This is a genomic window from Pseudoalteromonas sp. AOP31-A2-14 (assembly GCF_052378035.1).
In the GTDB taxonomy this organism is placed as follows: domain Bacteria; phylum Pseudomonadota; class Gammaproteobacteria; order Enterobacterales; family Alteromonadaceae; genus Pseudoalteromonas.
The window spans coordinates 230,687-346,029 of sequence record NZ_JBQSXI010000002.1 but is presented as its reverse complement, the minus strand read 5'-3'; the positions used below and the strand labels follow the sequence as shown (position 1 = coordinate 346,029).

Here is a 115,343-nt window from a genome sequence, read left to right as displayed (position 1 = left end):
TGGTAGCACAACAACATGTGAAATCTCTGGTGTAGTATCGAGTGACCTTACTTTAACCGCGAGCAACTTGTATGCACTAAGCGGTGCGGTATTTGTAGGAGGTGATAACGAAAGCTCTGCAACATTAAGTGTTGAACCAGGCGTTACTGTATATGGACGCACAGGTAATGATTATCTTGTAATTAGCCGTGGGTCTAAGATTGACGCTGACGGTACTGCTCAAGATCCAATTTCATTCACATCAAGCCAAGATGTTGCTGGTCAAGTCGCATCCGCGGGTCAGTGGGGTGGTTTAATTCTTCTTGGTAATGCACCATCAAACAAATGCCCTGCAGAAGGCGATTGCTCGCTTCAAGTTGAAGGTGCAGAAGATGGCGCTGTTTATGGTGGTACAGACACAGAAGAAAATTCAGGTACATTACGCTATGTACGTGTAATGAACGGTGGTTTTGAAATCGCACCTGACAACGAATTAAACGGTATTACGTTTGGTGGTGTTGGTTCTGGTACGACGGTTGAATATGTTCAAGTTCACCAAAATGCAGATGATGGTGTTGAATTCTTTGGTGGTAATGTTGAAGCTAAATACCTAGTGCTAACTGGAATTCAAGATGACAGTGTTGACTGGGATCACGGTTTCCAAGGTAAATTACAGCATGTACTCATCAAACAAGCCGCAGATAACTCAGATGCTAACCGTGGTATCGAAGCCGATAACGATGGTTCTAATCCGGCTGCAATGCCTAAATCGAATCCAATGATTGCGAATATGACTATCATCGGTAATACATTCGTAGGCGAAGATTCAAGCGAAGGTATGTACTTCCGTGAAGGTACTGGCGCGCAAATCTATAACGCAGTTATCACTGGCCCTGATGGCATGGGGGAATGTTTAGAGCTTGAAGGGGGTGAAGGAGCAAGTGAAACGGTTAATAATGCACAAGACGGTACATTGTTAATTCAATCTTCAGTTATTTACTGCTCTGAAAACTTCAAAGACCCAAGCGGCGTTACATTTGATGTTGCGAACTGGTGGGAAGCGACATTGGGTAACATCGTAGCGACGGGTGAAGTTGTTAATGGTATTTACACAATTGATACAACGGTACCTACTGATGTAAGTGCAGAAAATAGTTTCTTTGATGTTACATCGCACATTGGTGCGGTTTCACAAGATAGCGATTGGACTTCTGGTTGGACTGTAGGCCTGGAATAACACAGTAAGCTAGGCGCTAAGTGATGATCACTTAGCGCCTTTTTATAACTTTCTGTAACGTATTTCAGATAGAGGTAAACATGAAAAAATATTCAAAACAGTTTAGCTTAACTACCTTAAGTGCTGCTATATTATTTAGCTTAACGGCGAATGCACAAGAAGAAGCACAAGCTCAAGAGGATGCCGTTCTTGAAGAAGTTGTCGTAAGCGCAAGCCGATTAAAAGGAACTGCAACAGCGGTACTTGAAGAGCGTAAGCAGCAAGCGTTTGTTGCTGATATTATGGGGGCTGAGCAAATTTCACGTAGTGGTGACAGTGATGCAGCATCGGCACTTCGTCGTGTGACAGGCTTAACCCTTGTAGATGGTAAATTTATTTATGTACGTGGTTTAGGTGAGCGTTACTCAAGCACTCAATTAAACAGTGCTGCAGTTCCAAGTCCTGATCCAACGCGTTCAGTATTACCGCTTGATTTGTTTCCATCAAGTATTATTGAAAGCTTGTCAGTGCAAAAGTCATACTCCCCATCTATGCCTGCTTCATTTGGTGGTGGTAATGTTGATATTCGCTTAAAAACTATTCCTTCTGAATTTGTATTTGATGTATCAGGACAAATTGGAACTAATACCAATAATTTCGATGATGGTATCAAGTACAATGGCGGTTCTGATGACTGGTATGGTTCAGATGATGGTACACGTGCAATGCCACAGTCGATCATGGATGTATATAATTCAGGTCAATCACTTGATGATTTAAGTGCAGAGCAAAGCCGTGAATTAGCACTGGATTTGAACCGTGACTATGATCCGGAAGCAACTCGGGTGGGTCCAAATACAAAATTTACTGCAACTTTAGGTAATAGCTACGAGAGCGGTAAATGGCGCTACGGTTTCTTATCTGCATTGAGCTATGATAGCAAATACCTAGTAACTGAAGAGTATCAAGGTGAAGACTTTAGTATTACAGATACTTCAATGAATGTAGTACGTGGTTATGATGAAATTTTAAGTACACAACATAACGTAAAAACGTCGGCAATGATAAATTTTGGTGTTGAGTACGATAACGCACACAAAATTGATTTTACGAGTATGATTTTACGAGATACTGAAGATAAAATTAGTGATCGCCTAGGTTTTGATCAAAACAATAACCAATCTGACGACAAACGCGTTCGTTCTTACGATGTACGTTACGAAGAACGAGAATTAATAGTTAATCAAATTAAAGGTATGCATACTTTTGACTGGTTAAATTATGCGGGTTTTGATTGGAAATATTCAAACGGGCGTTCTAATCGTTACGCACCTGGAAATATCGAAACTCGTTTTATTGTTACCGATTCAGACCTAAATGGTATTTATGATGTACCAAATGAAAGTGTATTAACCAATGCCACGACTGCAGCACGCTACACATTTCAAAACCTTGATGATGAAGTTGAAAACTACGGATTTAATTTTACGTTACCTATCATGCTTGAAGGTATCGATATTGAATTAAAATCAGGAGCTGATTTTATTTCAAAGGATCGTTCAGCCTCTAACCGTCGTTTTGATATCAACACCCGAGCATTTAATGATGTTGATTTTGCTGGTGATCAACTCAATGAAGTCTTGTCTGATGACGTTGTTACTAGCGCAGGTTTAAATAGTACACCTATTTTAAACGATACAACAGTTGATGGTGATGATTATCGCTCAGCTCAGAAAGTCGATGCATATTATTTTGAAGCAGATTTATTTTTTGCTAATAAATGGCGTGTAACTGGTGGCTTACGTTGGGAAGACTTCAAGCAAGTGTCAGTACCTCTTGATCCATTCACCGGTGGGCTGGCAAGTTCGGTTGGTTATGATTCATTAGATGAACTGGCTTTTCAAGAAGATGATATATATGGTGCACTTGCATTAACCTATGTTCAAAACGATCAAACACAATGGCGTTTAAGTTATGGTGAAACCGTAGTTCGACCTGATTTACGTGAAATTTCAGACTCAACTTATATTGATCCATTAACAGAATATCCTGTTGGGGGGACACCTGGGCTACGTACAACGCAAATCAAAAACTATGACTTCCGTTGGGAAAACTACTACGATACAGGTGAAAACTTCTCAATTGGTTTATTCTACAAAGACATGACGGACCCAATTGAATCAGTGCAATCACCAGCGCAAGATGGCCCGCCATTGATTCGTATCGCAAATGCTGAAGATGGTTATGTTGCAGGTATTGAATTTGAATACTTGAAAGATTTCGCTTTTTTAGGTGGCTTTTGGCAAGATATATTTATGACGGGTAATGTGACATTAAGTGATTCGGAAATAAACCTTGATCGACAATCCGTTGTTGAACAAACAGGTGTATCAACCGCTGTTACTAATACTTCACGGCGAATGACTGGTCACTCAGAGTATGTTGTTAATATGCAAGTCGGTTATGATGCGCCAAGCGGCCAACATTCTACAACGCTTATTTATAACGTATTTGGTGAGCGCATAATTATACCTGGTATCGAAGGACAAAAAGATTGGATGGAACAACCTTTCCACTCACTCGATTTTAACTATACTTATTATCCAGATTTTAATTCTAGTATTAAATTAAAAGTACTTAACTTGCTAGGACAAGAATCTAAAATAGAATCAGGTGATGTTCTCACGCGTTCAAGCGAGAAGGGCACTGAAGTTTCTGTTGAGTATAAATATCAGTTTTAATGTAATTACACGCTTCAAGACGATTAAAATAAACTCAAATTATTGCCCTACCATTGTGTAGGGTTTTTTTTGCTTATAAAAGAATATGAAATAATTTTAAGTTAGCTTTTATTGTCTAGTTTTGCTGCGCCTTGGATGCTAAGTTAGCATGACTAAAAATTAAATCTCACGCAATGAATTTTAATTTTTAATGAATTAGGTATTTTTTATGACTCAAATAGTGGAACAAACAATGAAAAAAGTAGGATTAGTCGGATGGCGGGGCATGGTTGGCTCAGTATTATTAGAACGTATGCAACAAGAAAATGATTTTGCACATATCGACACCACTTTTTTTACCACCTCTCAAACCGGCCAACTTGGTCCTGATTTAGCTGGCCCTGCAAAACCATTACTCGATGCAATGGATTTTGAATCTCTTGCACAAATGGATATTATTATCACTTGCCAAGGCGGCGATTATACTAATGCAGTTTATCCGCAGCTACGTGAAGCAGGTTGGCAGGGGTATTGGATTGATGCCGCATCAGCACTGCGCATGGCTGATGACAGTATTATTGTACTTGATCCGGTTAATAAAGACGTTATCGAACAAGGTCTAGCACAAGGGGTTAAAACCTATGTGGGTGGTAACTGCACTGTTTCATTGATGTTACTTGCACTTGGTGGTTTATTTGAACAGGACTTGATTGAATGGGTAAGCCCAACGACATATCAAGCAGCTTCGGGTTCTGGTGCGCGTAATATGAAAGAGTTAATTACTCAAATGGGCGCTATTCATAGCAGTGTTGCAGATAAACTGGCCGACCCACAAGCGGCTATTTTAGAAATAGATAAGCTAGTGACTGAAAAAATTGCCTCAAGCGATTTACCACAAGATCAATTCGGTGTGCCGATTGCAGGTAGCCTTATTCCTTGGATTGACATACCAATGCCAAATGGTCAATCTAAAGAAGAGTGGAAAGCACAAGTTGAAGCAAACAAAATTTTAGGCTCATCTAAGCAACCAGTTCCGATTGATGGCTTATGCGTGCGCATTGGCGCAATGCGTTGTCACTCACAAGCGATGACCATCAAGTTACGTAAAGATATTAGCGTTGCAAAGGTTGAAGAAATTTTAGCTTCGCATAATGAGTGGGTGAAAGTCATTCCTAATGAACGTGATATTACATCGACAGATTTAAGCCCTGTAAAAGTGACCGGTACATTAAGTATTCCTGTTGGCCGTATTCGCAAATTGGCAATGGGCCCTGAATACATTAGCGCCTTTACAGTTGGCGACCAACTACTTTGGGGCGCTGCTGAGCCATTACGTCGTATGCTACGTATTATTGTTGACGATAAATAATATTACGGGTTTAATTAATTTTCTTTAGGGCTGATAAATTATCAGCCCTTTTTTATGCTTGAATGTTAAGAACGCGCCTTGCATAGCGCTAATTTTAATCTAAAACTTTCATATTCCGGTATCTCGAATGTTCAATGAAGGATATGCGATTAAGTTAGTCATTAATTTTCTTGATTATAAAGCGCTTTGTTGCATCGATCTATCTGATAATCATATTGCTGTTGCTTGTGGCTTGCTCTGTATTGATTAAATGTAATATTGCTTATTTTAATTGCTATTTGTTAATAGGAAGACTTAAGTATCTGACATTTAAACCAGTTGTAACTTGTCTTCGTTGCTATAAAGTTACTATTAGGGCAATGTTTAGACCTTTTAGGTAAGGCGATGTGACTCGCCTTACCTTGATTTATTTTTCTTTTTTTTCTTCTAGTAATGTTTTTAAATCATTGAGTTGGCTTTTTAATTCGTTGACTTGTCCTTGTGTAGCAGGACGGGAGTCACTGTTCGTTTTTTCTTCACGAGCACTGCGATGTTCTTCTGACATCACCTCGAGTATTGCACCAACCATCATATTTAAAAATACAAAGGCGGTTAAGAAGATAAATGTAATGTAGTAGATCCAGCTAAGCTTATAGACAGCCATGGTTTCATACATTACATCTGTCCAATCCTCAAAAGTTGCTACCCTAAATAGCGTGAGCATTGAAATTGATACATCCCCCCATAGGAATGGATTTATTTCAGCAAACAACATACTGCCCATAGCCGCGTAAATGTAAAAGATAACAAACATTAATAGCGCAATATAACCCATTTGAGGAATAGCTTTAATTAATGAGTTTACCAGTAAGCGTAATTCTGGGATCATAGATACTAATCGTAATACACGGAAAATTCGCAGCAAACGGGCTATAAGAATAGTTGAGCCGGCTGCAGGGTATAAGCTGCCAACAACAATAATAAAGTCAAAGATATTCCAGCCTTTGCTAAAAAAATCTTTAATACCTTTGCTGGCAATATAACGAATAATCAGTTCAATTAAGAAAAATACCGTAATGCCTATATCCATCCAGTGTAAGGCAAGCCCAGCGGTTGGATGAAGAGCGTATGTATGTGCACCCACTGTCAGCGCAGAAATAACAATGACGGCAATAACAAATGATTGAAATATTTTACTTTTATCGATACGCTGGAATAGTTCGTGTAACTGCGACAACATCATAATCAACCCTTTGGATTTATTAATACAAAACGGGTGCAATATACAGTAAAAACAAGCCGGATGAATGGTTTTTCGGTTAAAAAAGTGAGGATTGTTAATGTTTTTTAATAGGCTAAAACTTGGCTTTATTTTATGTAGTGGGTTGGTACTAAGTGCTTGTAGCTCTGACGCACGTTATTATGAAATTCAATCTGATCGCTTAGGTGAATGTAATAATATGGCAGATAAAGAATACCATGAGTGTATAAAGCGCCAAGAAGGCAGTTATGATGAGTTTAAAAAGCAACAAACGGAGCAGCAGGTCAGTAAAAATGACTAAAACGGAAAAAAACCTAGATAAAGCTATTCGCCGTGTATTAACTCTTGCCTGTGAAAAAACGAAAGATGACGTGCCGGGTTTTGTTTGGCTAACTCATCATGTTGATTTACAAAAACCTAATAAGACGCTTAAGGTTAGCTGCTATTTTGCTAATGAGTCAACGCTCAATGATGCTAAGCAAAATAATCAACTAATAAATATTGAGCAAATCATTAATACAGAGTTAGGGTCAATCAACTTGTCCTTTCAAGCTATTGCATTTTTAGTCGAGTAATTTTTTAATAATTACATCATCTATAAATAATAACCTCAACAATCTGCTTTAGGTTGGTATAACTGATACATACGGCTATAATCGAAAAAAATAGTAAAAGAGATACATTATGGCTGTTCCTACTCGTTCACAAATTTCCTCCGGTACAGAAGTAAACATCGTTTTAAAACAAGACCAACGCAGCGGCACATTAACAAATGGTATTGTTGAACGACTTTTAACAAAATCACCTAACCACCCACATGGTATAAAAGTGCGCTTAGAAGACGGCCAAGTAGGGCGTGTAAAAGAGATCTTGTCGTGAGTGTACTAACAGCAAATGATTTTTGGCAACTAGTTACGGTTGATGATAAAACTGCTGAGCCAGAGTCAGTTAGCACACGTTTAAAAAATTTATTAAAAGAGCTAAGTGATGACGAACTAATTGAGTTTGATAAACAGTTTAGTATCTGTATGCGCCAAAGCTACACGTGGGATTTATTTGGTGCGGCATTTGTTATGGCTGGCTGTAACGACGACTATGGTTTCTCTGAGTTTCGCTGCTGGTTAATTTCGCGCGGCGAAGCCGCTTTTACAGCCGCGCTTGAAAATCCTGATTCATTAGCTAATTGTATACCTGTTTATCATTTAAACGAACAACCTTACCCATACTTAGACGAGTACGATTTAATTGCTGGTTTGCTGTATGAAGAACGTAATGAAGATGAACTTCCGTTTGTACCCTCAGGCCTTGAAGAACCCAAAGGTAAACGTTTTAAAGATAAACCTAAGTTCTTGAAGCAAAGCTACCCGAACCTTTTTGCCAAGTATTGGCAGTAAAAAGGGCTTATAGCCATCAACGGTACTGGTTATGCTATGCTGGTATCATAATTAAATAAAAGTTAGGTATTTAATGCGTTATTTGTCTATGTTACTGGTAACTTTGCTATTTACGAGTACTTTTGTTGCAGCAAAATCGCCCTTGCCCAGTAATAAAAGTCAGTTTATTCCACTGCTAAGTAGTAAAGTAGGTAGTTATGGGCTGCAATCAGGTAATAGTGACACCTGCGCTTCTGGGCAGCTTACTTGGCTTGATAAAAGCAACCCTAATCTTGGCTTTAAGCTTGGTGATGAAATCGTGTTCAGTGGCTTACATAATGGTACGCAAACTAACAAAGTAAGTAATTTTTGTTTAGTAACTACTAAGTTTAAGTTCACTACTGAGAGTATAACTATGTCGCTACGTCAAACTCGCTGTGATAACCAAAGCGATAATCTAGACACTAGTAAAACCCTACGCTTTTTATCAGCAAGCACTCTAGAATATAGCGTCGAAAACACTAATATTCACTGCGAGTTTAGCCTTGAGTAATAGGCTTGTTACCCCTGATTTTGTGTATTGCTACCATTAGGGGTAAACAGATAAAACCTGATGACAAATATTCATAATCAGGGCCTAAAAGTGTTACGTACAGAGTGACTATTTGCCAATAGATGATTTAATCGTTCAACACGATTAATGGTTATTTGCAAAAGTTAGTACAAAGTACAAATTTCCATGCCTAAATTCGGATAATAAGTGCAATTTCTCAGATTAGATGGCCAGCTGTTATAATTCGGCCATTTTCTCGCCAAAGGAAATTGCTTTAATGAAATATAAACAGCTGACACAAGAAGAAAGATACCAGATTTACGCGTTAATAAAAGCAGGAAATAACCAAAAGCAGATAGCTGAAGAACTAACTCGTTCACCGTCATCTATTTCTAGAGAGCTAAAACGCAATAAAGGACTTAAAGGCTATCGGCCTAACCAAGCCAATAACTTTGCTGAACAAAGACGTAAGTCATCTTTCAAAGCAAGTAAGTTAACAGAGGACGTCACTCACTGGATTAATAAATTGTTGCATGACGGACTTTCCCCTGAGCAAGTGGCAGGCCGCTTAGCTTTAGAGAAACAGGTCGTTTTACATCATGAAACAATTTATCAATATATTTACAGAGACAAGGCTCGTGGTGGCAAGCTACATAAGACACTCACTCGTGCATGTAAAAAGTATAAAAAACGCTATGGAAGCTATGATAAACGTGGACAGATAGTTAATCGAGTCAGCATTGATGAACGCCCAAGTATTGTGGATTCAAAGTCTAGGATTGGTGATTGGGAGGGCGATACAGTGATAGGTAAAGGGCGTAAAAATGCGCTTGTCACAATGGTTGAACGTAAAACGTTATATACAGTCGTTCACAGAATTGAAAGCAAGCATGCGAAAATAACAGCCGATGCGCTGATCACGTGTATGACACCATATAAAGGTAAGGTTATTACCGTGACGTTAGATAATGGAAAAGAGTTTGCTCACCATGAGCATGTTGCACAAAAATTAGAAGCTGATGTGTATTTTGCTCATCCCTATTCATCATGGGAGCGGGGCATAAATGAGAATACCAACGGCTTACTTAGACGCTTCTTCCCCAAGGGAACTGACTTTATGGCGCTAAGTGAAGCAGAGATACAGGCGGCAGTTGATAAGCTCAACCATCGGCCAAGAAAAACAAGAGGGTATAAAACCCCTCATGAATTATTTACGGGGCAATCAGAAGTTCTGGTGGCTGCATAATGATTGCACTTAATACTTGAATTCAAGATGTAATTATTAATGTACCTGATCAGTTATTGTTTGTTCAGCATATTACAAGCGCGATATTAATTCTTTGATGTACTCAATGTGGAAAAACAACAAAGTACATAATTTGCATTTGAAAAATAGAGTTTTGCGCCCACTATATAGTTTTGGGAAATAAGGTGGTTAGCATGGGATCATTAAATAATGTACCTTTTTCATTACTAGAACTCACTCCAATGAAAGAGCATCAAAGCGTTTCATATACCTTAGAAAACAGTGTCGCTTATGCACAAAAGGCTGACGAACTAGGTTTTAATCGTTTTTGGATGGCTGAGCATCATAATATGCCAGGTATTGTATGTGCTGCAACATCAGTATTAATAGGACATATTGCAGAACAAACGCAAAAAATACGTGTTGGTGCGGGTGGTGTAATGTTGCCTAACCACACACCGCTTATTGTTGCTGAACAATTTGGTACACTTGAAAGCTTATATCCAGGACGAATAGATTTAGGCTTAGGTCGTGCGCCCGGCAGTGACCATATTACTAGTCGCGCGCTAAGGCGCGATGAACGCCGAGCAGAAAACTTCGCTGAAGAAGTCACTGAATTACAAAATTTACTAGGGCCTTATGATGGTAGCTACTCTGTGCGCGCGATTCCAGGTGAGAACACTAATGTCCCCATTTGGTTATTAGGCTCAAGCTTATATAGTGCGCAACTGGCTGCTAAAAAAGGCCTGCCTTATGCGTTTGCAGGGCACTTTGCTCCGCGTTTTGTATACGATGCAATTGCGTTATATCGCCGGGAATTTAAACCATCAGCAGTATTAGAAAAACCATACGTAATGCTAGGTTTACCGGTTGTAGCTGCTGACACTGATGAGCATGCTCAGTATTTATCGACGACCTCTAAACAACGTATCCTTGCGTTACTCCGTGGCAGCGCTTTGTGGTTAAAGTCCCCGGTTAAAACTATGGATGGCTTGTGGACTGAACAAGAAAAAGCCCAGGTCGAAAATTTTCTAGGGTTATCCGTAGTTGGAGGCCCAGCAACTATTAAACATAAACTTGCAATGATAGTGAAAGAATTGGGTGTTGATGAGTTTATTTTTACCAACGATCTTTATAAAAATGAGGATCGCCTCCGTGCTTTAGAAATTTTAACAGCGTTAAAAAGTTAACACTTACGATTAAGCCTTTGTACACACATCGCTTGTTATTATGTACAACATAATAAAAAGTGATGTTTATTGATTTTGAATTTCAAGTTCACTAACGTTCATTTTTTTGAATCGAACTAACTTAATTAATCAATTTTAAAACGTTAATTTTCTTTTTTATACTATGGTCATTAACTTAAGTAGTATTAAACAAGAGGTAGGTACACTGTGGGATCGCTAAACATTTCAACAGCAAGTATAGATAATCAAACTGCACCGTCAAAGGTTGCACTGGTTGCTGAAGGTGGTGGGCAGCGAGGTATATTTACAGCCGGCGTACTAGATGCATGGTTGGATCAAGAGTATGATCCGTTTGATTTATTCATTGGTACATCTGCAGGCTCTCAAAATTTAACAAGTTATTTAGCAAGACAGAAAGGTTATGCAAAGCGTTTGATTAGAGGCTTGTCTCGTAATAAGCGTTTTTTTCAGTTAGGCCGTGGTTTAGTCGGTAAACACATAGTTGACTTAGACTGGTACTTTGACAAAACAACAGAAGTAAAACGCGCTTTAGATTTTAAAACAGCAAAAAGCAGTTTAGGAAATCGAGAGCTATTAATTACTGCCACCAACTCAAGAGACAGACAACCTTATTTTTTAACCCCCACAGGTGAAAGGCAGCAATGGCTTGAGCTATTAAAGGCATCAAGTGCATTACCATTTTTGTATAAACAAGGCGTAAAGTTAACGCCTTTATTGAATGAAGGTACCACAAATGAAGTGCAGCCCGTCACAGTACCAAAAAATAAAACAGAAGAAGACTTTTATGTAGATGGAGGGCTGGCAGCGCCTTTGCCTATACGCGAAGCTTATAATAGAGGCGCGCGTAAAATTGTGGTTATTAGAACGGTTGATGCTGATTATCAAGCGCAATCAGTATGGGGACAGAAGCTAAGATCTTTCGCCTGTGCATCCGGTTATTGTCCGAAAACACTTGATTACTTATTACAGCATGAGCAAGCTTATTTAGAAGAGCTTGAGTTTATTGCAAACCCGCCTGAAAATGTGGAAATAAAGCAAATATTTGCAAGCGAAAAGCTACACAGTAAGTTGCTTGGTAGCTCAAATAATGACTTACGGTTTGATCACAAGTTAGGCTTACAAGCAGGGCGTTCTTATTTATCATCCTAAAGTTTAGATGGGTAACTTCAATACAGTAACGTAAAAGCACTTGGTATCAATTGCATACTATTATTTATAAAACGAAAATAAATATGTAATTTAAACAATCAAAACCGATTAAGTATTTTAATGATTGAAATATATGCAGGTAAAACTGCAGCAAAAAGAATAAACGAACATGGCTTAAAGCCTGAGTTATTTACTTCCTTTTTAGGAGCTTCAGGGGGGCCTAAGTGGTTTACTTTATTTGGTTTAGACAAATATATATTTGGTGAATTCTTTAAAAATAGAGCTGCGCAATTAAACTTAATTGGTTCAAGTGCGGGAGCATTTCGAGCGGCCTGCTTTTCACAAAATGATCCTGTTGCAGCCATAGAGCGTTTAGCAAAATCATACAGTGAAACCCAATATTCAAGTAATAAGCCAACCCCAGAAGAAATCACTCTAAAAGCGCGCATCTTACTTGAAGATGTTTTTGGTAATAATGGCGTTTATGAAATTATTAATAATCCGGTGTTTAAATCTCATTTTATTGTAGCTAAATCAAATGGTTTGGTTGCAAGTGAACGTAAAGCGTTACAGTTATTAGGCTTAACAAAAAGCTATTTAGGTAACCGAATAAACCGCCGTTTTTTAACTAAGCAATATGAGCGCTTTATATATCAAGCACCCAATAGCAATTTTAAACTTGAAGATAGTTACAAATTTAAAACTACACAGCTTGATTTAACAACTGGTAACTTGAAAGATGCATTATTAGCATCGGGTTCAATACCACTTGTCATGCAAGGTATAAAAAACATAATCGGATCACCACGAGGAATGTACCGCGATGGGGGGATTGTTGATTACCACTTTGATTTTAAAATTAAGAACCCAGGCCTTATTTTATATCCGCATTTTAATAGTGAACCTAAGGCAGGGTGGTTTGATAAAAATCTTAAACGAAAAGTTGCACCACATAATTACGATAATGTGGTTATGATCACCCCATCAAAACAGTTTATAGCTGGGTTACCTTATGGAAAAATCCCAGATAGAACCGACTTTACAGACCTTGATGTCGACACTCGCATTAAGTACTGGCGCAAAGTATTTAACGAAACCGAAAAATTAGCTGATGTCTTTGACCATAGAATAAGACATGATATAAATTTAATTGTACTTTAGGGTCTCAGTAGTAGAACCTTCAGATATAATTGATTATTTTTCTGTATCCACTAAGATAGAAATCATTAATTATAAATAAAGATAAAGCAGCGTTATGGCTTTTAGTACCTTAGATCCTCTTGATAATAAAAAGCAAAATATATCTTATGAAAAACGAACACGATATGTAGAAATCTTAGCTAAGGCGCTGGCACTGGGTTGTATTTTATTATCTTTGTTATCTATTTCGGGATATGTATTTTCAGCACCTCAACTGTATCGCCCAATAGCTGGCGGCTCTGCAACACACCCGTTAACTGGACTAATAATTATATTTATTGGTTTTAGTGTATTTTTAGAGCATAAAAAAACTTCACAATATTAAATCCTATATTAGCTATAACCGCCTTATTGACTTCGCTCATTGTGCTGAGTGATATCACGTTAAATAGTAATCTTGCGATATATATAACACCTTTTGCTGAAACAATAAATTCAGAACTTGAAGCGGGTATGTCAAACTCAATGGGGGAAAATACAGCGGTTATGATGATATGTTTATCGTCTGCTTTATTGTTCGGTAACTTAAATAAAGTAATGATAGCTCAATTTTTTGCATTTATAGGACTTGCAGTACCTATGCTTTCTATTATTGGCTATGCCTATGGAATTGATAAGTTTTTTGGACAAATGTCCATTTTGACAACCACATATGGAATATTTTTAGGTATTAGCGTGTTATTCATTCATGCAAAATACGGTGCTGTTCATGCTTTGCTTTAACCTTATATTGGCGGTAGAATAGCACGTTTTCAAGTAGTAATCGGTTATTTTGTGCCAATTACTATCGGCTATTTATTCGTTCAATCACTGGTTTCAGTAAAGTTAGAAGACTTATTTGGATTGTATGTCGTTTTTATATCGTGGTTTATAATTATTTTGATCATATCAAGTGTAATTATCCAAGAAAAAATTGACGAAAAACGAAGAACGGCTGAGTTAGCCTTATTCAAGGCAGCTACGCACGATAGCTTAACAGGTTTAATAAATCGGCGTCACTTTATCGACCTAGCACAAAGCGAGCTTGCGCGAAGTGACAGAAAAAATACGGAAACTTACTTACTAATGCTTGATATTGATCATTTTAAATCGGTTAATGATCAAGCGGGTCATAGTATTGGTGATAAAGTATTAATAGCCATAGCGACAACATTAAAAGTTAATGTTAGAAAAACGGATTCAGTTTGTAGATTAGGTGGTGAAGAGTTTTCTGCAATATTACCTAATACAGGTCAACAAGGTGCACAGTTAGTAGCTGAAAAGATCAGAGCTGCTGTTGAGCTCACCAAAACTCCTGGGTACACAGACATTTACGGTCAAGTAACTACATCAATTGGTTTTGCTAAAGTTCAACCGGGTGAAAGCATCGATGCGGTTCTTTCTCATGCTGATAAAGGGTTATATTTAGCTAAAGAATCAGGCCGAAACAAAGTAGTTCAATATACAGTAGAAAAGTAACTTAAGTTATAAGACATCATAATTTCCGTATAGTGAGTTTAGCTAAATGGATTTATGTTAAAGTTACTACAGTTACAATAACCCATAAATTACGTTATGTTAAATTGGGCAAGTTAATTAAAAGTGGGCGTAATTACGTTAACTACAGCCCACTGTTAAAAGTTTTTTTAACGATTTAGCTCAGAATCTATCCAAAATTTCGTGCCTTTTAATACTGCTTGCAGAGCAAGGCCATTTTCGGTTAAGGAATAAACAGTAACTTGATCGGCAATTGCTTCGGCCACCAGTGCACCACCGGTATCTTCATACTTAGCTGCGGCATCGGCGTTTGCACCAAATGCCCAGCCATGTTCAACAAAGCGGTTAAGTGCGGATTGATTATGAAAGACCATAACGACGTTAAAGTCTTTTACACCTAAACCTACGCCTAAACCGGCTTCGCCCATATTCATATAGGTTGATTTACCAGTAAGGTTGTTTTTAACTACTCCGTAACCTCCACCAAAACTGGCTAAAACAACATTTACATTAGCATTATCAAATACTGCATAACCTGCGGAACTGGCAATTTGTTGTTTAACATCAGGTTTTTGCTGATACAATTGAGTTAATGTATTAGCACGCATACTTTGTACTAAATTACGTTTTTCATTAGGCGGAGCGCTTCCAGTTGTGGCGCAGCCTGATAAAATAAACGTAAGAGTAACTAAACTTAAAACTAAAAATTTCTTCATGTTGCTTTCCTTAGAACGACAGTAAAGTAGTAAGCTAACTGGAGATTACTTAAATAAACCACTTTAAGTCCAATACTAGACAGTATCGGACTTTAAAGGTAGGCTGTAACTATCTTATTTTAGTAGACTTTAAATAGTATGCTTATTGCTCTAGTCGATACAATCAAACAATTGCGGTATCAAATTGCTCATCTAGAAGATGATACTTTACAATCAGAGTACCCTGAACTTGCGACCTTTATACAGCAAGTTGGCTTGACTGTGGCTGAATCAAAGACCGAATTGGCTTTTTTATATCGTTTTTTATATGTTTATGGCAGAAAATCTGAAGCTACATTTAATCGCTTTCGTAATGAATTAGAACGCTTTTATTTATGGTCATGGCTTATTGCTGGAAAATCAGTGCTTAGTTTAAAACGTGAAGACATTGAAGCTTATATTGATTTTATGGTCGAACCGGATAAAAATTGGGCATCGACTTCAGTGCAATGGCGGTATAAAGATGAACAAGGGATACGTCGGCTTAATAAAAACTGGCGGCCTTTTATGCTGAAAGAGTCAATTGCTAGTCAACAAACATTATCTGCTATGTTTACTGCACTGAATGTATTTTATAAATTCGCGATATTAGAAGAAAAAACCTTTGCTAACTTTGTGCCTGTCGTGAAAAAAAATAGTCCATATTTAGTCGTACAATCTCAAATAAAAATACCAGATACACTAAGTGATATTCAATGGGAATATGTATTTGGTGTAACACGAGATAAATGTGAACAACAGCCTGATTTAGAGCGAAACTTATTTACCCTCGCCTGTCTTAAAGGGCTGTATCTGAGAATATCTGAATTATCAGAACGTACTCAATGGTCTCCGGTTATGTCGCATTTTTGGCAAGATAATGATGGCTTTTGGTTTTTACGTATTATGGGAAAAGGTAATAAATTACGAGATGTCACCTTAAGTGAAGATTTTTTAACTTATTTAAAACGTTATAGATTGTATCGTGGTTTACCAGCCCTGCCCCGTGTTGATGAACCGCATCCCTTAGTACATAAAGTTCGTGGACAAGGGGGTATGACCGTCAGACAAATTCGTCGACTTGTGAAACAAAGCTTTGATTTAGCAAAAAAGTCTTTATTAGACGATGGTTTTAGCGATGATGCTGAGCAGTTAGAAGCTGCAACTGCACATTGGCTTCGCCATACTGGTGCAACTCATGATGCACAAAGTCGCCCACTAAAACATTTATCGGAAGATCTGGGCCATGCAAAAATTGCCACCACCGATCAAATTTATATTCAAACAAATATTAAAGAGCGGGCGAAGTCAGGTATAAAAAGGAAATTATAAATGGACTATTTCATTCTTATTATAGTCGGGAGTGCTTTTTTAATTTACTCATTATCGATTCGTCAGCTTGAGCGAGTTGAAGTAACAGGGCCAATGTTCTTTGTAACTGCTGGCATTGCAGTATCTTATTTTTTACCCAGTGAAATAAAACCAATTAATAAAAGTATGGGTCATATCTTACCTTTGATAGAGTTAACACTGAGTATATTTTTATTTACTGATGCAGCAAAATCAAAGTTAAGTGTTTTAAAGCATAGTTTTCAATATCCAAGCTTATTATTATTTGTTGCCCTCCCCTTAACGTTGTTATGTGGTTTTTTTAGTGCACTTTTTTTCTTCTCAAGTCTTAGCTTATTTCAGGCTGCACTATTGGCTATTATATTAACGCCGACAGATGCTGCGTTAAGTAAAGGTTTACTTGAGAGCAGCTCCGTGCCTGAAAAAATTCGTGAAGGAATTAATACCGAAAGTGGTTTGAACGATGGTTTATGTGTGCCTATATTTTTAGTATTTTTATTACTGGCAAATAATCCAAAAAGTTCGATAACGACTCTTAGTACTTTGAGTGTATTTTTACGTGAGTTAGGCGTTGCGAGTTTTGTTGCTGTACTCTCTATTGCGGTTTTTATTCCACTTTTAAAAGTTGCGTTGGCACGACATTATTTCGCAAGAAATAGTAGTCCATTTTTATTAGTAGGTTTAATAATGGTAATATTTTCTGTAACACAATTCTTTCATGGTAGTGGATTTATTGCAGTATTTGTTGGTGGACTACTTTTTGATTATTATGCACCAAAAAAAATCCGCCATAGTTTAATTGAAGATTCAGAACACATAGCTGAATTTGTAGCATTACTAATTTGGTGTTTATTCGGTTTTGTATGTGGCTACTTAGTTTTAGATAACATGGATATTAGTGTTGCTGTTTATGCCTTACTAAGCGTTACTTTATTCAGAATTATTCCAGTGATGCTTTCGCTGCAATTTACAGCGCTCGATTTAAAATCGCGTTTTACTTTTGCTTGGTTTGGCCCGCGAGGGCTTGCATCAATTGTATTTACATTAATGGTTATCGATTCTAATATTGAAAATAAATATCAAATAGCTACCATTGCGATGACTACTATTTTATTTAGTGTTTTTATTCATGGAATAAGTACTAAACCAATAGCAGACAGCTATATAAAAAGTAAAAATTAATTTTAATTTATTGAGTCGTAAAAAATGGCGTAGAAACTTTGGTTAGTTAATGCGCCATTTTAATATAAATTAATTCCCGCTAGTATTACAGTTTTTCCGCAAGTAACTCAATAGGATGTTTAGGCTTAAACTTTTCATAGCGTTTAACTTGGCTTCGACATGAAAATCCCGTAGCTAAAAGTTGTTCAGGCTTATTTTGATTAACGACACCTTGCCAACTCATTTCATAAAGTGCACGAGAGTTTTTCTGGTTTTGAGCTTCATGACCATAAGTGCCTGCCATTCCACAACATCCTGTTGAAGTAATATTAAGTGTTAATCCTACATCAGTAAAAATAGTTTTCCATACATTTGCAGCATTTGGTAATGCAGTAGTTTCTGTGCAGTGGCTTAGCAATGTATAGTTCTCTTCACTTTGACATGTTAGTTGTTCAAATGATTGAGTTTGTAACCATTCATGTGCAAGTTGCACATTAAAATCACCACGGGCTTCACCTAATATAGAGTTGTATTCATCTCGATAACACATGACTAGCGATGCATCTAACCCAACTAATGGTGAGTTAATTTCACTGAGTGAATTTAAAAAATCCGCGGCATTTTTTGCTGTGCTTTTAAATTCATTTAGAAATCCTTTTACATGCTGGGGCTTACCATTTGGCTTAAAAGGTAACAACATTGGTTTTTTACCAAGTGCAGTAATGAGTTTTATAAAACTAACAACCAATTCGGCTTCATAAAAACTAGTAAAAGGGTCTTGTACTATCAGTACATAATCATTTTGTTCTTCTTCTGAAAGTGAAGTTAGCAAATTAAAATCAAATCGTTGGGTTTTGTTTATCTGCTTAGTGAGCGATGGCGAACTTAAAATAGGTGTATCTACATAGCCAACTGTTTTTTCTATTAGCTTACTAACCACTTTCGTTTTAACGATAGGGTTAATAACCGCAGAAAACTTTGCCATTATTGGGGCACTTGCCTCAAGATTGCCGACTAAGTAATCTTTGAGTGGTCGTGCGTAGTAACTATGGTAATAATTTAAAAACCGTGAACGAAAAGTTGGAACATCTACCTTAATTGGGCATGCGGTAGTGCATGCCTTGCAGGCCAAACATTCATCCATCGACTCTTTAACTTCGTGTGAAAAATCGTAAATCCCGTCTTTTTTATCACGACTATGCTGATACCGTTCCCACCAAGTAATTACTTCACCATTATTTAATTCTTTTTCAACCTCGAGTAGATTAACATCTTTTGATTCTTGTAGACGTAACCACTCACGCATAAGAGTTGCGCGGCCTTTTGGGGAGTAACGACGATCGCCGGTGACTTTATAGGATGGGCACATCGGTGCGTTTTCATCGTAATTGAAGCAGATTCCATTTCCGTTACAGGTCATTGCGTTGTTAAAACTTGTTTTAACATCAATAGAAATTTGTTTATCAAACCACGAACGTTTTTGATCATCAACGCTAACTAGTGAGTCATCACTTTCAATTGGAGTGCATATTTTACCGGGGTTAACTCGGTTATTTGGGTCAAAGGTGGCTTTTATACGGCGCAGCTGATTAAATAAATATTCGCCAAAAAACTCAGGACCATATTCGCTTCGGTAACCTTTACCATGTTCGCCCCACATCAGGCCGCCATATTTAGCTGTGAGTTTTACAACTTGATCCGAAATTACGCGTAACAGCTTTTCTTGTTCTGGATCACACATATCAAGAGCTGGGCGAACATGTAAAACTCCAGCATCAACATGACCAAACATACCATATTGTAATTTATAGCTATCCAATAATGCTCTGAACTCGACAATGTAATCAGCAAGATTTTCAGGTGGTACCGCTGTGTCTTCGGCAAAGGCTAGCGGTTTTTGTAAACCTTTAATATTACCCAGTAAACCAACAGACTTTTTACGCATACCGTAAATTTTTAATATGTCCGCTTTATCACTGGTAAGTTGGTAACCTATTACACCATTTTTTTGATTTTTAACGCAGTCATCAAGTGAATCACAAAGCGCACTTACTTTGTCTTTTATATCATTAGCTGATACGGCATTGAACTCAACCATATTGAGCCCTTGCATATCTTTATTTTCAACATCAGTTATTAAGTCCGATACTGAATGCCAAACTATATCTTGGCGTGCAAGATTTAATACTTTACTGTCAACGGTTTCAACTGATGTTGCACGGGCTGCGACTAAAAATGGTGAATGACGTAAAGCCGAATCAAAGCTATCGTACTTAATATTAATTAACGTTTTAAACTCAGCAATGGGGGTAATGTTAAGCTTTGCCTCAGTAACGATACCTAATGAACCTTCAGAACCTGTTATCAGACGGCTCATATCAAAAGTTTGTAAGTCATCACTTAGCACATGCTCTAGATCATAGCCGGTTAAAAAGCGGTTTAAGCGTGGAAACTTAGCTAATATTTTATCGCGATCATTGAGCGCTATATCAAGTACAGTGTTATAAAGTTGACCGATTTTGGTGTCTTGCTCGGCTATTAATTTTGCTTTTTCAATCGCGATTGCACTGGTCGACATTTGCGTGCCATCAACCAGATAAGTGGTTAAGCCTAGAACGTGATCGCTGGTTTTACCATAAACTAAAGAGCCTTGTCCTGATGCATCAGTATTTACCATCCCGCCAATAGTAGCACGATTACTAGTTGATAAGTCAGGTGAAAAGAAGTAGCCAAAAGGTTTTAAAAAATCATTTAATTGATCTTTAATTACTCCTGCCTGTACACGTACCCAACCTTCAGCTTCATTAATTTCAAGAATTTCACGCATATATCGTGATAAATCAACAACAATTCCTGGAGTTAATGATTGCCCATTAGTGCCAGTACCTCCACCACGAGGACCAAATGTAAGTGATAAAAAAGGGTCTTGACCTGCAGTTTCAAGCGCTATTTGAATATCTTTTTCAGAGCGCGGGAAAATAACACCTTGTGGCATTTGCTGATAAATACTGTTATCGGTAGAGACCGTTAAGCGGGTTGCGTAACTTGCATCTGTATCGCCTGTAAACCCTTGATTTTTTATAGTTTTAAGGTACTGTGCGACAAGCTGTGTTGCAGCATCTTGTTGACTTATAGTTGCTATCATGACGGTGATAAATTAAGACATTTGGTAGATTATATCATGCAACAGGGTAATATAAATTGAAGATTTTATAGTTTGTAACACTCTTTTGATTGAAACTAAGTGCTAAAGCATCCCTCTCTGTCAGACTAGTTGTCGCGCTTAATATTCAACCATTAAACAGAGGGCGTGGAGTAACAATGAAACATTATTCAGCGCAAAGCAAAGAGTCGGCTCTTCAGAAGATGATGCCTCCAAATAATATAGCAATAGCCCAATTATCAATCGAGATGGGGATTGGTGAATCCCTCTCTGTCAGACTAGTTGTCGCGCTTAATATTCAACCATTAAACAGAGGGCGTGGAGTAACAATGAAACATTATTCAGCGCAAAGCAAAGAGTCGGCTCTTCAGAAGATGATGCCTCCAAATAATATAGCAATAGCCCAATTATCAATCGAGATGGGGATTGGTGAATCAACCTTGTATAATTGGCGAAAACAAGCAATTGATAAGGGGCATTTAGTGCCAGGTGATGGAAAGAATGCTGAGCAGTGGTCATCAGCAAATAAATTCTCAGTCGTGTTGGAAACAGCCTCTTTAAATCAAGCTGAGTTAGCGGAATATTGCCGAGGCAAAGGTCTTTATGTGGAACAAGTATCGGCTTGGCGAAATGCGTGTATAGATGCAAACGCTAACGTTAAAGAGCAAGAAAAAGCCTTCTCCACCGAAACAAAGAAAGATAAAAAACAGATCAATCAATTAGAAAAGGAGCTACGTCGAAAAGATAAGGCACTCGCTGAAACCGCAGCACTATTGGTGTTAAGAAAAAAAGCAAATGCGATCTGGGGGGAAGCCGAGGACGAATGATCCTCGACTCAGCTCGCATTCAAGCAGTTAAACTAGTTAATGAAGCTGTGAGTTCTGGTGCGCCAAAGTTTAAAGCTTGCCGTGAACTTGGGATCAGTGTCCGGACGTATCAACGTTGGACTGTTGACGGGAACATAAAAACAGATGGTAGACCAATATCTCAGCGCCCTGAGCCAAAAAATAAGCTATCAAAAGCAGAGAGAGATAACATATTAGCCATCGTTAATAGCGATGATTTTAAGAGCTTACCACCAAGCCAAATCGTCCCTACATTAGCAGATGAGGGTATTTATCTTGCTTCTGAATCAACATATTATCGTGTTCTTCATGAAGAAAAACAGCAAAACGCTCGCGGACGTAGTCAGATAAAAGAGAGAAAAGTACCGACGACACACTGTGCTACAGGGCCAAACCAAGTGTGGTGTTGGGATATTACTTGGTTACCAGGCCCCGCTAAAGGGCTGCATTTTTATTTATATTTGATACTCGATATATTTAGTCGAAAGATTGTTGGATGGGAAATTCATGATGACGAATCAGCAGAAAATGCATCAATATTAATTAAGAAAGCTCATTTAAAAGAAGGAGTTAAAGATAATCCTCTGGTACTGCATTCGGATAATGGAAGCCCAATGAAAGGCTCATCAATGCTTGAAACACTTTATAGTTTAGGTGTCGTGTCGTCTTTTAATCGTCCTAGGGTGAGCAATGATAATGCTTATGCTGAGTCGATATTTAAAACGTGTAAATATCGCCCTGACTATCCGTATAAAGGGTTTTCAACAATTGATGAGGCGCGTAGTTGGGTGTTGAAATTTAGCCACTGGTATAATTTTAACCACAAACATAGTGGCATCAAATACGTCAGCCCACATCAAAGGCATTCAGGATTAGCGGGTGACATATTGGCTAATAGAAAAGAAGTTTATCAAGGTGCTAAAGATGCTCACCCTGAGCGCTGGAGCGGTAATATCCGTAATTGGGATTTACCAAAAGAAGTGTACTTAAACCCTGAACAAAATAGTGTCAAGGCTGAGAGTGCATAACGTAGTGATCGCGACAACTAGTTTGACAAACACCGGCATAATTAATATTGATGTTTTAAAAGTAGAAATAAATAATGTTGAGTGTTCACTAATTCTACTAGGTATGTATCAGTAGGTTGACTATTTTTATTATGTCTTATTTTATTCTCCTAAAGCTAGATTTACGTGATAAATTAATTTATTTTAGATATAAAAATGCCAACAAAAAGCTGGCATTTTAAATAGGATGTTGTGAGTACTTTAACTACTTCTCTAATTTCTTAGCAAGGTATAGCCAAGTTTCAAGCACAGTATCTGGATTTAGTGAGACAGAATCAATACCCTGCTCTACTAGCCATGCGGCAAAATCTTCATGATCAGAAGGACCTTGACCACAAATACCAACATACTTACCTTTTGTTTTAGCTGTTTGGATTGCCATAGACAATAGTTTTTTGATCGCTGGATTACGCTCATCAAATAAATGTGCGATTAGGCCAGAGTCACGATCTAGACCCAGTGTTAATTGAGTTAAATCGTTTGAGCCTATAGAAAACCCGTCAAAATGTTCTAAAAACTCTTCAGCAAGTAATGCGTTTGAAGGCAGTTCACACATCATGATTACTTTTAAGCCATTTTCGCCACGTTTAAGACCATGCTCTTCAAGTAATTCAATTACACGTTTTCCTTCTTCGAGGGTACGAACGAATGGGATCATGATCTCAATGTTAGCCATTCCCATTTCATCACGAACACGCTTTATTGCTTCACACTCAAGGGCAAAACAGTCGCGGAAAGATTCTGAAATGTATCGTGCAGCACCACGAAAACCAATCATTGGGTTTTCTTCATCCGGTTCGTATTGTTGCCCGCCAACAAGGTTAGCATACTCGTTTGATTTAAAATCAGACATACGAACAATTACGCGTTCAGGTGCAAATGCGCAACCTAATGTTGAAATGCCTTCAACGAGCTTAGTAATGTAAAACTCAACAGGAGATTCATAGCCGGCAATCATATCGGTAATTTCAGCTTTCAAATCTTCACTTTGAGCATCAAAATTAATAAGTGCTTTAGGGTGAACACCAATCATACGGTTGATGATAAACTCTAAACGGGCAAGCCCAACACCTGAGTGTGGCAAGCGAGCAAAGTCGAATGCACGATCGGGGTTACCCACGTTCATCATAACTTTCATCGGTAGTTCAGGCATTTCGTCAACACGCGAGGTGATGATTTCAAAATCTAATAGCCCTTCATATATATAGCCCGTGTCGCCTTCAGCACACGATACGGTAACTTCTTGACCTGCTTTAATTAAATCAGTTGCATTGCTACAGCCCACTACAGCAGGAATACCTAGTTCACGGGCGATAATTGCCGCATGACAAGTACGTCCACCGCGGTTTGTGACAATTGCCGCTGCACGTTTCATGATTGGTTCCCAATCAGGGTCTGTCATGTCGGTGACTAAAATATCACCTTGTTGTACCTGGTCCATTTCAGCGATTGAATCAAGAACACGCACAACTCCTGAGCCTATCTTATGGCCGATAGCACGCCCTTCAATAATAATATTGCTTGAACCATTTAGCTGAAAACGCTCCATAACGTTTGTATCTTCGTTAGATCGTACAGTTTCTGGTCGAGCTTGAACAATGTAAAGCTTGCCATCGTTGCCGTCTTTTGCCCACTCGATATCCATCGCGCGACCATAGTGCTTTTCGATAATAACAGCTTGTTTTGCCAGTTCTTCTACTTCAGCATCGGTAATAGAAAACTTATTTGATAGTGCGCTGTCTACGTCAACAATTTCAACTTGCTTACCGTGCTCTTGATCAGCAGAGTAAATCATTTGAATAGCTTTTGAGCCGATGTTACGACGAACGACTGAGGGCTTTGCTTTTGCTAATGTTGGTTTATGAACATAAAATTCATCAGGATTTACAGCACCTTGTACCACCATTTCACCCAAACCATAACTTGATGTAATAAATACTACATCTTCAAAGCCTGATTCAGTATCAATGCTGAACATAACACCAGAAGCTGATTTGTCAGAACGTACCATGCGTTGAATACCTGCCGATAAGGCAACGCCACGATGGTCATAGCCTTGATGAACACGGTACGAAATTGCACGGTCATTAAACAAAGAAGCAAATACATGCTTAATAGCGATCATTACTGAATCGATGCCGCGTACATTCAAAAAGGTTTCTTGTTGACCTGCAAAAGAAGCGTCTGGCATATCTTCTGCTGTTGCAGATGAGCGAACTGCAAATGAAACATCGGCTGCCGCATCACCATGTAATTGGGTATATGCTTCGCGAATGGCTTTATCTAGGTTAGGTTGAAATGGGGTGTCGATAATCCACTGACGAATCTCAGCGCCGACTTTGGCAAGTGTATTCACATCATCGACATCGAGCGTGTCTAATATATCGTGAATTTTTGCATTGAGACCTGATTGGTCTAGAAATTCATTAAATGCCTCAGCGGTTGTTGCAAAACCACCAGGCACTTGAACACCTGCGTTAGCTAAGTTTGAAATCATTTCTCCGAGTGAGGCATTTTTACCACCAACACGAGGAACATCTTGCATACCAAGCTCTTGATACCAGAGAACGTATTCTTGCACGGATCTTTCTCCATAAACAAATTGTAGTAATAACTGTGAGAGTTAGGAAAGAAAACCTTCTAAAAAGGCCATCTTCATTCTACACTGGCAATACTGTTCACGTAAACCGTGAAGCCCCCTATTTTATAGATAAAAGTAATAAAAAGGTTAAATATGAGAACTGCATTTTATATATCAGACGGTACAGCGATTACTTCAGAAGTATTTGGCCATGCAACACTGTCATTATTTCCTGTTGAGTTTAATCATAAGACAATTCCATTTGTTGAAACTGAAGAAAAAGCGCACAAAGTAAAAAACCTCATAGATAAAACGGCGCAACGTGATGGTGAACAACCCTTTGTTTTTCACACCTTTGTTAATCATTCATTAAGTGAGATTATAAATTCATCCTGTGCGGTCAGTTATGATTTTTTATCAACTTATAGTGGTTTGATAGAAAAGGAACTAGCTGTTGCACCCGTACCAAAAATGCACCGAACTCATTCAATGCATGAAAAAAATTATGACTTTAGAATTGATGCCGTTAACTACGCCTTAACAAACGATGACGGTGCTAATATTAAAAACTATTCTGAGGCTGATATCATTTTAATTGGCGTTAGTCGCAGTGGTAAAACCCCTACTAGCCTATATTTAGCATTGCAATATGGGATCAAAGCAGCCAATTACCCAATTACCGAGGAAGATTTAGAAACCGGCAAGTTACCTACTTGTTTAGTAGATTATAAACATAAATTATTTGGTTTAACGATTGACCCGGTACGCCTAGCTGATATTCGCCAGCGCCGCATGGCAAACTCAAAATATGCTTCATTAAAGCAGTGTCGTATTGAAGTAAGAGAAGTTGAAATGCTTTATAAAAAACATAAGCTTGCTTTTTTAAATTCAACACATCATTCGGTTGAAGAAATATCGGCTAAAATTATTTCAGACACAAATCTTGTGCGACGTAAGTACTAGCTAACGTGAAATTAATAAAAACAAAAAAAGCCGCTTTTGCGGCTTTTTAAAGTATAAATAAATATTATTTACGAGAATCTTTCAATAAGTCAGCAACTAAAAAACCAAGTTCTAGTACTTGATCTGCATTTAATCGTGGATCACATTGTGTACGGTAACGCTGGGCTAAATCATCGTCAGATAATCCGTAGGCTCCCCCTGTACATTCTGTTACGTGTTGACCCGTCATTTCAAGGTGAACACCGCCTGCGTACGATCCTTCAGATTTATGAACCGCGAAGAATTGGCTTATTTCACGTAAAATATTGTCAAAGCTACGTGTTTTGTACCCTGAGCTGGCTTTTTCAGTATTGCCATGCATAGGATCTGAACTCCAAATTACCTTGCGGCCTTCTTGTTGTACTTTACGCACTAAGGCTGGCAGCTTTTCTGGGAGTACATCAGCGCCCATACGCGTAATTAAAGTAATACGACCTGGAATATTATCTGGGTTTACCGCATCAATTAAACGAATTAGTTCATCTGGGTCCATACTTGGGCCCACTTTAACACCTATTGGGTTTTTAATACCTTTAAAAAACTCAATGTGAGCGTGGTCTAGTTGACGAGTGCGCTCACCAATCCAAACAAAGTGAGCTGAGCAATCATACCAGTCGCCTGATAAATGGTCGCGGCGAGTAAGTGCCTCTTCGTAACCGAGTAATAACGCTTCGTGAGATGTATATAAGTCGGTTTCTTTTAAGCTTGGCGCAATAGTTGAATTGATACCGCACACTTCCATAAATTCAAGAGCGTCTTGAATTTTATCAGCAAGCTGTTGGTATTTTTCTTTAAGTGGATTAGCAGCTACAAAGCCCATATTCCAACGATTCACTTGATGCAAGTCAGCAAGACCACCTTGGGCAAATGCGCGTAGTAAGTTAAGTGTAGCTGCACTATGATGATAAGCTGTCATTAAGCGTTGCGGATCAGGTATGCGCGAAGCTTCAGTAAATTCAAAGTTATTAATGATGTCACCACGATAAGATGGTAATGATACACCATTAATGGTTTCCATATCTGCTGAACGTGGCTTTGCGTATTGGCCCGCCATACGTGCAATTTTAACTACTGGGCATTTACCGCCATAAGTTAGCACTACGGCCATTTGTAATAGTGTTTTGAATGTATCGCGGATATTGGCTGCATTAAAATCACTAAATGATTCAGCGCAATCACCACCTTGTAGTAAAAAGGCACGACCTTCACATACATCCTCGAGTTGCTTAAATAAGCTACGAGTTTCTTCTGCAAAAACTAAAGGTGGTGCACTTTTTAATTGGCTTTCGACCGTTTGTAATACTTCTTTATCTGGGTACTGTGGTTGCTGAAGTATTGGGTAATCTCTCCAGCTATTTGGGTTCCACGACTGCATGTTAATTCCTCATTCCTACATTGAGTGCTTATATGAAAATTAACGTAACAAGCCCCCTGGTTCAAGGACTATATTCGATAATTATCAATTATTTAGTAATGAGATAAAATCCATAGTGGATTTTGAGGTGTTTCTTTATGATTCGATAATTAAGCTTTGAACTAATAATTAAGTAACACTATGATTATTATACTTTAAGTAAAGTTAATAAGGTTAAGTAAAGACTATTAAAAAATCACATGTATATACAGAAGTAAAAGAACACATCATACTATAAAATGTGATGTGTGTAATCCAAACTTTACAGCAATACTTAACTAAAAGTAACCAAAAACTAGCCAGGATAAATATTTAATGTTATGAAGATTTCTCTCACCTTCGGACATTAATGTAGTTATATGGCTCCAAAATAAGTGCCAATTCAACCTAGAATAAAAAATAGCTAATAGTAGATTTGGTGCCCTGTCATTTATTATATCGAAAGATCAAACACACCAACTAAAGAACACATCATACATTATTAATATGTGCTGGAACTTAGCAACAGAGTGAAATTTAATAAAAGTAATCAGTTAGCTTGTGCCTGATTAGGATCATGTTAAGATATTCATCATCCTTAAAAATGGTATGATGTGTTCTTATGGTTGGAAAAGTTCAAATTCGTAGTCAGTTCGATTTATTAAATGATCTGACTCAATTATTTATAGACGATATCAGTGAGTATGAGTATTCCAGTGCACACTATTACCAGTTACCTGATATAAATAGTAATGATGAAAAAAACATACCAAGTATAATTGAAACTACAAGGTTATCTGGTGAAGTAGCTCAAAAATCTATTTTAAAAGCCTATACTGATATTTATAAAAAACCTGGATTAAGTAGTCGTGTTTTAAAGCGTCACCCTGGAATATTAATATTAAAAAATGCTGATAAAAAGGCACTCACAGCCCGAATACATCAGCTTAATAAAGCTAAAGCTGCTTTTAAAGAATGTGTTTTATCTATTGATAATAACAATGCACGTTTTGAAGCCGTTCATAATGCAGTTCCTAATTTAATAACATTAGCAGCTTATCGTAAAGTACATTTTGAAACCGACTCCCCTTTTTCATTAAGGTTTACATGGATGCATAAACACGCAACAAAAACCCTTACAAAGAAGATGGCATTGGCTATGCTCGAAAAATCAGCTAATTATTCTAACCCACGAATGATTGACCAACATAATTGGCAATCGCTTGTCGCACAAGAGCAAAGGCGTGTTGCGAGTTTACCTGAAAAAGAAAAGCTACGAATTCGTCGGCCAACCAGAGTGAGCCCACAAGTAAATATACGATATACAGCAACAAACCGATATCATGTTAGTGCCGCATTGCCGTTTATTTTAATTAACCCAGAACCAGATGTTAAAATAGGCAGATTGTCAGATTATATAAAACCACAAAGTCATCCACGAAAACGAGAATATGATTACCTCATTGATAGACTTTATTTGGAACAAATAGATAAATAGATTATGTTAAATGGGTGGGAATGTTATTCATTAAGGGATTTACTTCACAAAGCTAAATCTATAACGCACTAAAACAAAATAATTGAAGACTTATAAATAGATATAAGCCTTCTGATATTTAATTACTATCTTCAACAATCTCTTCTAACTTATCTTCATCAATTAACACAGCATTCTCAATAATCCGTTTCCCACCTTGGATTTCAATTCGCTTATTGTGTTTATTAAGTGTCAGAATTTCATCGCAGAATTGATCAGAGGGATACATTTCATAAGTGTAATCAACAATATTTCCTGTTTTATCATCTTTTACATTAGTAATGTTATATTCAGAGATAGCGCCTTTTTCAATTAAATCTTTCATTGTTGTCGTCATGTCACGACGTAATGCTTTTAATTTATTCTCAGTTATATCATCAGTTGAGTAAATTGAACCATACTTTTCCATTATTGAGAGTAATCGAAAGTGGTATGTTTTCCCCGGTGCTGCATAACGCCAAAGATGATAAAGTCGCAACATCATCCAACGAGATAATCCGCGTTTTAATTCTTGCGCACTATTAAAGTAATAACCTTTATACTCTAGATTATCAATCATGTTATGGACAAATGCATTTAAACACGCAACACATTTTACATTGCCGCCCTGCCCTTTTTTACCGCTAAAATGTAGTGATGATAAAAAGTTCATGTTTGACTCATAAAATGAATCATCAATATTTGTATTTTTAGTATCAGTAGCAGAATATTTAAATGAAAGCTTTGAACCTTGTAATGCTTCTAAAGATTCTTTTATCTGCGGGTATGGCATAGATTGACCAACAGCTTTAAGCTCTTGTGCTAATTCATTCATTGAAAAAACAACAGCGTACTGAATTCCAGACTTAAAGTTAATTTTTACAATTTTTCCTTTTGATGCTAAACGAATAAGCGCTCGTTCAACTTTTTCTTCTCTATCAGATGGCCATACTAAATACTCAACATCTTCACCATCTTTTCGCGAACTGACAACCGCAGGCGTTATCTTAATTTCACCATCATAAAGAATTCCATCGACTTTCTCAGAAATTTTGCGAGTTATTATTGTTTTTTTAGGGGCTTCTTCTAAAGGAAGTTTTTTATGTCCAGAACGAACAAAACGCCCCCATAAATCATAATGATTGAAGGTATTTGAATAAGCACGTAACCCATGAGCCACGTTTTCTATTGATACGCGCACATCTTTATTATCTGTAAACAGTGCAAGACTTTCATTATCGATTGCACTTTCCACCCCGTGGATCTGACCCCTTAATGTATCAGGTAAGTTATCTACTGAGATGTTAACCTTTCGGCTCATTATTTTTTTCCAATTTTGTTGTGACATCTTATAACAACACATAAAATGAAAAAAGTTAACTGATTAAGTTAGTATAAAACTGATCTCAGATTAAATAAAAGGAGAGGATCATTATTTTACTAAGCAATCGTTACTTTAACTATTTTCAGATCATATTTTTACTAACTAAGTTCTTATAAAGCTAAATTTTACTAACTCAGTTTTAGATTATAGCAATTAATGTCCTGTGATATTTAATTTTTTTAAAAAAAACACGACAATTTACATTTTCTTAATTACCCTTGTGGATAAATGATTACGTAGTGCTAATAGATCTGATCTGTACTTACTAAAGATCTGATCCTTACTAATTTAATCACTCTTTAAAGTAACTTATAAGTGCATAACTTTCTAATTATCTTAGTAAAAAACTGATCTCAAGTAGTCTTTTAGTGCATACATCTGTGCTTAAGCTGTGCATAACTTACTATTTTTTTTTAGTGTTAGTAATATCTCGATCCAGGAGTTAGAAAAGATCGGATCTTAACCAAGTATAATCATGATCTAATTAAATGAAACTTATTTATAAAAATCAGTAGTTTAAGTACTTTAATTTAACTCTTAACCTTTACTACCTATATACTTAACCATACTTAATCTTATTAATTATACTAAGCAATATTAAATTTTATTACCGACTTTTAATTATGATTACAAATAAAAGCGATGTCGCTAAAAATAGTTGTTTACAGTTATTTGAATGGACATTACACTTGAAGCCTAACTTTGAGGAATAAAGTATGTCAATTAATAATAGTGCACTAGATACCTATCGCCTTCTAAAGGCAACGGCTGAAGTTGCTGAAAAATCATTAGAGGGTCGAATTCAACATTACCGTGCCCATTTAAAATCTGATGAAAAAGAATTAAGAACATATACCCAAAAAGCAGCAGCAGATCTTCTAGGTTGCAATAATCGTACTTTAAAACGTCGCCATGATAACGGTGATTTTGATAATCTAGATATCAAAAGAGGCGCAAATGGGCATTATGCTTATACACTAGTTAATATCTTTGCCATGGCAGATATTATGGATATTAAGCCAGACCATCGTACCACTGATGATAAATTACAAGTTATTGTGATTAATTCATTAAAAGGTGGCTGTGGTAAAACAACTAGTATGGTTAATATTGCAGCAGCACTTGCAACAACAAATATTAAACGTTATCGCATTGGTATTATTGATTTGGATCCACAGGGTTCATCTTCTAGTTTCTTTCCCGCCAGTGAACCTGAACCAATAACCGTTGGTGACTTGATGCGCGATTGCATCGAACTTGATTCGGATGAAACATGGCCAGATCTTGTTACTAATTCGTTTTTGCCTACTCACATACCTAATATTCGTATTCTTCCTTCAGGTATGGATGATTTTTACTTTGAGCATGAGACAGCAACTCTGTTAAAAGATAGTTCGAGTTATGATAAAACCAGGCATTACCACAAATTGCTAGAAAAAGTTATAGAACCAGTACAAGATCAATTTGATATTATTTTAATTGATACAGCACCTTCACTTAACTTTTTGTTTTATAACGCATTAATGGCTTCAACTGCAATGTTAATTCCAGTTCATCCTGAAGCTGTTGATTTTGATGCTAATAATAAATATTTAAAACGTCTTGGAGAAATCTATCATACAGTGGCTGCTTTAGGTCATGAAGGATGGGACTTCATGCAATTTCTAGTAACAAATTATGTAAAAGGCAATCACTCACAACGTGACATTGTAAAGGATGTACGCAGTGCTTTTGGCCGTCAAGTTATGAGCTACCCAATAAATCATAGTTCTGCAATTACAGCTAGTTCATCATCGTTTAATACTATATTTGATCAAAAAACATCTGATAGTTTAGCTAGCAGAGAATCTTTAATGCGTGCCCAAGAAAATATAAAAGATGTGGTTGATGAACTCGAAATGCTGATGCGTTCAAATTGGGTTTCAACACAATCTCAACTAAATAATGCTAAGTAAGGTAGTTTATAATAATGGCTAAAAAACGTAAAAATGATACCCGCTTAGACCCTTTCGCAACGGATATTGAAAATAGTAGTCTTGATGCATTACTTGAAAAAGCAAATGCTGGTGATGTAATAAGCATGCCTGCACCGAGTGATCCAAATCGCCAAATTACACTAGTTTGCAAAGTGGTCCCATCTGCTGATATTGAAACGACTACGTCTGTATATGGCAAAAACCGACGTGTGCAATCATTACTTAATGAAAAATCAGTCTCTGATATTCTTCCTGCAATTGCTGAAGATGGTCGTAACCAACATCCAGCCCTATGTTGGGATAATGGCAATGAGATGCTTGTACTTGCAGGTTCGCGCCGTCGTAAGGCATGTATTTTAAGTAATGCAGATTACTTGGTACTTAGTTCAAGTGATTTTACTGATCAAGACGCCAAAATTTTAGCAGTTTCATCTGATCAGTACATCGCTCCAAGCTTATGGGAATTAGGGCAAGCCTATCAGCAAACTAAGCAAGAACTGATCGCTAAAGGTAAGAAAGGTTCTTATCGCGAGGTTGCACATTTAGAAGGGGTTTCTCACACCGCTATTGCTGATGCGATTAAAGCTCATGAAAATATTCCTGCAACAGTTCTAGCACTTTATCCCACCGCTAACCACGTAGGTCGTGAAGTCGCCAAAAAGCTTATTAGTGCCAAGGAGCGTGACCCTAAAGCGTTTATGGCGTTAGTTGATGAACTTGCTCAAAATGAAGAGTTATCACTTATTACTAGTGATGAAAAACGTTCTACAGTCATTACAAAACGCTTAACAACAGAACCTGCTGGGCAGCCACGTCGCGAAGCAGTATTAGAAAATAACTTTATTACCGTTCAACGCAATCTTAAAAGTGGTGACGTTTCAATTAAAATTGATAATAAAGTCATGACTGACAAGCGTTTAGAGCAATTAACTAAATTACTTAATGGTTTTAACTAGTTGATATAATACTGATCCATAAAGTTAAATTACTTAGTAAAAAGCTGATCTAAGTAAGGAGTAAGTTAGTAAAATTGTGATCTCTCTCATATAATATCCATCATATATAGGCTTATTTTGCCGCACAGATCACATTTTTACTAACTTATAGCCCCTTTCCAATTCAACTTCCTTCTTTTTCTAACTAGCTGGTAAAAAACTGATCTGTAACGCCCCTTTTTTGTTGTTAAGTTGTTTATAACTTGTGGGCTTGTTGTTGTTAACCTCATTTTTTTCTAGCTATTTGCTATAAACCGATTTTTTACTAAGTCCGCAGATCTTACCAGTTATATTGTTTTTATAATTGCTTTAGCTCAGGACTTAAAAACCATATACTGGTTTAATTATTTTTTTAATATGACTGCATAAAGCACAATGTCTGCTAACTTATCAAAAACAGATTTACTGACAATTTTTGAAGAAATAAAACAAGAGCAAGCAACTCAGTTTCAACTTTCTGATCGTTTTATTAAAAAGCTTTTTACACCCCGAGTCTTAGAAAAAGCAAAACAGTATCTTCTTAGTGGGCAAATTAATTGGCTTGAGCATAATCGCGATTTTTCAGTCATTGATGCATCGATATTAACTAATACAGGAAGTACATACACTCAACACATCGAGATCACTAAGTTACCTACTGGTTACTCTGTGGATAGCCACTGTTCTTGCAACGCAAAAACAAAATGCAGACATATTGCAGCTGTGCTACTAAAGCTAAAAGTAGAGCATTCGGGCAGCTACGGTGAAGACTACTTTATTAATGACTGGCTCAGAGAATTAAGTAGTATTAAGCAGCAACAAAACTCAGATGCTCAGCAAGTTTTATTATTTGTATTAGACATTGAGCATGGTAAATTAATATTAACCCCTAAAGTAGCTAATAAAAGTAGCAACCATAATTACACTCTGGGGCGAAATTTAACGGATCAACAGCTCAATAGTTTTGTAACTCCTGCTAATTTATTAGAAACTGACTTTAGGCTGTATACCTGGATCCGTTCACAAAATACCATTGGTAGCTTAACACTTCAGGGGCAATGGGGGTTTGATGCTTTACAACAACTTATTGCTACACAAAGACTCTTTTTTCAGCGCTCAAGAGAGCCTATAAAAGCACATAATACCCAAGCTTTAACATTTAGTTGGCAACATAATAAAAAGCTAACTAGTTTAAATATGCAGCTTGATGAAGCTAAACAATGGGTACTTATACACACCACCCCACCAACCTATTTTGATTTTGAAAATTTAAAAATAGGCCGTATTCGCACTCCACTTAGTAGTAACGAAATTAGCCATTTAAAAGCGATGCCGAGTTTGCATGACACTAACTTTGACCGTATTTATAAACAGTTAGCAGATAATTTTGGCCCTGAGCTAATCCCACACCCTCATAATAAGCAGATAACAAATTCAATTAAATCGCCGGTTATATTGAATGTATCATCTACTCAAGGGACTATTTTGCTTAAGGTATTATTTAATTATAGTAATCAATCGTTTGAGCTTGGCACTGCCCCTGCTGAATTAATAAATACGGCTCTTGAAAATACGGTTACGAACGAGTTAGTAAATATTGGATTTGAGCAGTGTAAAGCCCCTTTACAAAATGAGTTTTTATTTAATAAACAAACAGGTGCATACAATCATTGGTTCAATAATGAAATTATCCCACAACTCAAAGATCATGGATGGCAAGTAAATATACTCCAGCCAATATCCAATCACGTCGTTAAACCTGTAGAGCTTGAATTAAAACGAGGGAAAGGCCATCAAGTAGTTGGTAAAATAATGATCCAAAAGAATGTGGGGTCGGGTGTTTTTAATAATGATAATAACTTTTATCATTCATTGAATAGACAAAGCGAATTATTTTATTATTTCCCACAAGGGCATGGCTTTACTGTAATTACTAAACGCGCCTTTTACTTGTTGCAGCAGTTTAAAGATCAGTTTGAATTTATTAAAACCCGAAGTGAGTTCATTTTCCCAGTATCGTACTTACAAGAGTTGTTAAGCTTTGAAGCCATTAATAGCTACTTTACTGATGATAAACTTAAACGTTATTTTAATGAAATTACTGAACAAAAACACCAAACACGGACTATTACGCAATATGGTTTAAAACATGATGTTCAATTAAGGGAGTATCAACAACAAGGTATTGCGTGGTTAAGTTTTTTAAAGCGGCATCAGTTGGGCGGTATACTCGCTGATGATATGGGGCTTGGGAAAACGCTTCAGGTAATTGCTTTTTTAGCTGATCAAGTTCAGTTCCAACAAGCAGGTCCATCTTTGATTGTCTGCCCTACGACCTTAGTAGGCAACTGGCAAAGTGAAATCAATAAGTTTAGTGAAAACCTTAAAGTCACCACCATTTTTGGTGCCGCCAGAGTTGAACAATTACAGCAACTGGCTCATGCAAATTGTATTATTACCACCTACCCGCTTTTAAAACGTGATATAGCCTATTACTCGCCTTTGTATTTTGAAAATATAATATTAGACGAAGCACAGTATATAAAAAACGAAACGGCGCAAGTTTCGCGCTTAGTTAAACGTTTAAATGCTGATTTTAAATTGTGTTTAAGTGGTACACCAATTGAAAATAACTTATTTGAACTAAAGTCATTACTCGATTTTGCTATGCCGAACTTACTTGGAACGCCGAGTCATTTTAAACAACACTTCCAAGTCCCAATTGAAAAACAGCAAGACTCAGAAAAAGCGGCTCAATTAAAAACCCTTATTTTACCTTTCATATTAAGGCGCACCAAAGCGCAAGTCGTTAAAGAACTTCCGCAAAAAACAGAACTTATTAAAGAATTTGAATTTACTGTCAAACAACAAAAAATGTATTCAGAAATTGCCCAGTCACTTGAAAAAAAATTAGTTAACTTATTTACAGAGCAAGGCGTTAATAAAAGCAAATTAGCTTTTCTAGAGGCCCTATTAAAACTTAGACAAGTATGTTGCCATCCAAAGCTTGTCGATTCTCAAAGCTCAGCAGATAGCGCTAAGTTAGAGTGGCTTTCTTCTCACCTTCCTAGAATGTTAAGTACAGACAAAAAAGTGATAATATTTAGTCAGTTTACTAAAGCATTGGCGTTAATAGCAGAACGCTTAAAAGCACAAGAAATTGATTTTAGTCTACTTACCGGGCAAACCCGCCATCGGGATAAAGTGATTAGTGAGTTCACCAGCGGCCAAACATCTATATTTTTAATAAGCCTCAAAGCTGGCGGTACTGGACTTAATTTAACGCAGGCCGATACCGTGATCCACTTTGACCCATGGTGGAACCCTGCTGTTGAAAATCAAGCCACTGATCGCGCTTATCGAATTGGCCAAACAAACCCTGTTTTTGTTTATAAATTAATGATGAATAATTCTATCGAGCAAAAGGTATTTAGAATGCAGCAAAATAAACAAGCACTTGCTGATGTTTTATTTACCGATAAGGTTATGAATTTTAATGATTTCAATGAGGAACAAATGCTTTCTTTATTAAAAGGTTAAGTTCTTAGATACCTAAATTCGGATAATAAGTGCAATTTCTCAGATTAGATGGCCAGCTGTTATAATTCGGCCATTTTCTCGCCAAAGGAAATTGCTTTAATGAAATATAAACAGCTGACACAAGAAGAAAGATACCAGATTTACGCGTTAATAAAAGCAGGAAATAACCAAAAGCAGATAGCTGAAGAACTAACTCGTTCACCGTCATCTATTTCTAGAGAGCTAAAACGCAATAAAGGACTTAAAGGCTATCGGCCTAACCAAGCCAATAACTTTGCTGAACAAAGACGTAAGTCATCTTTCAAAGCAAGTAAGTTAACAGAGGACGTCACTCACTGGATTAATAAATTGTTGCATGACGGACTTTCCCCTGAGCAAGTGGCAGGCCGCTTAGCTTTAGAGAAACAGGTCGTTTTACATCATGAAACAATTTATCAATATATTTACAGAGACAAGGCTCGTGGTGGCAAGCTACATAAGACACTCACTCGTGCATGTAAAAAGTATAAAAAACGCTATGGAAGCTATGATAAACGTGGACAGATAGTTAATCGAGTCAGCATTGATGAACGCCCAAGTATTGTGGATTCAAAGTCTAGGATTGGTGATTGGGAGGGCGATACAGTGATAGGTAAAGGGCGTAAAAATGCGCTTGTCACAATGGTTGAACGTAAAACGTTATATACAGTCGTTCACAGAATTGAAAGCAAGCATGCGAAAATAACAGCCGATGCGCTGATCACGTGTATGACACCATATAAAGGTAAGGTTATTACCGTGACGTTAGATAATGGAAAAGAGTTTGCTCACCATGAGCATGTTGCACAAAAATTAGAAGCTGATGTGTATTTTGCTCATCCCTATTCATCATGGGAGCGGGGCATAAATGAGAATACCAACGGCTTACTTAGACGCTTCTTCCCCAAGGGAACTGACTTTATGGCGCTAAGTGAAGCAGAGATACAGGCGGCAGTTGATAAGCTCAACCATCGGCCAAGAAAAACAAGAGGGTATAAAACCCCTCATGAATTATTTACGGGGCAATCAGAAGTTCTGGTGGCTGCATAATGATTGCACTTAATACTTGAATTCAAGATAAGTTAAAGAACCAGCATCTACTATTATGTTTGTTGTTAAGCCAAAGTTAAAAGTAAGTACCTTGTTGATTTCCAATTTGGTTACTAAATTTAGTAATGATTGAGCCAGCTCATATAGAGCTGGCTTTTTTATGCCTATAATTTAGCTATAGCCTTGTCTTTTTATTTGTTGAATCATTTTTAAATATTTTTTGAACTAAGTTTAAAAAGTGACGTCTACTATTATGCTTGTTGTTAAATTGCAGTTTACGATAAGCATCATGTTGATTTCCCTATTTGGTTACTAAATTTAGTAATGATTGAGCCAGCTCATATTGAGCTGGCTTTTTTTATGCCTACAACTTAGCCATAGCTTTGTATTTTTATTCGCTGAATTATTTTTAAATATTTTTGAACTAAGTTTAAAAAGTGGCGTCTATTATTATGCTTGTTGTTAAATTGCAGTTTACGATAAGCATCATGTTGATTTCCGTGTTTGGTTACTTAATTTAGTAATGATTGAGCCTGCTCATATTGAGCTGGCTTTTTTTATGCCTATAACTTAGCCATAGCTTTGTATTTTTATTCGCTGAATTATTTTTGAACTAAGTTTAAAAAGTAGCGTCTACTATTATGCTTGTTGTTAAATTACAGTTTACGATAAGCATCATGTTGATTTCCCTGTTTGGTTACTGAATTTAGTAATGATTGAGCCTGCTCATATTGAGCTGGCTTTTTTTATGCCTACAACTTAGCCATAGCTTTGTATTTTTATTCGCTGAATTATTTTTAAATTATTTTTGAACTAAGTTTAAAAAGTGGCGTCTATTATTATGCTTGTTGTTAAATTGCAGTTTACGATAAGCATCATGTTGATTTCCGTGTTTGGTTACTGAATTTAGTAATGATTGAGCCTGCTCATATTGAGCTGGCTTTTTTGTTTGCCCAGCGAAGCTGGCAAACCCGATAGGCTGAAAGATGCCTTATCACCCTGACTAAGGGGAAGATAATCTGAATGGCAAGGGCGTCACTGGCCAACGGTGGGGTCTGAAGGAAGCCATAAGAAGTTAGAGGTACACAACTAACCGTAACCTGTTTCGGCAGTATTGGTGGGTCAGCGTGCAAAATAGCGCAACGCCCTATACTTAGTCAGACCAATACTGTGCTTGAGGGTGGGATTTCTAACAGGGAGCCAGTGCAGTAACTGGGGAAGCCTGGCATCTAAACTTAATGAGAGTAAGTGGCCTAAATTCAAGGTGAAAGCCAAGATTTAGTGTCGGTGTGAGGTGGCAGATGAACCCGTAGTAGTGAGTAAGGCTAGGCCGATGAAAGCCAGTAATGGTGTGGAGGGGAAAACCAAGCCGACCATCAACATTATGTTTGATGGGGTCAACTTTAGCCAAAAGCTTTAATTGATTGCGAAGGGGGGAAGTATTCTTTAAGCGTATGAAAGACGGGAACTTTTGTTTATCGGCTCACAAGTATTTCGACGGAAATAGCCAAAATATGACGGCCAAACAGGAATGTAGACGCTGAGAATTGAAGGGCGAGCAATGGAGTAATGACTGACCACTTAGGCAGATTGCCAAAAAAGGCTAGCACACCTAATGTCATCATGAAGAATCAGCGATAAGTAGAGTGACACGAGCAGACATACCGCAAGCAAAGGCAGAAAATGACAGTTTACTACAGCTTGTACGGACAATTATTAGACATTAATAACCTGTACAAGGGATTCAAAAAAGTGAAAGCAGCTAAAGGAGCGGCCGGAATAGATAGGCAGACCGTAGGCGCATTCGCCCTGAATTTAGAAGCAAACTTAAAACAACTGCAACTTGAGCTGCAAACCAAGCAATATAGGGCACAACCTGTCAAACGGGTGGAAATACCCAAAGATGATGGCGGTGTCAGAATGCTAGGTATCCCCGCAGTTCGAGACCGAATAGTGCAACAAACACTATTGAACATACTCCAACCGATATTCGACATCGACTTTCACCCATCGAGTTATGGGTATAGGCCGAAACGAAGCTGTCATGACGCTATCAGTAAAGCAAGTGTATTTATCCGTAAATACCATCGCGACTGGGTCGTAGACATGGATTTGTCGAAGTGTTTTGACCTGCTTGATCATGCTTTGATAATTAGGAGTGTTAGACGCAAAGTGACGGACGGTAGTATTTTAAAACTGATTAATCAGTTCTTAAAAAGCGGAGTAATGATAGGTGAACACTGGGAGGCTAGTACGATAGGAAGCCCACAAGGTGGCGTAATTAGCCCGTTATTGGCCAATATCTACCTAGATGCTTTCGATCAAGAAATGAAAAAGCGTAATCACCGAATAGTGAGGTATGCAGATGATATCTTGATTTTGTGCAGCACAGAAAAAGCAGCGCAAGAAGCACTTAAGGCATCCACCCAGATACTAGAGCGAGACTTGAAATTAACCGTGAACCAAAATAAAACCCATATTGCTCATAGCAGCAAAGGAGTGAAGTTTTTGGGAGTAGAGATAGGTAGCCAGTGGACACGGATACAAGCATCAAAACTCATCGGGTTTAAACAAAAAGTGAAGCAATTAACAAAACGTAACGGCGGCATAAATTTAGCAGAAGTAATAAAACGGCTAAATCCAGTTGTGCGCGGTTTTGTAAATTATTTTAGTATAGCCAATTGTAAACGAGAGCTAAAAGCCTTGGCAGGTTGGATCAGACGAAGACTAAGGGCAATACAGCTGAGGTTGTGGAAGAAGCCATCAAGGCTACATCGACGACTAAAGCAGTTAGGAAAAAAGCCACCGTTTAAGTTCATTAAGATGAACTCGTGGCGTAACTCACTAAGCCCTTTATCTTGTGTATCGATGCCAAACCAATGGTTTGAGGAGCTTGGTTTATATCCAATAGAAAAAGTGAATACGGGATGGCTTGCTTTATCGGCGTTTAGGAAATAAGTTGATAAAATGTGAAGGGTACAGGAGCCGTATACGAGGTCCGTACGTACGGTTCTGTGAGAGGGATGAGGCATAAGCCTCACCCTACTCGATTATGCCTATAACTCTTGAGATAACTGAACATATCGTAACTGATTAATTACTTACACAAATAATTTTTTTAATAAATCTGGAGCTGTTTTTTCATATTTAGATCCTCCTCAGTACTCTCTGCTGTTTGTATATCTTCGCTTTGTAGGTATGCTCAGAGCTTTAAATAAATAGGTATCAAGTTATTAATTATTACTTACGCTATCTTGGCCTCGCCTAATTAGTTATGATGATATGTCTTTTGGATAATTAAAGTTTATTTATGTATATACAGCTACTTACAAGTTTAGATTGGCCAAGTATAGGGGCAGGTTTTGCCGCGGGTGCTATAACTTTAGGGCTTATGGCCCGATTACATAAAAAAAGACTAGCGAGTCAATTATCACAACTTGATCAAGCCCATCAATTGTTACAAAGCCAATTTACAGAGCAGCAAAAAAAACTAAATAACTCCGAGGCCTTACACCAACAACTTCAAGATGATTACAGCGAGTTACGTGACGAAACCCAACATTTCAAAACGCGTTTTGTAGAGCAAGAAAAGCATGCTCAGCAATACAAGCAGTTCTGGCAAAAGGCTGAAGGAGAACTCACTGCTGCTCGTTATGAATTAAACCAGCGTGATGTTGATTTAAGTACTATAAAAAGTACCCTTGAGCAAAAACAGCTACACTTCAATGAACAACTTGAGTATATCAATCACAGCAAAGAACTATTAAAAAAAGAATTTGAAAACTTAGCTAACCAAATACTTGAAGAAAAGTCACAAAAGTTTAAAACCCTTAATCAAGAAAGCATTGAGCAGCTTTTAAAACCAGTGCAAGGAGAACTAAAAGGGTTTCGCGATAAACTCGAATCAATCCACGTGGAAGACTCTAAACAACGTGAAGCTCTTAAAATTGAGTTACTACATTTACAAGCTAAAAGCCAAGCAATCACCGAGCAAGCTGACAAACTCAGTAATGCATTGCAAGGGCAAAAGAAAACCCAAGGAAACTGGGGCGAGCTAATGTTAGAAAATGTACTTGATAGTGCGGGGCTGCGCGCAGGAATCGATTATAAACGCGAGGTGTCGTTTAATACTGAAGATGGTCGCCTGCGGCCAGATGTTGTTGTGTATTTACCACAAAAACGCCACTTAGTTATTGATGCTAAAACATCTTTAAATGCCTATACACGTTACGTGAATACCGATAACGACCTCGAAGCTCAACAAGCTATTAAAGAGCACGTAGAGGCGGTTAAAGCACGTATTAACGAACTAGCCAATAAATCGTACGATAGACTTCCTGGGCTAAACTCTCCAGAGGTCGTTATTATGTTTGTACCGATAGAGTCAGCGTTTGTAGAAGCACTTAAATATCAAAGCGATATTTATCAGCAAGCGATAGAAAAAAATATTTTAGTTGCAACTCCGACTACACTGCTTACGAGTTTAAATATTGTTAAGCAGCTTTGGCGCTTTGAAGAACAAACTAAATATTCAAAAGAGTTAGCAAACCGTGCAGAGCGTTTCTACAGTAAACTAAATGGCTTTTTAACCAGTATGGAAGGTGTTGGTAAGCAGCTTGATAAAGCAAAAGAAAGCTATGATAAAGCATTTTCGCAGCTTTACCGTGGCAAGGGGAACTTAATAAAACAAGCATCTGAATTTAAAGAGTTAGGGGTTTCTGTGCAAAAGGAACTTCCGCAAGAAAGCGTAGAAAAAGCACAACTCGAGTTGGATGAAGAATCCTAAGTGTAAACCCCCATTACAACTTTACTAATTATTCCCAGTAGTTTAATTAATTGCTGTGGCCTGTTCATGGCTTAAATGCAACTATGTAATTTAAATGTCAAAAAATCTCATCAATAATTACCCGATGTGAGGAGGGTACTAATGGCACAGATTTTTGAACGCTCACCACAAAGTTTAGCTTGTGATAAAAGTTACTTCTCAACTTATGGATAAATCTGACGATAAACCACTTTTTTACCAAGTGCTTTTCGTTAGTTTTTTGCCTAAATATTGTTTTAATTAGGTTAATCTCGTATAGGTGGGCAATTAAACTCTACCAGTGCTGCGTTTTGTACCAGCTTAACCAACTTGAATATTTCTGGGGTTAACTCTTAAGTTAATGCGATAAACGTTCAGATCTTAAATGTAATTTTTGCTAAAGTGTAAGTAATGCTACTTGTAAATAATTACAATAAGCGCTAATCGCATTTAGGATCACTACATGAAATTACTCAAATCCCCAGCTTTAGTATTGTCGGTACTGGTTGGGCTTTCGTTATCTGGTTGCTCTGTAACACCAAGCTCTGAGGCCAAAGTAATGAATCAAATTAGCAATCCCCTTACCCTAGAAAAAATTTATAAAGACAAAGCATTTAAAGCACAACGTAGCAGCTATTTTAAATGGCTCGACGATGGTACCGGTTACACGGTACTTGAAGAACGTGAAAGCGAAGAAGATAAAAAAGACCATGATCGCGCTGATAATAACAAAGCTGATAACGAAAAAGAACACGGCGTAAAAGGTAACGACATTGTATTTTACAATGCTGACGGTACTGGTCGCAAAGTTTTAGTTGAGTTTGAAAAGCTACTGCCAGAAGGCGCAGACGAGCCATTTGCAATCGAAAGCTACCAATGGTCAAAAGACGGAAAATGGCTGATGGTGTTTACCAATAGTGAACAAGTATGGCGTTCGCGTAGCCGCGGTGATTTTTGGTTACTCAATCTTGAGACTAACCAATTACAGCAATTGGGTGGCGCAGACGTTGAACCAACTAAGCTAATGTTTGCTAAGTTCTCACCAGATAGCACAAAAGTAGCCTATGTGCGTGATAACAACATTTATATGCAAGCGGTTGGCAGCAATGACGTAACAGCGCTTACAACCGATGGCAGTGCCACTATTGTTAACGGTAATTTTGATTGGGTGTACGAAGAAGAATTCACTATTGCTGATGGTTTTAGATGGAGCCCTGATAATAAATCTATCGCTTATTGGCAGCTTGATACTAGCGGCGTTAAGTTTTTCACTATGATTAATAACACCGATGAGCTTTACCCTACTCTAAAAAAGTTCCCTTACCCTAAAGCTGGCGAAACGAATTCAGCAGTACGTGTTGGTGTAGTCAGCCTTGCTGACAAACAAACGCGCTGGGCCAAACTTGAAGGTGATAATCGCGATCGCTACATTCCGCGTATTAGCTGGGCAGGCACAGGCGATGAATTAATGATTCAAGATTTGAATCGGCCACAAAATCACAATAAAGTATGGCTTTTTGATTGGCAAAACCAAAAGCTTACTAAAATTTTAGAAGATAAAGACGATGCTTTTATTGAATGGTTTTACAAAGCTAACTGGTCAAAAGACGGTAAGTTCTTTATTTGGCACAGCGAACGTGATGGCTGGCGTCACCTTTACCGTGTATCGCGCGATGGCAAAACCATTATTGACCTAACGCCTGGCGATTACGATATTGTTGATATGCTCACTATCAATGAAGAAAAAAACGTAATGTACTTTATCGCCTCGCCAGAAAACCCAGGCCAACGCTATTTATACAGCACACCGCTTGATGGTAGTAGTAAACCTGTGCGTGTAACACCTGAAGAGTTTGAAGGCTCTAATAGCTATTACATGTCTAAAGATGCCTCATGGGCAATGCACAACTATTCTAAATTTGGTGCGCCACCAATTAAAGAAATCATTAAAGTGAGCGATCACAGTAATGTAAAAACGTTAGTTGAAAATAAAGATCTAAAAGAAAAACTCGCTGAGCAAAGCTTACCAAGTCATGAGTTTTTTAAAGTGAATGCGCAGGATGGCACCGAGCTTGATGGCTACATTATGTTCCCAGAGAACATGGATAAAAGTAAAAAATACCCAATTATTTTTTACGTATACGGTGAACCGTGGGGCTCAACAGTGCAAGATCGCTTTGAAGGCAATAGCTACTTGTATAAATCACTGTTAACGCAAAAAGGTTTTATTGTCGCATCGGTTGATAACCGAGGCACACGCGCGCCAAAAGGCCGTGATTGGCGCAAATCGATTTATAAAAAAATTGGCTCAATCACCGTGCAAGATCAAGTGGATGCGCTCGATGCCATGGCAAAACGTTGGGATGTAATAGACACCGACCGCGTTGGTGTTTGGGGGCACTCAGGGGGCGGTAGCTCAACTCTTAACTTATTGTTCCGTCATGGTGATAAATTTAAAGTGGGTATAGCCTCAGCGCCAGTGCCAGATATACGTTTATACGACACTATTTACCAAGAGCGTTATGCGGGTAACCCTAATACAGACCCTGAGAGCTACGATAATACCTCGCCTATTACGTTTGCTAAAAACCTAACGGGTAAGCTATTACTCATACATGGTACTGGCGACGATAACGTGCATTACCAAGGCTCTGAGCGTTTAATTAACGAGTTAGTTAAGCACAACAAACAGTTTGAGTTTTTCTCATATCCAAATCGTTCACATAGCTTAAGCGAAGGTAAAGGCACCGCCCTGCACTACCACACCATGATGGCCGAGTTTTTTGAAAGGAACTTATTGAATAAATAGGATAATTAAATCAGTTAGTTTTATAGTGTTTAACTATTCAAAAGCCACACTCTAACAGTTATTAGAGCGTGGCTTTTTTATGCAAAATGTAATAAGGGTTTATAAAGCTAAATTTGACAGTAATAGATTCAATAAATTTTTTTGAAGTTGCTAGCTTTTCATTAAGCCAAGTTTAGCCCCTTTATATTTGTGGTTTTAAAAGAAATTAATCCATTTTACTTAATAAAAATGTTACTTTCTAAATGGATGTTAATTATTTGTAGGAAATAAATGATAGATCTGTTGGCTGTTTTTATTACTTTTTTTGCTGTTATAGACCCAATTGGTACTGTGCCTGTATTTGTTGCTGTCACTGATAAATATGAAGAGAAAACCAAGCGTCGTATAGCCTTAATGGCTACATTGGTATCTGCATGCTTACTTATTTTTTTTGTGGTAATTGGTGAAATACTATTAAAAGCGTTATCAATTCCTCTTCCTGCGTTTCAAATATCAGGAGGTATAGTATTATTTTTATTTGCGTTGAGTATGATATTTGGTGAAAGCAAGCCCGAAGAAGAGCTAAAGCTGCTTGTTAAATCAGATAGGGAAACAGCTATATTTCCTATTGCAATGCCCTCTATCGCAAGCCCTGGCGCAATATTAACTGCTGTTTTATTAACTGAAAATACAATTTTTAGTCTTTGGGAGCAAATACAAACTGCTCTGGTGATGTTATCTGTGTTGGTTGTTGTTTATATATTAATGCTACTGTCTGGCTCTATTAGTAAAGTTATAGGTAGTAGTGGCGCCAGTGTCATTAGTCGAATAATGGGGTTGCTTCTTTCAGCCATTGCGACAACGAATATTCTTACGGGATTTACTGAGTATTATAACGCGTTGTAATACTCAGTTATGTGAGGAAAGGTACCAAATTTATTGGTTTAAACTTGAATTTTAAAGCAATAAACAGAGTTTTTTTATAAAGTTACCCTTCAATCGCTATCGCAATTTCTACTTCACTATCACTTTTATAGTATTCAAAGTCGCTAGTGTAAGTGCGTTTATAAGTACAATCATCTGAGCTAAAATACTGCCAAATTGCCCCCCATAAATCAATGATAGCATCAGGCATTTCACCTTCGCCACTAAATACCAAGTAACGGCTATCGTCAGTGGTTACTTTTACTGAATCGTTAACGTTGATATTTTGATCATCGCAGCAAGCAATAACATCAAAATAGCCACCCATATCGGTTTCGTAATTGGTATAAACACCGTAAACATTCGTTTTTTCTGTTAATTTAGAGCCGTATTTTTCGTTAAAATCTTGCCAAAGGTTTGCGATTTTTGCTGTGTCAGTATTCATTTCATTGACATTACAAGTTCTAACTTTTAAGCCTGTTAATGTCTTACTTGAGAGCTGCTTTATTTTCATGGTCACTATCCTTATTCCTTTAGCGTTAATACAGTCTATTAACTTAACAGAAAAGGCGTTAAAAATTTAATAAATCCTCAATAATTAAGGCTTATTACTTTATTTTGTGTTTTTTTAGGTTAAATATTATTCAGCACATGCTTTTTCATTATAAATTATACTCCTTCTTTTTTGCGTAAATAATAGTAGATATCTGATTGGCAAAAGGGGGCTACATAAATCGCTTCATCAACTGGCACTATCAAAAAAGGATTAATAAGTTTCGATTTATTGAATGCTCTAGCTGTGTGCGTGAGTAAGTAATACAGTAAACCTAGGTGCGTATAGTGTTTGTCACAGCTTGCTCAGCACTTTTATTAGGTACTAAAGCTTGCCCGCAATTCTTAAATTAATTTTGTTATTTGATGTGGTTGCTAACCTTTTTTACAGTTTAAAAATCAGTCATGGCATCGTCATCTTCATCAGGTTAATATGGATAATAATTACAACAATAAACAACAGGAATTGGCAGTGAATAAAACCAATGCGCTTATTTATTTTTTAGCCTTTAGTAGTGGCTTTTCTATCATGGGAATTGAATTGCTTGGCGGTCGAATATTAGCTCCCTATTTTGGTAGTAGTGTCCATATTTGGGGGAGTATTATTACGGTGTTTATGCTTAGTTTATCTATTGGTTATTTACTTGGCGGTAAGCTCTCGACTAGGAAACCTAGTTTGACTAAGTACGGAACTATTTTTCTACTAGCAAGTATTATGGTGGTGCCTATCGTTCTTTTTGCAGAGTCAATAATGGCGTTTATTTTTGCTCATGTAGAAGATAGCCGTTATGGGTCGTTACTTGCTTCAACAGCGCTATTTTTTATACCCACCGTTATACTAGGAATGATCTCCCCTTATTCTGTTAGGTTGTTAGTGACCGAACATGAAAAAAGCGGCCAAGTCGCTGGCGGACTTTATTTTGTAAGTACTTTAGGTAGCGCGCTTGGCACTATTATTACCTCGTTTTATATGGTGCTGGCGTTTGATGTAAATACCATTATTATAGGTTTTGCGGGGTTTTTAGGATTACTGGGAATACTGGCTATGAGTTTTAGCAAGTCTCGTCAAAAAGAGGTTGAACTATGCTTAGGTGTATAACATTACTTTTATTGCTTAGCACCTCACTTGCTCATGCAGAGGTGATTTATAAGGAGCGTTCGCTTTATCGCAATATTTTAGTCGAAGAAACTGCTGATTTGCGCTGTTTAAAGTTTGATGAAAAAAGCCGTAAAAGCAGCCAAAGTTGCATGTATAAAAGTAAGCCAAATAAGCTTGTTTTCAATTACACGAAAATGACATTTGCTAGCTTATTGATGATAGATAATCCTCAAAATGTGTTAATTATTGGCCTTGGCGGCGGTACGCTTTCTAATGTTATTCATGAGCTGTACCCTAATGCTGCTATTGAAAATGTTGAAATTGACCCTGCTGTAATTAAAGTTGCGCGTGATTACTTTAGTTTTATTGAAACCGATAAAGTGACTTCAAAGGTGCAAGATGGGCGTATTTTTATAAAGCGCGCAGCACTTAAAAAAGAACAATATGATTGGGTTATTCTCGATGCTTTTAACGGTGACTACATTCCTGAGCATTTACTAACAAAAGAATTTTTTGCCGAAGTGCAAAGTGTGTTAGCGCCAGATGGCGTTGTTGCAGCTAATACTTTTTCGTCAAGTAAGCTTTACCAGCATGAGTCAGCGACTTATGCGGCCGTATTCGGTGACTTTATAAATGTTAGCACTGACAAAAACAGTAATCGTATTATTTTAGCGGGCCTTGATGAAATGCCTAGTGAGGAAGCGCTAGATGCTCGTGTTAATAAACTTGCGCCAATGCTTAAAAAATATGATGTGGATATAGAAAAACTACGTAATAGCCTGTTTTATACTAAAGGAAATAGGGATTGGCCTGAGGATACTAAAGTACTGACAGATCAGTATTCACCGGCTAATTTACTTAACTTTTAGGCACGTATTACGACTGTAATAGCTATTGTAATAAGCACTTTAACGATACATTCAGGCTTGCCTGCTTGTTTGAATGTATCGTGAGTTGTTTTTTATCTTTCAGTTAAGAGCCACAGGTTATTAATAGGTACCGCTTAAACCCACCTTTTATTCACACCCTTAGTATAATGCTTCTTGGCTTTTTATACGTCCTGCCACGACTAAGGTTGCCACTGAGTATATTAAGTAAACCTTATTATCAGCCGTAATTTTTGTGTTGTTTTGCCGCGCGCCCTACTCTTTGGTATGAAGCTAAGCAACTATCATTATTGTTATCTCGGTGGTCGGTTGTGAACGCGTCCCCCTTTTTATTATTTAAACTATACTCGTCGTTAGCATGACAAAAACATTTACTTAGCGTGCTAAGTAATGTATATTAGTTAGCATGCTAAGTAATAAGGTGTGTTATGACTTCTTCTCTTCCTTTTCATGAAACTTTAGATCTAAGCTTGTGTGGCAGTATGGGCCGGGTATTTCGACTATGCCGCGATGCAGTGACTTTGGCTGTTGAGCCGTTAGGGCTTACACAATCTAGGTGGACGGCAATGATCCATCTGCATCACTTATCTGAGGGAGCTACACAACATGCGCTCGCAGAGAGCCTAGGTATAGAAATGCCCTCCCTGACACGCACTATAAAGCAGCTCGAGCAGCAAAAAATTATTACTCGTCAAGTTGATGAACACGATAAGCGCAGTAAGAAGCTTTATTTTACAGAGCAAGGTATACAGTTACTAAGTACGTTAAAGGTGCTCATGGCTGATATTAAACAACAATTATATGCTGACCTTACTACAGATCAGCTCAACACGATGGCCTTTGGCTTAGTACAAATGCAAAGCAATGCCGAAAGCTGTATTGTTAAACTCACAGGAAGTAAATAACCTATGACGCCAGATCAAAAGTTTGCCCGTTATGTGAAAATTTCACTTTTTGGGTTTATTATTGCTTTTATATATTTTGTGATTGCAGATATGTATTTACCAGCCACACCACAAGCCCGTGTTTATCATCCTGTTGTACAAGTAACGCCTCAGGTTAGTGGACGTGTTAATCAGGTGCTGGTCAGTAATAATGAGCATGTTGATAAGCACCAAATACTTTTTAGTATCGACGCCACACCATTTAAACTTGCAGCGCAACAAGCTGAGCTAACGTTGGCGGATGCGAAGCTGCAAAATCAACGTTTAGATAGCAGTATAAAAGCAATAGAAGCAGAGCTTGCTGCGGCTAACGCAAAACTGTATGAGCAGCGCTTATTATATGAACGTAGCGAATCACTCTTACAAAAACGCTCTATTTCAGAGCAAGAATATGAATCGATAAATGCTAACTTTCAATCTAGTAAAGCGAATGTCGCAGCTATTGAGGCTAAGTTGACTGAAGCTAAACTAGCACGCGGCCAAGTTGGTAATGATAACCTAGCACTTCGTCATGCTCGCAACTCTTTTGAGCAAGCTAAGCTTAATTTGTCATATTCACAGGTTAGTGCTGAGGTGGATGGTCAAGTAGCTAATTTACAACTAACTAGCGGGACATATGCAAATAAAGGCCAACCATTATTAGCCATTGTTGCTAGTCGAGCAGATCTAGTGGCAGATTTCCGTGAAAAATCACTGACCAATAGTCGTGTCGGAAGTCAGGCAAGAGTGACGTTTGATTCTTTACCAGACCAGGTATTTAGTGCGCGTATTAGCTCGTTTGAAGCAGGGGTTAGCGATGGGCAACTAAGTGCAAATGGGTTATTAAGTAGTATGGATTCAAGTAATCGTTGGGTACGTGACGCACAACGTCAACGAATTCATATCGAGTTAGAGGATTCGCAGCTATTAACTAGTTTACCCAGCGGTGCGCGGGCAACAGTGCAACTATTACCAGAGTCGACTATTGGGCAGTGGTTTGCTAATGCTCAAATTCGTGCAATTAGCTTACTACATTATATTTACTAGGGAGGCTATATGTCGAGTAATGTCGCCCCAAAACTTGATAACAATGGCTTACGTCAAGCTCTGCGTATTGCTGGCGGTAGTGCCCTCGGTTTTACTTTAGCTAAATTAATGAATTGGCCCAATGGTATATTTTTTACTGTTTACCCCATGTTGTTATTAGGGTTAGTGCCAGTATTAAATGGGCATATAGTGCGTCAATTTTTTGCAAGTGCTGCATTTAGTGGTTTGTTTGTGCTAGTGATACAGGGATTATTCTCGCACTTACCAGTCGTTATGACGGGGTTAATATTTTTGGCTTTTGCTTTTTTGTTTTACCAAATGAGTTTAGGAACTAACTTTTTATTTGGTGCTTTGAGTGTAGTTGGGTTATCTATCCAGCTACACTTTTCAAGCTATGTTGTTAATGGAACAAGCGTTTACCCACTAATTATTAGTAATGGTTTAGCCGTGGTGATCACTGTCTTTGGGGCGATGCTAATGCATTTTATATTTCCTGATGTTGAGCCCCGCCAAGCACGACAAATACCAGGAAAAGCGAAAGAAAGCGTACGCCATGAAGTTTTATTATGCGCTACGGTGGCTACATTATCTTTTGTGGTATTCCAGGTCTTTGATTTACAAGATTCGATATCAGCTCAAGCCGCATCAATTTTAATTTTATTCCCCCTGTGTTGGAAAGCTGCAGGAATGGCAGGTTGGCAGCGTGCAATAGGAACATTAATTGGTTGTAATATTGCTTTAGTGGCACAGTTGTTTTTATATGATCACTCCAACATACTTGTTTTTCCGGTATTTATATTATGGTTTTTTACTTTTATATTTAGCCGTTACCACATTCTAAACGGCGGTATCCCTGGAGTTGGATTTGGCGTGATCACGACGTTTGGCATCCTATTTGGTCAGTACCTTGGACCTGGTCAGGATTTAATATATAGTGCGTTATATCGCTTTACGTCTGTATCTGTGGCTATTTTAGTGAGTTTGTGTGCTGTGTATATTATGCATCATCTCTTAAACCGTTTTAGTGTTACCCGCCACCACACCTTCGAATAAATTATACGCAGTAACGATAGTAAGTTACTGCGTAATACGCTCAGTGTGATACACGTATTCTTATTTTCTTGGTAGTAACCAAAGCGTGAGCAATCCTGCTAAAATTCCCCAAAAAGCAGCACCTATTGAGAATAACGTTAAATCTGAAGCGGTGACTAAAAATGTGATTATGGCGGCTTCTGTGTAGTAACTATCAGACAATGCTTGCTCTAAGCTCGAAGCAATTGTAGTAAATAATGCAATGCCAGCGAGAGCTAAAATGAGTGATTGCGGTAAGCTGGCAACCAGCCCAACTAAAGTGGCTGCGCTAATAGCCATGACAATATAAAACCCACCCCCAGCAATGCTTGCCCAGTAGCGCTTGCTTGGATCACTGTCAGCGTCTTTAGTCATACACATAGCTGCAGTGATTGCCGCGAGATTGATAGAATATCCACCAAAAGGCGCTATCAAAATATTAGTCAAACCGGTGATATTAAGCGTCGCTGATATCGGCGCTTTGTAATTATGGGCTTTTAATACAGCAATACCCGGCAAGTTTTGTGAAGTCATGGTCACAATATAAAGTGGAATACCGATGCTTACCATCGCCTGAAAATTAAACACCGGCGCAATATAGACAAACTCACTCATTTTCCATTGCCAGCTACTGGTATCTATTTGACCAGTAAAGCCCGCTATCGAGAACCCCGTAACTAATACTATGAGCATGGTAAAGCGCGGTATAAAGCGTTTACTGAGTAAATAAACCAGTATCATAATACCTATCAAAAAAGGGGTATCACTCATAAAGTTAAATACATCAATACCAAATGTAACCAGTACACCGGCTAACATAGCACAGGCTATTTGACTTGGAATTCGCTCCATTATCTTTTCAAACCAACCCGTTATGCCGCAAATAAAGACTAAAAAGGCGCTCAGTATAAAGGCCCCCACCGCTTCATTTAAGCTATAACCTTGCGCGCTTGAGATCAGTAATGCGGCGCCTGTCGTTGACCAAGCAATTAAAATAGGGACTTTATAATAGTACGATAAACCAATGGTTGTTACTCCCATTGCCAATCCAAGTGTTAGTACCCAGCTTGCAACCAAATCCGCTGTTCCACCAAGAACTATAACTACCTGATAAATCAATGCAATAGAACTTGTAAAACCTATAATCACGGCAACTAACCCTGCGGTTAAACGATTTATCAATTGATCGGAAAGTTGCATAAATACCTTGTTTTTATTCAATTAGTTATGCGGCTAGTTATACATGTTTTGTTCATAATTACTAGCACCAATGAACTTGTTAATGTTCACAGGGACCTGATAATTGTGAACATTAACAAAAATTAATGTTCTCTCCACCTTGCGGGCATACACCCTGCGGTAAAGTACTGCTCACACACAAAGTAAAAACAATTCATTATGTTTGGAGCGAGATATGAAAAACCAGCACACAAGCCACCTTATTAAAATACTTTCATTAAGCACAATAGCACTTGCATTATCGGCATGTGGCAGCAGCAGTTCAGAAAGTTCATCAACAACACCTGAAACAACAACGCCAGAAACGGCCACATTACCTAACGTGCTAATTGGCGCAGTATCAGGTACATCGGGTTCTTCTATTACGATTAACCAACGTGAATTACCGGCTGCAAGTGCAGAAATTGAAATTAATGGCGTGAATGGAAGTTTAAGCCAACTACAAGACGGTATGATGGTTGAAGCTGAAACTAATGGCACTGAAGTAACAGAGATTGATTACGATCCTAACTTTAAAGGTCCTATACTCGTTGAAAATGGTACGGCTAGTATTGCCGGTGTGATACTTGAAGAGTTTGATAGTACTTCAGTAAATAATGGTGACCTCGTTGAAGTAAGCGGCTTTAATAGTGCATTTAATACCTTAACGGTAACCTATCAACAAGCCATTACTAACAGCTTAACAGAGCTTGAAGTAGAAGGGGTTGTTACGCAATTAAATACTCAACTACGCACTTTTCAGTTAGGTAATATCACTATTAATTACCAACAAGCTGAAGTCGATGGTCTTATTAGCAATGGTCAATTTGTAGAAATTGAAGGAGTTATGCAAGATCAGCAATTAATGGCGAGCGAAGTTGATGCTGAACGCCAAAATGATTTTGATGATAATATCGATACAGAACTAAATGGTAAAATTACATTCATTAATAATAACTCAACGCTGATGACTATTAATGGGCAATGGCAAGTAAGCCTAACTGAACAAACACGTTATGAAGATGGCACTATTAATGATTTAGCTGTTGGTGCACTTGTAGACGTTGAGGCTTTATACCAACAACAAAGTGATTTATTTATGGCTCAAGAAGTTGATTTTGAATCAGTTTCGAGTAATCCTACAACGATAAATAAGGAGTTTTCTGTTGCTGGAGTTGCAAGTTTCAATGAAGGTATCGTAACAGTTAATAATCATCAATTCACACTCAGTAACCAAACAGTATTTGATGATGGCTTAACTCAAGCAACTATTAATGGTCAGTTTCTTGAATTAGAAGGAATTATCACCGATGATATCAATATTGTGAGTGAAATTGAGTTAATGGATGCCAATGATTCACTTAACCTAACTGGGTATGTAATTACACAAAGCGAGCAATCTACACTTTGGGGTTATGTTAGCGAAGACAATTCACTTAACGCTTATGCCGACCAATATGTAGAGTTAGAATGTGAATTTGTCAGTGGCAATCAAGTACGAGCTTGTCGTCTCGACGATTAACTGTAAAAAGTAAAATAGCAGCGTATTTTACGCTGTTATTTTTTGAGGTTTATGATGAAGAAAGTACTATTATTCAGTTTGTTATTTATCTCATCGATAAGTAGTGCCGCAAGCTCTGCGACTTATGAAAAGTTGCATCATGCTAAATCAGCCACGCCAACGGCTATTTTAGAAAAAGTAGAAAATAAATATAAGAGCGAAGCGGTCATTGTAGAGTTTGAACTTGAGTTTGAAAAAGGTAAAACGACCTACGAAGTCACGTTATATCAGGCTAACCGAAAACGCTTTATTGAATTATTGTTAGATAAAGATGGCCACTTAATTGAGTTAGAGTATGAAGCGCCTGAACTTGATGAACAAGATGAGATCGCCGCCGCAGATATTATGCAAAAAAAAGGCTATACCATGCAGTTATTAGTGGCAAAACTGAATGACTCAAGCGAACACTATTTAATTGAAGCCCAGTTAGAGCAAGATATGGGTATTACTTATATGGTAGCCACATTTGTTAATGAGCGCGGGCGCCACAAAAAAGCAATTGATTTAACCACAGGTAAAAATTTACCTTTATTAAGGTGGGGAAATTAATGAAGCTATTATTGGTTGAAGACGATAAGCAAAATCGTGACTTTTTATATAAAGCGTTTAGTGAGCAAGGCTATACTGTTGATACTGCCACTGATGGTCAACAAGGATTACTGTTAGCAACGTGCGAAGATCACGATATAATTGTATTAGACCGAATGTTACCCAAGCTAGATGGGATACAAGTGTTAGCCGCATTAAGAGCGACGGGTAAAACGACCCCTGTTTTGATTTTATCAGCCCTAGATAAAGTAGACGATCGTGTAACTGGCTTAAAAGCAGGAGGTGACGATTATTTAGTTAAACCATTCGCGTTTTCTGAATTAGCAATTAGAGTCGAGAATCTTATTAGACGCCACACGGTGCAGCAGCCTCTTAGCACACAGTTAAGCTTAGCTAATTTACACTTAGACTATGCAAGCCATAAAGCGGGCGTTGACGAAAAGATACTAAGCTTACAACCGAAAGAGTTTAAATTATTGCGCTTTTTACTCGAACATCCTGACAAGTTAGTTACCCGTACATTATTATTTGAATCAGTTTGGGAGTACCATTTTGATCCGGGTACAAATGTAATTGATGTGCATATAGCTAGGCTTCGTAAAAAACTACAGCAATTGAATGCATTAGTTTGTATCGAAACTATTCGTGGTGTTGGTTACCGCCTTACCAAAGAGCAGATAAATGCCAATTAAAGACTCAGCTTGGCGTCAAATTGACCCACGTAGTAGCTCTGTATGGCGTTTAACCTTAGGGTTTGCAGTGATTATGTCGGTCATGCTAGTGCTGACCGTAGTCTTAATTTATCAATTATTATTAGGCGAACAAAACCGTCAAGTCGAACGGCGCCTTACCGCAGAAAAAGTACGTATTGAAGGCTTAGCGAACGAATTTTCTTCAAGCAGTTTTTATTCTCAATTAGAGGTGTTTCGTAATGAAAGTGAACTGCTACTTTTTTGGCATAGTGACGGCGAGCAAAGCCAGCAGCTAAGCTTTTTACCTGAAAATATTCCTGCTTTACCTAAAACTATTGTATTCCCTGTATTAGATGCGCAACGTGGAAAAATTCGTTTATTAACCACCGGGATTGTCCATACTTCTCATGGTGATATTGTTTTAGCGACCGCGACTGAGAATTTACAGCAACTGATCATTGAATTTAAAACCGTTGCATTATGGGCCTGTTTAATTAGTTTATTATTAACGGGGCTATTTGGTTATATATTTGCGAGGCGACATTTACGCAGAGTGCATTATTTTAATAGCACGGCAGAACAAGTACAAAATGGTGATTTATCTGCTCGCATCAGTCATAAAAAAAAGGGTGATGAGTTTGACAGGCTGGGTGCGCATATTAATACGATGCTCGATGCCGTGGAAGACAATTTTGCTTTAGTACAAGGGATTACCGACAATATTGCTCATGATTTAAAAACACCGCTTACGCGCTTAAGATTAAACTTAGAGCAGCAAGCTGCTCACTTTCCTGAAATAGGTTTAGAAATAGAGCAACTTGATACGATTATCAATACGTTTGATGCAATGCTGAAACTAACTCGATTAGAAAATGGCAAGTTTCCGCTTAATTTACAACGCATTGATTGTCAGTTATTGGCCGAAGACCTTATTGATATGTTGCAGCCAAGTGCTGATTGTAATCAGCAACAAATCACACTTTATTGTACGGCCCCCTTGATTTTACAAGGCGACAAAAATTTATTATTTCAGGCATTTTTTAATTTACTTGATAACGCAATTAAATATGCAGGTACTGAGGCCCGCATTTCAATCACCATTGATGCAGGCTCTTTGAGCATTAGTGATGATGGTTCAGGGGTTGAAAAAACACAATTAAGTCAACTCACGAAACGCTTTTATCGTGGCGATCCTGCGCGTCAGCATGAAGGGTTTGGCTTAGGGCTTGCGACCGTTAAAGCTATTTGTAATAGGCACAATCTGTTGCTCGATTTAACCAGTAATAGCGGTGGTTTTTGCGCCACCATCACGGACAACTCTGATTAAAACGCGCCTACTTAAGCGCTGGCCACAATGTACTACCATCGCCATCAATTTTGCTTAGAACCTTGAGCCCTAATACTTTTGTAATCATAGGGTAAATATCAAGGTTACTGACTTCGTTTAATGTTATACCCTCTTTAAACGCTGGACCAGTGGCGATAAAAGTTGCAGCCATATCGTCTGTGTATGCAAATCCATGTGTGCCTAAATAGCCCACTTCCCCATGATCAGAAAAAACCTTAGGTGCCGTCGTTTGTAAAATTATATCCCCTGTACGGCTATTTTTTTGATAATGGTAGTTTTTACGTTGTTGTTTACTAAGTACACTATAACGCCCTTTCGAAGCTTGACTTAAACGTTGCTTATAATCATTAATTTCGTCTTCGCTAGTATCTTCATTAGCGTAAATTAATACCCTTGGACCGGTATTTTTAACGTTAAACTTATCGCTTTGAGGGAGGCTGTCGATAGCAATACCTTGCTGTTTATCTATTTTGCTCATGCCGTGATCTGATACAATCACTAAGTTTACTGGTTTATCTAAGCTAGCGAGTTGTGTTTGCAACTCACCCATTAACTGATCTAGAGTTTGTACGGCTTGGCGTGTTTGTGGCGCATCAGGGCCAAATTTATGACCCATACTATCGACTAAAGAAAAGTAGCTGATTACTAATTGAGGGCGACTTTGTTCTGGTAATTTTAGCCATTGAATAATTTGATCAATACGTTGATGGTAGTCACTTTGCTGTGAGTAATGATAAAAATAATTAGGAAGCATGCCGTTAAAACGTGCATCTGACTCAGGCCAAAAGTACGTCGCTGATTTAAGACCTTGCATACGCGCTAAATTCCAAAGCGGTATACCGTTAACCCAGGTGCTGTCATTTTTCCCTTTGCCCATGCTATAGCAATCGTTACGGGCTTTATCGCAAAATTGATTATCCACAATCCCATGATTAATTGGCAGTAACCCGGTAATAATGGATAAGTGATTAGGAAAGGTTTTTGTTGGATACACTGGGCGCATTTTATTCGCCCTCACACCATTTTTAGCCATTGCTGCTAAGTTAGTCGCATTGTGTTTTTCAATGTAATCCCAACGAAAACCATCAAGGGAAATCAAAACGACGCTACTACTATCTTCGTCATGACTAAAGGCGCTAAATGAAATAATACTAATTAATAAAAGGCAAAAAACGTGCTGCATATTTTATGATCCCAATTGCTGAATTTTTCTTTAGTGGCGGTGATGTCTTTTTATTTAGTTTATTTAAGTTTTGCTTTTGATTTTTACTATGAATAGAGCTAAAAATCATCATTACACAAATAAATAGAGCAAATAAAATCAGGTAAATTTAATACAGTAATAATGTTCTGTGCTGCCTTGCATCATACCTAAAAGCCTTTTGGTCCACCTTAACAGAAAGTTGGTACGCGCTTTTACCGGAATTTTATATTAATAGCTGGGTAAGTTTAAAGTAATGATGTAAATAAAAATTGATATTTTAATCTATTATACAAGTTGTTAGATTAAAGCTTAGCTATTTAGAGGACCCGCATGATCGACTTTAGTAAAAAAATAACCTCAGTACGTCCACTACGCACCTCAGGTAAGTTGCAAATGGCGCTTGAAAGCGATCGTGGGCGCATTATTAATAGTGCAGCCATTCGACGTCTGCAACAAAAAACGCAGGTGTTTCCGTTGGAGCGTAATGCTGCTGTGCGATCCAGGCTAACCCATTCGCTAGAAGTGCAGCAAGTGGGCCGCTTTATTGTACAGCGTATTTTTTACTATTTAACAGACCAACAACAACAAGAATTTGGCTTAACTGGACTCGAAAGACCTCTTGAGAGCTTGGTTGAGATGGCTTGTTTGATGCACGATATCGGCAATCCCCCTTTTGGGCACTTTGGTGAAGCAGCGATTAATCATTGGTTTGAAAAAAACTTACCTCAATTAACACCAAAATTATGTGCTGATCCATATTCAGGGATTGGCATGGTGTTTAAGCACCTAGCGCAAGATATCAGTCATTTCGAAGGTAATGCACAAGGGATTCGCATTGTTCATTCTTTGTTAGGCCTAAATTTAACCTATAGCCAAACTGCGGGTATTTTAAAATATACACGGCTTGGCACAATGACAAAAAAAGATATTCCAGTATCTAAAAATTACCTAATGAAAAAAGTAGGCTATTATTTCAGCGAGAAAAGCTTTGTTGAAACACTACAAAAAGAGCTAGAAATGGAGCCATATTGCCGCCATCCAGCAAGCTATATAATGGAAGCTGCAGATGATATTTCGTATTGTTTAGCTGATATTGAAGATGCGGTTGAAAAAGATATTATTAGTGTCGATGGGTTGTGTGAAAAATTAAAACAACATTATAAACGAGCACTTATAAACATAACATTAGACAATACAAAACACTCAGACTTTGTAGATAAAGCAGTTAATTACGCGCGCGATAAAGCTAAAAAACAACCCTATAATTTTAATAGTGAGTTTTTTATTTATTTACGCGTTACCTTACTACACCCACTAGTTAATTATGCCGCAGAGCGTTTTATTAGTAATATTGAAGCTGTTTTTCATGGTCATTTTAATCAAGCTCTATTAGAAGATCGTAGCCATTTGCACGCGGTAACTAAAACATTAAAACAAGTAGCTTTAGAAAATGTTTTTTCGCATAAAGAAGTTGAAAGGCTAGAGCTACAAGGATATAGAATAATTACCGGACTACTTGATTGCTACCGGCCATTATTGGTTTTAACGCATGAACAATTTAAGCGTACATTAAGTGGTGATCAGCAGTACTTATTAGAGTCCAGACTAGTTAAGAAGCTGTCTAAAAAACATTTAAGTAGCTATCAACATGCTCTTGAAACTATGCCGGCAGAGCCTGATCATTTTATTGCTTATGAATTTTATTATCGTTGCCGACTACTACAAGATTATATCAGTGGTATGACAGATCAGTTTGCCTATGATGAATATCGCACTTTTATGGTGATTGATTAGCTATGGATTAATTGTGCTCAAGCACATAATATTGAACCATTATGTTGAAAAGTAGTTACTTTTATTATGAATATTTATAAGTTATGTGGATGCTTGGGGTTAATGACATTGAGTTTTGCAAGCCAGGCAAAATACAACGAATACAACGAAGCGATGTGTATATTACTCAAACAACAAATTAATCAGTACAGCGATAATCAAGGTAGTCGTAATTATCGTAATGCTGCACGAGATTATAAAAATAACTGTAATAAGCCTCAGCCGGCCGCAGAGGATGGGAGTAACACACCTAGTAAAAACATCCAAATTAACCCCCAAACTAACACAGAGACTCCAGAGCCGATAAAGCCAATTGTGACACAACCTACGGCTAAGCCAATAAATAAGACACAAACTAAAGTAGTGCCAGAAGATATTGTTGAGCAACCACAGCCGGTTAATAATCAAACTGAAACGGTTGATAGTGTCGCTGTCGCACCAAAAAGTGCTCAGCCTGAAACTGTCCCGCTTGAAAGTATAAAAGCTAACACTGCAACTTCTGAGGCACTTAAAGAAACTGTCTCTTCTAAAGTAACAGGGCCTGCAATACCAGCCGGAAAACCTGAAACACCGAGTAATCAACAAACACCTTTTTTAATACCAAGCGTGTTACTGATATTAATTTTGTTATTTTTAGGAGTTATCGTGCCGCGTTTGCGCAAAAAGAATAAAGCCACTGATGATAAAATTAGTCATAGCGTTTTATCTGGCCAAGCTAGTCAACTTGCAACTAAAGCCAAAGCGCAACCAAAGACGCTGGCGGAGACTGAAGATAAAGCGCTATCATCAACTGTTGATGTGAGTTCTCAAAAGTCAAAAATTACTGAAGCAGAAAGCGCCGAACCACAGATTAACGAGTCTAAAACAGATAAACCTGAAATTGATTATCCGGTGTTTGAACCACACCCATTAGATGAGCAATCACTAACATCAAGTCCAGAACCTGAGAAAAGTAAGGAGTCACACCCCGATATAAAAAAAGTACATGACTTTGATGAGCCTGAAATTCGCATCTACGATCCGAATTCTCCACTGCCTGGGCAAAAAGGATATATAAAGTCATCAGCAGCTAACACTCATTTATCGACGCCACAAAGTGAAACCCCAGGAAAAAATCAGACTATCTCACCGAATCTATGTGATAAGGAAGCGGCAGAGGTAAATGATGAGGACGTCGCAAAAGAGAGTTTAAAAGCCAAAGATTTAGAGCCGCAAGCATTTGAAGTTAAAGAGCCTGAATGCGATGTTACTGAATCTCAAAGCCACCAACCTAAAACCAAGAAGGCTGATTCATCAAACCCTTTCGCTAATTTATCACTCGATCCAAGCTGGGATCCCGAAAGTACACAAAAACCAACTATCGTTGAAGCAAAAACGGAGCCTAAATCGCAAGCTTTAATTGATGCAGAGCAACGTGCGAAGCAGCTTACAACAGACGACTAAGTATACGTGGTCATTCAGCTTTTGATCCAAGGTTAGAATAGGTAAGTTCATTTTGTATCAGTGGTTTGATAGTGCGCTAGGACTGTCTTTAACTGGTTATCACTGTTATCACTGTTATCACTGTTATCACTGTTATCACTAAAGCGCCGGGCGGTGGTTTAGCAATCTGTTAATACAAATTTACGCGAATAATGATTAAATTATTCGCGTTTGCTGTAAAAATAAGTTTTAACGCTTTTGGCTCACATAACCACTAAAGCCTAGTGTTTTAAAGTAGAGTTTAGCGGCATTAAATCCACATTCTTCAAGTAAATCAGCAAAACGAATGCGGTCCAACGGATAAAATTCATGTTCAAAATTATGCTTCATACGATCGGCGGCTGCCTCACTTAAGCCGAATTCTTGGCATAAAACGAGCTGCGCATCTTGCTCATAACTCGTTTCTGGGCGCATTAAATCAGCTATAAATAGCTTCCCTTGTGATTTTAGTTGAGTTGCTATAGCACTTAAAAGGTCTTTTTTATCTCCATTATCAGCAACAAAGTGCATTACCAATAAACATAAAGCGGCATCCGCTTGCTGTTTAATTTCACAGGGGGAGCCATGGTGAATAGTCACTCTGTCAGTGATGCTTAAATCAATAAAACGCTGCTTAGCAATATCAAGCATGTCGCTGGATGTATCTTGTGCGGTAAACTGCCAAGTTGAATTTATAGTTGCCAGTTCTGCTATTTCTTTACCTGTACCTGCGCCTACGACTAAAATATGGGCGTTATCTTTTAAGGTTACAGCTAATTGTGCGGCGGTGGTGCTGTGTAATAATTCATAACCTGGGACTAAACGTGTTATCTGCGAATCATATTCCGATGCTTTTTGTGCATTAAATATAGGCATTAAATGCTCCTTTAAATTATCTCAACCGTTGAATATCCACCGGGCTTTTTAACAACATTTACTTGTGTTGCAACCCGTTCGGTCATTTGTGATACATGGGATATTACTCCTACCTTACGCCCTTGTGCTTGTAATGAGTCAAGGGCATCCATTGCTATGCTTAATGTTTCACTATCTAACGTACCAAACCCTTCATCAATAAACAAAGAGTTAATTTGTATTTTATTTGACGATAATGAAGCTAAGCCAAGTGCTAAAGCTAAAGAAACTAAAAATGACTCCCCGCCCGATAAAGTATTAACAGAACGTTGCTCATCGGCCATGTCGCGGTCAGTTATGGCAATATCAAGCGACTGTGCGATAGCGGTTAGTTCATAGCGTTTGTTCAGTATTTTTAAGTGGCTATTGGCATAATGCAGCAGTATTTTTAACGTTTGAGTTTGCGCTAAATTGCGCATGGTTTTACCTGTTGCATCGCCTAATACTTTATTAAGCACATGCCATTGCTCAACGTTTTTTTGCAAAGTAATTAACTCGGTTTGCCTACGTTGTAGTGCATGGCTGTTTTGGTTGTGCTGCTCAATCGCGGTGTTAATTTCAAGTTGTGATTTGTGTAATGCCGTTTGTTGCTCATTTAAATTAGTTAGTTGCTCACTAAGTTCTGCTTGTGTTTGTGGTGGTTTTTCGCTGCTTTGATGTTGTGCCAGTGTGTTTTGTTGTTGTTTTAAGGCGGCGTTTGCATCAACTAAAGCTTGCACTAATTGTTCATGTTGTTTTAAGTGCGCTTTAATATCGTCATGACTCAAGCTCAGTAAAATAGCGACTTGTTCATGGTTTGCATCAACATACACGGTTTTAAATTCAGCAAACCACTGGTTATAACGCGCTTCAAGTGTAGCTTGCTCTTTAGCGTTTTCAAGCAGACGTTGTTGGCAGTTTTGAAGCGTTATAGTGTGTTCGTCGCGTTGTTTTATCGCGTCATTGTAAGCTTTTTGACTTTCATAAAACTGTGTTTGGCTTTGTTCTTGCTGCGTAGCTAGCTTTGTTTGGTAGTCATCTGCACTAATTTGTTGGTTATTAAATAGCGCTAAGCGCTCACTCTGTGTGATATTTTGCTTTTGCTGTTCGTTGTTTAAGTTTTCATCTAGTTTTTTTAAACTTTGCGCTGCATTACTTATAAGTGGCGTAAGCTGATCTATCTGCTCTTCAGCAGTATTGACTTGCTTTTTAGTTTGCTCTAGCAAGTCTTTTGTTTGCTGGTACTGCTCAACCTGCTGGTTTAGAGCCGTTAGATTTAGAGTGTTATTTTGTAGTTGTTGCCAAAAATCACTATGTTCAAATTGTGAATTTAGCGCTGTGGTTAATTCGTTTACTTGTGTATTTAATTCGCTCAGTTTGATCTTCAGCTGGTTTAACTGGTTAGTTAAATCAATATGTTGGCCGTGTAGTTTTTGTTGTGCTTGTTGCTCTTCTTTTAAGGTACTTAGCAGTTGGTTTACTTTTTTTCGCAAGGTACTTTGGTGTTTTTCGGTTTCAAAATACCGTGCTTTTTTTTCACTGAGTTGTGTGTAAGTTACATCAAGCTGCTCTGGAGTTAAGTTATTCAGTTCACTGCGCGATGCTTCCATTATGTTTTTTATTTCAAGTTGCTTAGCCTTTGCTATTTCTATCGTTTGGCTATGTTGTGTGTGTTCGCCAGTTAATACTGCATATTGAGTTTGGTGCTGATGAAGCGCTTCTTGAGCATGCTCATATTGTTGTTTAGCGTTTTTAAAATCGTTTTCAAAATCACTTATTAAGTTATTTAATTGCTGATGTTGATTGTTTACAAACGGATGTTCGGTTGCCCCACAAACAGCACATGGCTCACCAGGCGCGAGTTGTGTACGTAAATGCTCAACATTCTCACTGGCTCTTAAGCGAGCTTGATTAAGGGCATACTCGCTGTGTTTGAGTGTTTGCTCACATGTTGCGAGGTCTTGTTTAAACGCTGTTTGTTTTTGCTCACTCTGGCTCATCTTTATGGCAACAGCACTTTGCTGTTGAGTGCTTTGTTTTAGCTCAACGTTAAATAGCTTATAACGCTCTCGCTGCTCTTTTAAGTAGTCAATGCTTTTAAGTTTTGTATCGCATTGCTCAATATTAAATTGGTCTTGTTGCTGGTTTAGCAAATTAAGGCTTTCTTGTTCGCTTGCGAGTGTCTGCTCACATAGTGCTAAGTCTTTATTTTTTGCCGTAAGCTGTACGGTTTGCTTTTCTAGCTCATGGGCTAAATTTTGGCTTTGCTCTGTGGTTATTTTTATTTGGTCGTTAGTGTTTAAAAACTGTTTAAAACTGTGTTGGTAGTAATTCCAATCATTCGCTAATGGCTCCAGTTGGCTTTGTTGGTTTAGCCACTGTTGATGCTGGCCAGTCATTTGTTTTGCTTCATTATGCTCAGCGTTGCTTTGCTTAAGCTTGTGCTGTAGGTGATCAAGTTCCTTTTGCTCTTTTTCACTTTGCTCAGTTATGCTTGTTATTTTTTGCGTTTGCATAGCAAGCTGACTGTCAAGCTCACGGGCTTTTGCGATAATTGGCTCAGCGCTTTGTTTTTGCTGCTTAGCTGTTAGCAAGGCGCTGCGGTGTTTTTCTAACTTATTTGTGAGGGAGTTAATTTCTGCTTCGTGATCGACACTTTTTAAAGCATTTTCTTTTGTTTTAAGTTTATTCTTTTGCGCGGCTAGGTTTTTAAAGTGATTGCGGTTATCTTTAATTTCAAGTGCGCTTTGTGCCTGCTTTGCTTGTTCACTTTGCTGTGCGATTGCTTCAAGCGCAGAGCTTGCTTGTTGTTGGTTTTGTAATGCTTTTTGTAACGCCTGCTCTAAAATATTGGCTTGTTTATACCAATTAATGCCCTGCTCTGTGGTCGTTATTGTTTTTTTAGTGTCTTCAATTTGCAGCTTTAAATCAGCAAATGCTTGAGTGTTAGCTTTCAGCTCCTCATCAGTTAGTAAGGTGTAGCTTGCTAAGCTTGCTTTGAGTAAATCTAGTTTTTCTTTTTGCTCTTTGTGACGTTCATAAATACGTTTACCAATCAGGCTAAATTTATCGGTGCCCGTAAGGCATTCTAAAAGCTGGGCACGCTCATCACCAGTGGCCTTTAAAAATGCAGAAAACTCATGCTGTGCTAATAATACGGCGCGAGAGAACTGTTCAAAGCTTAAACCTATTTTATGTTCAATTTCTTTTAAGGTGAGGCTTTTATCTGCTATTAGAGTTTCGTCAGGCAAAGTAAACAAACTGTGTTCGGCTGTTTTTAACTTACCTGTTACCTTTTTATGTGTTCTTTGTATTGAATACCGTGCACGATAGTGCTGTTTATCTTGGCCTAGGAAATCGACTTCAGCGTAGCCTTCCCACTTGCCTTTACGCAATAAGTTACGCGGATCGTTTAACTTTATACTATCACCGTTAAAGTCAATTAAATTACCTTTGTCGCCTCTAAGTCTTGCTGTTTTAGTGTACAGGGCTAAGCAGATTGCATCTAAAATTGTACTTTTACCCGCGCCGGTGTCGCCAGTTATAGCAAATAATCCTGCATTTTTTAACGGTGATTGAGTGAAGTCGATTTCTGCGTCACCAATTGAGGCTAAATTATGTATGCGTACTGCGGTTATTTTCATAGTTGTTCTTGCTCCGTCAGTTCGTTTATAACCTCGTTTAAAAGAACTTTTAATTCATCTGGTACGGTTTGTCCTGCCATATCTTTATCACTGGCAAATGCTTGCTCTAATAAATTAATTGGATTGAGCATTTCTACTTGGTTTAAATCCTCAAATAGATGAGTGTCACTTTGCGTTTGTGTGTTTTCGCGTACGCGCTCAATACCACAAAATCGTATGTTTTTGCCGTTTAGTGCTTGTTCTATTTGCTCTCTAAATGTGGTGTCAGTATCACTAGACTTAAGTTTTACCCGTAAATAAGGTGCTATTTCACTTTCTGTTGTATCTAATGCTTTAATTTGTTCACACAGCACTGATAGCGAAACACACTCGCCTTCAGGTAGTACGATGAGATCAGCTGAGCGAGGAATGTAAAGGGGGTTTACAGTTGTCTTAAGTTTATGTTTTTCATCGCAATTAATGTCAATTATATTTACTTGATGAGTGTATTTACGTTCTGAAAATGACATTGGTATGGGTGTACCGCAATATCTAATAATGTCTGACTTTGCGACTTTCTGTGCTTTATGTAAATGGCCAAGGGCAACATAATCGGCGTATTCATTAAATACATTGGCTGTTATCGCTTCTTCACCACCTATTACTAGGTTACGCTCCGAATCACTAGAAACATCTCCGCCTTTAGCATGTAAATGGCCCATTATAATTAATGGTGTTGTATCTGCTTTATTTTCTATAGCAAACTCTATGGTTTGCTTGTATGCCTGTGAAACTCCTTGTGCGTAATCTAGGCCGTTATTAGAGGTACTTAACTGGCTAACATCACTTGCACGTAAAAAAGGCATAGCGACGATATGAGCTTCAATGCTTGCGTTGTGTAATTTGATGACAACATCATTTGGGTTTTGTGCATCAAAGCGCCCCACTACATCAGTATCAAACTGAGCAAGTAGCGGCTGAGCAGCCATAATTCGATTGGCTGAATCGTGATTACCCGCAATAATAATAATGTGAAGGCCTGGGCATCGCTTTTTTGCTTTTTTAATAAATTGATAGAGCTGATTTTCTGCGCTAGCAGGTGGTGTAGCGGTGTGATAAATATCACCTGCGACTAATAATAAATCAATATTTTGAGCGTCGAGTGTGGTAATTAGCCAATCAAAAAATACCTGATGTTCTTGATTACGGGAGTGTTCGTAAAATTGTTGGCCTAAATGCCAATCGGAGGTATGTAAGACTTTCATGTGACGCTCTTAAATAATAGTTAAGAGCGTCAATATACCCAAGCTAAAGCAAGATGCAAGAGCAGGGTTTAATTCTTTAAGGAGTTAAATTATACCAAGCTACAACTATCATAGGCAAAGCAAGTAAGCCTAAAAATAAAGGTATTTTTACAGCTTTAGTCTGTTTGTTCTGTAGTACCTTTAAGGCGTTATTTTCATTGCACGCTGCTACTTTATCTATATAAAAATAGCCTGAGTTCAAATACTGTTTGCAGCTTTGCTCATTTGCAGGGATTGCAATTATTTCTTGTTGTTTTTTTAGGATGTAAAAATCCATAAGCCCACCGCATTTTAACTATATTTAGTGAAGGTAAAAACAACGCTTTTTACCCCCTGAATTTAAAAAGTGGGCGATTTTAAATATAAATGTAGGTAAAGATCAACAAAAAAATGCACTAAATTTAATTTAATGACAAAAACGTAATTATTATTGCCAAAAGCGCAAAAGTACTGCATAAAACAAGCCATTTTTTATGTTTTTTTAAACGCGTTGGAGAACGTGCTAAAGCATCCTCTTTATCACTTGCGGCTATAACTTCAACGAATTTGAATCCCTTACTTTTATAGTCTTCGAGGAGTTCCTCCTCGGCTGGGATTGCAGCAATTCGAGACGCTTTTTTTATAATATAAAACTTCATCTAATCACCTTAAATATCTATTAATATAAACACTTTAGTTAAAATGCATGAATTAGGACTGAATTGATAAGTTTAAGTTTATTTTAGCTTTGCCGTAAACCCCCTTTACAGATTATTACCCGCATTTTAATTATTCTATTTTTAATACGTTTGGTTGTTTATAAATTGGCCTTGTAAAATACGCTGTTTGTCGCGATTCGTTTGTATATATAGACTAAATTTGGCACATTATCGATAAGCTAAATAAATAAGGTTTATCATGAAAAGAGCAGTTGTAACGCTAGGTGCCGTTTTACTACCGATAGCATTATCAAGTAATGTTATGGCATCGTCTGTCGAACAAACAAAAGGCAGTTATGTTGACAAGTTTCGTCAACTTGACGAAGCACTAGCCACTCCTAACGTTTATCGCAGTGCAGCAGGTGAGCCCGGCGAGAAATACTGGCAGCAAAAAGTTAACTACGATATAGATGTAAAACTAGATGAGAAAAAGCGTCGTTTAACAGCTAGCCAAACTATCGAGTATAAAAATAACTCACCGCATACATTAAAATACTTATGGCTACAGTTAGACCAAAATGTTTTTAAAAGCGATTCAATTGCAGAGCGCACTGAAACGTTTAATGGTAAAGCCTTACAAGGCAACCCTGATCCTAAACCGACTAAGTTGAGCCTAGGACAATTACGTCGTCAACAGTTTATGAGTGACAATGAACTTGGCTTTACGGTTGCTAATATTAAAGATGACAATGGTAATGAGCTTCGTGCAACTGTTGTTGATACCTTAATGCGCATTGATCTTAATGAGCCATTAAAACCGGGTAAAGATGTTGAGTTCAGTATGGACTTTGCGTTTAATATTGTTGAAGAAGATGCCGTTGGTGCACGCTCTGGTTATGAACATTTTGAAGAAGACGGTAATGACATATTCTTGATCGCTCAGTGGTTTCCTCGTTTAGCTGCTTATACAGATTACGAAGCATGGACAAACAAAACATTCTTAGGTAGTGGGGAGTTTACCCTTGAGTTTGGTGACTACGATGTTGAAATTACCGTACCTGCGGATCACATTGTATCGGCTACCGGTAAGCTTGATAATGCAAGCTCTGTATTAACGCGTACTCAGCGAAATCGCTTAGAAGAAGCCGAAGACGCAAAACGCCCTGTTTTTATTGTCACAGAAGAAGAAGCGCTTGAGAACGAAAAAGAAGGCACTGACAAAACTAAAACATGGCATTTCAAAGCTGAAAATGTTCGTGACTTTGCTTGGGCTTCATCACGTAAATTTATGTGGGATGCTAAAGGTTACCACCAAGGTGGAGATGAACAGCCTCTCGTGATGGGGATGTCATTTTTCCCTAAAGAAGGTGGCGACTTATGGAAAAAATATTCAACTGAAGCGGTTATCCATACCATGGAAGTTTACTCACGTTATTCTTTTGATTACCCATATCCAGTAGCACAGTCAGTAAATGGCCCTGTAGGTGGTATGGAGTACCCGATGATCACGTTTAATGGTCCACGTACTAAGTTACAAGATGACGGCTCTCGTACTTACTCTCAGGCTGAAAAACGCTTCTTGATTGGTGTGGTCATACACGAAGTCGGACATATTTATTTCCCGATGATTGTTAACTCAGATGAGCGCCAATGGACGTGGATGGATGAAGGCTTAAACAGCTTTTTAGACGGTGTTGCAGGACGTGAGTGGGATCATACGATTCCATGGGGGGTTGAGCCTCGCGATATCGTGGCTTATATGAAATCGGAAAACCAAGTACCGGTAATGACCCAGTCAGACAGTGTTCTTCGCCTTGGTCCAAATGCTTACACTAAGCCTGCTGCAGCCCTGAACATTTTACGTGAAGTGATTTTAGGTCGTGACTTATTTGATTTTGCTTTTAAAGAATATGCCCAGCGCTGGAAGTATAAGCGCCCTACCCCGGCTGATTTTTTTCGCACCATGGAAGAAGCTTCAGGTGTTGATTTAGATTGGTTTTGGCGTGGCTGGTTTTATACTACAGACCATGTAGATATCTCGCTTGATAAGGTTTATCAACTGCGTTTAGATACTAAGAACCCAGATATAGACTTTAACCGTTTACGTGATATCGAAGCTGATAAACCGATGCCATTGTTTGTTGAGCGCAATAAAGCAGAAGGTAAAAAAGAATGGGTTGAAAGAAACCCCGATGTAAATGATTTCTACGACGAAAACGACCGCTTTACCGTTACTAATAAAGAACGTAATGCTTATAACAAGTTTTTAAAAGGGTTAGAGCCGTGGGAGCGTAAAACCTTTGAGCGTGCTATTGAGGAAGACAAAAACTACTATGTGCTTGAGTTTTCAAACTTAGGCGGTTTGGTAATGCCTATCTTACTTGAACTGACTTATGAAGATGGTAGCAAAGAAGAACGCTACATTCCTGCTGAAATTTGGCGCCGTAATCATAAGCATGTTCAAAAGCTTATTATTACAGATAAAAATAAGCCTCTTGTTTCAGTAACGGTAGATCCTCGCTGGGAAACGGCTGATGTAGATGTTGAAAATAACAACTACCCACGTCGTATTGTCCCTTCACGTATTGAAGTGTACAAAAAAGAGAAAAGTAAATCTAAAGTTAGCCGCGATATTATGCAAGATATTAAAGCCGAGCTTAAAAACGATGATGAAGACGAAACAGAGAAACAGCAATAATGCGCTTTATGCTCATTATGGTTGTTTTAATGCTTGCTGCGCCTGCAATGGCACATCAATTAAAAGCTTCAGTAACCACTGTTTTATTTAATCAACGTACTCATAATATAGAGTTGATGCATCGCTTTTACTTGCACGATACTGAGCATGCTGTTGAACATTTGTTTCCTGGTAATGCTGATATTTTAAGTGATGAAGCCGACCAACAGCGCTTTGCAGACTATGTGGCATCCCATGTGGCACTGCAAACGCTTGCGGGGGAACCTTTAACACTTACGGACGTAGGTGCTCAAATAGATGGTAAGTTCTTTTGGGTTTACCAAGAAGCACCTATACCAAATAATATTAAAGGTATTCGTATGAGTAATGGCTCATTGCGAGATCTTTGGCCTAGCCAAGTCAATATGGTTAATGTTGAAGGTAAAGGCAAAGTAAAAACATTGCAGTTTACCAATAATGAAAAGTGGCTTGAAGCCATATTTGAGCCTAAAGAACCCCAAGAAAATTAATATTTTTTCAATCCCAACCCCACGCGCACAGCAGTTATGTGCGCGTTTTAATAATGATCTTTTGTTTACCAGTTCACGTAAACTATCTTAATAGTATCGCTTTTAATTTAAAAGCGAGTGTCAGTTTTTACTATTAATTTAACAGTCATATATGGCTGTTAAATTAATGACTGTTTGCATGGAACTGATATTTACCCTCATATTCAAGGATTGGTATGAACGCCTTAGATAACAAAATCTCAGGAATTATATTTGATTTAGATGGTACTTTGGTATCATCTGAGCTCGATTTTTCACTTATAAAAGCCCAAATTGGTTGTCCTATCCAGGACGATTTACTCACCTTTATTGATAACCTTCCTTCTCCTTATATGCGCGAAGAGGCACTCGATATTGTGCATCAACACGAACTTATCGATGCCCAGTATGCGACTTTAATGCCTGGAGTTGCAGAAGCTATTGATAAATTAAAGATCCAAGGTGTGCCGATGGCTATCGTGACCCGCAATTATAGTCGTGCTGCAGCGCTGAAATTAAAAAATAATCCTCTACCGATACAAACGGTACTAACCCGAAGTGACGCACCCGCTAAGCCAAATCCTAGCGCGCTTAATGCAATTGCAACACTTTGGGAAATAAAGCAACAATATTTACTCTACGTCGGCGATTACCTTTACGATATTCAAGCGGCACATAATGCCAATATGCGCGCCTGCTTATATACTCCTAAAGAGATACCTATTTATGTTGACCAAGCGGACTATTATTAAGCGACAATTACGGTGGCCGGTCTAGCGACAATTATCTTGGCCGGTTGATCTGATAAGGTTCGGTACAGCAGAACGGAGGAGTTCACTGTGCCGGGAACACGAATCACTGATCAGCAGGTCACTATTTATATGAAACATAGAAAACGTAATAGCCAAGTTATCGCGGCTGCGAAAGCAGGTATTTCAGAACGTTCAGCAAGGCGCATTGATAAACTGGATGAGCAGCCATTGTCTAATAAACGCCAATGGCGAACGCGTATAGATCCACTTGAGTCTATCTGGGACAGTATTGTTGTCCCTCTACTTCAAGGTGATGCAACGTTAACTCCGGTGGGAATTTTTGATCACCTTTGCGAGTTTCACACCGACAAATTTAACCCTAGCTCACGGCGTACATTAGAGCGTCGAATTCATAAATGGCGGGCACTGTATGGCTCAAGTAAAGAGGTCGTATTCCTGCAAACACACGAGTATGGCCTATTAGGTATGTGTGATTTTACACATGTGAAGTCACCCGTTACCATTGCTAGTGAACCCTTAAAGCATATGTTGTTTCATTATCGTATGCCCGCCAGTGGCTGGGCTTACGCCCAAGTGATCTACGGCGGTGAAAGCTTTGCTGCTTTTTCTGATGGCGTGCAAAACGCATTTAAAGCAGCCGGCGGTGTGCCTAAAGAAGTGCGTACAGACAGTCTGAGTGCCGCCTATCGTAATCACACTAATGATAACGATTTTACAGAGCGCTTTAATGAATTAGTCACCCATTATGGCTTTAAAGCGACCCGCAATAACCGCGGTATTGCGCATGAAAATGGGGCTATTGAGAGCCCTCATGGGCATCTTAAATCGCAACTGGAGCAAGCATTAAAAATCCGTGGTAGTTATGACTTTCAGACAAGAGAAGTCTATGAATCGTTTGTTGCCGACATTGTAGCTCGCCGTAATCGCCGTGTAAGTGATAAATACGCAGTAGAGCAGCGACAATTACATGCTTTACCACGGACGATGAGCGTCAATTACACCGAGCATTATCTAACGGTGTCACGTACGAGTACTATTTCATTGAAACGTGTTACCTATAGCGTCCCGTCACGCCTTATTGGTAGCCGATTACTGGTTCGTTTATATGACAACCGTTTAGAGCTGCACTATGGCAGCGATTTAGTTCAAACGTTAGCGCGTGTCTATGCTTCTAAAGGATGCCGTGCACGTAATATTAGTTACTTGCATGTTATTGACGCACTGGTTAAAAAACCATTGGCATTTCGCTACTCACAACTACGTGACGACTTACTTCCAAGCGACAATTACAAAGCTATTTGGGAATACGTTAATGCCCACCTTTTAGCGGATGAAGCGAGCTATTACATGGTAAAACTGCTCCATTTAGCAAAACAAAGTGGGTGCGAACGTCAATTAGGACGATTTGTAGCAGCGTCAATTACTCAGCGACAATTACCGGCCATCCGAGAATGTGAAGCGCAATTTTTAGTGATTGCATCAAACATACCCACAATAACAATAAAGCAACACAGCTTGAGCGCTTATAGCAGCATGATACCGGGAGGTCTACATGGATAACTTCACGGCCTCGTTACCTTTAATGCTGAAACAATTAAAGCTTAGCACCATGCTTCAACAGTGGAATACCCTGGGCAAAAAAGCGATAGAAGAACAATGGAGCCCACAGCAATACTTATCTGAGCTGTGCCATATTGAACTTGCGACACGCGATGATAAACGCCTTCAGCGGCTTTTAAAAGATGCAAAATTGCCCGTGGGTAAACACCTTAGCAGCTTCGACTTTACCCTTGTTGATGGGGTTAGTAAGCCCCTTGTTGCTGATTTAATAAATCAGCCGGATTGGTTGAAGCACGGTGGCAATATATTGCTATTTGGCGCCAGTGGTCTTGGTAAAACGCATATCGCCAGTAGTATCGGTTATGGCCTTATCGAGCAGGGCCATAAAGTTAAGTTTGTTGCCGCGTCAGCGATTGTTCAACAACTCCAGCAAGCAAAGCGACATTTACGCTTGCAAGACGAACTTGTAAAGCTCGATAAATACAGCTTATTAATCGTTGATGACGTTGGTTACGTACGAAAAACGGAACAGGAAACGAGCGTGCTGTTTGAATTGATAGCCCATCGCTATGAGCGACACAGCATGATCATCACATCAAACAAATCATTCGAACAATGGGATGAACTATTTGATGATTCAACGATGACTGTAGCGGCAATAGATCGCTTGGTTCATCATGCAACGATTATTCATTGCGAAGGTGAAAGTTACCGACGCAAAACAGCGCTCAATAAGAGCAAATAAAATTCGGTGTCAACCGGCCAAGATAATTGACGCGGAACCGGCCAAGTTAATTGACGCTAGATACGGACTATATAATTAGCCACTTTAGTGAATTACCAAAACTGGTAAAAGAGGTTGATAAAAAGACTTTTATTGTATCGAGATGATTATAATGCGACTAGATCCTATGTTATGTTAAATTGACCTTTACTTTATTTAACCGATAATTAGTTAAGTACTTTTTAATTTTACTTTTCGTTGTATATAACTACTAGCTCAATGTAGTGTGAGTTGTTAAAATAAGACAATATAAAGCAAAGTATACAGTCGAGGCACAAAATGGGCAGAGCATTTGAAGTCCGTAAAAGCTCTATGGCTAAAACAGCCAACGCAAAAACCAAAGTAAATTCTAAATATGGTAAAGAAATTTACGTTGCAGCTAAAAATGGCGAACCTGATCCAGAAGTAAATCAATCACTAAAACGTTTAATTGAACGTGCAAAGCGCGACCAAGTACCAGCTCATGTGATCGAAAAAGCTATTGAAAAAGCTGCAGGTGGTGCGGGTGAAGACTATTCAACAGCGCGTTATGAAGGATATGGTCCGGGTAATTGTATGGTGATTGTTGATTGTTTAACCGATAACCCAAATCGTACAATCAAAGATGTACGTTTACCGTTTACTAAAACCGACTCTAAAATTGGTACTCCAGGTTGTGTTGCTCACATGTTTGATCATTTCGCGGTGCTAGGTTTTAGCGGCAATGATGATGAAGTTGTGCTCGAAGCGTTAATGATGGCTGATGTAGATGTCACTGACGTAGAGGTAGAAGACGGTAAAGTGTCTGTTTTCGCGCCGCATACAGAGTATTACAAAGCTAAAAAAGCCCTTGAGGAAGCGTTTGACGGAATTAACTTCGAAGTTGATGAAATCACGTTTGTGCCACAAGTACATGTTGAAATAACGGATGAAGATGACATTGCTAACTTCGATAAGTTTATCAATATGCTAGAAGATTGTGATGATGTGCAAAGCGTTTATCACAATGCCACGGTGGTGAATTAGAGTCAGCCAGCGAAAGAAGCTAGAAAGACTCAAAATGAAGTGATAAGCAAAGCAGCAACCTAGGCGTTAATTTATTGGATAATGTGCGATGTGCTCTAACTCAATGAAACAGACGTCTAGGGCATAAAAAAAGCCAGCACAACGGCAGGCTTTTTGACACTAACAGACTTTATCGTGTTAACTTATTTCATTGCTTTATACTTTATTCGAAAGGCATGCAATAATGGTTCTGTATAGCCACTGGGTTGTTTAACTCCTTCTAAAACAAGGGCTAATGCAGCTTGAAAAGCAATGCTTTGACTCAGTGTTTGTGTTGAGCTTGCCATATTATTATAGTTAACATCGCCTTCATTTTGGCTGTCTACTACTTTTGCCATTCTTGCCATGGTCGTGCGTATTTGCTCTTCATTACAAATACCATGATGCAGCCAATTAGCCATATGCTGACTTGATATACGCAGCGTTGCTCTATCCTCCATTAATCCTATATGGTTTATATCAGGTACTTTTGAGCAACCAATGCCTTGGTCAATCCAGCGTACTACGTAACCTAAAATACCTTGTGCGTTGTTATCTAATTCAGTCTGAATATCTTCTTTTGATAAGTGACTAGGATCTGACATCATCGGTGGGGTTAATAAGCTAGTTAAGCTTGCTATTTTACGCGTTACTAGGCTTTGTTGACATTGAAAAACATCAATATCATGGTAGTGCATAACGTGTAATGTAGCGGCTGTAGGGGAGGGGACCCATGCGGTATTGGCACCACTTTTAGGGTGTGCTATTTTTTGCTGCATCATTAAGGCCATTTTATCAGGCATTGGCCACATCCCTTTGCCAATCTGGGCGCGACCGCTTAAGCCGGTAGTAAGGCCAATATCAACGTTTCGGTCTTCGTAGGCTGCAATCCAAGGCTGATTTTTAATTTCTGCTTTAGGTAACACCACGCCTGCTTGCATTGAGGTATGAATCTCATCGCCGGTGCGGTCTAAAAATCCGGTATTAATAAAAACCACACGTTTTTTAGCTTCGTAAATACAGGCTTTTAAATTAGCAGAAGTTCGGCGTTCTTCATCCATGATACCTATTTTTATCGTATTTTCACTCAGGCCTAGCACCTGCTCAACCCGGCTAAACAAGGTATTTGTAAAAGCCACTTCTGCTGGACCGTGCATTTTGGGTTTTACAATATTAATGCTGTTCGTTGTTGAGTTTTTGATTGCCTTTTGGGTTTTTAAGTCGTGTAACGCAGCGGTTGATGTGAGCATGGCATCCATAATGCCCTCATAAACATCTCTGCCTTGGCTATCTTTAATCGCAGAGGTAGTCATCAGGTGACCTACATTGCGCACAAACATCATACTACGACCTTTTAGAGTAATAGTTTGACCATCGACCCCTTGATAGCTTCTATCGCTTGCTAAGCTACGTTCTACGGTTTTCCCCCCTTTATTAAACTGTTCCACAAGGTTTGCTTTCATCAAGCCAAGCCAGTTTTTATAAACGCCAACCTTATCTTCGGCGTCGACGGCGGCAACAGAGTCTTCACAGTCCATAATGGTGGTAAGCGCAGATTCGAGTATCACATCTTTTAGACCTGCTTTGTCTGCTTGACCAACGTGGTGGTGGTGATCAATTTGTAGCTCTATATGTAAGCCATTATTTTTTAAAATAATAGCGCTTGGATTTTGTGCTTCTCCTTGAAAACCAACGAGTTGTTGTGGGTTTGCTAATCGTGCCTGGCTGCTATCTCGTAGGGTGATCAGTAGTTGGTTATCGACAATTGAATAGTTAGTGCTTTCACTGTGTGAACCACTTGCCAATGGCAGAGCTTTATCTAAAAATTGCCTAGCGTAGGTCATTACTTTAAAACCGCGCACCGGATTGTACTGTGAGCCTTTCTCTGCACCGTCTTCTTCACTAAGTACATCAGTTCCATAGAGTGCATCATATAACGAGCCCCAGCGTGCATTAGCCGCGTTTAGCGCAAAGCGGGCATTACTTACCGGCACAACAAGTTGCGGCCCTGCTAATAAAGCTATTTCAGGCTCTACATTGTCAGTTTCAATACTAAAGTCATCAGGCTCAGGCACTAAGTAACCAATATCACTTAAAAAATCCTGATAATGCGTTGCATCGAGCTTTGTGTGCTGTTGATGGTAGGCATCAATTTGCGTTTGAAGGTGTTCACGCTTTTCTAGCAGCGCTTTATTTATTGGTGTTAGATCATTAATTATATTAGCGAAACCCTGCCAAAAACAGTGGTTAGAAATACCCGTGTCGGGTAAAAGTTGGTGTTCGACAAAGTCAGCAAGCTGCTTATTTACGGTCAACCCATAGAGTGAGAGTGAAGTCATAATACTTGGTTCCTTTAAACGGTTTTTTGGCTGTTCGATTGTTTGTAATACAACCATATCGTAAAAAAGCACATAAAGGAGCCTTTTACGTATTCACAAAATCAATTGCCGCAATAATAACTATAAATTTACTAAATTATTATAATCGGCCTACTGTTTAATTAAGCGCTAACACAGGAAGCTGTTTTAGCCACTCTCATAAATGTATAAATAAACAACAGCCGTTCAAAGGACTTTTTATTATGACAACATATCAACGTGAAACTGATAACCTCGCAACACTTTGTCAAACTCAAGGTAAAACTTGGCAGTCAATTAACCCTGAGTACGCAAGCCGTATGCGTTTACAAAATCGTTTTCGTACCGGGCTTGATATAGCGCAGTACACCGCTGATATTATGCGCACAGATATGGCCGCATATGATGCTGATACTAGCCAGTACACACAGTCGTTAGGTTGTTGGCATGGATTTACTGCCCAGCAGATGATGATGGCTATAAAACGTCATCAAAAAACGACTAAACGCAGTTATGTATACTTAAGCGGCTGGATGGTGGCTGCTCTTCGCTCTGAATTTGGTCCACTACCTGATCAAAGTATGCATGAAAAAACCTCAGTGCCGGCGTTAATTGAAGAGATTTATACCTTCTTAAAACAAGCTGATGCACGAGAGCTCGATCATCTGTATAAAGAACTAGATAACGCTAAAGTAAGTGGCGATGATGTGCAGCCTATCGTAAATAAAATCGATAACTTCGAAAGCCATGTCGTGCCCATCATTGCAGATATTGATGCAGGATTTGGTAACGAAGAGGCTACTTATTTATTAGCTAAAAAAATGATTGAGGCGGGTGCCTGCGCTATTCAAATCGAAAACCAAGTATCTGACGCTAAGCAATGCGGCCATCAAGCCGGTAAAGTAACTGTGCCACATGAAGACTTTTTAGCAAAAATTAACGCGGTGCGTTATGCATTTTTAGAGTTAGGCATTGAGAATGGCGTTATTGTAGCGCGTACAGACTCATTAGGTGCAAGCCTCACGCAAAAAGTGCCAGTATCTAAAACGCCCGGCGACCTTGCTAGTCAATATAATGCCTTTTTAGAAACCACATCAATCAATGGTGTTGATGATTTAAATGAAGGTGATACGGCAATGAAGCTTAACGGCAAGCTATGTAAGCCAACACGCCTTGATAACGGCCTATTTCAATTCCGTGAAGGTACCGAAAAAGACCGTGTAGTACTTGATTGTATTACTAGTTTGCAGTCAGGCGCTGATTTATTGTGGATTGAAACTGAAAAACCACACGTTAAACAAATAGCTGAATTAGTTAACCGTGTTAAAGAGCAAGTGCCCGATGCAAAACTAGTTTATAACAATTCACCGTCATTTAACTGGACACTTAAGTTCCGTGAGCAGGTATACAAAGAATGGTTAGATGAAGGTAAAGATTTATCTGCTTACCCAAGTATCGATGATAATAAAGCGTTGATGGCACCCGAAATGGATAATACTGAATTGGCACAAGCAGCCGATGTGTTAGTACAAAACTTCCAACGCGATGGCGCACGTGAAGCAGGGATTTTCCATCATTTAATTACTTTACCAACGTACCATACAGCCGCGTTAAGTACTGATATTCTATCAGAAGGCTACTTCGGCGACTTAGGAATGCTAGCTTATGTACGTGATGTACAGCGCCAAGAAATTCGTCGTGAGCAAGCGTCAGTGAAGCACCAAGATCTAGCGGGCTCTAATATGGGTGATACGCATAAAGAGTACTTCTCAGGTGAAAATGCGCTTAAAGCCGGTGGTGAAGCCAACACCATGAATCAGTTTTAAGTAAATCATTATTCCTACTCAACAATGTTACAAGGGCCGCAAGGCCCTTTTTTGATTTATATTAAAGTACAAAATACTTACGTGCAGTTACCCGTTAACTGCAAACTAACTTGCTAATTCAGATCACTATTTAACTAGCCTTGGATCAGAATTTAACTAGCTCATAGTTTAAAGGCTTTTTTGGATCAGAGTTTTATCAAGGTAGGCTTTATTTATACTTTTTTGCTGTTTTAGGCTTTGCTTGACGCTTTTTTGAAAATAAAAATGAGAATTTACAGTTAAAAAGCCATTTTTTTGGTATTACACGAAAATATAAACCGATTTTTTACCAACTCGGACTCATAACAAACCACTTTTTTACTAACTGCAATGCCATAAACAGTGACTCAAACCGATTTTTTACTAACTTAACGCCCCGAAAATGTCATAAACCGAAATTTTACTAACTCGATTTTTTACAAAGTCCGATATTTAGTTTAAGTATGTAAGGAGTTACTCACATAATCACTGTAAAGGGGGTTTACAAAAAGTTAGCGAGTGGAAAGTTAGCAAGGGGAAATTAGGCTAACTGCTCTAACTTTCTAAACTCGCTAACTGTACTTTCTCAGCTCGCTAACTCACTTCTATTTACTATGTTTATCAAACCACCATTGAATGTAAGCCACTTTAGTCATTAAATTAGAAGGCCGCTTAGTGATACCATGAGATGCGTCTGGAATACGCACCATCGCTGTATCAACTCCTTGCAGCTTGAGTGCTTGATAAAATTGTTCTGTTTCAGAGATTGGCGTACGGTAGTCAGCTTCGCCGGTTAACAGCATAGTTGGCGTTTTAACATTGCCGACATAGCTGATAGGTGAACGCTTCATATAATGCTCAATATGGTCCCATGGTTTACCTGGAAACCAGTAATCGGCAAAAAATGGATAATAATCGGCAGTTAGTACAAAGCTGATCCAATTTATTACGGGTTTGGCAACAACGGCAGCAGCAAAGCGGTCTGTATGACCGACAATCCACGCCGTTAACACTCCACCGCCTGAGCCACCGGTGACAAATAACTTAGACTCATCAATAAAGCCCTTTGCAATTAATGCATCTACACCAGTCATTAAGTCATCAAAGTCATTACTTGGGTAATTATGATGAATTGTTTGCGCAAACTCCTTACCATATGAATCACTGCCACGTGGGTTCATATAAAGTACTACATTGCCCTTGGCGGCAAACAATTGGACTTCAGGGCTAAAATGAGGGCCATAATTGGCCACTGGTCCACCATGTATCTCAAGTACTAATGGGTATTTTTTGGACTTATCAAAACCCGGTGGATATGCAACCCAACCTTGTATAGCTAAATCATCATGACTTGATTTAAGCCAAATTTCTTCAACCTTGGCTAGGTTTTTATTAGCTAATGCATCTTCATTTAATCCTAAATTCGGATAATAAGTGCAATTTCTCAGATTAGATGGCCAGCTGTTATAATTCGGCCATTTTCTCGCCAAAGGAAATTGCTTTAATGAAATATAAACAGCTGACACAAGAAGAAAGATACCAGATTTACGCGTTAATAAAAGCAGGAAATAACCAAAAGCAGATAGCTGAAGAACTAACTCGTTCACCGTCATCTATTTCTAGAGAGCTAAAACGCAATAAAGGACTTAAAGGCTATCGGCCTAACCAAGCCAATAACTTTGCTGAACAAAGACGTAAGTCATCTTTCAAAGCAAGTAAGTTAACAGAGGACGTCACTCACTGGATTAATAAATTGTTGCATGACGGACTTTCCCCTGAGCAAGTGGCAGGCCGCTTAGCTTTAGAGAAACAGGTCGTTTTACATCATGAAACAATTTATCAATATATTTACAGAGACAAGGCTCGTGGTGGCAAGCTACATAAGACACTCACTCGTGCATGTAAAAAGTATAAAAAACGCTATGGAAGCTATGATAAACGTGGACAGATAGTTAATCGAGTCAGCATTGATGAACGCCCAAGTATTGTGGATTCAAAGTCTAGGATTGGTGATTGGGAGGGCGATACAGTGATAGGTAAAGGGCGTAAAAATGCGCTTGTCACAATGGTTGAACGTAAAACGTTATATACAGTCGTTCACAGAATTGAAAGCAAGCATGCGAAAATAACAGCCGATGCGCTGATCACGTGTATGACACCATATAAAGGTAAGGTTATTACCGTGACGTTAGATAATGGAAAAGAGTTTGCTCACCATGAGCATGTTGCACAAAAATTAGAAGCTGATGTGTATTTCGCTCATCCCTATTCATCATGGGAGCGGGGCATAAATGAGAATACCAACGGCTTACTTAGACGCTTCTTCCCCAAGGGAACTGACTTTATGGCGCTAAGTGAAGCAGAGATACAGGCGGCAGTTGATAAGCTCAACCATCGGCCAAGAAAAACAAGAGGGTATAAAACCCCTCATGAATTATTTACGGGGCAATCAGAAGTTCTGGTGGCTGCATAATGATTGCACTTAATACTTGAATTCAAGAATTGAGTTAATGGTTGCGTTTTACCGCGCTTTAAAAATGCGATATCGGCAGGGCGCTGAGTATTTGCTAAGGTAAATGCCACTTCGCCATCTTCGCTCACATCAAAATCACCACCCGAATATGGGCGGCCAAATGATACGCTGCCTATGTCTTTAGTTAACAGCTTACGTTTGCCGCTACGTGGTTGATAGGCGAGAGTAGTTTGTCCTTCACTATCAAAAGCAAAGTAAAGTCCTTTTGAGTCATCAGCCCATTTTATTTGTGCAACACTGCGGTCTAAGTCGGCTGTAAGACTTTGTGTTTTATCTGTTTTTAAATCACGAATATATAATTGCGTATTTTCGTAATTGGTTTTTTTATCATCATATCCTGTGTAGGCCAAATAACGGCCATTAGGTGAAATCTGTGGTTGGCCATCTGGGCCGAGTCTATCGGTGATTTGAGTGATCTCAGCAGATTGTAAATCCAGTTTGTAGATTTCAGAGTTGGTTGGCTTAAATAAGTAATCTGCATGGCGATTTGCTGAAAAATATAAACTTGCGCCATCATGACTAAAGCTCAAGGTGCCGCCGTGATCAAAGTCTCCTGTGGTTAACTGATTGGTATTTCCGCCAGTGGCGCTAATTTCAAACAGGTGACGAAAGCCTTTTTCAGTGTAACCGCCGCCATCAGCACGGTAATACACATCATCAATATACTTTGCCGGTTCGGCCCAATCAGCACCTTTTGGTTTGCCTGGTAAAGACACGGGACTTGCGCTGGCAGCAGGCACAAACTGACTAAATACAAGTTTTTCACCATTCGGTGACCAGGTTAAATTACCCGGGCTTTGGGTCAAATTACTTATCTTGGCAACAGCCCCAGTATTCAGCCATTTTACATAAATTTGGCTACTGCCATCACGTGTTGAAATAAATGCTAAGCGCGTTTCATCTGGCGATAACACCGGTGAATAATCCATATGCACGCCAGAGGTAAGCGGTTGGAGTTGTTTTGAACTGCTACTTACCGACCAAATATTACTTACTTTACGGTCACTTTTAATATCCATGCGGTTACGAACAAAATAAACCACATCGCCATCAGCGGTCATTTCAATTTGGTTGGCATATTCAAGGTCAAATACGTTTTCTAATTGTAAGGTATTATCAGTTTGAGCCGCGACGCCACAAAAGCTCACCGTAGCTAGCAGTACAAGAGGGGAGAGTAATTTCATTTTTAATCCTTGTTAATAAACAGCATTAATACTGTTATAAAGTAACAAAGATTAAAAATACAGCTGATTGCGATGAACCCCCCTATAATTATTTAGTTGCAAACAAAGTATTTAAGTTTTTAACATTGATAATGAGGCCGAAATTTGCTCAAGCATGGCTTTGCGAGAGCTAAGATCATTAAAGAAGAAATGATCTCCAGCTAATGGGTAGCAACCTAACCACTGGGTTGTGTATTCCTGCCAAGCTAGCATATGGGTGTGACTTGAAATATCTGGATCATCTTTGCCATAGAAAACCAATAAAGGGCGGTTTATTTTTTCAACGCTATCTTGCAGCATATTATCATTCAGGTGAAGATCGTTCCGTAAAATCGACAAGAAGAAATCCATTGCATCTTCATTCTTAAATAGTTCAGAAGGCACATTGTTGTAGCGACGCAGTAAGTTTATTAACTCTGATCTGCTAAGTAATCGCTTGGCTGGCATTTTGTGAGTGTAACTAGGTGCAGGTCTGCCACTTACGATAATCATTTTTAATTGCTTAAATAATGACGTGTGTTCAATTGCTGCAATTACACGCCAAAGTAGTGCGGCCCCTACACTGTGACCAAATAATATAAATGACCTTTGTTGATGAGATTCTATTTCTGCTACTACATGCTGTGCGAGAGTATCAGGATCTTGGAGCAAAGGCTGCTTAGCTAATGCTCCATGCCCTGGATATTCTACGGGTATGATAGTGATATTGTTGGTTGCTTGTTTTTTCCAAGGTGCATATAAAGTACTACTACTTCCTGCGGGAGGTAGACAGAATAAGTTTATTGTCATATTGAAACCTAGTTAAGAGTAAGGGTTTTATGCTCATGAGAGACTACTTTCTACGTGGATTTTAGAATATTCGTTATCATTATTTTTCCGCACTAGAGCAAACCAAGCTAGTACTGCAACTGCGAAAGTTAGTATTACGCCAGCAATAGTAATGATGCTATAACCAACATATTTAGCCAATGCCATACTAATGGCAGAATAAATAAATCCCATTAAAGACACAAAGCTAAATTGTAAGGTAAAAAATGTGGCTTTACGGTGAGTGATCGCAGCTTTGTCCATGATCATGGTTGAAAGTGTCACAAGCAATGCTGGAAAGCCAATAAAATAAATTGTAACGGCAGTATAAACTGTTAACTTATCAGTATAACCCATTGTTATTGGAATAATAAAAGCTAAGCCTAATGCTTGTGTTAGGGTAATAGCTAATAATGCCTTAATACGTCCTAAGCGAGTGATTACCGTTGTTGCAAATAGGGCCGATACGACGCCTATTGCTGAACCAAATACTTTGGTTATGAATCCGACTTCACCCAGCTGCCACCCTGCATCGATTAATAATGGCGTTAATATGGCAAAACCGCTAGTGAAACCAATGGGATATACAGCTAATAGCATAAACCATCGACGCTGGCTTTTTATAAAACGATAGACATCACGCAATAGGTTCCCTGAATCAATATGTTTTACCTTAGTAGCTGATTGCTCCGGTTCAGTGAATAACAGTATTTGCATTAACGAAATAGACGTTAACCCAGCCAAAAGCCATAATGAACCATGCCAGTGTAACCATGGATACAACATCAGTATCAGCCCGCCACCAATAATGTTGCCTAATAAATTACCCGAAAACTGGATACTACTGGCCCACTTGCGTGAGTCGGCGTCGAATAATTTACAGGATAAACCATCAACAGAAACATCTTGTACACTCATAAAAAACATGTAAAGAATCAATGCAGCAAATATCCAGCTAAATTGATGCTCTAAATTCATCATCCCAGTGAGTATCAACAGTAATGTCATACCCGCTTGAGCAACAATTAGCCAGCTTCGATATTGACCTTGAAAATAGCAGCGGTATTTATCGATTAACGGGGCATAAAAAACTTTACCTGCTAACGGCACCATTGCTAGGTTTAGCAATGCGAGTTTATCTAGCGGCACACCTTGTTGCCGTAGAATGGCAACTGCTGCTGACAGAATAAAAGCAATACCTATGTATTGAGAAATATAAATACTGGCCAGCATTGGCCAAGGAAACCTTTTACTAATCATTGTATTACGTCCATAACTAAAGCTGAGTGTACGTTAAAAAAGCTGATTATAAAATTTGCAGAAAGTCGAATTTTATTAATACAAATAAAATTATAAACAATTATCATTTGAAATGGTAGGTGGTGATAGTTAATACAATTGCATTAATTAAGATTTTACGCCTAGAACAGAAAGTTACTTAGGAATACTTTCGCTACAGTTAAAGGGTTACATTCAGGAAGGAAAATATAAATTTAATAAGTTTTCTAGTGACTGCTGCTGTATTTGAATCCCCGCACAATAATAGTTTATAGCGTAATGAGTCAATTACTTATCTTTATCAATGTGTAACGAACTGCTTGACGAAGAAGAAAAACGGACTAATGTAATTGAAATTGGTAATTATTATCATTTACATTAAGTTTTAGTTGTGGCTGCCTTATGCTGATATGGTCAGACAATACTGTTTTATGGGTGTTGGTAATTACAAAATTGTGAGCGAAAAAAGCAAAGGAACAAGGAATGCAAAAATCTTCTAGTCGGTTAATCTCAGATATCATTCACTTTGACCAAAATGAGGCGTCTGTGTTTGCTACTAGCGAACATCAGTTATTTGCACTTGATTGTGCTGCTACTATTACTACCCCAGCATCTCAGCGGGTTGAACTTAATCAAAAAATTGCTCAGGCCTTTGCTTCCCTACATGAACAAGGAGCAGACGATCCTATTTTGATTGGTGCAATCCCATTTGATAATACACAAAGTTCAGCATTGAACGTGTATAACAGCTATGTTAAAGAACCTCGTGATGCATTTATTGAACAAGTAACAAGCGACAATTTTGCAATAAAGAATAAAACAAGAATTACGAGTGAAACACATTTTAAGAAGAGTGTTAGCAGTGCACTCTCTGCGTTTGACCATCTGACAATAGAAAAAATTGTACTGTCACAATCGTTAGAAGTGGAGTTTGAGCATCCTCAACCGCCTTTGCGAATGGCGAGACATCTGATGAATAAAAATCCACATGCTTATACTTTTGCTATTCCTGTTGCTAATGGACACGTTTTATTGGGTGCAAGCCCAGAATTGTTGCTATCTCGTCAGGGTAATCAAGTAGTTAGTAATCCATTAGCGGGATCGGCAAGGCGTACTAACGATGAGCAGCTAAATAGCAAGAATGCAGAAAATTTACAACAATCAAGTAAAGATAATTATGAGCACCGATTTGTTGTTGACAATATTGCGCGTAACTTGGCGCCTCATTGTTGCCATTTATCAATATCAGAGCAGCCACATATACTCGAAACTTCAAGCATGCTACATCTGTCTTCAATCTTTACAGGCCAGTTGCGCCAAGGTGCTGCTGATGCATTAAATTTAGCATTAGATTTACATCCGACGCCTGCTGTATGTGGTACACCCACGGATCTAGCCAAAAACTTTATTATCGAGAATGAAAATTATGACCGCCATTATTACACCGGATTAGTCGGTTGGATGGACTCAAAAGGCAATGGTGAATGGGTTGTTACTATTCGATGTGGTTTATTATTTGATAATCGCATGACCTTGTATGCAGGGGCTGGCATTGTCAAAGGCTCAGATGCAGATGCCGAATGGCATGAAACTGAATCTAAATTACAGACCATACTAGGCGCATTTTCAGCTAACTAATTAATTTAACTCAATATCAAGAGTCCACTATATGACTATTCCAGCGATCCAAGATTATTCATTTCCAACTGCCGACGAATACCCAGCGGCAAAAGTTAACTGGACTGTAGAGCCGAAAAAAGCCGCTTTATTGATCCATGATATGCAAGACTATTTCATTAATTTTTACCATCCATCTAGTCCTATGATGAGCCGAGTTATTAAACAGATTTCAGCACTCAAAACATGGGCAAAAGAACAGAAAATTCCGGTGTATTACACTGCACAACCTGCCGAGCAAAGTGATGAGAGTCGCGGGTTATTAACCGATATGTGGGGCCCAGGTTTAACCGCTAAGCCTGAGTTGGCAAACATCGTTATACCGCTTAAGCCAGAACAAAGTGATCGGTTACTCACTAAATGGCGCTATAGTGCTTTTTTCTTATCCGATCTAGCTGAACAGATGATGCAAGAGCAACGCGATCAACTGATCATTTGCGGTATTTATGCGCATATTGGGGTATTGCAAACAGCCGCTGAGGCTTTTATGAAGAATATTAAGCCGTTTGTTATGGCTGATGCTATAGCTGATTTTAGCCGTGAAGATCACTTGTATGCACTACGTTACGTACAGCGCAACCTTGGGGTGGTGAGCACGGTGACTGAAAGTATCGAGGTTGACTCTTTGGTATCTAGTTAACTAAAGCATTATTCGCAGTAAGTAAACCAATGTAATGACACAGTTTGGTTTTTATACGGGCAAGTTTCAGTTTGATTAAATTATTGCAAATGTGCAGTGGAGCATACTGTTTTTGGCGCAACTTGTGAAGATGCAATGTGACTCATAATCACAGTTTTAAGGTTTATGATGAATCAACAACAGAGTAAAGAAATAGCGTGGGTAACCGGTGTTAACCAGGGAATTGGTGCGGCCATTTTTCAGCGTTTTCATGAACAGGGAATGAGGGTGGTTGGTTTTGATATTAGTAAGCGTAACGTTCCTGAGCAGCTGAAACCATTTGTTTATGAGTGCGATGTGAAACAGTCTTCGCGCGTTGATGAGCTATGTCAGCAGCTGCTGGTAAGTAGTCCGCCAGATTACTTTGTTAGTGTTGCCGGAGTATTAGAGTTTAACAAAATAGAACAAGCCACGGTTGCACAATGGCATAACACATTCGCTGTTAATTTGTTTGGGCCGGTTTATTTTATGCGCTGGTTAACACCTCATTTTCAACAGCGACGGGCTGGCAGTATTGTTTTTGTTTCTTCTAATGCTGCACGTGTGCCTCGGGTAGGAATGGCGGCTTATGGCGCTTCAAAAGCAGCACTAACTAATATGGCAAAAACTCTAGCACTTGAATTGGCGCCATATTCTGTAAGAGTCAACTCGGTCTCTCCTGGATCTACTTTTACGTCGATGCAAACTGATATGTGGGTTAATGGTGGTAGTGAACAGCATACCATTGCCGGTGACATGGAAAATTACAAGCTAGGTATACCATTGCAAAAATTGGCAACGACAGCTGACATTGCCGATGCAGTCACTTTTTTAACGAGTGAGCAAGCGGGTCATATAACCATGCATGATCTAGTGGTCGATGGTGGCGCAACGCTTGGTGGATGAAATCATTGCTCCTTCAATTAAAATAGGTAAAAAATGGAATTAGATAAAATAGAACTCGAAATAGCAATTACCGAACAACTAAAACAGACCTTGAAGTTGGCAGATGAAACCATTCCTGTAGCAGCTAATTTGATTCTTGAATTCAAGTATTAAGTGCAATCATTATGCAGCCACCAGAACTTCTGATTGCCCCGTAAATAATTCATGAGGGGTTTTATACCCTCTTGTTTTTCTTGGCCGATGGTTGAGCTTATCAACTGCCGCCTGTATCTCTGCTTCACTTAGCGCCATAAAGTCAGTTCCCTTGGGGAAGAAGCGTCTAAGTAAGCCGTTGGTATTCTCATTTATGCCCCGCTCCCATGATGAATAGGGATGAGCAAAATACACATCAGCTTCTAATTTTTGTGCAACATGCTCATGGTGAGCAAACTCTTTTCCATTATCTAACGTCACGGTAATAACCTTACCTTTATATGGTGTCATACACGTGATCAGCGCATCGGCTGTTATTTTCGCATGCTTGCTTTCAATTCTGTGAACGACTGTATATAACGTTTTACGTTCAACCATTGTGACAAGCGCATTTTTACGCCCTTTACCTATCACTGTATCGCCCTCCCAATCACCAATCCTAGACTTTGAATCCACAATACTTGGGCGTTCATCAATGCTGACTCGATTAACTATCTGTCCACGTTTATCATAGCTTCCATAGCGTTTTTTATACTTTTTACATGCACGAGTGAGTGTCTTATGTAGCTTGCCACCACGAGCCTTGTCTCTGTAAATATATTGATAAATTGTTTCATGATGTAAAACGACCTGTTTCTCTAAAGCTAAGCGGCCTGCCACTTGCTCAGGGGAAAGTCCGTCATGCAACAATTTATTAATCCAGTGAGTGACGTCCTCTGTTAACTTACTTGCTTTGAAAGATGACTTACGTCTTTGTTCAGCAAAGTTATTGGCTTGGTTAGGCCGATAGCCTTTAAGTCCTTTATTGCGTTTTAGCTCTCTAGAAATAGATGACGGTGAACGAGTTAGTTCTTCAGCTATCTGCTTTTGGTTATTTCCTGCTTTTATTAACGCGTAAATCTGGTATCTTTCTTCTTGTGTCAGCTGTTTATATTTCATTAAAGCAATTTCCTTTGGCGAGAAAATGGCCGAATTATAACAGCTGGCCATCTAATCTGAGAAATTGCACTTATTATCCGAATTTAGGTCATTAAAGCAATTTCCTTTGGCGAGAAAATGGCCGAATTATAACAGCTGGCCATCTAATCTGAGAAATTGCACTTATTATCCGAATTTAGGCCCAAATAAAACCATCCCAGAGAAATTATTAACAGGCCGCACAGCGCAGCTTATATTGACCTTAGATACGCCACCTTGGTATTACCGGATATTCCAAGGTGCCCCCGCTACCAAGCAACTAAAACACACAATTTTAGGTTTTTGTGGAATTAAGTTAACAGCAACTAAGTATATTGGCCCTATTATTAGTTCCTCGCAAGAGCAACGCACTAGCTGGTTAAATAAGCTTGCTGGGAAATAGTGAACGGGTATAAAGCGCTAACTTAAATTAAATTTAATAAAAAACAAATAGGTACGCACCTTAATCGGATAGAAACTGTAACCAGAAAGTGAGAAGATAGTTACCTCAATAGTTAAGCATTATAAGTGCTAAAAATAATAAGATGAGGGAATATCAGTGCGTACTAATTTTTTAAAATCCATTATAACAACAGGTTTGATGATTAACTTGGCGGGCTGTTTTGGTGATACCGTGTTTGAAGCTGCACCTTTGAGTGAGTTTCGCCACACTAATGAACCTGTATTATCAGCTGCACTTACTGTTGATGGTTCTATGAGTATCGTTGCTGAGCAAGGCAAGGTGTGTTTATGGGATAATAAAACAAATCAGCTAAAATTTAAGTGCCTTGTTGGCGACGATGCTAAACACATTGAATTAGTTGGTTTTAGTAAAGACAAAAGCAAATATTTCATTTCTAATCGTACCTCTGTGCATATGTTTTCAGCCACCACAGGTCAACTAGTGGGTAGTTGGGCGACAGGGAAAAATATTGCTCGTGATATCGCAGTCTCTGCTGATGCAAGCACTATTCTTATTGGCTATCGCTCTGGTGAAGCGCAAGTGATAAACACTCAAACATCAGTCTCTAAATTACTAAAAATTCACCGCTTAGATATTAACTCTGTGGCTCTATCTGATGATGGAACAACAGCCTTAACTGGCTCAAGTGATAAATTTGCCTACGTTTGGACAACTAACGACGGTAAAATTACGCAGCGTTTTAAATCCACAACACGCATTAATCACGTTGCTATGAATAGCAATGCAAGCATTGGGTTTTCTATCGATTCTGTGGATGATCGGCAATTTTTAGATTTAAAAACAGCTGAAGAACGAGCTGAACTAAATATTATGGCCAATTTTATCGAGTTTAATGACTCGCTATTTATTAATGATGATAAATGGTTTTTAACAGGGTTGCCAAAAAGTACTTTGTATTTATGGCGTGTTGCCGATGGCCAGCAGCTAGCAGAGTATAAGGCGGCAAAGCTACGTTTGCGCAGCTCCGTCTTGGCGGTAGCCTATGATAAAAATAGCAAAAGTATTATGACTGAAACCAGTGATGGCGTGCTTGAAGTTTGGCCTTATGAACCGCCCAAGTAGTGTAAGTAGGCCGTGTTGAATTAACAAACACGGCTTTTAAAATTAACGCTAAGTGCTATTAGTAATCAAATTTATGTTTGGTAAATAAACTTTGTACTTGTTGCCATACTTTGCCCGGTTTCCCGTCACCGACAAGTTTACCATTTACTTTTACCACAGCGCCGACTTCTTTGGTTGCGCTCGTAATCCACACTTCATCGGCGTCAAGCAGTTCTGTTTTACTAATAACACGTTGTTGTACTTTAAAATCACTATGACTATGTAGAATATTTAAAATTAACCAACGTGTTATACCCGGTAAAATTTGGTTATCTAGTGGTGGGGTACTAATGACCCCCTCTTTAACTATAAATACATTACTTGAACTTGCTTCGGTTATTTCATCTATCCGGTTATACAAAATAGTCTCTTTATTGCCAGCGGCAGCACCTTGTTGATAATGAATGACATTGCCAAGTAGCGCGGTTGATTTGATGTGACAACGCTGCCAACGCTTATCTTGTTCTAACGAAACGGTATAAGTTGTGGCGTGTTCAATGTCGCTGACGGGTTGAGGAGGAATTTCAAATACATACGCAAACACGGTTGGTGTTATATCTGTGGGGTAAGCATGAGCGCGTTTGGTATCGGCCCCTCGGCTGACGTGTAAATAAATACCTAAATTATCACCGTGATTTTTTTCACACAGCTGTTGGCAAATTTCACGCCATTTATCAGTGCTGTAACCGAGCTTAATTTCAATTTCATTAAGGCCGTTATTCATCCGCTCGATATGCGCATTAAAGCCCAGCATTTTACCTTGATAAGCAGGTATGACTTCATAAATACCATCACCAAATAAAAACCCGCGATCCATTGGTGAAATTTTCGCGTCTGCTGCTGCTAGGTAATCACCATTTAGGTAAACCGTGCTCATGGATAATCCTCATTCTCTATAAAGCCGCCGAGTTGGCGCAGTCGTGTTATTAATTGCTGGCCGTGCATAGCGTGTAAGCCATCTTCGGTTAGCTCGTTCTTGTGGGTAACGCCATCAACGCTACCACGGTCACTTAAATATTGTAAAATTGCTAAGGTATTGATATTGGCAAGTAAGTCTTGGTGATACCAGCGGCTTAAAAAAGCGATAATGCCGTACGCTGCCCAGTTAGATACATCAGCAAGTAATAGCTCATCGCAGCACGTTAAGCTTGGCCTAATACTCAGCTCAGTCATGTATTGAGCAACATTACCCATACCTATTTCGTTACCACCATCGCCAATAGCAATGGTTGGACAAGCCGCTTGCGAGATAAAAAAGTCAAAGCAGCCACAATAGGCAGATATATCTATGCCGCGCATATTGTAGTATTTATTCCCATGGCATAACCCTGGGCGTTCAATAGATAGCACACAATCAGGATTCAACTCTGCTAATGCTTGTTTGCTAAACTCCATCGCTTCTGAAAGGTTATTTAATGGTAATTCAAAGCAATTAAAATCATTTTTAAGTGCGCTGTAAAGGGGGGTTCCACAAACTAAAATAGGCTGTTTACCCAGCGCTTTAAGTGCATTGTATAAGGCAATTGCGCCAACGGGGCCATCGGTTTCGAAGGTTTGATTTACTGCAAAGCCAGTGCCAATCAGTATCGTGTTTTTTGCATCAAATAATGACTTTGCGGCGCGCAGGTAAGTGCCTGTTTGCTGATGCGCATAGAGGTTTTGCATGCCGCGAAGATTTTGTTCGACCATCATGATTTCAATGGCTTGGCTTAACTGCACATCACTTAATTGGTGTGACATAGTGCTTTGATCTCTTCGATAAGGGCGATACCAGCGGCGTTATCGCCATGTACGCATAAACTATCAGCATGCAATGGTAATTGCTTACCAGAGCGAGTAGTCACACAACCTGTAGCGAGTAACTGTTTTACTTGTGCAATCAATGCGGGCTTATCGTGGACACTGCCAACCATGCTTCGAGAAACGAGCAAGCCTTCATCTGTGTATTGACGATCAGCAAACGCTTCTAAAATTAGTTCTATCTGGTATTGCTTCGCCAATTGTTGATGCTGCTCAGCGTTAGCAGTAGCAAGTATCATCAATTTTAATTTGCTTGGATAACTGGCTACTGCTTGCATTACAGTGGTCAGTATCGTTTCATCAACCATCATATCGTTGTATAAAGCACCATGTGGTTTTACGTATTCCAAGCTTAGACCTTGCACTCTTGCCATGCCTTCAATAGCGGCTATTTGGTAATGCAGGCAGTTGCTTAGCTCTTGTGGCGTTAACACCATCGAGCGACGGCCAAAACCTTGTTTATCAGGGTAGCTTGGATGAGCGCCAATCATTACCTTATGTTGTTTGGCAAGCGCTAAGGTGTTGGCCATTACATCACTATCACCGCCATGAAAACCACAGGCAATATTGGCCATATCAATATGTGGCATGACCTCATCATCGAGGCCCATTTGCCATGCGCCAAAGCTTTCACCTAAATCACAATTGAGCTTCATTATTATTTCCGTTTAAAAAGCCGAAATATGGGCATTTTGAATATCGGTGATCAACATATGGCCTGGGCTATGAGTGATACAAAAATCAGGTGCGGCATTCGCTATCGCTATTTGCGGGGTAACACCACAAGCCCAAAATACCGGCACTTCGCCTTCTTTAATAGTGACAGACTCACCAAAGTTAGGGCGGTAAATATCTTTAATGCCGATTGCAGCAGGATCACCAAAGTGCACGGGTGCTCCGTGTACATCAGGAAAGCGACTACAAATTTGAATTGCACGAATCGCATCCGCAGGTTTCATTGGTCGCATACTCACTACCATGTTTGCATGGAATATACCGGCAGTTTCACACGGAATATTAGTCATGTACATAGGCACATTTTTGTTCTCAGTAATATTGCGTATTTCGATCCCGGCAGCTTTGAGTGGTTCTTCAAATGAGAATGAGCAGCCAATTAAAAAAGTAACTAAATCATCGCGCCATTGCTCTTTGATATTAGTGACTTCTTCAATTAATTGGCCATTTTTAAAAATCCGATAGCGAGGTAAATCAGTACGAATATCCAAGTCATGGGCAACATTGGGTATATCTGTTGCACCAGGAATTCGGCTGCTGGCTATGATTGGGCAGGCTTTTTTATTGGCTTGGCAAAATTGCAAAAAATCAAACGCATAAGCTTGTGGCAATATCACTAAATTGGTTTGTACATACCCAGGTACAAATCCAGAAGTATGACCTGAGTAGTCACCATTACGGATCATGGTGCGTATTGCATACGGCGTAGTCAGAGATGCATTATGTTGCATAGTTGCCTCTATTATTTATGTTTAACAGTAGTGTTAATGGTTACCGGTAAGCTACCTTGCGCTTTGGCTTTGCCAAGTAACACTTTTGCAAGGGCTGTAAAGGCCGGCCCTGCTACTTTATCATCATTATCGATATCTATGTTATACGCATAAGTTGCCAAAATTGCATCACCATATTGGCCGTATTTGGCTATATCATACGGTGCACGTAGGCTAACAAACAAGATATCTTTATTGGCACGTTTGGCTTTTTTTAATAATTCTTCAAGTGCATTACCCTGATCACCACGGTTTATAGCAAATTTAGGGTCATCTGCAAGGTCATCCATACCACCAATCTCAACCGCACTTTGATTAGGTGAAGCATTACCGGCAATAATAATATCTGCTTGGTTTATTTGCTCTAAAGTGGTACTTGGCTCATAACCTTGTAAGCTTGTACAGGTAAAGTGATTTACAGCACTATTTTGGGCTTTAATAGCTTGTTGTAGGGCAACGCATTTACGTGTATCAGGCATAATAATATGCACTTTACTGCTGGCCGTTAAATTCAGCGGTAAAGTGTTATTAAGGTTTTTAACTTGTGTGATAGCAGCTAGGGCAAGCTCAGCTTCTACTTTACGATGACTGTCGTCACCTAATAAAAGCTGCGCTTTTGGAGTTGCTAATGACTCGTCAATATCAGTATGTAACTTAAACTTACTTTTAAGCGCTAAAATACGTTTTGCAGAATCTGCGACTTCATCGGCTTTTAAATTACCCGTTTTTACTTCTTTAACTAGGCGTTTAATAAGTTGGTCAAGTATTGCTAAATCTTTAGGGCTGCGAATTTCAATGGGCATTAAGGCTACATCAACTCCCGCTGCAAATGTATTTACCACCGCTTCGATAGGTTCAAAGAAATGGCTAATACCAGCCATATCCAAAGCATCGGTGATCACTACACCTTGATAATTTAACTCATCACGTAGCAGGTCGGTAATAATTTTACGCGACATAGTTGCCGGTTTGATCATGGTTTTACCTTCTTTACTGACAAAAGTAGTGTCATCTAAAGCAGGGTATTGAATATGGGCTGTCATGATCATGCCCGGGTTCTGATTCTTTATAATATTTTTAAATGGCGGTAAATCTTGTTGCCAAATAGTTTCTTTGTCATGCATTACTTTAGGTAAGCCGGTATGGCTATCTACGTTGGTATCGCCATGACCCGGAAAGTGCTTTAAAGAGGTGATTACGCCGTTATCTTCAAAACCGGCAACCTGCGCGCCGCCTAAAATACTAACTAAAGTTGGATCTTCACCATACGAACGCACATTAATAACTGGGTTATCAGGGTTCATGTTGACATCAACCGTTGGCGCATAGTTTACGTTTACGCCAATGGCTTTTAATTCGGTAGCAATAACCTTTGCTGACTCAGTAGCAAACTTAGTGCCGTGGGCTTTATAAGTTGCTCCAATTGACATGTTACCAGTAAACGAAGTGGCTATGTCACGTGGAATACGCGCAACGCGGCCGCCTTCTTGGTCAATTGAAATGAATAGCGGCAGTCCCGTACTTGATTTAGCAGCTGCGTCTTGCATAGCACTGTTTAACTTAACTATTTGCGGGATGTTATCGATGTTTTCAGCAAATAAAATCACGCCTCCAATATCATGCTTAGCAATGATATTTGCTAAGTCATCAGGCAATGAAGTGACAGGTTTTCGGCACTTTTCTTCGCTATCTTGCTCACAGTAATAACGAAAGTCGAGCATTAGCTTTTGGCCAAGTTGTTGTTCAAGAGTTAAGTTCGTTGCTGCAACGGTTGCTTTCATAGGTAAAAAACACCCTAGTCCAAAGATTAAAGATGATATGGCAAACTTATTTAACACAGTAGGCTCCAAAGCTGAACGCTTATTTTTATGTATGAATACTTTATTCCTGATGTTAATGTTATTTTAAATTAAAATACAGGGTTTTTTACTACCCTAACTGTTTTTTTTATAAACCGCAAAAACCATGAGTTAAAATATCAAGGCTTTCACCATCCTTATATATAAGGGTTATCATTATTAAGTTGAAAAAAACTACGATGCAAAGCAGTGTAAAGAATGCAAATGAGACAGTAATAATATATTCCTCATTCATAAGAGCCTGCTTGTTTATCTGAGTTTAGGTTTAGTAATCGTATTGAGCTACAGCGACAGGGCATCGTAATGAAAGAGTCAATCAAATAGTTCCAGGTGTTAAAAAAATCAGTTGCCAGTTTATGCTTTATAAAAGCCAAGTTGGTATTATCTTTCGCGCTGCGAAGCGAGTTTATTAGGGCAAGGGCGTTACCTCATTTTTTTGACGTCCGTTCGTGTGTATTAAATGCCCTGCAAGAGGAAAATAGCGCGGCCTAACTTATTATTAAAGCAGCGAGTCCGAGCTCACTGTAAGCACCTAATTTTATATTTATTTGTTCAAGTGAGCCTGCCAACTTAAATATGCTGGCAATTGGCTATTGTTATACTTTCCAAAAAATACCGCGTTTATAACACGTATACATAACTACATACGAGATGAATAAAAACAATATAGAAAAGGCAAAGGAGCCTAGATAATTACCGAACAGTGGCTGGAGAACTTTTGTAAAAAAAACTCCTTTTAAGCTACTTTCGCCAACTGGGATTATAATAACTATTCGGGCTATTACACCTGCAAACATAAAAAATAATATAGCGTTGGCACCAAATACTAAAAAGGGCGCGCTCCATAAACGTACTTTATATATATCTAAAATAGTACTACATAGCGCATAGGAAAGCATGGCAAAACCGGAGCTTAACAATACGTAGCTTGGCGTCCATAAAGCCTTATTTATAGGTGTTAAATATGAAAGTGAATACCCACTTACAATAGCTATGATACCCAGCAGCAATAATATCTTAACTTGTTTTTTGAGATTTTTTTCATGGTTTAAATAAATGGCGCAAAGTATGCCACTTAATGCACTGGCAACCGCGGGCAGAGTAGAGAGTAGCCCCTCAGGGTCAAATGGAAAAGGCTCAGCAGTGCCATAATAAACATGCCGTGCGCCAAGTATTAAGCTATCAAGCCACGCACTTAAATTATTACCGTGTAGCCACAAGCCACTTACGCTCTCGCCATTTGGGAGCGTATAAGGTAGATAAAGCATTGCAGCGCCATAAAATACTAATAAGCCAATAAAAGTGACGGCTATTTTTTTCGGAGTTAAGTATAAATAAGCAGTTAACGCAACTATATAAACAAGACCAATGCGCTGCAACACCCCCATCACCCTAATACCTAACAGCTTGTCATTAAGCCAGCTAAAGTTAGGATCGCTAAAATTATAATAAAATAGAGCTAAAAACCAACCCAGTGCAATGAGCTTAATGGTGCGTACAACGCCTGACTTAAGCATGGTTGAATTACTGAGTCCTTTTGCGCGCATAGCATTAACCGACAAAGTAATAGACATACCCACAATGAATACAAAAAATGGGAAAATTAAATCGGTTGGCGTATAACCATGCCACTTAGCATGCTTAAGTGGCCAGTAAATGTAAGACCAGCTTCCAGGATTATTAACTAAAATCATCGCAGTGATGGTAATCCCTCTGAGTATATCAAGGGCAAGTAATCGATGGCTGGGCAGTTTGGCTAAAATATCTTGGCAGTGTTGTTTTAACATGGTAGCTAATTATTATTTTATTATTACATCATTGTAATAAAATATTCCTGATTAGCAAGGGGGTTATTATGCAAAAGTTGTTTCAAATTCATTTTGTATTTAAAGCATTTGGCCGACACTTTGCAGTAGCTAAAGAATCAACCAAAGTAAATCTAGCAAGCGCGATCTGCCAAAATTATATGCGGAAGTATATTTTTTAAGTTGGTTTGCAGCTTAGCATCTACATTATATATTTCTTTCATTCGCGCCTGGGTGAGTACATGCTCAGGTGAGCCATGAGCAACAACACGGCCGTTATTCATCATATATATGCGATCAGCAAAACTTGCAGCTAATGAAAGGTCGTGGATCACAGCAACAACTCCAGCGCCTTGTAGTGCAATTGCTTTAGCCTGTGCCATTACTTCGTATTGATGGAATAAGTCTAAGCTTGAGGTAGGTTCATCGATGAGTAGATAAGCGCTTTTGTTCTTCGCTAGACTAGGTTGTAACTGACATAATACTCGGGCTAATTGGGTTCGCTGTTTTTCGCCCCCTGATAGGCGAGTAAAGCATTGCTTTGCTAAATGGCTGACCCCTAATGTTTGCATCGCATTAGTTGAAAATTGCTTTAGCTGTGATGCACTATAATCTTCTTGATGAACAAAGTGCGCCATATCAACAACTTCATCAACTGTAAATGGAAAGTCTAGTTCATAACTTTGCGTTAGTACGGCTCTGAGTGTTGCCAATTCAGTAATGCTATACTCGCACAAGCTTTTATGATCAAGCGTTATACTGCCGCTTGCAAATGGAATATCCCCACACAGAGTTTTCAGTAATGATGACTTCCCAGCGCCATTAGGGCCGATTATTACGACCACTTCTTGAGGGTGAACTACAAAGTCAACATCATCAAGTAGCACCTTTGAGCCTACTTTAGCTGTTAAGTTTTTACCTGAGAGCATTACTTATCCTCGTTTTTGGTATGTTTTTAATAACATGATTAAAAAGAATGGACCACCTATTGCACTGGTAATTAAACCAATGGGTACTTCAGCCGGAAGCATCACTGTACGGGCGAATAAGTCGGCCAAACTCAATAATAACGCACCGCCAAGCATACTAGTGGGCATTAAATAACGATGATCAGGGCCCAATATTAAACGTACAATATGCGGTACGATAAAACCGACAAAACCAATGATCCCAGTGATGGCAACAGCAGCACCGGTACATAAGGCTGTGTATATAAATACTTGTTTTTTAAGCTTAGTAACATTAATACCCAAATGTTTTGCTTGAGCTTCACCTAATAAATATAAATTCAACGGCTTGCCTAAGCGAAGTAACGCCACGCAGCTAAAAATAATTAGTGCAATTGTGGGCAGCATCATTGCAAAATGATTACCCGCCAGTGAGCCCATACTCCAAAAGGTTAAATCCCGTAGCTGTTGATCATTACTTATTAAAGTTAATACCCCAATGAGTGAACCAACAATCGCATTTACAGCAATTCCTGCCAGCAATAAGCTGATAATGGTAAACTGCCCACTATGAGCGCTGAGCCGGTAAATAAATACACATACGCCAATACAGCCTAAGAATGCGCCAACAGGCACAGCGTAAATACCTAAACTATCGCTAAAGTTAGCAAATAAACTGGTGCCTAACACTATCGTAGCCACGGCGCCTAATGCAGCACCGCTTGATACACCTATTAAACCAGGGTCAGCTAATGGATTTCTAAATATAGCCTGCATCGCGGCGCCGCATGCTGCTAATCCCGCACCGACAATCATAGCCAGTACTAATCTAGGCAAACGTATTTGCCAAATAATGGCATGCTTGAGTTCATCATTAGCTGTTTCATTTATAATCGAAATAATTTCACTGATGCTGATGGCAACACCGCCTTTACTAAGGGCGATGAAAAAAACAATCACACAAGTTATAAACAATGCGGGGATCGCCATACGACGATGCTGATTTTGTGAAATTAATGTACTACCCAGTGCTAACATGATCAGTGCTCACTTAGTTGGACGGTCACATTGTTGGCACTAGGTGCAAAACGATATTGGTAACCTTGTGGTAATTGAGCCTCTGGGTGGAAAGTATGTGCAAGCTCTACTGCTGCTTGTGGTGTACGTGGTCCCATACCTAGTAAATAGCTGCCATCAAAACTATGTACTTGGCCATTTTTAACCGCATTTGAGAATTTAAAGTGAGCTAGTTTTTCTAGCTTTATAATCGGATCATCACCATGGCGGCCCATTGTAATAATCACGTCAGGGTTTAATGCTAACGCAGCTTCGGTTGATAGCGGCTTCCAGTTATTAATCGTATCTGCGGCAATATTAATACCGCCTGCGGCATTAATAAGCTCATCTGCAGAAGTGCCGGTACCTGCGACAATGGGCTGGCTATTACGTACACTTAATACAAATAACACACGCGGCTTTGCCGTTGCTTGCTTTAGTAAATAGCTAAGTGCATCACGGTCAACGTGTAATGACTGTGCTAACGCTTCGCCTTTATGATCGACATTCAATAAGTTAGCAATTTTTTTAATCTTATTTTCAATGCCCGGTAAGTTATCGTTTTCATTAAGAATAACTAAATTAACTCCTGTTTGTTTTAATTGCTCAACCACTTTTTTTGGCCCAGTGTCGGATTCACCTAATACTAGATCTGGGTTTAACGATAGAATTCCTTCAACACTGATTCTTCTCACATAGCCAATTTGTGGTTTCTCTTTTGCCTGCGCAGGAAATACGCTCGTGCTATCAACCCCGACTATCCGTTGCTGTTCATCAAGTGCGTATATAACTTCTGTAATTGAGCCTCCAGACACCACAACTCTTTGAGGATAAGTTGATTGCTTTGCAAAAACACCTTGGCTGATTACAGCTAAGGTTATAAAAATTAAATATGAGAGTAGGGGTTTCATAACGTTTCCATTGTTGATATTGTTTAATGCAAATAGTAACAGTTTGCATTTGTATTTAAAAGTTATGAAATTTATTATTTTTCTGATTATTTCTTTAGGGTGTCATCTAGGCTGGCTATATTCTCAGCCAACAGAACTAGATACGGTGCAATTTAGTGATGCTCAACTAGCTGATAAAATTGCGATTAAAGTCATCACTTCAGAGCCTGTTAAGCCACAAAAAAAACAAGCACAAAAGCCAACTATTGTTGCTAAACAGGCGCCAAGTACACAATTTCACTCAAAGGTTAAGCGTTTAGCAAAACAACCAAGCGTAAAAGAAAACACGAAAACTGCGCAGCCGAAAAAAACAAAGCCAATTATAAAAAAAGCCAGCGTTAAACCAGACACTTCAATTGCAAAGGTAAAACCCGTTGTTGAGCCTGCTAAAAAGCAGTCAAAACCTGCACCCGCTTCAAGTGCTACTGTTATTGCTAAGCAGCACTCATTACAAAATAAAGTCCTATTTATTAATTCTTTACCTATATTTAAAGCACCAAGGCCCGCATTGAATTATCCGTTAAAAGCCAAACGTCGTGGTTATCAAGGTGTTGCCATACTGCAAATAGAATTAGCTAAAGATGGCGCAATAACGAATCTAACTATATTAAAGAGCAGTGGCTTTGCAGAGCTTGATAAAGCGGCACTTAACAATGCATCACAGTGGCAGTTTCACCCCGTAATACGAGATAACCAAACTATAAGGGCACGCTTTAATGTGCCTATCGAATTTTCCCTGCGTTCATAGCGGACTTAAGTAAGAGAAGTAATTATGCAAGATCTATTTTCTGCTGTAGGTATTATGGCTTGGCCATTATTTATGGTTTCAATTATTGCGTTAGCCATTGTACTAGAGCGCAGCTTGGCGTTTGCACAAAGTTGGCTGAAAATGCAAAAACTAAAACAACCAAATAGTGAGTTTAGCCAGCAGCTAAAACAAAAGTCTCAGGCAGAGCAACGCCAGCAATGGTGTCAATTATATTTACAAGATTGTTTAAGTTGTTGGCGTAAACGATTAAACATTTTATCTCTATTGGGCACATTAACTCCGTTGATGGGATTATTGGGCACAGTGTGGGGGTTAGTGCTGATGTTTAAAAAAATAGCACAAACACATCAAGCAGTAACACCTGCATTACTCGCTGATGGCTTATGGGAAGCGATGTATTCAACCATGGCTGGGCTTATTATTGCTATACCTTGTTTACTATTAAGTGGGGTTTTTAACGCACTTTTAGAGCGTTTTCAAACAGATTTGACCCGCATTATTAACCACCTAAATTATCAACTTTGTTTTGATGAAACTCCCCATGCTTGAGCTGCCAGAAAAACCCAATAACAGTTCCTTAATGCCTGATTTAACTGCATTGATTGACGTGCTCTTTATATTACTTGTGTTTTTATTACTCACAGCGGCGGTAAAACTAGAGATGCTTGATGTCACTTTGCCTGAGGTTGGAAGTGATAACCAAGCACCGTTAGAGCAACAAAAAGCAACCGTGTTAAGTGTTAAATATACTGAGAAACAGCTTATTTACGCTTTGGCAAAGCAGCCATTTAGCTCTCTTACAGAAGTGATAGCAGCCTTGCGGGCAAAAAAAAACCAACAAGGTGTTTACCTTGCTATTGATCAACAAGTCCCTAGTGGTGAATTGGTCAAACTGTTAGCGGCACTTTCTAAAGAAGATCATAAAATTGCAAATATATTAATCAAAAGCGAATAAAAATAATTATCATTCATGGTGTTTTGTTGTTATAGTGCTGTTGCTTTAAATTGGTACGCATTGGTGATTTAGGGGCTAAACCAATGCATATTTTTATAATTAAAAACTTAAATGGAGCGACACATGCGCCTTTCAAAACTGGCTTTATGCATTGCCAGTGTTTCCTTGCCTGTAATGGCACAAACAAACACATCAGAACATCAACAATTAACTACAACCCTTGATGCTGTTACGGTTACTGCAACCCGAACTGAAAAAACAGTGCTTAACTCTTCACAAGCCGTGAATGTGATCACCGCCGATAGTATTGAAGAATCACTTGCGACGACGGTGTTCGATAGTCTGATTGCTGTGCCTAATGTTACTGCCACGGGTGGCCCTCGTGCTGGAGGACAAAAATTCAGTGTACGTGGCTTTAATGATGCCGAAGACGTTCTAGTGAGCGTTGATGGAGCAATCCAAACCTTTGAAAAATACCGGATGGGTAGCTTTTTTAGCGATGCAGATCTATATCGTACAATCAGTATTAAACGTGGCCCTAGCACCGTATTACATGGTGGTGGTGCGCTGGGTGGTGTGGTCGAGATGGAGCTCAAAGATGCCAGCGATTTTTTAGCGCCAGAGGAAACTGTCGGGGCTAAGGTTAAGTTAGGTCATCATGGTAATAATAACGAAAATAACGGCAGCGTTTATGCGTATGCGCGTCCTACTGATTCACTTGATATCTTAGCCGCTTATATAAAACGAGAAAGTGATGATTTTGAGTTATCCAATGGTGAAGCACTCGACAACTCTGCAATCGAAGCTGAGTCTTTATTGCTCAAAGGTGAGTATTACTTAACGGATGACTCATTAATTGGCCTTTCTTACACACAAAGTGAAGATGCTCAACGAACTGAATTTAATACCACAGATCCTGGCGCATGGGGCACCGTTTATCGCATCGTGGATCAATCTATTACTAACCTTAGTTACGAGCTAAACCCACTCAATAATCAATATATTGATCTATCAATACGCTTTGGTAATACCCAAAGCCACGTTACAGAAAGTGATGGTACAGGCATGTTGAAAGACTACATAGGCCTTGAATCGCACTACGAATATAACATCAATACACTAGATATAATGAATACTAGTGTAATCAACTCGCATGCATTTACATATGGCATACAGTATTCGGATAAAGAACGGGTTGGTGAAAAACAGAGCTACCCTTGTTTGAATGTAAATACACAAACATACGAATGTTTGGAATATGGGAGTGAGGCTGTAAGTAGTGAAATGTCTTCTCAACCAGGAGGAACTCAAAAGCGTTTAGGTGTTTACATTCAAGATGAATTCACTTGGCAGGCACTAACCTTAACAGCCGGGCTGCGCTATGAAGAGTATCGCAGTACACCAACAGATCAATTTGCAGCAAAATTTTCTGCTTTAGACACTAAAGTTGAACAATCTCAGGTAGTGCCTGCAATAACGGCTAATTATCAAGTTACTAACCAATTTGCAGTTTTTGCAAGTTATCAAGAAGGTTTTAGAGCCCCATTACTTGATGAATTATATGATCAGTATAATGGACGAAACCCTAATTTGGATCTGGATGTAGAAAACAGTCGAAATAAAGAAATAGGCATGAGCTATCAAACGCGTAATGTGTTTACTGAAGTCGACTCACTAACCGGTCGAATTATTTATTTTGAGACTCAAGTTGATGACGAAATACAATCAAATACTAGCTCTGTAACGACCCCCGCACCTCGATATAACAATAGTGGCGAAAACGACCGTGATGGCTTTGAGCTTGAGGTTAATTATGCTAACAAAATAGGTTATGTAAACTTAGCCTACAGTGAAATATCAGGTGAAGATAAAGATAACGAGCCTTTATGGTACTTACCTGCCGATAAATTAGCTGTGACTGCTGGTTTGCTATTTTTTGATTCAGCGCTTAGTACCGGTATTAGTATTGAGAATGTCGCTTCACGTAACGTACTTGTTTTTGATAGCACAAGTAGTTCTTATCAACAAGCCGAACATGATAGTTATACCTTGTTAGGGTTAAACGCGAGTTGGGATATAAATGATAGCTGGAATGCACGTGTAGCTGTCGATAACTTATTTGATGAAGAGTATCAGGTTATGGCTGGTACCGGTGGGGCAATTGGAGAATATGGCGTAGGGCGTAATTTCAAAACGCAAGTAAGCTTTAAATTTTAAGTTAAGTGACATTTTTACTTATAACGTACCCTGCAATTTGTGCAGGGTAAACTAATTGACACATGTACCAGTAATTGCCGTAAAGGAGAGTACCTTGAATATAATACATAAATACGAAAATTTACGTGAACAAGAACCTAATATTAGAGCAATCGATGCCGCTAAAAAGTTACATATAACCGAAGCAGAATTAATCGCGGCACAAGTGGGTGAGGCGGTTACTAAACTTGACCACACACAGCTTGAAAATATATTAAAAGAGTTTAAGAAATTAAAGCATGTGATGGCGTTAACGCGTAACGAGCAAGTAGTGAGTGAAATTTCAGGTTGTTATGAAAAAATTTACTGCTCAGAACGTAATAATACAAAAACAGCTATCGCAATAAATCCTGGGGGCATTGATCTACGCTTGTTTATATCAAAATGGCACAGTGTGTTTGCGGTACACAACAAAGAGAAGCAAGGTAGTATTCAATTTTTTGACAAATACGGAGTGGCTGTACATAAAGTATTTACCACCGTACAAACAGATTTCGCTGCATTTGAGCAACTACTCTCAAAATTTAAAGCACAACAACAAGACACTCAGCTTAATGTAACGGCACCTGCAGTTGTTGTTGATGAATATAAGCCACTGGCCGAAATTGATATTCAAGGATTTCGCCAAGGGTGGGAGAGCTTGCAAGATGTTCACCAATTTCCTGCACTATTAACTAAGTTTGCAGTAAGCCGCACACAAGGGCTGGAAATAGCCGGTGAGCAATGGGCGCAAGAAGTATCACCAGATTGCTTAACTGAGGTTTTTGAAACTGTTCGAGAGCAGCAAAGTGAGTTAATGATTTTTGTGAATAATCATGCAGCAGTACAAATATACTCAGGAACATTAACTAATTTAAAACAGGTTGGTCCGTGGTATAACGTACTAGACGACGAATTTAATTTACATGTGAAAAATCAGCTGTTCTCCCGCGCGTTTGTAGTTAAAAAGCCAACTGATAATGGTGCAACTACCGTTCATTCCATAGAGTTTTTTGATACGCAAGGTAGTACAGTTATGACCTTATTTGGCCGTAGAACCGAAGGCAAAGTACAAGCTAATGACTGGATTGAATTATGCAACAATATACGAGAGAAAGCTGTTGCGGCATAATGTGCAAGTGAAATAGATAGTGCTGGAATAATTTATTGGCAATATATTTTTAATGTGTAATATTAAAGAACAATTGAATTACCAATAAAGCTAGCACTATGTTTTTAAAATTATATTTAAAGTCAATTTCATTATTTACAGCAGCGTGCATTGTCAGCCCTGCTGTCAATGCTAATGAACCTGTTACAGCGACTAAGCGTATTGAATTTGTCGATATAACTTCGCTAATTCCTAATGCTGTATTAGATATTCGTTATTTTGGTAATCATAATTTTGTTGGAAAACCTGTTGACGGTTATGCCGCGCCTAAGTGCTTATTACATGAAAGTGCCGCAAAAGGGTTAGTAAAAGTGCAGCAGCAAGCGCAAAAGCAAGGGCTGGGTATAAAGGTATTTGATTGTTATCGCCCACAGCGCGCCGTTGATCATTTTGTGCGTTGGGTAAATGATGAAAGCGACACGAAAACCAAAAGCGAATTTTATCCTAACTTAGGAAAAGATAAGCTTTTGGGGGGTTATATTGCCGCCAAATCGGGTCATAGCCGCGGCTCAACCATCGATTTAACTTTGGTTGATGTAAAAGGGCAAGAACTGGATATGGGCTCACCTTTTGATATGTTTGACACTATTTCAAATACCGACGACCCCCGTACAACAGCAGCGCAAAAGGCTAATCGTTATAAATTAAAAGACTTAATGACTGATGCTGGCTTTTCGCCTTACTCTTTGGAGTGGTGGCATTTTACCTATAAACCACAAGCTTACCCAGATACGTATTTTGATTTTGAAGTGAAGTAAATGTGATAGCACTTTGTAGTTTATATAAAATAAACCATAAAGTGTTTGACAAATATTCTGAAGTCTATATAGTGGGTCGCAGCTAGAAAGAAAGTATGTAAGCTATAAATCTTTATTTCGTTGTTGTATAAGTATTACTTGTAGTACCGTCCTGAAGTTTTAAGTACCATCTCATTTTTTGCTACACCCGCCCATTAGGGCACATTTTAATTTTTTATATCAGGAATAATACTATGTCTAACATCGTATCAGGTACAGTTAAGTGGTTTAACGAGTCTAAAGGTTTTGGTTTCATCGAGCAAGAAAACGGCCCAGACGTTTTCGCACATTTCTCAGCAATCAAAAGCGAAGGTTTCAAAACTTTAGCTGAAGGCCAACGTGTAGAGTTCACTCTTTCACAAGGTCAAAAAGGTCCACAAGCGGATAACATCACTCCGTTATAATTTTTACTTTTAAAGTAAAAATAATAAAAAGCGCCTAGGGCGCTTTTTTTGTGCCTAAAATTAACGAAAGATGCCCCCTTTCTACACAACTTTAACACTAGTGAGTTGTTATTCGCCCGCCTTCCTTCCTTTGGTTTTATTAAATTTAGCTTTATTACCATTAAGCAGCTTTGCAACGGCAAAACTTACTGTTTATACAGAGTCATCTTTGGACTGGCTGTTCGTTTTTAGGTTTTATTGCCTAGCTGGTAATGAGCACAAAGCTGTCAACACGTTATAAAAAGCAACAAAATATAGCTTTGCTATTGCATGATCAGCACTTATCAACAGTTGATAATAAAGTTCACGTCACAAAAATAAAGACAATTTAAAAAGTATAAAATACGCTGCTTTGGCATGTTTTTACGATTTAAAATGCTATTTTTTATCTTGTTGTATGCTGTTTTAGACGGCTGTTTTAGACACTTATATAGCGCACAGAGGTGTTAATCTTAGCAGCACATAATACCGCTTCACCTGAAATACAATAGGGCCATTTTCAATGGCTAATGTTTTGTTCGATAGTATTTAGGTGATTTAAAACATCATAATTTAATTCATTTTATGAGCGAGCAATAGTCTGTCGGGTTTTAATATCTTTAGTCTTGCTGCTTTACAATCGCATTAACAATGTCAGTGCGGGTATATGCTACTGGCTTGGGTGTTAATTAGGGTTAGTTAGGTTTAATTAGGGGGGAAGGGGAATTTGGCTACAACGCGATTTTTAAACACTAAAACGACTAAAGGTGAAAAGCTAATAATCTTGAATTCAAGTATTAAGTGCAATCATTATGCAGCCACCAGAACTTCTGATTGCCCCGTAAATAATTCATGAGGGGTTTTATACCCTCTTGTTTTTCTTGGCCGATGGTTGAGCTTATCAACTGCCGCCTGTATCTCTGCTTCACTTAGCGCCATAAAGTCAGTTCCCTTGGGGAAGAAGCGTCTAAGTAAGCCGTTGGTATTCTCATTTATGCCCCGCTCCCATGATGAATAGGGATGAGCGAAATACACATCAGCTTCTAATTTTTGTGCAACATGCTCATGGTGAGCAAACTCTTTTCCATTATCTAACGTCACGGTAATAACCTTACCTTTATATGGTGTCATACACGTGATCAGCGCATCGGCTGTTATTTTCGCATGCTTGCTTTCAATTCTGTGAACGACTGTATATAACGTTTTACGTTCAACCATTGTGACAAGCGCATTTTTACGCCCTTTACCTATCACTGTATCGCCCTCCCAATCACCAATCCTAGACTTTGAATCCACAATACTTGGGCGTTCATCAATGCTGACTCGATTAACTATCTGTCCACGTTTATCATAGCTTCCATAGCGTTTTTTATACTTTTTACATGCACGAGTGAGTGTCTTATGTAGCTTGCCACCACGAGCCTTGTCTCTGTAAATATATTGATAAATTGTTTCATGATGTAAAACGACCTGTTTCTCTAAAGCTAAGCGGCCTGCCACTTGCTCAGGGGAAAGTCCGTCATGCAACAATTTATTAATCCAGTGAGTGACGTCCTCTGTTAACTTACTTGCTTTGAAAGATGACTTACGTCTTTGTTCAGCAAAGTTATTGGCTTGGTTAGGCCGATAGCCTTTAAGTCCTTTATTGCGTTTTAGCTCTCTAGAAATAGATGACGGTGAACGAGTTAGTTCTTCAGCTATCTGCTTTTGGTTATTTCCTGCTTTTATTAACGCGTAAATCTGGTATCTTTCTTCTTGTGTCAGCTGTTTATATTTCATTAAAGCAATTTCCTTTGGCGAGAAAATGGCCGAATTATAACAGCTGGCCATCTAATCTGAGAAATTGCACTTATTATCCGAATTTAGGAATAATAAAACTGACGATAATTAAATTAACCGTGCCGGGATGTGCCTTAAAAATAAACAGGCTTGGCTGGTAATAAAGTAGTTAATTATACGTCTTTAAAACGATAAAAGGGCCTTGCGGCCCTTGGTGAAGTATCGTTCAAACCAGATAAAACTTTAACCCCTTAAAGTTTTATCTGTTTGTTTTGCAACTACGGCTCATCTCAAAGTTTCTAAGCTAGCGAGAGGAAAAAACCAGCAATTGCGGCGCTCATAAGGTTAGCCATAGATCCTGCTAACACAGCTCTGAGCCCTAAGCGTGCGATATCCTTTCGCCGACTAGGCGCCATACCGCCCAATCCACCTAGTAAAATTGCTATCGATGATAAATTAGCAAACCCACATAATGCGAATGTAACAATCGCTTGCGTGTGAGCGCTTAACGTATCGCGATAATTTATAAAGTCTAAGTAAGCTACAAATTCGTTTACAACTATCTTTTGACCTATAAAACTGCCTGCGATTATGGCTTCATCCCATGGTACGCCTAATAACCAAGCTACCGGAGCAAAAACATAACCTAAAATACTTTGTAACGTTATTGTGCTAAACCATTGGCCTGTGTGACTTAACCAAGCGCCAATATCGATAAATAGATTACCGAAAAAAGTGCCGTCTATCGAACTGCCAACATTAACCAGCCAACCACCAAGGCTTGCTACTAAACCCCCAACGCCACCAAACAGGCCGTTTAAAAGAGCAATTAAAGCAACAAAGGCTAATAACATGGCACCAACATTAAGGGCTAAATGCATTCCATTTGCTGCACCAGATGCCGCAGCATCAATAACATTAACGGGTTTTTCATCATCTAAATCAAGGTCAGCTAAGCTGTCTTTAGGTGTTTCAGTCTCTGGCACAATCATTTTTGCCATTAAAAAACCACCTGGTGCAGCCATAAAGCTAGCTGCAATTAAGTACTTAAGTTCAACCCCAATAATTACGTAACCAGCCATAACTGAGCCCGCAACAGTTGCTAGACCGCCAACCATAACTGCGAACAGTTCTGACTTAGTCATTGTTGCGATGAAGGGCTTAACAATTAAAGGCGCTTCAGTTTGGCCAACAAAAATATTAGCTGTTGCTGAGAGTGACTCTGGTCGTGATGTTTTTAATAGTTTTTGTAAGCCACCACCTAGAATTCTAATAATCCAATCCATGACGCCAATATGGTAAAGCACCGCTACAAGGGCGGAGAAAAACACGATAACCGGTAATACTTGAATCGCAAAAATAAAGCCTAAAGTATCTTGGTTGGCAAGCGGTCCAAATAAAAAGCTAATCCCGTCATTAGCAAAACCAATTACAGATGACACGGCTTTTGACATACTTACTAAGGTATTTTTGCCTGCTTCAAAAAACAGTACAAAACCACCAATAATAAATTGCAGGGCAAAAGCGATACCCACTGTTCTTAAACTAATTGCTTTGCGATTTGTCGATGCTGCAAAAGCAATACTTAGTAGTACAACCATGCCTACTAAGCTCATAAAAGTTGTCATGTTTTTTATCCTGCTGTTATTGCTGCAATAATGATTTTATTTTACTTTTGATTATATCAATCGCAACGCGATTTTTGCCGCCTCGAGTAACTACTAGATCAGCATTGTGCTTCGAAGGCTCAATAAACTGATAAAACATCGGGCGTACGGTCGCCTGATATTGCTCAACAACAGACTGTAACGTTCTGCCTCGTATTTCCATATCTCTTTGCATACGGCGCATAAGGCAGATATCTAATGGTGTATCGATAAACACCATAATATCAAACTCTTTACGAAGAGCCGGATCGCTTAATAATAAAATACCTTCTACAATTAAAATTTGAGCAGCTGCTACTTTGCGAGTTTCTTCGCTACGAGTATGCAATGCATAGTCATAAGTAGGTACCTCAATGGTATTACCTGCTCTTAATTGTTGGAGATGCTCATGTAAAAGTGCATGCTCAAACGCATCAGGATGGTCGTAGTTGGTTTGTGTTCGATGATCGAACGGCAAATGCGACTGATCCTTGTAATAGGCGTCTTCTTCGATTACAGCAATCGCGCCTGGTTCAAGCTCATTGACTAATTCATTATAAATTGTCTTACTAAAAAGAGATTTGCCCGACGCAGATGCGCCTGCAATGGCTATTATTGTTCGTGTCACTAAAGTTCTCACCCACACAGAAAGAGATATTGTTGGTCGATCACAATAGCAAAAAAGACACGAATAATCTCTTTTGCTTCGCTTATAAAGTGAAATTTATATTGTTTCGGTTTTATGAAACAGGACTTATGTCCTGTTTCATAAATCCAAAGAGCGGATAAAGTAACCGTATTAAACATGTGAGGTGAGTATGGCAAGAGCAATTATATTAATGGCAGATAGCCTAGGTATTGGTGCAGCACCAGATGCGGAAAAGTTTGGTGATATTGGCGCGAACACGTTTGCCCATTTATTAAAAGCCTACGCAGATGAAACAGGTGAGCACTTAGCGTTGCCAAATTTAACTCGTTTAGGCTTAGCAGATGCCTGTGAAGCTGCCGGTAAAGAGCCTTGTTTGATAAGCGAACGCCAAGCGCCTGCAGCTGCTTGGGGCTATGCAAAAGAATTATCTAGTGGTAAAGATACGCCATCGGGTCATTGGGAAATGGCGGGTGTGCCGGTGTTGTTTGATTGGGGATATTTCCCTGATACCCAGCCCTGCTTTCCACAAGAATTTATAGACGAGCTTATTGCTCGTACAGGTATCCCAGGTATTTTAGGCAACTGTTATGCCTCAGGTACGACAATTTTAGAACAACTAGGTGAAGAGCATGTAAAAACCGGCAAGCCGATTTGCTACACCTCAGTTGATAGCGTGTTTCAAATAGCCGCGCACGAAGAATCATTTGGACTAGAGAAGCTTTATCAGGTTTGCGAAATCGCACGGGCGCTACTTGATGAAATGAATATAGGAAGAGTGATTGCGCGGCCATTTTTGGGTTCTACTAATCAAGACTTTGCCCGTACTGGCAATCGTCGTGATTATTCTGTGTTACCGCCAGCACCAACTTTGCTTGATAAATTAGCAGACAACGGCGGTGAAGTAATAAGCATTGGTAAAATTGCCGATATTTATGCGCACCAAGGTATTACCCAAAAACATAAAGCGCCTGGGCTTATAAACTTGCTAGAGAAAACCTCACAAGTGCTAGCAACCGCGCCTGAGCAAAGCTTAATTTTTACCAACTTAGTTGATTTTGACGAAAAGTTTGGTCATCGTCGTAATGCCGTAGGGTATGCCAAAGCATTAAAAGAGTTTGATGACTACTTACCAACTATTTTGAATCAGCTAAAAGCAGATGATTTATTAATTATTACTGCCGATCATGGTTGTGATCCAACAGCCCCTGGCACCGATCATACCCGCGAATATGTACCTGTAATTGCTTACCAACCGGGGCTTGAAAATACCCCACTTGGTGAACGAGCTAGTTTTGCAGACATAGGTCAAACCCTTGCCCAGTGGTTTAATCTTCCTGCACTTGAATATGGTGATGGCTTTAAAGATAAGTTATTAGCCAACGAAAAAGGAAACCAATAATGAGTACTCCTCATATCAATGCCAATACCGATGATTTTGCACCTACAGTATTAATGCCAGGCGATCCGTTGCGTGCGCAATACATTGCTGAAAACTTTTTAGATGATGCAATACAAGTCACTGGTGTGCGTAATATGTACGGTTTTACCGGAACCTATAAAGGTAAGCCTGTGAGCATTATGGGGTCGGGGATGGGTATTCCATCTATGTCGATTTATGCCCGTGAATTGATTGTGAGCTACGGCGTTAAAAACCTAATTCGTATTGGTACCTGTGGTGGTATTGGTAGTGATATTAAAATTCGCGATGTTATTTTTGCACAAGGCGCTAGCACTGATTCAAACGTAAACCGTACTCGCGTACGTGGTTATGATTTTGCAGCCATTGCAGATTTTGACTTACTGTTAAATGGCGTTAACACAGCTAAAGAGCTAGGTATTAAGGCTAAAGTAGGTAACGTATTTACCACCGATACCTTTTACCAAGCAGATGACACATTTTATAAAGAACTCGACAAGTTAGGTGTCTTGGCCGTTGATATGGAAACTGCCGGCATGTACGGCGTTGCTGCTGAATATGGCGCAAAAGCCATGGCATTATTTACCGTTAGTGACCACGTGATCACCGGCGAAGCAACACCAAGCGAAGAACGTCAAAGTACGTTTAACGAAATGGTTAAAATTGCATTAGAGTCGATTGAATAAATCCAATATAGACTTTATATAAAAGTTCCTTGGTAACGTATTCACTTAATTAGGAAACACGCCAAATTTAGTGAGACTAACCGCTCAAAGCCGCATTTATGCGGCTTTTTTTATAGGTTAAAACAGTTAACGAGCGTAAAATTGGCAAGAGTAAAGTCGCGTTAATTTTGGTATGTGTGCGATGTTACTTTTTTATCTGGAAGAACGAGCAAGCGAGTACTATTTATAAGTAATACGCACATGCTCAAACATTGACACTCTTGTTTTCCCTTGCCACTGTTATATAAAGTATATACCAATTTTAAAGGACTCTATTATGTCGAACTGGGTAGATGCAAAAGTAAAAAATATTGTGTGGTGGACAGACACATTATTTAGTTTAATAGTGAACGCCGATGTTGACCCATTTAAAGCAGGCCAATTTACGAAACTGTCAATAACGATAGGAGATAAGCGCATAGCAAGGGCCTACTCTTATGTGAACCCGCCAAGCTCAAACGACTTAGAGTTTTACCTTATTAACGTTGAAGATGGTTTGTTGTCACAACAACTTGCAAAGCTATTACCCGGTGACAACGTAATGATAGAGCGCCGCGCTACGGGCTTT

Annotated in this window: 90 protein-coding genes and 3 pseudogenes (2 of these 93 running past the window's edge); 61 read left to right on the top strand and 32 right to left on the bottom strand. The window is 38.8% G+C overall.

Features of this window, described 5'->3' with window-relative positions:
* From ACT3S9_RS17355 to asd, 3 genes and pseudogenes are all read left to right on the top strand, one after another.
* A pseudogene (locus ACT3S9_RS17355) lies at positions 1 to 1,216 on the top strand (hypothetical protein) (its annotated part extends 635 nt beyond the left edge of the window); the annotation flags it as partial.
* A gap of 80 nt (positions 1,217 to 1,296) precedes the next feature.
* Positions 1,297 to 3,936 (top strand): TonB-dependent receptor domain-containing protein, encoded by a 2,640-nt coding sequence (locus tag ACT3S9_RS17350; protein ID WP_441836085.1) that lies wholly within the window; start codon positions 1,297 to 1,299, stop codon positions 3,934 to 3,936.
* Positions 3,937 to 4,144: 208 nt separating this feature from the next.
* A complete protein-coding gene (gene asd / locus ACT3S9_RS17345; protein WP_441836086.1) occupies positions 4,145 to 5,284 on the top strand; it encodes an aspartate-semialdehyde dehydrogenase in 1,140 nt (379 codons plus the stop codon).
* A gap of 406 nt (positions 5,285 to 5,690) precedes the next feature.
* Here asd and ACT3S9_RS17340 read toward each other — a convergent pair whose 3' ends face one another.
* Positions 5,691 to 6,503: an ion transporter gene (locus ACT3S9_RS17340; RefSeq protein WP_441836092.1), complete on the bottom strand. Its 813-nt coding sequence runs from the start codon at positions 6,501 to 6,503 to the stop codon at positions 5,691 to 5,693.
* 100 nt (positions 6,504 to 6,603) lie between these two features.
* Here ACT3S9_RS17340 and ACT3S9_RS17335 point away from each other — a divergent pair, with 100 nt between their 5' ends.
* The 12 genes from ACT3S9_RS17335 to ACT3S9_RS17280 all read left to right on the top strand — a co-directional run bounded on the left by ACT3S9_RS17335 (position 6,604) and on the right by ACT3S9_RS17280 (position 14,714).
* Complete coding sequence (locus ACT3S9_RS17335; protein WP_441836087.1) at positions 6,604 to 6,825, top strand: hypothetical protein; 222 nt, start codon at positions 6,604 to 6,606, stop codon at positions 6,823 to 6,825.
* A complete protein-coding gene (locus ACT3S9_RS17330; protein ID WP_441836088.1) occupies positions 6,818 to 7,099 on the top strand; it encodes a hypothetical protein in 282 nt (93 codons plus the stop codon). Before ACT3S9_RS17335 ends, ACT3S9_RS17330 begins: the two co-directional genes overlap by 8 nt.
* 109 nt (positions 7,100 to 7,208) lie before the next feature.
* Complete coding sequence (locus tag ACT3S9_RS17325) at positions 7,209 to 7,403, top strand: YwbE family protein (RefSeq protein WP_441836089.1); 195 nt, start codon at positions 7,209 to 7,211, stop codon at positions 7,401 to 7,403.
* Positions 7,400 to 7,918 (top strand): DUF4240 domain-containing protein, encoded by a 519-nt coding sequence (locus ACT3S9_RS17320; protein ID WP_441836090.1) that lies wholly within the window; start codon positions 7,400 to 7,402, stop codon positions 7,916 to 7,918. The genes ACT3S9_RS17325 and ACT3S9_RS17320 overlap by 4 nt, the downstream gene beginning before the upstream one ends.
* 73 nt (positions 7,919 to 7,991) lie before the next feature.
* Positions 7,992 to 8,450: a hypothetical protein gene (locus ACT3S9_RS17315; RefSeq protein ID WP_441836091.1), complete on the top strand. Its 459-nt coding sequence runs from the start codon at positions 7,992 to 7,994 to the stop codon at positions 8,448 to 8,450.
* 277 nt (positions 8,451 to 8,727) lie between these two features.
* On the top strand, positions 8,728 to 9,696 hold the full coding sequence (locus tag ACT3S9_RS17310) for an IS30 family transposase (RefSeq protein ID WP_086959932.1): 969 nt from the start codon (positions 8,728 to 8,730) through the stop codon (positions 9,694 to 9,696).
* Positions 9,697 to 9,890: 194 nt separating this feature from the next.
* Positions 9,891 to 10,886, top strand: a complete 996-nt coding sequence (locus ACT3S9_RS17305) for an LLM class flavin-dependent oxidoreductase (RefSeq protein WP_441836397.1) — start codon at positions 9,891 to 9,893, stop codon at positions 10,884 to 10,886.
* Positions 10,887 to 11,093: 207 nt separating this feature from the next.
* A complete protein-coding gene (locus tag ACT3S9_RS17300; RefSeq protein WP_441836396.1) occupies positions 11,094 to 12,056 on the top strand; it encodes a patatin-like phospholipase family protein in 963 nt (320 codons plus the stop codon).
* Between the two features lie 120 nt (positions 12,057 to 12,176).
* The gene (locus ACT3S9_RS17295) at positions 12,177 to 13,217 is read left to right on the top strand and encodes a patatin-like phospholipase family protein (protein ID WP_441836395.1); all 1,041 of its coding nucleotides are present in this window, start codon (positions 12,177 to 12,179) and stop codon (positions 13,215 to 13,217) included.
* A gap of 94 nt (positions 13,218 to 13,311) precedes the next feature.
* Positions 13,312 to 13,581, top strand: coding sequence for a hypothetical protein (locus tag ACT3S9_RS17290; RefSeq protein ID WP_441836394.1), 270 nt, complete (start codon positions 13,312 to 13,314; stop codon positions 13,579 to 13,581).
* 26 nt (positions 13,582 to 13,607) lie between these two features.
* The gene (locus tag ACT3S9_RS17285; RefSeq protein WP_441836393.1) at positions 13,608 to 13,979 is read left to right on the top strand and encodes a hypothetical protein; all 372 of its coding nucleotides are present in this window, start codon (positions 13,608 to 13,610) and stop codon (positions 13,977 to 13,979) included.
* Between the two features lie 51 nt (positions 13,980 to 14,030).
* On the top strand, positions 14,031 to 14,714 hold the full coding sequence (locus ACT3S9_RS17280; RefSeq protein WP_441836392.1) for a GGDEF domain-containing protein: 684 nt from the start codon (positions 14,031 to 14,033) through the stop codon (positions 14,712 to 14,714).
* A 167-nt stretch (positions 14,715 to 14,881) separates the two neighbouring features.
* Here ACT3S9_RS17280 and ACT3S9_RS17275 read toward each other — a convergent pair whose 3' ends face one another.
* Positions 14,882 to 15,448, bottom strand: coding sequence for a YSC84-related protein (locus tag ACT3S9_RS17275; protein ID WP_441993263.1), 567 nt, complete (start codon positions 15,446 to 15,448; stop codon positions 14,882 to 14,884).
* Positions 15,449 to 15,586: 138 nt separating this feature from the next.
* Between ACT3S9_RS17275 and ACT3S9_RS17270 the strand changes: the two genes are divergently transcribed.
* Positions 15,587 to 16,798, top strand: coding sequence for a tyrosine-type recombinase/integrase (locus ACT3S9_RS17270; RefSeq protein WP_441993262.1), 1,212 nt, complete (start codon positions 15,587 to 15,589; stop codon positions 16,796 to 16,798).
* Positions 16,799 to 17,998 carry a cation:proton antiporter gene (locus ACT3S9_RS17265; protein WP_441836601.1) on the top strand — a complete coding sequence of 400 codons (1,200 nt, stop codon included), beginning with the start codon at positions 16,799 to 16,801 and terminating at the stop codon, positions 17,996 to 17,998.
* A gap of 85 nt (positions 17,999 to 18,083) precedes the next feature.
* Here the strand turns inward: ACT3S9_RS17265 and ydiJ are convergent, their stop codons facing one another.
* Positions 18,084 to 21,122, bottom strand: a complete 3,039-nt coding sequence (gene ydiJ, locus ACT3S9_RS17260; protein ID WP_441993261.1) for a D-2-hydroxyglutarate dehydrogenase YdiJ — start codon at positions 21,120 to 21,122, stop codon at positions 18,084 to 18,086.
* A gap of 347 nt (positions 21,123 to 21,469) precedes the next feature.
* On the opposite strand from ydiJ, the gene ACT3S9_RS17255 reads away from it, so the two are divergent.
* Positions 21,470 to 23,013 (top strand): IS3 family transposase gene (locus tag ACT3S9_RS17255; protein WP_110957763.1). Its coding sequence is split into 2 segments (ribosomal slippage): positions 21,470 to 21,935 and positions 21,935 to 23,013, totalling 1,545 coding nucleotides; the frame shifts between segments, so codons are not numbered across the junction.
* Positions 23,014 to 23,257: 244 nt separating this feature from the next.
* Here ACT3S9_RS17255 and ppsA read toward each other — a convergent pair.
* Positions 23,258 to 25,633, bottom strand: a complete 2,376-nt coding sequence (gene ppsA, locus ACT3S9_RS17250) for a phosphoenolpyruvate synthase (RefSeq protein ID WP_441993019.1) — start codon at positions 25,631 to 25,633, stop codon at positions 23,258 to 23,260.
* A gap of 153 nt (positions 25,634 to 25,786) precedes the next feature.
* Between ppsA and ppsR the strand changes: the two genes are divergently transcribed.
* Positions 25,787 to 26,596, top strand: coding sequence for a posphoenolpyruvate synthetase regulatory kinase/phosphorylase PpsR (ppsR, locus tag ACT3S9_RS17245; RefSeq protein WP_441835698.1), 810 nt, complete (start codon positions 25,787 to 25,789; stop codon positions 26,594 to 26,596).
* A gap of 64 nt (positions 26,597 to 26,660) precedes the next feature.
* Here the strand turns inward: ppsR and ACT3S9_RS17240 are convergent, their stop codons facing one another.
* On the bottom strand, positions 26,661 to 28,010 hold the full coding sequence (locus ACT3S9_RS17240; protein ID WP_441835699.1) for a class II 3-deoxy-7-phosphoheptulonate synthase: 1,350 nt from the start codon (positions 28,008 to 28,010) through the stop codon (positions 26,661 to 26,663).
* A 640-nt stretch (positions 28,011 to 28,650) separates the two neighbouring features.
* Between ACT3S9_RS17240 and ACT3S9_RS17235 the strand changes: the two genes are divergently transcribed.
* Positions 28,651 to 29,526, top strand: a complete 876-nt coding sequence (locus ACT3S9_RS17235) for a DNA replication terminus site-binding protein (RefSeq protein ID WP_441993020.1) — start codon at positions 28,651 to 28,653, stop codon at positions 29,524 to 29,526.
* Positions 29,527 to 29,644: 118 nt separating this feature from the next.
* Here ACT3S9_RS17235 and ACT3S9_RS17230 read toward each other — a convergent pair whose 3' ends face one another.
* Positions 29,645 to 30,865 carry a replication protein A gene (locus ACT3S9_RS17230; protein ID WP_441835701.1) on the bottom strand — a complete coding sequence of 407 codons (1,221 nt, stop codon included), beginning with the start codon at positions 30,863 to 30,865 and terminating at the stop codon, positions 29,645 to 29,647.
* A gap of 779 nt (positions 30,866 to 31,644) precedes the next feature.
* Here ACT3S9_RS17230 and ACT3S9_RS17225 point away from each other — a divergent pair.
* The 8 genes from ACT3S9_RS17225 (at position 31,645) to ACT3S9_RS17190 (ending at position 46,984) form a co-directional block, all read left to right on the top strand.
* Positions 31,645 to 32,883, top strand: a complete 1,239-nt coding sequence (locus ACT3S9_RS17225) for an AAA family ATPase (protein ID WP_441835702.1) — start codon at positions 31,645 to 31,647, stop codon at positions 32,881 to 32,883.
* A gap of 14 nt (positions 32,884 to 32,897) precedes the next feature.
* Complete coding sequence (locus tag ACT3S9_RS17220; RefSeq protein WP_441835703.1) at positions 32,898 to 33,860, top strand: transcriptional regulator; 963 nt, start codon at positions 32,898 to 32,900, stop codon at positions 33,858 to 33,860.
* A gap of 414 nt (positions 33,861 to 34,274) precedes the next feature.
* Positions 34,275 to 37,418 carry a DEAD/DEAH box helicase gene (locus tag ACT3S9_RS17215; protein WP_441995109.1) on the top strand — a complete coding sequence of 1,048 codons (3,144 nt, stop codon included), beginning with the start codon at positions 34,275 to 34,277 and terminating at the stop codon, positions 37,416 to 37,418.
* A gap of 99 nt (positions 37,419 to 37,517) precedes the next feature.
* A complete protein-coding gene (locus tag ACT3S9_RS17210; RefSeq protein ID WP_086959932.1) occupies positions 37,518 to 38,486 on the top strand; it encodes an IS30 family transposase in 969 nt (322 codons plus the stop codon).
* A 1,683-nt stretch (positions 38,487 to 40,169) separates the two neighbouring features.
* A complete protein-coding gene (gene ltrA, locus ACT3S9_RS17205) occupies positions 40,170 to 41,444 on the top strand; it encodes a group II intron reverse transcriptase/maturase (protein WP_086960535.1) in 1,275 nt (424 codons plus the stop codon).
* Positions 41,445 to 41,877: 433 nt separating this feature from the next.
* Positions 41,878 to 43,272, top strand: a complete 1,395-nt coding sequence (gene rmuC, locus ACT3S9_RS17200) for a DNA recombination protein RmuC (RefSeq protein ID WP_441836545.1) — start codon at positions 41,878 to 41,880, stop codon at positions 43,270 to 43,272.
* A gap of 481 nt (positions 43,273 to 43,753) precedes the next feature.
* The gene (locus ACT3S9_RS17195; RefSeq protein ID WP_441836544.1) at positions 43,754 to 46,099 is read left to right on the top strand and encodes a S9 family peptidase; all 2,346 of its coding nucleotides are present in this window, start codon (positions 43,754 to 43,756) and stop codon (positions 46,097 to 46,099) included.
* Positions 46,100 to 46,369: 270 nt separating this feature from the next.
* On the top strand, positions 46,370 to 46,984 hold the full coding sequence (locus ACT3S9_RS17190; protein ID WP_441834331.1) for a MarC family protein: 615 nt from the start codon (positions 46,370 to 46,372) through the stop codon (positions 46,982 to 46,984).
* 82 nt (positions 46,985 to 47,066) lie between these two features.
* On the opposite strand, the gene ACT3S9_RS17185 is transcribed toward ACT3S9_RS17190, so the two are convergent.
* A complete protein-coding gene (locus ACT3S9_RS17185) occupies positions 47,067 to 47,516 on the bottom strand; it encodes a GyrI-like domain-containing protein (RefSeq protein ID WP_441834330.1) in 450 nt (149 codons plus the stop codon).
* Positions 47,517 to 47,987: 471 nt separating this feature from the next.
* Here ACT3S9_RS17185 and ACT3S9_RS17180 point away from each other — a divergent pair, with 471 nt between their 5' ends.
* The 5 genes from ACT3S9_RS17180 to ACT3S9_RS17160 all read left to right on the top strand — a co-directional run bounded on the left by ACT3S9_RS17180 (position 47,988) and on the right by ACT3S9_RS17160 (position 52,563).
* Entirely contained in the window at positions 47,988 to 48,653 is a 666-nt protein-coding gene (locus tag ACT3S9_RS17180) for a fused MFS/spermidine synthase (RefSeq protein WP_441834329.1), read from the top strand.
* Positions 48,638 to 49,522 carry a spermidine synthase gene (locus ACT3S9_RS17175; protein WP_441992904.1) on the top strand — a complete coding sequence of 295 codons (885 nt, stop codon included), beginning with the start codon at positions 48,638 to 48,640 and terminating at the stop codon, positions 49,520 to 49,522. The genes ACT3S9_RS17180 and ACT3S9_RS17175 overlap by 16 nt, the downstream gene beginning before the upstream one ends.
* A gap of 446 nt (positions 49,523 to 49,968) precedes the next feature.
* Entirely contained in the window at positions 49,969 to 50,445 is a 477-nt protein-coding gene (locus ACT3S9_RS17170) for a MarR family winged helix-turn-helix transcriptional regulator (RefSeq protein WP_441992905.1), read from the top strand.
* Positions 50,446 to 50,448: 3 nt separating this feature from the next.
* On the top strand, positions 50,449 to 51,510 hold the full coding sequence (locus ACT3S9_RS17165) for an HlyD family secretion protein (protein WP_441992906.1): 1,062 nt from the start codon (positions 50,449 to 50,451) through the stop codon (positions 51,508 to 51,510).
* Positions 51,511 to 51,519: 9 nt separating this feature from the next.
* The gene (locus ACT3S9_RS17160) at positions 51,520 to 52,563 is read left to right on the top strand and encodes a DUF2955 domain-containing protein (RefSeq protein ID WP_441992907.1); all 1,044 of its coding nucleotides are present in this window, start codon (positions 51,520 to 51,522) and stop codon (positions 52,561 to 52,563) included.
* Positions 52,564 to 52,623: 60 nt separating this feature from the next.
* Here ACT3S9_RS17160 and ACT3S9_RS17155 read toward each other — a convergent pair whose 3' ends face one another.
* A complete protein-coding gene (locus ACT3S9_RS17155) occupies positions 52,624 to 53,781 on the bottom strand; it encodes a benzoate/H(+) symporter BenE family transporter (RefSeq protein ID WP_441992908.1) in 1,158 nt (385 codons plus the stop codon).
* Positions 53,782 to 53,995: 214 nt separating this feature from the next.
* On the opposite strand from ACT3S9_RS17155, the gene ACT3S9_RS17150 reads away from it, so the two are divergent.
* From ACT3S9_RS17150 to ACT3S9_RS17135, 4 genes are read left to right on the top strand one after another with little or no spacing between them, the layout of a single operon-like run.
* The gene (locus ACT3S9_RS17150; protein ID WP_441992909.1) at positions 53,996 to 55,321 is read left to right on the top strand and encodes a DUF5666 domain-containing protein; all 1,326 of its coding nucleotides are present in this window, start codon (positions 53,996 to 53,998) and stop codon (positions 55,319 to 55,321) included.
* Positions 55,322 to 55,375: 54 nt separating this feature from the next.
* Entirely contained in the window at positions 55,376 to 55,909 is a 534-nt protein-coding gene (locus ACT3S9_RS17145) for a hypothetical protein (RefSeq protein ID WP_441834322.1), read from the top strand.
* Positions 55,909 to 56,601, top strand: a complete 693-nt coding sequence (locus tag ACT3S9_RS17140; protein WP_441834321.1) for a response regulator transcription factor — start codon at positions 55,909 to 55,911, stop codon at positions 56,599 to 56,601. The genes ACT3S9_RS17145 and ACT3S9_RS17140 overlap by 1 nt, the downstream gene beginning before the upstream one ends.
* Entirely contained in the window at positions 56,591 to 57,928 is a 1,338-nt protein-coding gene (locus ACT3S9_RS17135; RefSeq protein WP_441834320.1) for an ATP-binding protein, read from the top strand. The genes ACT3S9_RS17140 and ACT3S9_RS17135 overlap by 11 nt, the downstream gene beginning before the upstream one ends.
* Positions 57,929 to 57,935: 7 nt before the next feature.
* On the opposite strand, the gene ACT3S9_RS17130 is transcribed toward ACT3S9_RS17135, so the two are convergent.
* Positions 57,936 to 59,132 carry an alkaline phosphatase family protein gene (locus ACT3S9_RS17130; RefSeq protein WP_441834319.1) on the bottom strand — a complete coding sequence of 399 codons (1,197 nt, stop codon included), beginning with the start codon at positions 59,130 to 59,132 and terminating at the stop codon, positions 57,936 to 57,938.
* A gap of 351 nt (positions 59,133 to 59,483) precedes the next feature.
* Between ACT3S9_RS17130 and dgt the strand changes: the two genes are divergently transcribed.
* Both dgt and ACT3S9_RS17120 read left to right on the top strand, forming a co-directional pair.
* Positions 59,484 to 60,947 carry a dGTPase gene (gene dgt / locus ACT3S9_RS17125; RefSeq protein ID WP_441834318.1) on the top strand — a complete coding sequence of 488 codons (1,464 nt, stop codon included), beginning with the start codon at positions 59,484 to 59,486 and terminating at the stop codon, positions 60,945 to 60,947.
* A 102-nt stretch (positions 60,948 to 61,049) separates the two neighbouring features.
* Complete coding sequence (locus tag ACT3S9_RS17120; protein ID WP_444751139.1) at positions 61,050 to 62,429, top strand: hypothetical protein; 1,380 nt, start codon at positions 61,050 to 61,052, stop codon at positions 62,427 to 62,429.
* Positions 62,430 to 62,657: 228 nt separating this feature from the next.
* On the opposite strand, the gene ACT3S9_RS17115 is transcribed toward ACT3S9_RS17120, so the two are convergent.
* The 5 genes from ACT3S9_RS17115 to ACT3S9_RS17095 form a co-directional block, all read right to left on the bottom strand.
* A complete protein-coding gene (locus tag ACT3S9_RS17115) occupies positions 62,658 to 63,323 on the bottom strand; it encodes a class I SAM-dependent methyltransferase (RefSeq protein WP_441994749.1) in 666 nt (221 codons plus the stop codon).
* 11 nt (positions 63,324 to 63,334) lie between these two features.
* The gene (locus ACT3S9_RS17110) at positions 63,335 to 66,985 is read right to left on the bottom strand and encodes an AAA family ATPase (protein WP_441993349.1); all 3,651 of its coding nucleotides are present in this window, start codon (positions 66,983 to 66,985) and stop codon (positions 63,335 to 63,337) included.
* Positions 66,982 to 68,229 (bottom strand): exonuclease SbcCD subunit D C-terminal domain-containing protein, encoded by a 1,248-nt coding sequence (locus ACT3S9_RS17105; protein ID WP_441993350.1) that lies wholly within the window; start codon positions 68,227 to 68,229, stop codon positions 66,982 to 66,984. Before ACT3S9_RS17105 ends, ACT3S9_RS17110 begins: the two co-directional genes overlap by 4 nt.
* A 76-nt stretch (positions 68,230 to 68,305) precedes the next feature.
* A complete protein-coding gene (locus tag ACT3S9_RS17100) occupies positions 68,306 to 68,545 on the bottom strand; it encodes a hypothetical protein (protein WP_441834313.1) in 240 nt (79 codons plus the stop codon).
* A gap of 124 nt (positions 68,546 to 68,669) precedes the next feature.
* The gene (locus ACT3S9_RS17095) at positions 68,670 to 68,906 is read right to left on the bottom strand and encodes a hypothetical protein (protein WP_441993351.1); all 237 of its coding nucleotides are present in this window, start codon (positions 68,904 to 68,906) and stop codon (positions 68,670 to 68,672) included.
* A 259-nt stretch (positions 68,907 to 69,165) separates the two neighbouring features.
* Between ACT3S9_RS17095 and ACT3S9_RS17090 the strand changes: the two genes are divergently transcribed.
* The 6 genes from ACT3S9_RS17090 to ACT3S9_RS17065 all read left to right on the top strand — a co-directional run bounded on the left by ACT3S9_RS17090 (position 69,166) and on the right by ACT3S9_RS17065 (position 76,253).
* A complete protein-coding gene (locus ACT3S9_RS17090; RefSeq protein ID WP_441994752.1) occupies positions 69,166 to 71,604 on the top strand; it encodes a M1 family metallopeptidase in 2,439 nt (812 codons plus the stop codon).
* Complete coding sequence (locus ACT3S9_RS17085) at positions 71,604 to 72,113, top strand: DUF6702 family protein (RefSeq protein WP_441994753.1); 510 nt, start codon at positions 71,604 to 71,606, stop codon at positions 72,111 to 72,113. The genes ACT3S9_RS17090 and ACT3S9_RS17085 overlap by 1 nt, the downstream gene beginning before the upstream one ends.
* Before the next feature lie 215 nt (positions 72,114 to 72,328).
* On the top strand, positions 72,329 to 72,883 hold the full coding sequence (locus ACT3S9_RS17080; RefSeq protein WP_444751138.1) for an HAD family hydrolase: 555 nt from the start codon (positions 72,329 to 72,331) through the stop codon (positions 72,881 to 72,883).
* 87 nt (positions 72,884 to 72,970) lie between these two features.
* A complete protein-coding gene (gene istA / locus ACT3S9_RS17075) occupies positions 72,971 to 74,464 on the top strand; it encodes an IS21 family transposase (protein ID WP_443490040.1) in 1,494 nt (497 codons plus the stop codon).
* Entirely contained in the window at positions 74,457 to 75,209 is a 753-nt protein-coding gene (gene istB, locus ACT3S9_RS17070) for an IS21-like element helper ATPase IstB (protein WP_208835222.1), read from the top strand. The genes istA and istB overlap by 8 nt, the downstream gene beginning before the upstream one ends.
* Positions 75,210 to 75,527: 318 nt before the next feature.
* Positions 75,528 to 76,253, top strand: a complete 726-nt coding sequence (locus ACT3S9_RS17065; RefSeq protein ID WP_441834308.1) for a YebC/PmpR family DNA-binding transcriptional regulator — start codon at positions 75,528 to 75,530, stop codon at positions 76,251 to 76,253.
* A gap of 182 nt (positions 76,254 to 76,435) precedes the next feature.
* On the opposite strand, the gene ACT3S9_RS17060 is transcribed toward ACT3S9_RS17065, so the two are convergent.
* Entirely contained in the window at positions 76,436 to 78,610 is a 2,175-nt protein-coding gene (locus tag ACT3S9_RS17060; RefSeq protein WP_441834307.1) for a malate synthase G, read from the bottom strand.
* 242 nt (positions 78,611 to 78,852) lie between these two features.
* Between ACT3S9_RS17060 and ACT3S9_RS17055 the strand changes: the two genes are divergently transcribed.
* A complete protein-coding gene (locus ACT3S9_RS17055; RefSeq protein ID WP_441994756.1) occupies positions 78,853 to 80,454 on the top strand; it encodes an isocitrate lyase in 1,602 nt (533 codons plus the stop codon).
* Positions 80,455 to 81,077: 623 nt separating this feature from the next.
* Here the strand turns inward: ACT3S9_RS17055 and ACT3S9_RS17050 are convergent.
* Positions 81,078 to 81,887 (bottom strand): annotated as a pseudogene (locus ACT3S9_RS17050) (alpha/beta hydrolase family protein); the annotation flags it as partial.
* 89 nt (positions 81,888 to 81,976) lie between these two features.
* Between ACT3S9_RS17050 and ACT3S9_RS17045 the strand changes: the two are divergent.
* Complete coding sequence (locus ACT3S9_RS17045; RefSeq protein WP_086959932.1) at positions 81,977 to 82,945, top strand: IS30 family transposase; 969 nt, start codon at positions 81,977 to 81,979, stop codon at positions 82,943 to 82,945.
* Positions 82,946 to 82,974: 29 nt separating this feature from the next.
* On the opposite strand, the pseudogene ACT3S9_RS17040 reads toward ACT3S9_RS17045, so the two are convergent.
* The 3 genes and pseudogenes from ACT3S9_RS17040 to ACT3S9_RS17030 form a co-directional block, all read right to left on the bottom strand.
* A pseudogene (locus ACT3S9_RS17040) lies at positions 82,975 to 84,189 on the bottom strand (TolB family protein); the annotation flags it as partial.
* Positions 84,190 to 84,300: 111 nt separating this feature from the next.
* Positions 84,301 to 85,017 carry a thioesterase II family protein gene (locus ACT3S9_RS17035; protein WP_441834304.1) on the bottom strand — a complete coding sequence of 239 codons (717 nt, stop codon included), beginning with the start codon at positions 85,015 to 85,017 and terminating at the stop codon, positions 84,301 to 84,303.
* 33 nt (positions 85,018 to 85,050) lie between these two features.
* Complete coding sequence (locus ACT3S9_RS17030) at positions 85,051 to 86,295, bottom strand: MFS transporter (protein WP_441834303.1); 1,245 nt, start codon at positions 86,293 to 86,295, stop codon at positions 85,051 to 85,053.
* A 501-nt stretch (positions 86,296 to 86,796) separates the two neighbouring features.
* Between ACT3S9_RS17030 and ACT3S9_RS17025 the strand changes: the two genes are divergently transcribed.
* From ACT3S9_RS17025 to dhbA, 3 genes are all read left to right on the top strand, one after another.
* Positions 86,797 to 87,951, top strand: a complete 1,155-nt coding sequence (locus tag ACT3S9_RS17025) for an isochorismate synthase (protein WP_441993426.1) — start codon at positions 86,797 to 86,799, stop codon at positions 87,949 to 87,951.
* A 31-nt stretch (positions 87,952 to 87,982) separates the two neighbouring features.
* On the top strand, positions 87,983 to 88,630 hold the full coding sequence (locus ACT3S9_RS17020) for an isochorismatase family protein (protein WP_441835136.1): 648 nt from the start codon (positions 87,983 to 87,985) through the stop codon (positions 88,628 to 88,630).
* A gap of 168 nt (positions 88,631 to 88,798) precedes the next feature.
* Complete coding sequence (gene dhbA, locus ACT3S9_RS17015) at positions 88,799 to 89,554, top strand: 2,3-dihydro-2,3-dihydroxybenzoate dehydrogenase (RefSeq protein ID WP_441835137.1); 756 nt, start codon at positions 88,799 to 88,801, stop codon at positions 89,552 to 89,554.
* Positions 89,555 to 89,716: 162 nt separating this feature from the next.
* Here the strand turns inward: dhbA and ACT3S9_RS17010 are convergent, their stop codons facing one another.
* A complete protein-coding gene (locus tag ACT3S9_RS17010; RefSeq protein WP_086959932.1) occupies positions 89,717 to 90,685 on the bottom strand; it encodes an IS30 family transposase in 969 nt (322 codons plus the stop codon).
* 628 nt (positions 90,686 to 91,313) lie between these two features.
* On the opposite strand from ACT3S9_RS17010, the gene ACT3S9_RS17005 reads away from it, so the two are divergent.
* The gene (locus ACT3S9_RS17005; protein ID WP_444751137.1) at positions 91,314 to 92,249 is read left to right on the top strand and encodes a WD40 repeat domain-containing protein; all 936 of its coding nucleotides are present in this window, start codon (positions 91,314 to 91,316) and stop codon (positions 92,247 to 92,249) included.
* A gap of 58 nt (positions 92,250 to 92,307) precedes the next feature.
* Here the strand turns inward: ACT3S9_RS17005 and ACT3S9_RS17000 are convergent, their stop codons facing one another.
* The 9 genes from ACT3S9_RS17000 to ACT3S9_RS16960 form a co-directional block, all read right to left on the bottom strand.
* A complete protein-coding gene (locus ACT3S9_RS17000; RefSeq protein ID WP_192540213.1) occupies positions 92,308 to 93,165 on the bottom strand; it encodes an aminotransferase class IV in 858 nt (285 codons plus the stop codon).
* On the bottom strand, positions 93,162 to 94,028 hold the full coding sequence (locus tag ACT3S9_RS16995) for a glutamate cyclase domain-containing protein (RefSeq protein WP_441993310.1): 867 nt from the start codon (positions 94,026 to 94,028) through the stop codon (positions 93,162 to 93,164). Before ACT3S9_RS16995 ends, ACT3S9_RS17000 begins: the two co-directional genes overlap by 4 nt.
* A complete protein-coding gene (locus ACT3S9_RS16990) occupies positions 94,013 to 94,744 on the bottom strand; it encodes a 5-oxoprolinase subunit PxpA (RefSeq protein ID WP_192540188.1) in 732 nt (243 codons plus the stop codon). Before ACT3S9_RS16990 ends, ACT3S9_RS16995 begins: the two co-directional genes overlap by 16 nt.
* A gap of 12 nt (positions 94,745 to 94,756) precedes the next feature.
* On the bottom strand, positions 94,757 to 95,554 hold the full coding sequence (locus tag ACT3S9_RS16985; RefSeq protein WP_441835368.1) for a putative hydro-lyase: 798 nt from the start codon (positions 95,552 to 95,554) through the stop codon (positions 94,757 to 94,759).
* A gap of 11 nt (positions 95,555 to 95,565) precedes the next feature.
* On the bottom strand, positions 95,566 to 97,374 hold the full coding sequence (locus ACT3S9_RS16980) for a glycoside hydrolase family 3 protein (protein ID WP_441835367.1): 1,809 nt from the start codon (positions 97,372 to 97,374) through the stop codon (positions 95,566 to 95,568).
* Positions 97,375 to 98,048: 674 nt separating this feature from the next.
* Positions 98,049 to 99,239: an acyltransferase family protein gene (locus ACT3S9_RS16975; RefSeq protein ID WP_441835366.1), complete on the bottom strand. Its 1,191-nt coding sequence runs from the start codon at positions 99,237 to 99,239 to the stop codon at positions 98,049 to 98,051.
* A 152-nt stretch (positions 99,240 to 99,391) separates the two neighbouring features.
* Complete coding sequence (locus ACT3S9_RS16970) at positions 99,392 to 100,186, bottom strand: heme ABC transporter ATP-binding protein (RefSeq protein ID WP_441835365.1); 795 nt, start codon at positions 100,184 to 100,186, stop codon at positions 99,392 to 99,394.
* Positions 100,187 to 100,189: 3 nt separating this feature from the next.
* Positions 100,190 to 101,242 carry a FecCD family ABC transporter permease gene (locus tag ACT3S9_RS16965; protein WP_441835364.1) on the bottom strand — a complete coding sequence of 351 codons (1,053 nt, stop codon included), beginning with the start codon at positions 101,240 to 101,242 and terminating at the stop codon, positions 100,190 to 100,192.
* Between the two features lie 2 nt (positions 101,243 to 101,244).
* Entirely contained in the window at positions 101,245 to 102,171 is a 927-nt protein-coding gene (locus ACT3S9_RS16960) for a heme/hemin ABC transporter substrate-binding protein (RefSeq protein ID WP_441835363.1), read from the bottom strand.
* 64 nt (positions 102,172 to 102,235) lie between these two features.
* Here ACT3S9_RS16960 and ACT3S9_RS16955 point away from each other — a divergent pair, with 64 nt between their 5' ends.
* The 7 genes from ACT3S9_RS16955 to ACT3S9_RS16925 all read left to right on the top strand — a co-directional run bounded on the left by ACT3S9_RS16955 (position 102,236) and on the right by ACT3S9_RS16925 (position 108,541).
* Complete coding sequence (locus tag ACT3S9_RS16955) at positions 102,236 to 102,958, top strand: energy transducer TonB (protein ID WP_441835362.1); 723 nt, start codon at positions 102,236 to 102,238, stop codon at positions 102,956 to 102,958.
* A 24-nt stretch (positions 102,959 to 102,982) separates the two neighbouring features.
* Complete coding sequence (locus tag ACT3S9_RS16950; RefSeq protein ID WP_441835361.1) at positions 102,983 to 103,528, top strand: MotA/TolQ/ExbB proton channel family protein; 546 nt, start codon at positions 102,983 to 102,985, stop codon at positions 103,526 to 103,528.
* The gene (locus tag ACT3S9_RS16945; RefSeq protein WP_444751136.1) at positions 103,509 to 103,934 is read left to right on the top strand and encodes a biopolymer transporter ExbD; all 426 of its coding nucleotides are present in this window, start codon (positions 103,509 to 103,511) and stop codon (positions 103,932 to 103,934) included. Before ACT3S9_RS16950 ends, ACT3S9_RS16945 begins: the two co-directional genes overlap by 20 nt.
* A gap of 123 nt (positions 103,935 to 104,057) precedes the next feature.
* Positions 104,058 to 106,151 carry a TonB-dependent receptor domain-containing protein gene (locus ACT3S9_RS16940; RefSeq protein WP_441993224.1) on the top strand — a complete coding sequence of 698 codons (2,094 nt, stop codon included), beginning with the start codon at positions 104,058 to 104,060 and terminating at the stop codon, positions 106,149 to 106,151.
* 94 nt (positions 106,152 to 106,245) lie between these two features.
* Complete coding sequence (locus ACT3S9_RS16935) at positions 106,246 to 107,301, top strand: hemin-degrading factor (RefSeq protein ID WP_441993223.1); 1,056 nt, start codon at positions 106,246 to 106,248, stop codon at positions 107,299 to 107,301.
* A gap of 98 nt (positions 107,302 to 107,399) precedes the next feature.
* Positions 107,400 to 108,098 carry a M15 family metallopeptidase gene (locus ACT3S9_RS16930; RefSeq protein ID WP_441835357.1) on the top strand — a complete coding sequence of 233 codons (699 nt, stop codon included), beginning with the start codon at positions 107,400 to 107,402 and terminating at the stop codon, positions 108,096 to 108,098.
* Between the two features lie 233 nt (positions 108,099 to 108,331).
* Positions 108,332 to 108,541, top strand: a complete 210-nt coding sequence (locus ACT3S9_RS16925) for a cold-shock protein (RefSeq protein WP_004587186.1) — start codon at positions 108,332 to 108,334, stop codon at positions 108,539 to 108,541.
* Between the two features lie 828 nt (positions 108,542 to 109,369).
* On the opposite strand, the gene ACT3S9_RS16920 is transcribed toward ACT3S9_RS16925, so the two are convergent.
* The 3 genes from ACT3S9_RS16920 to udk form a co-directional block, all read right to left on the bottom strand.
* A complete protein-coding gene (locus ACT3S9_RS16920) occupies positions 109,370 to 110,338 on the bottom strand; it encodes an IS30 family transposase (protein WP_086959932.1) in 969 nt (322 codons plus the stop codon).
* A 299-nt stretch (positions 110,339 to 110,637) separates the two neighbouring features.
* Positions 110,638 to 111,939: a NupC/NupG family nucleoside CNT transporter gene (locus tag ACT3S9_RS16915; protein ID WP_441835166.1), complete on the bottom strand. Its 1,302-nt coding sequence runs from the start codon at positions 111,937 to 111,939 to the stop codon at positions 110,638 to 110,640.
* 43 nt (positions 111,940 to 111,982) lie between these two features.
* Positions 111,983 to 112,612, bottom strand: coding sequence for a uridine kinase (udk, locus tag ACT3S9_RS16910; RefSeq protein WP_441835164.1), 630 nt, complete (start codon positions 112,610 to 112,612; stop codon positions 111,983 to 111,985).
* A 190-nt stretch (positions 112,613 to 112,802) separates the two neighbouring features.
* Between udk and ACT3S9_RS16905 the strand changes: the two genes are divergently transcribed.
* From ACT3S9_RS16905 to ACT3S9_RS16895, 3 genes are all read left to right on the top strand, one after another.
* Positions 112,803 to 114,032 carry a phosphopentomutase gene (locus tag ACT3S9_RS16905; RefSeq protein WP_441835163.1) on the top strand — a complete coding sequence of 410 codons (1,230 nt, stop codon included), beginning with the start codon at positions 112,803 to 112,805 and terminating at the stop codon, positions 114,030 to 114,032.
* Entirely contained in the window at positions 114,032 to 114,736 is a 705-nt protein-coding gene (gene deoD, locus ACT3S9_RS16900; protein WP_441835162.1) for a purine-nucleoside phosphorylase, read from the top strand. Before ACT3S9_RS16905 ends, deoD begins: the two co-directional genes overlap by 1 nt.
* A gap of 316 nt (positions 114,737 to 115,052) precedes the next feature.
* Positions 115,053 to 115,343, top strand: partial view of a ferredoxin--NADP reductase gene (locus ACT3S9_RS16895; RefSeq protein WP_441992983.1) — the 5' end (the start) only. It continues 450 nt past the right edge of the window; only the first 291 of its 741 coding nucleotides appear in the window; its start codon is at positions 115,053 to 115,055; its stop codon lies off the right edge, out of view.

Bases quoted from the DNA above. Each gene is read 5' to 3' on its own strand.
- ACT3S9_RS17350 (WP_441836085.1), top strand. From the start codon at position 1,297: ATGAAAAAATATTCAAAACAGTTTAGCTTAACTACCTTAAGTGCTGCT.
- asd (WP_441836086.1), top strand. From the start codon at position 4,145: ATGACTCAAATAGTGGAACAAACAATGAAAAAAGTAGGATTAGTCGGA.
- ACT3S9_RS17340 (WP_441836092.1), bottom strand. From the start codon at position 6,503: ATGTTGTCGCAGTTACACGAACTATTCCAGCGTATCGATAAAAGTAAA.
- ACT3S9_RS17335 (WP_441836087.1), top strand. From the start codon at position 6,604: ATGTTTTTTAATAGGCTAAAACTTGGCTTTATTTTATGTAGTGGGTTG.
- ACT3S9_RS17330 (WP_441836088.1), top strand. From the start codon at position 6,818: ATGACTAAAACGGAAAAAAACCTAGATAAAGCTATTCGCCGTGTATTA.
- ACT3S9_RS17325 (WP_441836089.1), top strand. From the start codon at position 7,209: ATGGCTGTTCCTACTCGTTCACAAATTTCCTCCGGTACAGAAGTAAAC.
- ACT3S9_RS17315 (WP_441836091.1), top strand. From the start codon at position 7,992: ATGCGTTATTTGTCTATGTTACTGGTAACTTTGCTATTTACGAGTACT.
- ACT3S9_RS17310 (WP_086959932.1), top strand. From the start codon at position 8,728: ATGAAATATAAACAGCTGACACAAGAAGAAAGATACCAGATTTACGCG.
- ACT3S9_RS17305 (WP_441836397.1), top strand. From the start codon at position 9,891: ATGGGATCATTAAATAATGTACCTTTTTCATTACTAGAACTCACTCCA.
- ACT3S9_RS17295 (WP_441836395.1), top strand. From the start codon at position 12,177: ATGATTGAAATATATGCAGGTAAAACTGCAGCAAAAAGAATAAACGAA.
- ACT3S9_RS17290 (WP_441836394.1), top strand. From the start codon at position 13,312: ATGGCTTTTAGTACCTTAGATCCTCTTGATAATAAAAAGCAAAATATA.
- ACT3S9_RS17275 (WP_441993263.1), bottom strand. From the start codon at position 15,448: ATGAAGAAATTTTTAGTTTTAAGTTTAGTTACTCTTACGTTTATTTTA.
- ACT3S9_RS17270 (WP_441993262.1), top strand. From the start codon at position 15,587: ATGCTTATTGCTCTAGTCGATACAATCAAACAATTGCGGTATCAAATT.
- ACT3S9_RS17265 (WP_441836601.1), top strand. From the start codon at position 16,799: ATGGACTATTTCATTCTTATTATAGTCGGGAGTGCTTTTTTAATTTAC.
- ydiJ (WP_441993261.1), bottom strand. From the start codon at position 21,122: ATGATAGCAACTATAAGTCAACAAGATGCTGCAACACAGCTTGTCGCA.
- ppsR (WP_441835698.1), top strand. From the start codon at position 25,787: ATGAGAACTGCATTTTATATATCAGACGGTACAGCGATTACTTCAGAA.
- ACT3S9_RS17240 (WP_441835699.1), bottom strand. From the start codon at position 28,010: ATGCAGTCGTGGAACCCAAATAGCTGGAGAGATTACCCAATACTTCAG.
- ACT3S9_RS17235 (WP_441993020.1), top strand. From the start codon at position 28,651: ATGGTTGGAAAAGTTCAAATTCGTAGTCAGTTCGATTTATTAAATGAT.
- ACT3S9_RS17230 (WP_441835701.1), bottom strand. From the start codon at position 30,865: ATGAGCCGAAAGGTTAACATCTCAGTAGATAACTTACCTGATACATTA.
- ACT3S9_RS17225 (WP_441835702.1), top strand. From the start codon at position 31,645: ATGTCAATTAATAATAGTGCACTAGATACCTATCGCCTTCTAAAGGCA.
- ACT3S9_RS17220 (WP_441835703.1), top strand. From the start codon at position 32,898: ATGGCTAAAAAACGTAAAAATGATACCCGCTTAGACCCTTTCGCAACG.
- ACT3S9_RS17215 (WP_441995109.1), top strand. From the start codon at position 34,275: ATGTCTGCTAACTTATCAAAAACAGATTTACTGACAATTTTTGAAGAA.
- ACT3S9_RS17210 (WP_086959932.1), top strand. From the start codon at position 37,518: ATGAAATATAAACAGCTGACACAAGAAGAAAGATACCAGATTTACGCG.
- ltrA (WP_086960535.1), top strand. From the start codon at position 40,170: ATGACAGTTTACTACAGCTTGTACGGACAATTATTAGACATTAATAAC.
- rmuC (WP_441836545.1), top strand. From the start codon at position 41,878: ATGGCCCGATTACATAAAAAAAGACTAGCGAGTCAATTATCACAACTT.
- ACT3S9_RS17195 (WP_441836544.1), top strand. From the start codon at position 43,754: ATGAAATTACTCAAATCCCCAGCTTTAGTATTGTCGGTACTGGTTGGG.
- ACT3S9_RS17190 (WP_441834331.1), top strand. From the start codon at position 46,370: ATGATAGATCTGTTGGCTGTTTTTATTACTTTTTTTGCTGTTATAGAC.
- ACT3S9_RS17185 (WP_441834330.1), bottom strand. From the start codon at position 47,516: ATGAAAATAAAGCAGCTCTCAAGTAAGACATTAACAGGCTTAAAAGTT.
- ACT3S9_RS17180 (WP_441834329.1), top strand. From the start codon at position 47,988: ATGGATAATAATTACAACAATAAACAACAGGAATTGGCAGTGAATAAA.
- ACT3S9_RS17175 (WP_441992904.1), top strand. From the start codon at position 48,638: ATGCTTAGGTGTATAACATTACTTTTATTGCTTAGCACCTCACTTGCT.
- ACT3S9_RS17170 (WP_441992905.1), top strand. From the start codon at position 49,969: ATGACTTCTTCTCTTCCTTTTCATGAAACTTTAGATCTAAGCTTGTGT.
- ACT3S9_RS17165 (WP_441992906.1), top strand. From the start codon at position 50,449: ATGACGCCAGATCAAAAGTTTGCCCGTTATGTGAAAATTTCACTTTTT.
- ACT3S9_RS17160 (WP_441992907.1), top strand. From the start codon at position 51,520: ATGTCGAGTAATGTCGCCCCAAAACTTGATAACAATGGCTTACGTCAA.
- ACT3S9_RS17155 (WP_441992908.1), bottom strand. From the start codon at position 53,781: ATGCAACTTTCCGATCAATTGATAAATCGTTTAACCGCAGGGTTAGTT.
- ACT3S9_RS17150 (WP_441992909.1), top strand. From the start codon at position 53,996: ATGAAAAACCAGCACACAAGCCACCTTATTAAAATACTTTCATTAAGC.
- ACT3S9_RS17145 (WP_441834322.1), top strand. From the start codon at position 55,376: ATGAAGAAAGTACTATTATTCAGTTTGTTATTTATCTCATCGATAAGT.
- ACT3S9_RS17140 (WP_441834321.1), top strand. From the start codon at position 55,909: ATGAAGCTATTATTGGTTGAAGACGATAAGCAAAATCGTGACTTTTTA.
- ACT3S9_RS17135 (WP_441834320.1), top strand. From the start codon at position 56,591: ATGCCAATTAAAGACTCAGCTTGGCGTCAAATTGACCCACGTAGTAGC.
- ACT3S9_RS17130 (WP_441834319.1), bottom strand. From the start codon at position 59,132: ATGCAGCACGTTTTTTGCCTTTTATTAATTAGTATTATTTCATTTAGC.
- dgt (WP_441834318.1), top strand. From the start codon at position 59,484: ATGATCGACTTTAGTAAAAAAATAACCTCAGTACGTCCACTACGCACC.
- ACT3S9_RS17120 (WP_444751139.1), top strand. From the start codon at position 61,050: ATGACATTGAGTTTTGCAAGCCAGGCAAAATACAACGAATACAACGAA.
- ACT3S9_RS17115 (WP_441994749.1), bottom strand. From the start codon at position 63,323: ATGCCTATATTTAATGCACAAAAAGCATCGGAATATGATTCGCAGATA.
- ACT3S9_RS17110 (WP_441993349.1), bottom strand. From the start codon at position 66,985: ATGAAAATAACCGCAGTACGCATACATAATTTAGCCTCAATTGGTGAC.
- ACT3S9_RS17105 (WP_441993350.1), bottom strand. From the start codon at position 68,229: ATGAAAGTCTTACATACCTCCGATTGGCATTTAGGCCAACAATTTTAC.
- ACT3S9_RS17100 (WP_441834313.1), bottom strand. From the start codon at position 68,545: ATGGATTTTTACATCCTAAAAAAACAACAAGAAATAATTGCAATCCCT.
- ACT3S9_RS17095 (WP_441993351.1), bottom strand. From the start codon at position 68,906: ATGAAGTTTTATATTATAAAAAAAGCGTCTCGAATTGCTGCAATCCCA.
- ACT3S9_RS17090 (WP_441994752.1), top strand. From the start codon at position 69,166: ATGAAAAGAGCAGTTGTAACGCTAGGTGCCGTTTTACTACCGATAGCA.
- ACT3S9_RS17085 (WP_441994753.1), top strand. From the start codon at position 71,604: ATGCGCTTTATGCTCATTATGGTTGTTTTAATGCTTGCTGCGCCTGCA.
- ACT3S9_RS17080 (WP_444751138.1), top strand. From the start codon at position 72,329: ATGAACGCCTTAGATAACAAAATCTCAGGAATTATATTTGATTTAGAT.
- istB (WP_208835222.1), top strand. From the start codon at position 74,457: ATGGATAACTTCACGGCCTCGTTACCTTTAATGCTGAAACAATTAAAG.
- ACT3S9_RS17065 (WP_441834308.1), top strand. From the start codon at position 75,528: ATGGGCAGAGCATTTGAAGTCCGTAAAAGCTCTATGGCTAAAACAGCC.
- ACT3S9_RS17060 (WP_441834307.1), bottom strand. From the start codon at position 78,610: ATGACTTCACTCTCACTCTATGGGTTGACCGTAAATAAGCAGCTTGCT.
- ACT3S9_RS17055 (WP_441994756.1), top strand. From the start codon at position 78,853: ATGACAACATATCAACGTGAAACTGATAACCTCGCAACACTTTGTCAA.
- ACT3S9_RS17045 (WP_086959932.1), top strand. From the start codon at position 81,977: ATGAAATATAAACAGCTGACACAAGAAGAAAGATACCAGATTTACGCG.
- ACT3S9_RS17035 (WP_441834304.1), bottom strand. From the start codon at position 85,017: ATGACAATAAACTTATTCTGTCTACCTCCCGCAGGAAGTAGTAGTACT.
- ACT3S9_RS17030 (WP_441834303.1), bottom strand. From the start codon at position 86,295: ATGATTAGTAAAAGGTTTCCTTGGCCAATGCTGGCCAGTATTTATATT.
- ACT3S9_RS17025 (WP_441993426.1), top strand. From the start codon at position 86,797: ATGCAAAAATCTTCTAGTCGGTTAATCTCAGATATCATTCACTTTGAC.
- ACT3S9_RS17020 (WP_441835136.1), top strand. From the start codon at position 87,983: ATGACTATTCCAGCGATCCAAGATTATTCATTTCCAACTGCCGACGAA.
- dhbA (WP_441835137.1), top strand. From the start codon at position 88,799: ATGAATCAACAACAGAGTAAAGAAATAGCGTGGGTAACCGGTGTTAAC.
- ACT3S9_RS17010 (WP_086959932.1), bottom strand. From the start codon at position 90,685: ATGAAATATAAACAGCTGACACAAGAAGAAAGATACCAGATTTACGCG.
- ACT3S9_RS17000 (WP_192540213.1), bottom strand. From the start codon at position 93,165: ATGAGCACGGTTTACCTAAATGGTGATTACCTAGCAGCAGCAGACGCG.
- ACT3S9_RS16995 (WP_441993310.1), bottom strand. From the start codon at position 94,028: ATGTCACACCAATTAAGTGATGTGCAGTTAAGCCAAGCCATTGAAATC.
- ACT3S9_RS16990 (WP_192540188.1), bottom strand. From the start codon at position 94,744: ATGAAGCTCAATTGTGATTTAGGTGAAAGCTTTGGCGCATGGCAAATG.
- ACT3S9_RS16985 (WP_441835368.1), bottom strand. From the start codon at position 95,554: ATGCAACATAATGCATCTCTGACTACGCCGTATGCAATACGCACCATG.
- ACT3S9_RS16980 (WP_441835367.1), bottom strand. From the start codon at position 97,374: ATGAAAGCAACCGTTGCAGCAACGAACTTAACTCTTGAACAACAACTT.
- ACT3S9_RS16975 (WP_441835366.1), bottom strand. From the start codon at position 99,239: ATGTTAAAACAACACTGCCAAGATATTTTAGCCAAACTGCCCAGCCAT.
- ACT3S9_RS16970 (WP_441835365.1), bottom strand. From the start codon at position 100,186: ATGCTCTCAGGTAAAAACTTAACAGCTAAAGTAGGCTCAAAGGTGCTA.
- ACT3S9_RS16965 (WP_441835364.1), bottom strand. From the start codon at position 101,242: ATGTTAGCACTGGGTAGTACATTAATTTCACAAAATCAGCATCGTCGT.
- ACT3S9_RS16960 (WP_441835363.1), bottom strand. From the start codon at position 102,171: ATGAAACCCCTACTCTCATATTTAATTTTTATAACCTTAGCTGTAATC.
- ACT3S9_RS16955 (WP_441835362.1), top strand. From the start codon at position 102,236: ATGAAATTTATTATTTTTCTGATTATTTCTTTAGGGTGTCATCTAGGC.
- ACT3S9_RS16950 (WP_441835361.1), top strand. From the start codon at position 102,983: ATGCAAGATCTATTTTCTGCTGTAGGTATTATGGCTTGGCCATTATTT.
- ACT3S9_RS16945 (WP_444751136.1), top strand. From the start codon at position 103,509: ATGAAACTCCCCATGCTTGAGCTGCCAGAAAAACCCAATAACAGTTCC.
- ACT3S9_RS16940 (WP_441993224.1), top strand. From the start codon at position 104,058: ATGCGCCTTTCAAAACTGGCTTTATGCATTGCCAGTGTTTCCTTGCCT.
- ACT3S9_RS16930 (WP_441835357.1), top strand. From the start codon at position 107,400: ATGTTTTTAAAATTATATTTAAAGTCAATTTCATTATTTACAGCAGCG.
- ACT3S9_RS16925 (WP_004587186.1), top strand. From the start codon at position 108,332: ATGTCTAACATCGTATCAGGTACAGTTAAGTGGTTTAACGAGTCTAAA.
- ACT3S9_RS16920 (WP_086959932.1), bottom strand. From the start codon at position 110,338: ATGAAATATAAACAGCTGACACAAGAAGAAAGATACCAGATTTACGCG.
- ACT3S9_RS16915 (WP_441835166.1), bottom strand. From the start codon at position 111,939: ATGGTTGTACTACTAAGTATTGCTTTTGCAGCATCGACAAATCGCAAA.
- ACT3S9_RS16905 (WP_441835163.1), top strand. From the start codon at position 112,803: ATGGCAAGAGCAATTATATTAATGGCAGATAGCCTAGGTATTGGTGCA.
- deoD (WP_441835162.1), top strand. From the start codon at position 114,032: ATGAGTACTCCTCATATCAATGCCAATACCGATGATTTTGCACCTACA.